The organism is Corynebacterium singulare, from assembly GCF_000833575.1.
GTDB lineage: Bacteria > Actinomycetota > Actinomycetes > Mycobacteriales > Mycobacteriaceae > Corynebacterium > Corynebacterium singulare.
Genome location: NZ_CP010827.1, coordinates 1,145,193 through 1,260,535, shown reverse-complemented (window position 1 = coordinate 1,260,535; position 115,343 = coordinate 1,145,193). Strand labels below are relative to the sequence as shown.

The window sequence follows — 115,343 nt, the reverse complement described above, 5'->3', positions numbered from 1 at the left end:
AGGGAACGACTGAGCCGTGGGCACGGACCTGCACCTCGCAGTCGAAGTCACCTTCCATCGCCGGGTGCAGGTACTTCAGACGGTCGGCCTCGATGCTGGTCACAGCCAAATCAGCGCGCGATCCCACGGTGACGGTGCCGGTGGCTGCGTCGATGTCGGTGACGTAGCGCGGAGAGCCGTCGGCAGTAGGCGTCTTAATGTCCAAGCCCTTGCGCTGGCCGATGGTGTAGTTCCACGCGCCATCGTGCTCCTTGAGCTCATTGCCTTGCGTATCCACGATCATTCCCGGGCGCAGCCCAATGGAGCGACCCAGGAAGGCCTGGGTATTGCCGTCCGGAATGAAACAAATGTCATAAGAATCAGGCTTGGACGCAGTAGAAAATCCGTGGCGCTTCGCTTCCTCGCGGATCTGCGGCTTCGGAGTATCGCCAATGGGGAAGAAGCAGTGGTCCAGCTCCTCCTTGGTGATAACACCCAGCACATAAGACTGGTCCTTGTTCTCATCCAGGGAGCGGCGCATGTAACCGTCGGCGTCGATAGTGGCGTAGTGGCCCGTTGCCACCGCATCGAAGCCCAGCGCCATGCCCTTGCGCAGGAGTGCTGCGAACTTGATCTTCTCATTGCAGCGCAGGCAGGGATTCGGGGTCTCACCGCGGGCGTAGGAGTCCACGAAGTCCCCGATGACGGCTTCCTTGAACTCCTCAGAGAAGTCCCACACGTAGAAAGGAATGCCAAGCTTATCGCAGATACGGCGGGCGTCGGCAGAATCCTCCAGGGAGCAGCAGCCACGCGCCTTCTCCCGGGTCTGCTGGGCGTCCTTGTGCAGGGCTAAGTGCACGCCAATGACGTCGTGGCCTGCTTCTACCGCTCGGGCGGCCGCCACGGAGGAATCGACGCCTCCGGACATGGCTACCAATACTCGCATGCTCTCCCCTTCTCGTTGCTGTGTCGTCCACCAAGGCTAGTCTCCTACCCCAACACCCCACCAAACCGAGCTATTCCCTAAGCTTGGGAACACTATGGGTAGGAAACGCAACACCGAAGAATCCATCGCCGGCACCTATGAAATCTCCACCGGAGAACTTGTGGTCAAACCAGATCCATTCCGCGACGGCGCCTACATCCTCAACATCAACGGCGTGCCCTCCTCCCACCTCGTTCCCGATGAGCCGCGGGCCTTGGAGTTTGAATACATGCGCTGGATCGCTGCTGCGGTAGAGCACCTTGCGCCCGGCAAACGCCTTCTGCACTTGGGCGGCGGAGGCTGTTCTCTTCCCCGCTACTTCGCGGATCTTTGGCCAGATTCCCACAACACCGTCGTCGAACTCGACGCAAAGCTGGCGGAGCTCATCCGTGAGCTGGCCGATATCCCCTCGGCACCCCGCGTGAAAATCCGGGCCGGCGAGGCACGAGCAGTAACTGAGGGCTTCCCAACCCACCGCTTCGACGTCATCATTCGCGACGTCTTCGCAGGCGCCGTCACGCCAGAATCCCTCACCACAAAAGAGTTCTTCCAACACGCCCACGCCACCCTAAGTTCCGGGGGTCTTTACGTGGCTAACTGCGGCGACTACCCCGACCTGCAGGGCGCAAAGGCGGAGCTCGCCGGAATGGCAGAAGTCTTTGAGCACGTCGCAGTTATCGCCGATCCTCCCATGCTTAAGGGCCGGCGCTACGGCAACATCATCCTCATTGGTTCAGATACCGAGCTTCCCACAGACGGCTCCCCCGCAGCCGCCACGATATCCAAACCCCTATTGCGCGGGGCCGTGCCCGCCCACTACCGCGACGAGGCGTGGACGCGCCACTTCTTCAGCGGCGCGAGTCCGCGTCGCGATACGCCTGCTCTTTAAAGCAGGTTGTTAAGCAGGTCCGCCACCTGCTTGGAGTCGAACGCCGGCACCTCGACGCCCGCGCCGTGACCGGCGGTGCGCGCCACGTCGGCGGCGGTATCTACGTCCTGCTGGTCAATGTTATTCGAGTCGAAGTCCTGCACGTGCTCCGCGTTATCGAGGAACAGGGCCAAGTCGCCGGTGGTGGCGTCGTGGTTGGCCAGCTTGTCCAGATCGCCGGTGCTAATAGCGCCGGTCTTCAGCAGCTTCTCCGCCTGCTCGATGAGTTCGGTCGGGTCGATGGAGATGCCCGCGTCCTGCGCAGCCTGAGCCACGGCCGGGATCGCCATCGCGCCGGCGGCCACGGCAAGAATGCCCGCGATGAGCACGCCGGCGTCATCGCCTAGGTCGATGCCCGGCACCACCAAGTCGTCGACGATGCCACCGAAGTCGATGTAGTTACCACCGGAGAAGGACTGCAGCTGGGCCTCGGTGCCGTTGAACAAGTTCATGTCGACGTCGGTTTCAATGCCGGCCACTCGGCCAGAACCCGAGCGCTGCCAGAATGCCAGTTTGTCCCAGCCACCGACCGGGTCCGGTGCGGTGTCCTGGTAGGCAGCCAGCCACAGCGGGTACTCGGAGAAGCGCGTGGTATTCCCCATCTGCCCCATCCAGAAGTACTTGTAGGTATACAGCATCGGGGTGCGGCCTGTCAGGGACTTGACCTCAGTCATGAAGGTGTCAATCCACTGCTCAAGCTGCGCGGCGCTCAGGCCCTCATCGACCTCAATGTCGAGCACCGGCGGCAGAGTCTGGGTTGGCACCAGCGCGATTTGGGACGCGAAGCTGGCTGCCTGCTGCTTGGCATCCCCTGCTGGGCGCGCGTAGTGGTAGGCGCCGACCTTTAACCCAGCGGCCGATGCAGCATTGGCATCGCGCACAAAGTGATTGTTGACGAATCCGACGCCCTCGGTAGCTTTGACGAAGGCATAGGACTGTCCATCAGACTTCACGGCATCCCAGTCGATTCCACGCAGGGACATGTGATTGTTTCCTGAAACGTCCACACCGGATGGCGCATAGGACGGAATAGCGACGGCAGTGGATACGGACAATGCCACGGCCGCTACTGCGGTAACGGCGGCGGTAACAAGGCGACGTGCATGGCTCATGCGCGCCACACTACCGAATCAATCACATACATCACTGAAGCAACACGCGAAACATTCAACTCTTATGCCACACATTTAACACGACTCCCGTCCACCGCCCCCAGCAACAGCAACCGCTGTTAGACTTCCCTTCACATCGCCACCACCCCAGCAGGCGATAACGACGCCAAAGAAGGACAGCGCCATGGACCACCCTCCATCGACCCACACCTTCCCAACGACCCACAGCAGCCCGCCGACCCCGACGCACCTCAAGAGTCCCAGGAAACGGAACTTCCCCCGCGCCGCGACTTCAAAAGATTCCTTAACGAGAACCTCGCACTGAGGGGCTCCGCAATTCTTCTGGGTGGGTGGGCGCTGGGGTTACTCTCCTTGATCTTTGCAGACAGCGTTGCATCGGGCGGCGATGATGCCGCGTCCTACTTCTTCGGCTTCCTCGGCATATTCATCCTTATCGGGATGAGTTTTGCAGCGCCTTTTCTCGCACCACTCTTTGCCTTCATCGCCATCGCGTCGCTCAACACTGACGCGCCTAAAAGCAAACGAAAAGCCATCATCGCAATCGTGCTTTCGGTAGCGTCGTTGATTCCCGTTGTCGCGTACTTCGGGCTGGACCTTTTGTCTTAGGTCCCAACGCTCGGCGCCAACTCCATAGCTCTGCCTACCACGCTGTGCTTGGCGACGCCCCACCCAAGCTTGCGGACTCAGTTCATCCAGGAATTCAGGGCAGGATGCGCCACAGCCACGAATACCGTGGCTCAGCTTATTGCATCGCTATTCAGAACCCAGCCCATCCACAATCCGTACCGTCTCCATCGCCACGCGCACCACTTTCCCAATGAGGTCCACGATGTAGCGCGGGTTGCCCACCTCGTCAGCCCAATCATTCGGGTCGTTGACGATGCCAGAGGCCTTATCTTTCTTGACCTGGTAACGGTCAATCAGCCAAGCGACAGCTGAGCGCGAACCCAGCATGTACTCATCCGCCTCGGCCGGAATGCCAGCAATGGTCACGCGCTTGTTGTAGATCAGCTTGGTCACGTCATTGACGTTCTTTCCCGTCTCCGGGTCCTTGCGCTTGGCCCACTTCATCTTGAGCACGCGCCATGTCTCACGGTCGGACTCATCACCCTTGACCTGAATATCCAGCGGCCATGGCTCCACGTCCTCGTAGCCCACGTGCAGGTCCATCAACTCCTGGCCCGCAGCAGCAAACTTGTCGAACTCCGCACGCGAGGATGGTGTCTCAATATGCGGCAGCATCTTTTTTAAGTCAGCCGCGTACTTCGTGCGGTAGCCGGGGTCATGCAGCTTGCCGTAGACAAAGTGGAAGATGTCATCACCCGTGATGTCAGCACCCAGTGCATCACGGTAGAGAGCCTTAATCTCATCCGTAATATTGTCCACGCGCACGTAGCCGTCAACGACCTCACCCACCTTGCCATAGATGCTGGCCTCGCCCTGCTTAGCGACGCTGCCCTCACCAAACAGCCCACCATCGTCGGCTGAGACGGCTGCCCAGGTGAAGCGGGGGAAGTATTGTGACGTAGCTATTACATGTAGATCTGGAAGCAGATCAGTAGCAAGCGCAGCCGGCATCACTGATTCACCGGCACCTACCGAGACGAATCCAATATTTCCGTGTTCCGGGGTTGGGAACATCGATGGGAGTTGTCCCAAACGATCGTTGTAATTTTGTGCGTAATACACACTAAGTTTGGTGTACGGGCGGTAAAGCGCTTGGCGAATCGAAGACTTAGAATATTTGAGCCTTACCCCTTGCTTCTTTAGCGAATCAAACTTCGAAGACCACTTAATCCGTTCTCTATCAAAGGAGTTCTTGTCTTTGGCCTCGTTGTAAGCTTCGATCGATACATTCACATTTTCAGCCAGACGGCCCCTAGAAAATTGATAGGCCCATGCATCTCGATTTGTCTTCAATCCCATAGAAAACTGACTGAAGATTCTTGTATCTTTTCGACTTCTGTCGCCGATCGCAGGCCATGTTGCGAACTCTTTTGAGCGCTGATTCAACCAGTCGCCATCATCATTGGGTGTAATGCTTTGCCATTCGATTGACTCGACGGTCGAAGACTCTACGATATCGAGTTTCTCTCCAGCCGTCAGGTAGTCCCCAATGTCACGGTAGTGCAGCTCGAAGGCTGACTTTGTTGGATCTTTAACACCGACCGTTATAGCTACAGTACTGCGAGAGCCAGAGCCGAAGACTTTGCCGCCTTCCTTTCGTGATTGCTCCCCTGCGGTACGTTGGTTCCCGCGAAGGTTAAACACATAGAGGTCGGTAAAATCCTCCGCCATCGACAGGCGCACACCGTCGCCAGTGTTACCGTCAATCCATCCGCCATTGGACACGAAGGCTACTACGCCTTGGTCGCCGATGCGGTCGGTGGCCCATCGGAAAGCGCGCAGGTACGAGTCGTACAAGGAGTTCTTCAACTGAGCCGTAGACTTCTCCGCATAAGTTTCCGCAATGCGCTTATCCAGGCTCGGATATTTCTGGTTGGCGTTCAGGTCATTGGCGGACTTTTGGCCGGCGGAATATGGCGGGTTACCAATCACCACGTTGATGGGTGCATTCTTCTGGCGCTCGATGGTCTCGTTGTTCTCGCGGAAGATGTTGAGATCTGGGATGTCGCCTTCCTCGTGGATTTGGAAGGTATCGGCTAGCGCGATGTTCGTGAAGGGCACGTACTCGGGTGCGGGTTCGCCATTGCGGAGAGCTGCTTCTTCACGCAGGGCGTTGTAGGTGGTCTCGATGTTCACCGCTGAGACGTAGTACGCAAGCAGCATGATCTCAGTGGCGAAGAGTTCGTTGGCGTACTTGCGGGCGAGGTCTTCCGGCTTGATGAGGCCGGACTGTAGGAGGCGAACCGTGAAGGTGGAGGTGCCGGCGAAAGGATCGAGGATGCACACGCCCTCGTCGGTAAGCCCCTTACCGAAGTGCTTCTTGGACACATCATCGGCGGCGCGCAGGATGAAATCGACGATTTCGACTGGGGTGTAGACGATGCCAAGGGCTTCTGATTGCTTCTTGAAGGCCTTGCGGAAGAAGCGCTCGTACAGTTCCTTGATGACCTGCTGCTTACCGGAGGCAGAGTTCACCTCAGTGGCGCGGACACGGACGGACTCGTAGAACTTCTCCAGAGACTCGGTCTCAGTATCGAGGTTCGCCTTGGACAGAGCCTTGACCATCTTCTCCATGACCTGGGCCACGGGGTTGTGGGTGATGAAGTCATGGTTCTCAAAGAGCGCGTTGAAGACCGGTGCCGTAATGAGGTGCTGCGAGAGCATCGAGATGGCGTCGTCTTCGCTGATGCCATCGTTGAGGTTGTTGCGCAGGCCTTCGACAAAGGTGTCGAATTCTGTGCGGAGGGTTCCATCGGCGCCGTCGAGAAGCGCCTTGATGCGGGTGATTTGGTTCTCCGCAATGGTGGCGACGTCGTCAGCCCAGTCCTCCCAGTAGGTGCGGGTGCCGACTTTGTCCACCAGCTTTGTGTAGATGGCTTCTTGCCACTGCTCCAGAGAGAACAAGGCAATCTGCTGGGTTACCGTCGAATTATCAGCCTGCGGTTCTGGGGTTTTGGTTTCATCCGCTTCCCTGAGCTTCTCAGCGTCGCTTTTCTCGTCGTCCCCTGGGACGTGAACGACGTCGATGGGCAAGTCTTCCTGTCCGGCCGTGCCGTTGAGGGCGATGGAGTTAATCTTCGCGTTGAAGCGGTCATCGTGGGCGCGCAGCGCGTTGAGGATCTGCCAGACCACCTTGAAGCGCTGGTTGTCGTTGAGTGCTTCTGCTGGGGAGACGTTGCTGGCTACGGCGACGGGAAGGATGATGTAGCCGTAGTCCTTGCCCTCAGACTTGCGCATGACGCGGCCGACGGACTGGACCACGTCCACCATGGAGTTGCGGGGGTTGAAGAAGATGACGGAATCCAGGGCTGGGACGTCTACGCCTTCGGACAGGCAGCGCGCGTTGGTGAGCATGCGGGACTCGTGCTCCCCTGCTGGGGATTCCAGCCAGGACAGCCTTGTGCCGCGCTCCATGGCGTTCATGCCGCCGTCGACGTGCTGGGCGGCGACGTTGAGGTCGATATTGGTCAGGGAGACGTCGTTAAGCACTGCCTTTTCTTTCAGCAGTTCCTGGTGGGTACCGATGAGTGAAGGATAGGTCTCCGCAATGAGTTGGGAGGTCTTGATGTCCTTGGCAAAGGCCACCGCGCGCTGCATGGGCTGGGCGTCCTCGTCGAAACCGCCCTTCTTGCCTTGCAATTCGCCGGAGCGCTTGGCCAAACCATTCCAGGCGCCAATCATGGCAGAAGCTAGGGAAAGGTTGACCTGGTTGTTCTCACTCTGTGCCATGGCTTGGGCAGCTACGGATTCATCCACGGTCATGACAAGCACCTTGTAGTCCGTGAGTAGGCCCTTATCCACGGCCTCACCGAAGCCGAGGCGGTAGAACTCCGGGCCGTAGATGGCTTCATCATCCATAGAAGCCAGCTCCGCGGAGTGTTCCTCGGCTTTGCCCTTGACGGCTTCGTCGTAGAGGCGCGGGGTGGCCGTCATGTAAAGACGCTTGGAAGCCTTGATGTAGTCGGCATCGTGGACGCGGACAAAGTTGCTGGCGTCCTCACTGGCCAAGGTGATGCCGGTGGTGCGGTGGGCTTCATCGCAAATGACGAGATCGAAATCATCGAGGCCCACCTGCTGGGCCTCATGTACCGCCTGGATGGACTGGTAGGTGGAGAAAACAATGTTGAGGCCCTTGGCACGCTTGCCGGATTCAAAGCGTGTGGTGATGTCCTTGCCCTCGGTAGAAACGGGAACCTCAAGGTCATAGACAGCGATGTCCTCGGCCTTCTTGGAGACCTTGCTATCGGAGCACACCGCGAAGGCGCGCATGTCGAGGCGGCCCTGGGCGGTCCATTCCTTCAGGGTTTGCGAGAGCAAGGAAATAGACGGCACGAGGAAAAGGATGCGGGCCTTGCCGCCGTTGTCCTCAGCGACGCGCTCCGCTAGGCGCAGGGCGGTAAAGGTTTTGCCGGTGCCGCACGCCATGATGAGCTTGCCGCGGTCATGGGTCTTAAACCCTTCGATGGCTTTGTCGATCGCTGCCTGCTGGTGCGGGCGGGGCTCAAAAGTCTCACGTTGGGAGAGATTGATCTGGATGGTCTTATCCCGCACCTCTGAGCCAGGGAACGCCACGTCCCAGTTGATGGGTGACTCTGCAATGGCGGAGATGCCAATGCGGCTGGTCGGAATAATCTGGTTGGCTAGGGCATCCTCCGCGTGGGAGGACCAGTGGTCCGTGGTGGAGATAATCAGGCGACTGCCAAAATGCTCGCGTCCTTCTTCCGTTTCAAAAGAGTGCCCGGAGGCCTCGAAGAAGGAGTCCAGGTGGGACTTCTGAATACGCGCCTTGGAGTCATAGAACTTGCACTGGATGGCAGTCCACGTGCCATCATCCACGCGGCGAGCTACCAGGTCAATGCCGGTATCTGCCTTACCACCGTTGTAGCGCCAATCCGTCCAGCGGCAGACCTCATCGAATTGGTTCTTCAAGGTCGGGTCGGTCTTGAAATAGTTGACCATCAGCTTCTCAAAGGCAATGCCATATTTAGCCTTTGGTTGGTTTTCACGTAGCTGTTCTAGGACCTCAGAGAACTTCGACATGACAACATTGTGCCTGATGGGTTAGTGCCCCTGTGGCACAACGCCGTAGATTACGGCACGCGTCTGAACAGCGACACGTTTTTGGTCGTTTTCTCCTACACCGACCGCGCGCGGCGAATGATCTCCGGAAGTTCCTTGATGACCACATCGATGTCGCCGTCGGTGGTCATTCGTCCCAGGCTGAAGCGCAGGCTGCCGCGGCCGTGTTCCTCGTCGATGCCCATGGCTTCGAGGACGTGAGACATACGGTTGACACCCGCGTGGCAGGCGGAGCCAGCGGAGGCTTCGATACCGGCGGCGTCGAGAAGCATGATGAGGCTATCGCCGTCCGTTCCGGGGAAGGACACGTGCAGGTGGGAGGCCAGGGTGGGCTCGGCAGAGTTGATGATGACGTTGTCGATGCTGGATTCGATGCCAGCCTGAAGCTTGTCGCGGAGTGCAGTCAGGCGGGTGTCCTCCTGCTCCATGTCCGCGACGGATTCGCGTAGGGCTGCAGCGAGTGCGCTTGCACTAGCCACGTCCACGGTGCCGGGACGGATCCCGCGTTCTTGGCCACCGCCGAAAGCAAGTGGCAGTGGCGCTGGGGTGCGGCGAGCCAACAGCAGGCCGATGCCGCGGGGCCCACCGAACTTGTGGGCGCTGGCCGCGAGTGTGGTGGCACCCAGCTCGTGGAAGTTGATGGGCAGCTTGCCGGCGACCTGCACGGCGTCGATGTGTACTGGGGTGTTCTGCGCAGCGGCGCGCTGGGTAATGTCCGCGACCGGCTGGATGGCGCCGGTCTCGTTGTTGGCCCACATGCAGGTGGCCACCGCGGCCGGGGTATCCAGGGCGCTTAAATCACTGACGTGACCGGTGGAATCGACTGGGAGCAGGTCAACGGTCGCGCCATGCTCAGTCTGGAGCTTCTCCACGGTTTCGAGCACGGCGGGGTGCTCGATGGGGGTCGAAACGATGCGCTGCGCGGCTTTGGGCGAAGCCGACTGCGCAGCGCGGAAAAGGCCTTGGATGGCAATGTTGTCCGCCTCCGTGCCGGAGGAGGTGAAGATGACCTCGATGGGTTCGCAGCCGAGCAGCTCGGCAACGGTCTCGCGGGCGTCGTCAAGCACAGAGCGCGCCTTGCGCCCAGAGGCATAGGACGCGCCCGGGTTGAGGGAGCTAGCTGCCGTAGTCCACGCGTCGATGGCGCTTTGGCGCATGGGCTGGGTGGCTGCGTAATCGAGGTAGCGTGGCATTAGTTGCCGGCCTCCTTGCGCTTGGTCAGCTCCGCAGCCAGGGCCGGGGCGATCTCGTGAAGGTCACCCACCACACCGAGGTCAGCGATCTGGAAGAAGGGCTCGTCTTGGTCTTGGTTGACCACGACGATGGTCTCCGAGGTCTGCATGCCGGAGGTGTGCTGGATGGCGCCAGAAATGCCCAGGCCGATGTAGAGCTTCGGGGATACGGTCACACCGGTCTGACCAATCTGGTGGGCGGGGTCGTAGAAACCTTCGTCCACGGCGTCGCGAGTGGCACCGACGGCGCCACCGAGGGAATCGGCAAGCGGCTCAACCACGTCAGCGAACTTATCGCCCACGCCGCGGCCGCCGGCAACGACGACCTTGGCGGAGGTTAGCTCCGGACGAGCGGTCTTCTCCGCCGGGGTGAAGGAGGTGACAGTGACATCCTTCGCGGTGGCGGCAGGCAGCTCGAAGGGCGCGGGCGCTGCGGTGACCGGCTGCGGGTCCGCCGTGACGGTGCCGGGACGCAGGGTGTAGATGACAGAACCCGTGGCCTTCGAGGAGGTCTCGTAGGAACCACCGAAGATGGTGTGGTGCGCGGTGCCGTCAGCGTTGATGCCGTCGACGTTGACGAGGGCGCCAGAGCCCAAGCGAGCCGCAAGGCGGCCAGCAATCTCGTTGTTGGTCGGGGTGGCGGCCAGCACGATGGGCGCCGGGTTATTGGCGGCCAGCGCGTGGAGGGCGTCAACCTCTGGGGTGACGATGCGCTGCTCATAGTCCGCAGCGGTGGCCTGAACAACCTGGGCGGCGCCGAGGTTGCCCAGCTCGGCGTCAAAGGAGGAGGCGGTGGCCGCATCCTTGGCCACGACGACGGCGGAGACGGTGCCGAGAGCGCGGGCGGCAGTAATGAGCTCGCCTGTGACGGGGCTGAGCTGGTCTTCTTCGTGCTCAACTAGGACATAAACGTGAGACATGTGTTTTCTCCTTTAACCCTCGATGAGATTCTTGGCGGCCAAGAAGTCAGCAACCTTGGCGGCAGCCACGGCCGGATCCGGATCGGTGATGACCTCACCAGCGGTACGGGCTGGGCGCTGTGCGGAGGCGGTGACCGTGGTGGTGGACGGCACGCCATCGATGCCTAGGTCCGCCACGGCGAACGTGGTGACCTCTGCCTTCTTGGCGGCCATGAGGCCCTTGAAGTTGGGGAAACGCGGCTTGTCGGCCTTGTCGGTAAAGGACAGGATAGCCGGCAGGTTAGCGCTGAGTTCCCAGTGGCCGTGGGCATCCTCACGGGTGGCGGTGGCAGTAGCACCAGCCAGGGAGGCGGCCTTGAGCTCGGTGAGCGCGGGCAGCTGGCGGTATTCAGCCAGCAGACCGGCGATGAGGCCGGTGGAAGCATCCGAGGAGTTATTGCCCAGCGTGATGACCTGGACCTCACCGAACTTCTCCGCCACCTTGGTGATGGCGGCGTTGAGAACCCAGGCGGTAGCCAAGGCATCGGCGCCGGCGAGGGAATCGTCGACAACGTGCACGGCGTGATCCGCGCCCATGGCCAGGGCCTTGCGCAGGGCTTCGTCGGCAGCCGCCGGGCCCATGGTGAGGGCGACAACCTCGTATCCGGCGTCGGCATTGTCGTCTCGCAGACGCAGCGCCTGCTCGACGGAGTACTCGTTGACCTCGTCGATGACGTTATCCACCGAGGTGCGGTCCAAGGTGTGATCCGCCTCGAGGGTCTTCGTTGACCACGTATCCGGTACGTGTTTAACCAGAGCCACAATGACTGGCATGTGGGCACTTCCCCTTCCGTAAATTTTGAAACTATTAGGGTGCGTAATTACCTTCGGACGATACTACTCGCGGTCCGCACAGCACCGCGACTCCCTTGGCCCCAATGCGGGTGACCACAAGCGTCTTAGCCGTGGAGCCTTTGAGTTTGAGCTTCTTGCGCAGCTGGTCCGGGTCCACGTCTTGCCCGCGTACCAGGATCTCCAGTGAGCCAACGTCGTGAGCCGACATGGCCGCCTTGAGCTTTTTCATGGGCACCAGCTCAATGAATTCAAATCCTGAAGTCCCCTCCGGCAGGTGGTCGCCGGTGAGGTACGCGATGCGCGGATCCAGCTGGTGCAGGCCTTCGCGCGCGGCGTAATGGCGCACCAGCCCGGCGCGCACGATGGCGCCGTCAGGATCGATGAGAAAGCGTCCGATGGGGCCGGCATCGGGAAGCTCGTGTTCTTGAATGTCGTCCTCGATGACGTCTGGGGCAACCGCCGAGGACGTGGAGAGAATCACCGCACGTTTGCCTGTCCCCAGGCCGGGTGTGTATAGGCAGGTCTCTTTTACGCCGCCGTCAAGGCTCACAACACAGGCGAGGCCTTCCCACTCGGAGTGGTCGATACCTGGGGCACATTTGATAGCCATCTCGCCGTGCGTGTCTAGGAGAGCCTGCGGAGGCGGCAGGAGTTGGTCTAGGCGGGTGATGCGGGTGCCGCCTTGGCGCCGTGCGGGGTCGGCGATGCACACCTGCGCCGAGGTTGTCGTCGTGAGCGCATCGGCGCGGAAGACTGGGTGCGCGATGTTGTGCTGCGCCATGGCGACGCGCGAGGCGTCAAGGTCACTTCCCACGTAGGTGCCGGGCGCATAAGCCTGACCTTCGGTACCGATGGAACAGGTGAGGTCGTGGACAAGGTCGACGCCGCGTTCACGCAGGAACTGCGCACGGTAGGCGGCGACGGCTGGGGGCGTGGCCTGCTGTGCGGAGTCGTGGTCCATGAGCCACTCCCCCGGCAGTTTCCCTGAGCGGCGGGAGTGGAGTAGCTCGGCCACCGCGCGCCCGTACTCGCCGAACTGGGCCTGGAGCTTGGCGACGTCCCTCAGCTGCGCCTTCTTTGTCCCCTCCAGGTCCGCGGCGGCTGCGTCAATAGCGCTCGTGTTTTCGCGCAGGAAGGCGACCTCGTCGAGGGTATAGCTCATGGTGTGGTGTTTCTAGATGCGGTCGATGGGGGACGTGGTGAAGTATTCGCGGTAGCGCTCGTCGTCTTCGGGATCACCGATGATGGGGCGAAGGTCGGAAAAGGAGGCGTCATCAAGAACTTCCTTGACCGTGGCATAGGAGGTCAGGCGCTTGAGCTGTGCCCAGGTGGGGATGGCTAGGCGCACGAGCCCGGCGCGCCAACCGTCAAGGACGAGCTGGGGATCGAACCAGCCGGCATCGTCGGCTTCCCCGGTTTCGCCGTCGGGTTCTTGGCCTTCGGGGAGCACCCCGATGAAGAAAAAGGTGTCAAACCAGTGGTTCTTGAATTCCCCCGCCCAGCGAGACCACGGAAGGAGCATGTCGGCGTCGACGCGCATGCCGTTGTGGGCCAAGAACTCGGTGAAGGAGATTTCGTGGGTTTCGAGAAGCTCGCGCTCTCGGTGGTAGCGCGAGGCATCGGAGACGATGCCGTCCTCGCGGATCGCCAGCAGAGTGCCGGCTTCCTCGAAGAGCTCGCGGGCGGCGGCGAAGACGAGGGCGTGGGCCTTGTACTTGGTCACTCCCATGCGTCGGGCCATCGAGATGACGGACTGCCCGGCCCAGAGCTCGCCAGAATCCCAGGATCGGGGCGGGAAATCACGAGGGTCGACTCCCCCGCCGGGAAAAACGACGTGTCCGGGGTAAGTGCGCATGGTGTGCACGCGTTCTTGAATCCACACGCGGAGGCCATCGGGGCTATCACGCAGCAGGAGCACCGTTGCCGCCAAGCGGGCACCATTGAAGCCGGTGGTGTCGCCATGGTCGATGGCGTCCAGGGCGTCGTGGTAGGGCTGGCTCATGCAACTTTCCATGTCATTGATACCGCTAACGCGCTATCAAGGGCTGTTCCGACTAACGAATGCGGCGGGCGAAGTATCGATCCCCAATGCGGTCCACCTGAATGGGCTGGTGGAACGCTGTGGACAGGTTCTTCGACGTGAGGACCGTGTTAATGAGTCCTTTGGCCACGACTTTACCCTCATCAAGGATCATCGCATGGGTAAATCCGTAAGGGATTTCCTCCACGTGGTGGGTAATCATGACGATGGCAGGGGCATCCGGGTCCATGGCTAAATCACCCAGGTACCCCACGAGATCCTCGCGGCCGCCGAGGTCCATGCCGGCGGAGGGCTCGTCGAGGATGAGCAACTCTGGGTTGGCCATGAGCGCGCGGGCAAGGATGACGCGCTTCTTCTCACCCTCGGACAGCGTGCCCCACGTGCGCTTGGCTAGGTGGTAGGCGCCGACCTGGTGCAGGATGTCATCGGCGCGGGAGAAGTCCATATCCTGGTAGTCCTCGCGCCATCGGCCCAGCACGGCATATCCGGCAGAGATCACAAGGTCATCGACGCGCTCGCCGTCCGGGATGCGGTGTTGCACGGCGGCGGAAGAAATACCGATGGCCGCGCGAAGATCGCGCATATCAGTCTTGCCCAGGCGCTCGCCCATGAGGTAGGCCACGCCGGCAGAGGGGAATTCCTCGGCCGAGGCCATGCGCACGAGCGAGGTCTTGCCTGCGCCGTTGGGCCCGATAATGACCCAGCGTTCGTCGAGCTCGACTTGCCAGTCCACGGGGCCGACCAGGGTATTTCCGCCTCGGCGCAGCTCGACGCCGCGAAAGTCAATCAGCCAATCCTCATCGGTGGGCTGGTTCTCAAGGTTCATGTCGCCAGTTTGCTCAGGTGTGTTCACAGGAACCATTGTGGCCGATATTTTCCTTCCCCGGTGAAACTGACACAGCTGCATTATTCTATGGGCATGACTCAACGCCTTGGTATCGACGATGTCCGCCCTTCTCTCTCCGGCGCAGTAGCCTCGAAAGCCGTGGTAGGTGAGGTTGTTCCTGTCACCGCACTGGTGTGGCGCGAGGGCCACGACGCCGTCGCCGCAACCCTGTCGGTGTGGAACAACGACTCCCCCGCTACATCTGCCTCCACCATGACGGTGGACCCGAATGACCAAGACCGCGTCCACGGAGTTTTCACCCCAGCTACCCCCGGCCGCTGGTTCTTCCGCATCGATGCCTGGTCGGATCCCATGGCCACGTGGCGCAACGCCGTCACCAAGAAGATGGAGGCAGGCCAATCTGCCCAAGAGCTCAGCAACGATCTCCTCCACGGCGCGGAACTCTTTGAGGAGGCCGCAATTCAGTGCCCGAGCGAGAAGGCAGACCTGCTCTTCGCCGCGTCGAAGGAGTTGCGGGATGAGAAGGGGGACGTCGACAAGCGCGTGCGCACCGCACTGTCCCCCGAGGTGGCCGAGATTCTGCACCACCATCCTCTACGCCACCTGCTGGTGGAAGGTGAGATTCACGAGGTACTGGTCGAACGCCGAGATGCCCTCTTCAATTCCTGGTATGAGCTGTTCCCGCGTTCCACCGGTGGCTGGGACGCAGACGGCAATCCCGTACACGGCACGTTCGACACCACAGCGCAGGCCCTTGAGCGCGTCGCCGGGATGGGTTTCGACACCGTGTACTTCCCACCTATCCACCCCATCGGTGAGGTGCACCGCAAAGGCAAGAACAACTCCGTGGTAGCAGAGCCGGGCGATGTCGGCTCCCCGTGGGCCATCCAGGACCACTCCACCACTCACCCAGAGCTGGGCACGATGGAGGACTTCAAGAAGCTGGTGACCAAGGCCGAGGAACTGGGCCTCGAGGTGGCGCTGGACCTAGCGCTGCAGGCTTCCCCCGACCACCCGTGGGCGGAGAGCAACCCGGAGTTTTTCACCGTGCTCGCTGACGGCACCATTGCCTACGCCGAGAACCCACCAAAGAAGTACCAGGACATCTACCCCCTCAACTTCGATAATGACCCGGACGGTATTTACGCGGAAATCTACCGCATCGTCATGATTTGGGTAGAGGCCGGTGTTACCACCTTCCGCGTGGATAACCCGCACACCAAGCCGGCGAACTTCTGGAATTGGCTGATTTCCAAGGTGCACGTGACCCACCCGGAGGTCATCTTCCTGTCCGAGGCCTTTACCCGCGCCCCGCGCCTGTTCGGCCTGGCCAAGGCTGGCTTTACCCAGTCCTACACCTACTTCACGTGGCAGACGTCCAAGTATGACCTGACCACGTTCGCCGAAATGCATGTGGAGCAGGCCGATGTCTGCCGCCCCAACCTCTTTGTCAACACTCCGGACATCCTCCACGAGTCACTGCAGACCGGCGGGCGCGCCATGTTTGCCATCCGCGCGACCCTGGCCGCCACGCTCTCCCCGCTGTGGGGCGTCTACTCCGGCTTCGAGCTCTACGAGCACCAGGCAGTGGCCCCGGGCAGCGAGGAGTACCTCAACTCGGAGAAGTATGAGCTGCGCCCGCGTGACTTCCAGGCCGCGCTGAAGTCCGGCGACTCCTTGGAATCCTACATCCGCCTTCTCAACGTCATTCGCCGCGAAAACCCGGCCCTCCAGCAGCTGCGTACCCTGCGCTTCCACAACACCGACAATGACGCCATCATCGCCTACTCCAAGGCAGATGCGGCGACTGGCAACGTCGTGCTCGTGGTGGTCAACCTTGATCCGCGCAACGCCCAGGAAGCAACGGTCTACCTAGACCTTAAGGCCGTGGGCCGCCAACCGGGCGACCACTTCACCGTCCAAGACGCCATCAGTGGCTCGGCATATGAGTGGTCTGACCGTAACTTTGTGCGCCTAGAGCCGCTTCGCGACGTCGCCCACATCTTCATCTTGCCCCCTGCCGACCATGACCTGCAGGAGCAGCTGGCGTGGCGCCGTGTCGAGGACTACCGCGCCTAGTTTCCTTTTGGCCCGCGCGGACGGTCAGAGTTAGGTAATTTGGTCATTATGAACATCCCGGCCTCTGATCTTGAACGCCTGAACAATTGCCGCCACCATGCGCCGCATGATTTCTATGGATGGCACCAAGGAACCGTCCGCACTCGCCGCCCCGGCGCCGAAGCCGTCGAGCTCGTCACCGAGGCGGAGATCGTCACCATGGCTCCTGTGGGTGACGATATCTGGGAGGCTCCGCTGGCGGAGGAATCTGATTACCGCCTGCGGATCACCTACCCAGACCAGCCTTCAATCGAAGTCGCCGATGGCTACCACTTCCTGCCTACCTTGGGCACCCTGGACCAGCACCTCATCGGTGAGGGTCGCCATGAGCGCCTCTGGGACGTACTCGGCGCAAACCTCAAGACCTACACCACCGACCTGGGTGAGGTCACCGGCACCGCCTTCGCCGTGTGGGCCCCAAATGCAGAAGGTGTTGCCGTGGTTGGTGACTTCTGCGGTTGGAACCCAACCCAGTACCCCATGCGCTGCCTGGGTTCCACCGGTATCTGGGAACTTTTCATCCCCGGCGTCGGTGAGGGCGAGCGCTACAAGTTCGCCGTCCACGGAAAGAACGCCCCGCGCGTCGACAAGGCTGATCCCTTGGCCAAGCGCACCATCGCTCCGCCGGAGACTGCCTCCGTCGTCACGAAGTCCGAGTTTGCATGGTCCGATGACGAGTGGATGACCCAGCGCAACGACGACCTCGATGTGCCGATAAGCATCTATGAGCTGCACGTGGGCTCCTGGAAGGTGGGCGCCAACTACAACAGCCTGCGCGAAGAACTCATCCCCTACCTGCTCGAACATGGGTTTACCCACGTGGAGATGCTGCCCGTGGCTGAACACCCCTTCGGCGGCTCGTGGGGCTACCAGGTCTCCGGCTACTACGCGCCTTCTGCTCGCTGGGGTACCCCGGATGAGCTGCGCGCGCTCATTAATGACCTCCACAAGGCCGGCATCGGTGTGTTCATCGACTGGGTCCCTGCCCACTTCCCCAAGGATGAGTGGGCCCTCGGCCGCTTCGACGGCCAGGCCCTCTACGAGCACCCGGACCCGCGCCGCGGCGAGCAGGCAGACTGGGGCACCTACGTCTTCGACTTCGGCCGCAACGAAGTCCGCAACTTCCTCGTCGCTAATGCTCTGTACTGGGCTGAGGAATTCCACGTCGACGGCCTGCGCGTTGATGCCGTAGCCTCCATGCTCTACTTGGACTATTCCCGCGATGAATGGCTGCCCAACCAGTACGGCGGCCGCGAAAACCTTGAGGCAGTCCAATTCCTCCAGGAGACCAACGCCACGCTGAACCGCACCCACCCGGGTGTTCTCACCATTGCGGAGGAATCCACCTCCTGGCCGGGTGTGACTGCCCCGACGCACGAGGGCGGCTTGGGCTTCAACCTGAAGTGGAACATGGGCTGGATGAATGACACGCTCGAATACTTCAAGCACGAGCCCATCCACCGCAGCTACCACCACGGCGAGCTGACCTTCTCCATGATTTACGCCTACTCGGAGCGCTACGTTCTGCCGTTTAGCCACGATGAGGTTGTCCATGGCAAGGGCTCGCTGTGGGAGCGCATGCCTGGCGACGACTGGAATAAGGCCGCCGGCCTCCGCGCCCTCTACGGCTACATGTTCTCCCACCCCGGCAAGCAGCTGATGTTCATGGGCCAAGAGTTCGGCCAGACCACCGAGTGGTCTGAGGGAAACTCCGTGGACTGGGCCAACCTTGAAGGCTGGGGCAATGAATGGCACCACGGCATCAAGCGCCTCGTGCGTGACCTCAACGTGGTGTACAAGCAGCACCCGGCTCTGTGGTCGCAGGATTACACCCAGGACGGCTTCCAGTGGGTTAAGGCTGACGACGCCAACAACAACATGCTGGGCTATGTCCGCTACGGCAAGGACGGCTCGGCTCTGCTCGCGGTGTGCAACTTCTCTGGCAGCTCCGTCCCGAACTACGACTTGTGGGTACCGCGTGACGGCGAGTGGGAACTCGTCCTCAACACGGACGATGCTGTCTATCAAGGAGCAGGCAACGACCTGCCCCACCGCGTCCACTCGGAAGGCAACAACCTTCACCTGCACCTGCCGGCTAATTCGGTGCAGTGGTACGCATTCCGCGGCTAAAACGCAGATAAAGTTACCTACGATATTCCTAAAGAGCCGGGCACCTTTTTACCGAAGTAGATGGTATCTCGCTTAAAGTTCCCGAATGAGGCTACAACCAGAGCTTTGGTGGGTACAGGTTCGCTATCGGGCGTTACGATTGTCCCGAGTATTCCCATCATGCTGATTTGTGTAGGTTTACCAATCCTATTGATGATCATACGTAAACCCCGTTAAGGGGAGGAGTCAAATATGCACAGCTTTCTGTGGGATGATTTTTGCGAAAACCAAGGAGTGATTGAATGCGAAGAAATAGTAGATTTGTGTTCCTCTGGTGTGCTGAAGCAGCTCATGGCACATAACCTCACAAGAAACGTCTCGTACGATTGCATCTATTATCCCGACGGTACTGCTGATGAAGACGGACCGTTCACTGACTACACGACCTATCACGTTGATGCTTATCCTGCTCAATCGGAACTAATTACCTTCATAAACGGCGTGGAGATCAGTCACGACGGCCCATATGCTTGTAATAATCAGTTAATCCACCTAGGTGCTCCACCTTCTGGCGCTGGAAACCCAAGCGTATTTCTCTACTACAATCGGTATCCGGAATTTTGGGGTAACACGTTTAAAAATCCACCGTGGTTACACTATCCGCGGTCTATTACGCGGGCATCCAAAGCAGGGTTTGAGCATTACATCCGCGTGGTGAGCTACTCCGACGATGAGATGAAAAGACACCAGATGTGGAAAGAAGTCGTAATCGACACGGAAATCTCGATGGCCGTTCTCTTTGCCCGTCATATCGGATCGGACGTTGATGACGTGTGGACAATGGTTCATCTGGAGGAGCGAAATGACTGGCGCCAGCCAGAGCTCAAAACATTTGACTATCACTGGAGTTTCGGAGACCAGCAGCCGCTGACTTAGCGTTCGATTGGGCGCATCACCGCTTCTTGGACCCATAATCACACTTTTGGGCAGGCCCCTTCGCGGACTGGTCCAACTTGGAGGGCTGGGGCAATGAATGGCACCACGGCATCAAGCGCCTCGTGCGTGACCTCAACGTGGTGTACAAGCAGCACCCAGCACTGTGGTCACAGGACTTTACCCAGGACGGCTTCCAGTGGGTCAAGGCCGATGACGCGAATAACAACATGCTGGGCTATGTCCGCTACGGCAAGGACGGCTCTGCGCTTCTCGCGGTGTGCAACTTCTCCGGCAGCTCCGTCCCGAACTACGACCTGTGGGTACCGCGCGACGGCGAGTGGGAACTCGTCCTCAACACGGACGACGCCGTCTACCAAGGCGCCGGCAACGACCTGCCGCACCACGTGCGCTCGGAAAACAACCACCTTCACCTGCACCTGCCGGCCAACTCGGTGCAGTGGTACGCCTTCCGCGGCTAGGCCTGAAGCTAGACTGTCGAAACACAACTGCCCGAACTGACAAAAGTATCCTCTGGGATTCGATCCCAGCGCCTATCTTTGTCAGTTCGGGCAGTTGTCTTTTTAATCTTGCGCGTGAGCGCTAATGAAGTCACGAACGCGCGAATCAATATCATCGCGCAACGCGTCCATGCGTTCCTCGCCCTCCATGCCGCGCAGCGAGGGATCCTCGATCTCCCAGCGCTCGGCCTCACCGTCGTAGTGTGCATCACCAACGACGACGACATGGTCGACGGAGGCTGCCAAGGATGAATCGATGAGCGTCGGGGTTCCCGACATATCGGCACCCACCTTGGCTAACGAGGCCTGTGCTTCGGCGTTCACGCCTTGCTCACGATGCTGCTCAGTGGTCTTTACGCCAGCGGAATAGATATTCCAGTCAGGAGCATGCTTCTTGGCTAGAGCGGCCGCCATCTGGGACTTGCCGCGGTTTGTGTTGCAGAGAAAAAGTACGGAGGTCATGCCTCCGTACTTTAGTCAATTTTGCAGTGCGCCTACACGCTAGTTTTTCTTCACCGCGTAGTACACCGGCAAGGACTTCCAGTTGAACGTCACGTCCTGAACGTTCTCCGACCAGCCGCCGACGACGTTCGGGTAGAACAGCGGAATGGAGGGAAGGTCACGCAGCAACAGCTCCTGTGCCTGGTTGTAGAGCTTGGACGCCTCCTCGGGGCTGTTGGCGCCGTTGGCCTTAACGATGAGTTCGTCGAACTCCGGGTTGGAGTACTTCGAGTCATTGGAGGCCACGCCCGTGGTGAAATTCGGGCCAAGGAAGTTGCCCATGGACGGGTAATCCGCAAACCACGCCGTGCGGTAGGCACCGTCCATGCGCTCGGAACGGTAGGCCTCACGGAAGGACTTAAAGTCCGGATACGGGTTGCCCACCGCCTGGATGCCCAACGTGTTGCTGATGTTGTTGGCTACCGCGTCGGCCCAGTCCTTGTTATCGCCGTCGGTGTTGTAATTGATGGGGAACGTACCCTCGAAGGCCCCGTACTTCTTATCTGCCTCAGCCCACAGTTTCTTCGCCTCCTCCGGGTTGTAGTCCAGGTTCTCCGAGCCCGGCAGGTTATCGCTGTAGCCCGGCAACACTGGGGAGGTGAACTCACGGGCCGGGGTACGGGTGCCGTGGAAGATGGTCTTGGCAATTTCCTCGCGGTTAATGGCCATCGACACCGCACGGCGGCGCAGGGTGCCTTCTTCCCCAGTGAAATGTGGGGTGTCCACGTGAATGGACATTTCCAGGTAGGTGGCGGCCGGCTTGGTTTCTTGACGCTCGCCGAGGTCCTGCTCGTAGCTACCGAAGGCCGAGGACGGGATGGCCTCCAGCACATCAAGGTTGTTGGAGAGCAGGTCCATGTAAGACGCACCACTGTCGGCGTAGAAAACGAACTCAATGCCGTCATTCTTCGGGGTGCGCTCGCCCTTGTACTCTGGGTTCGGCTCGATGATGAGGTTCTGGTTGTGATTCCATTCCTTGAGGATGTACGGGCCATTAGACACTGGATGTTCTCCGAAGGCCTGCGGGTCCTCCAAGGCTGAGGGAGGCAGTGGGAAGTAGGCGTTGTAGCCCAGGCGGCTGGGGAAGTCGCTCTCCGGCTGGGTGAGCTCGATGGTGAAAGTGCGGTCATCGATAACCTTGAGGCCCTCCATCTCCTCCACGCCCTCGCCGTAGCCCTTGATGGAAGAGAAGAAGCTCTCGTTGAGCTGCTCATTGGCCACCGCGTAGTTCCAGGTATCGACGAAGGTCGCGGCCGTTACGGGAGTCCCATCGGAAAAGGTGATGTCCGGTTTCAGGGTGACCTTGTAGGTCTTATCCCCATCCTTGTCGATGGACGCTGCCATCTCGTTGTGGACCTCGCCCTCGGCGTCGTAATACACGAGGCCGGAATAGAGCATGTCGACGACACGGCCGCCGCCGTTCTCGTTGGTCATGGCCGGGATGAGGCCCTGCTGGGGTTCGGTGCCCGGAACGCGGATAATGGCCGCGTCATCGGAGCCCGACGCAGAGTTGCTGCCTCCGCAAGCTACGAGGGACATGGCGAGAGCCGCCGTGCCGCAGACAGCGGCCGCCGAGCGGAGGGTACGAGATGTGTGCATGAGATTCCTTCTACTAGAGCACCACAAGACAAGAATGTGGGTTAGAACACTTTTTAGAATCTAGCATGCGCCACGTCACATTCAAGCAAAACGAGAAAAGACCCCGCGCACCACTAGGTGCGACAAGGTCTCTTCTCAGAGGCGAACCCCGGGAGTGAAATAACACACTGCGGGCCGGAGCCCTAGTAAGCGTCAGCGCCCTTCTGGTAGTTATCAAGGTCCACCTGCTGGGTCGGCTGCAGGCGCTCAGTCGCAGGATTCACCACATCCGGACGCGCGAGGTCTACTTCAGAGTCATCTACGTGCTCCGTGTACGGAAGCTCGCCGTTGAGAACCTTGTGCACGCGTTCCATATCAACGGTGTGGGTCCAACGCCCCACCAGGATGGTGGCCAGTGCATTGCCTGCGAAATTGGTCAAAGCACGGGCTTCAGACATAAAGCGGTCAATACCGACGATGATTCCGACGCCGTCGAGAAGCTCGGGCCTATGTGATTGCAAACCAGCAGCCAACGTGGCCAAGCCGGCGCCGGACACTCCTGCAGCGCCCTTCGACGCGATAATCATGAAAACGAGCAAGCCAATCTGTTCACCCAGGTTCATAGGCTTGTTCATGGCATCGGAAATAAAGATAGACGCCATGGTCAAGTAGATTGCTGTGCCGTCGAGGTTAAAGGAGTATCCGGTCGGCACAACAATGCCCACCGTAGGCTTTTCGACGCCCACATGCTCCATCTTGCGCATCAAGTTCGGCAGCGCAGACTCCGAAGACGAGGTAGCAACGATGAGAAGGAACTCGCGGCCCAAATACTTGCACAGCTTGAAAATGCTAATTCCGCCAAAGACACGCGCAATCAGTCCCAGAATCACAAAGACGAAGAGGAAGCAGGTGATGTAGAAGGCCAGCATCAGTACGGCAAGGGACTTCACGGCTGCAAAGCCCGTTGCGCCAACCATTGCTCACCACAGCGTTACTAAATCCGTGGTCCTAACATTTTTCTCACTCTCTGCTATGAACATGAATCTATGGTAAAGATAGCAACAGCGCCTTGATTACAGCGGATGCCGAAACCCTCTCACGGGGAACTAACACCATTCCGCCGTGAGGCCAACGTGAAAACTTTACATCCGAAAGCCAATCCCCCTATCCAAGCAAGATAGCAAACCGCTAGAAGCGCCCAAAGCACCACCACTGCTCGCTTTTATCCCATGCACATCGCACCACATTCACTTGGAAAGGAGCTCCAGTGACTCTGTTCGAAAAACCTATCGTTCTTGCGCCTATGGCAGGAGGGCCGTCAACTCCTGAGCTATGCGCAGCAGTAACCAATGCGGGCGGGTTAGGCTTTCTCGCCGGCGGCTACCTCACTCCATCGAAGCTTGAAGAACAAGTAAGCACTGTTGAGTCTTTAACTACTCAGCCGTTTGGGATTAACCTGTTTTACCCTTCCCATCCAAATTCTGACCAGTACGCCGAATACTCTAAGTATCATCAGGCACTGACTAAAAAGTGCGTAAGCTACTCCGATTTTCCTTCACGCCCTAAGTGGTCAGATGATCATTACGATCGAAAGCTCGATATTGCGCTGAAGTCCAACGCTAAGTTCATTTCCTTAACTTTCGGATACCCTGACGCAAATACGCTAAAAACGATTCGTCGAGCAGGCAAGAAAGTAGTTCTCAATGCCACAACTCCACGAGAAATTGATCACATCATCCAGCTCGACTGCGATATTCTGTCTCTTCAAGGAAAGGCTGCTGGCGGTCACCGGGCAACAGTCCTAGACAATAACATAGAGGGATCTTCCTACGATGCAAAAACTCTCCTGCACCATGCAGTAGCGAAGACGGAAAAACCTGTATTTGCCGGCGGGGGCGTAGGTACAGCAGAAGATACACTAGACCTACTCAGATCCGGCGCAACCGCAGTAATTGTAGGGACTCGTTTCCTCACTGCGCAGGAAGCAGGGACAAAAGACACACACCGGCATGCACTTCTGAAGCTAACTCACCGAAACACTGTTATTACCCATGCCTTCTCCGGGAAACCGGCTCGAGCAATTTCCAATACATTCACCAAAACATTCACACCACAGGCGCCCTACATCTACCCCGAAATCCACTACTTAACTGCGGGAATGAGAGCTGAGGCCAATAACGCAAAGGATCCCGAATATCTTAACCTGTGGGCAGGCGAAGGATTCGCTTATTGCCGAGAAGCAACTGCCAAACAAATCATTGACGAACTCTTACCATAGGGCCTGACCCCCAGAAAGTGGACACGTCGGGGGTCAGGCCCGAGCAATAAGTAACTTCATAAGTAACCGGATTCAGATAGATGAGAGCAACGTATTCAAGCATTCAAGGCACCCTTGGACTTGCAGTGGCAATGGGGATCGGCAGGTTCTTCTATACGCCACTGCTTCCCCTCATGATGGCAGCTTTACACTGGTCAAGTTCCATCTCGTCCTGGATTGCAGTATCAAATTATCTCGGCTACCTGCTCGGGTCTTTGACTCTTTCTAAAAACTGGCTATCTAAAACGAGAACTCTTTATCGCAGTTCCTTAATATTTTCAACCCTACTGCTTGCTGCAATGGCGTTGACAGATAGTCCAGGAATGCATGTTTTACTACGGTTTCTAGCCGGCATAGCGTCTGCATTCATTTTTGTATGCATCACCCAGTTTGTTACCCAGAATGTACAGTCCCCCTCTCTAGTTGGCTTTGTTTATGGTGGTGTTGGCTTAGGCATTACCGTTTCTGGACTAACGGTGTGGTCACTAGGTCAAACCTTGGCATGGACACACTTGTGGGGTATCGCTACCCTAATCAGTGCGTTATTTAGCATCATCGCCTGGACTTGGCCCATTGGCTCTGAAGAGAAGACTAAGGATCGCAAGGTACTGGCCAGTTCTACGGAACGATCCACCCCAGAACTTCATCAAGCTTTTCGATTACTGAATGCGGGATACTTTTTTCAAGGTTTCGGATACATTATTATTGGCACATATCTCGTTGTGCTGGCCGGCCCTGTTTTCGGCTCAACAGCAGCTGCCATCACATGGGCCGTAGCTGGCGTCGCAGCAATCCCCTCTCCCTATTTCTGGTCAGCACTTGCAGAGCGTTTTGGCCGACGTCGTGCATTACTTGGCTGCTATACACTCCAAGTAGCTGGAGCAATTGCCGCCACTTTTGGCAATTCGACTGTTTTACTGATGGTTGCTGCCATTCTTTTTGGTGCTACTTTCATGGGAATTACGATGCTTACTATTTCAACGGGAGTCGCTTATAGAATAAACGGAGGAGCTGCACGTCTAACGACTTGGTATAGCCTAGGACAAGTCGTCGGCCCGGCGGCCATTGGAGTGCTGTTATCAAACTCAATCCGCATATCATTTATCATTGCAACCATTGCTATCATCATCGGTATGGTAACAATTAAGGTTTCAAGGTTATAATTCATATTCAACCTCCCAGGCGCAGCGCAGATATCATCACGGGTGTTGTTGCAAAGTTGGGGCAGTAGGAAGGGCGACGTGAAATAGTCGCAGCCATGGGTATCTTCTCCGGTCGTCATTTTCCCCGTGACATCATTCTGCGAGCAGTGCGGTGGTACTGCCGCTACGGGGTGAGCTACCGCGATCTGGAGGAAATGATGACCGAACGCGGCGTGCCGGTCGATCACACCACGATCTACCGCTGGGTCCAGAAATACGCCCCTGAGCTGGACAAGCAAACACGGTGGTACCGACAGGTACCTGACTGGCAGGCCAGTTCCTGGCGGGTGGATGAGACCTATATCCGGGTCGGCGGCAGGTGGTGCTACCTCTATCGGGCGATCACCGCCGGTGGCCAGACCCTGGACTTTTACCTCTCTCCGAAGCGAAACGTGGCCGCAGCGAAGCGTTTCCTAGCCAAGGCCCTCAAATCCAATGCGTCAGCCGGGTATCCCAGAGTGGTCAACACGGATAAAGCACCCTCCCTAGCCCGGGCAATCGCCGAGTTGAAGTTAGAGGGAATCTGCCCGCCAACAGTGGAACACCGGCAGGTGAAATACCTCAACAACATCCTGGAAGGCGACCATGGTCGGCTGAAGCGGATCCTCGGGCCGAAAGGCGCGTTTAAGAACCGGACATCTGCATATCGGACGTTGAAAGGGATGGAGGCGATGCACTCATTGCGGAAAGGGCAAGGCGCAATGTTTGCCTACGGGCAACCGAACCCGGATGCGGTGATCGTCAGCCGGGTCTTCGAGACGGCCTAACAACGCCCATACGCAGCGGCCGTCAGGGAATGAGAAACTGAGTCTTCGCTGCTCTCCGCCCAACTTTCCAACAACACATTTCGGGGGCTATAGTGACGAAGTAAGCCAAGGCGATGCCGCCTGCCTTACCCACGGAGGCTGTTGCTCGCACGGATCCAATGCCGAGGACGATGGTGCAGAAAATCACCGGAGCGATGATCATCTTCACTAGCGAGACAAACATGGTGCCGACGACCTTCATGCTTTTCGCCTGATCTGGTGCGATGATGCCAAACACGATGCCTGCCACGACGGCAATAATGACGGCGATATACAGCCAGTGAGTACGGTCCTTTTTCGGGGTCTTGTTTTCCGCAATTTTCGGCCCCTGTGGGGCGTTCGGGGGAAGAAGAGACATGAGTCCTCCCTTCAATGAGGTGAGAGGGAACCTCACAGTGGCCTAGGACAACTTTTTCATCTCGCGTAAAAGGGCTCACTGATCGACGTTGACAATCAAGATATTAGAACCAAGCTGTGGGACATGAACAATCCCGCACCTTGGGGGTAAGCAGAAAAATAGCCCCGGGGTTACCGGGGCGCAGGCCAGGGCCACTTTCATCCGCGTTCTTTTGCACACTTCACCAGGTGGTCATTACCCCCAGCGGCGGATGAATAGCTCTTAATACAGGGCGCTAGCGAGCTGTGTGCGCGCGGCAAGCACACGCGGGTCGCCGGAATCATACAGAGCGAAGAGCTCCAGAAGGCGATCTTTGAGGCGTGCTTTGTCATCACCGGCGGTGATCTTCATGGCGTCGATAAGCTGAGTGAAGGCACGATCTGGGGTGCCGGCGACGATGAGGGCATCGGCAGCCGCAAGTTGCTTGTCGACGTCCTGCGGGGCGGCCTCTGCCGCGGCGATCGGATCACCCTCACTGGAGGATGCCTTGAGGCGCTTGAGCACAACGGTCGTGGCGCGTGCCTGCTTAATCTCTGCGTTATCGGGCTCGGCGGCAAGGACCTCGTCGTAGGCGGCGATGGCAGCATCGAAATCGCCTGCGTTGAGGGCATCCTCCGCAACGAGAAGGCGCGGGTCTGCTTCTTCTTCCTGCGGCTGCTCTGGTTGAGCCTCAGAAAGGCCGCGCAGCTGGGGGCCAAGCTTCTCCACAATCGCTGCTATCCACTGCTCAAGATTCTCGCGCGGCTGGCTACCCTCAAAATTCGTAACAGGCTGGCCAGCGGCGATAGCCACGGTGGTCGGCAGGTTCTGCACGCCGAAAACCTGGGCCACCTGCGGTACAACATCGGCGTTGATGTAGCCCACGATAAACTTCAACCCACCGGCGGCAGCCATCTCCTCAAAGTCCTTCTTCAGCTGCTCCGAGGCAGGCGAACGCGGCGAACCGATAAGCGCGATGACCGGAACCTCAGCGGAGCGACGCACAAGGTCTTGCTCAAAGTTCTCTTCGGTGACATCGAAGAAAGGCTGAATGCCTGCAGGAGCTCCTTCGCTGCCCTGTTGCTGTGCCTTGGCCTTGGCTTCTGCCTGCTGCTTGATGGCGCCCAAGTCGAGGGCGCCGCCTACGTATGGTCCGGTCACTGATTCTCCTCTAGGTAACGGTTTACGGATTCTACTTTCTGGGTAATCTGCCCAGTCACGCCCTCGCGAATGTCAGCCTTGATAACCAGGCTGGTGCGCGGTGAGACGGCACGGACGGCATCGGTGGCCTCCTTAATCACGGCGAAGACTTCATCCCACTCACCCTCAATGAGGGTGAACATGGCGTTGGTCTCATTGGGCAAGCCAGAGGCGCGGACGACGCGTACGGCTTCCGCCACGGCGTCAGACATCTCGGCGCTCTCATCGCCCACGACGGACGGCGCTACAGAAAAGGCAACAATCATGCCCGCTAGTCTACCGCCGGTCCCAGCAGTGGCGGTGCCAGTGTCGGCGGTCATCGCCCTGCCCGCCGGTATCGCGAGGCCACGCCACAATGTGCGCTACCCCGGGGGGAATATTCTGATTACAGCCTGGACATACGTAGAACTTAGTTGCGGCGGAGCTGCCGATATGCCGCATGACATAGGGTTCGCCATGGGCCCAGCTCGGGCCTGGGACGGTCTGCGAACCGAGGAAGGAGCTGCCATCGCGGGGTAGGAGGCGTGGTTCCTCGCGGATTCGACGATTGCGGCGTGGCACTAGAACAGCCGCAGTTCGTTGGACTCGATGCCGCGTAGCTCTTGATAGTCAAGCACGACGCAGCGGATACCACGGTCCTCCGCCAATGTACGGGCTTGCGGCTTGATTTCCTGGGCAGCAAAAACTCCGTGGACCGGCGCTAGAAGATCATCACGGTTGAGCAACTCAAGGTAGCGCGTGAGCTGCTCGACGCCGTCAATGCCTCCCCTACGCTTAACCTCCACGGCGACGAACTCATTCTTAGCGTTCTTCGCCATGATGTCCACCGGGCCAATCGCCGTGGGGTATTCGCGGCGTACAAGGGAGTACTTCTCCCCCAAGGTTTCGATGTGTTCAGCGAGCAGCTCCTGCAGATGCGCCTCGACGCCGTCCTTCACCAGGCCGGGATCCTCACCGAGCTCCATCTCGATGTCCTGGTGGACCTCGGCGATTGTGATACGCAGCTGCTCACCTTTGGGGTTCTCAACGAGCCACAGTTTTTCTCCGGTGTCCTCACCGTCGATATCGGTGATGTCAGACTCGTCGAGCGTGCAAGGAGGCGTCATCCAGTTGAGGGGCTTGTAGGCACGGTCGTCCGCGTGAACGGAGACTGAGCCGTCAGCCTTAATAAGGATGAGGCGGTCCGCCAAGGGCAGGTGGGCGTCGAGGCGGCCGACGTAATCTACAGAGCAACGGGCGATGACAACACGCATGCACTCTACCCTAACGGGTACGGCCTACTTCTTCGGAAAGCGGGTGGCACGCTGGCGCATCTGGTGGTAATCCAGCTTCTCTTTGCGCTTCGAGGGAGCTGCCTCCACCCACGCATTGAGTGCCATGATTCCCTGTGCATCGGCGGCAATCTCATAGTCCTTGCCGTGCACACTCATACGCATAATCTGCTCACCAGCGGGCATAAAAGAAGCCTCGTCATCATCGAGCGGGCGAGTGCCATTGAGGGTGATGTCGAGGCGATTAAAGCGCATGTTAGCGCTGGGGAGAACGGAACGGAGTTTGAAGTACTCCATGTGCTCTCCGTTATAGCGCACCAGGCCATGGCGCCACGAGTGCGAGTCTTTAGCCGGCAGCAGACGCAACAACACCGAAGTTCCCCGAGAGCGGAGGGTGAAAAAGCGCACCGCTGCAAGAACGATGACAGCCAGAACAATCAGGGCGAGCAGAAAAAGCAGCCATTGCAGCACCTGAGTATTCATGGCAAACGGTCCTTTACGGAAATGCGAATTGTTTCATCGATTGTACCGCTTAGCAACAGCTCAATGCCAGTTGCTTCGCAGAAGACTAAGCCCCCTGATGCTCCTTCGATAAGGAGCACCAGGGGGCTGTCTTTAGGTCAGAGTGGGAAGGGCGGTCATTGCTGCCCGTTCTCTCCCCTCTCCGCTAATCCGTTAGCTGTTGAAGCGGCGAACGGCGCGCAGTGCGGCGTCACCACGAGACCTCGTCAGCTCGCGCTCAGACTTCAGGTCTTCCTGAGCCTGGGCCTCATCGACCTCACTGGCCCAGACGGCCCAGTCTGCGAGGACGGTGATCTTGTTCTCGGATACGGAGAGGAAGCCACCCTGGACAGCAGCGACGCGGCGCTCGCCGTCCACCGGGTGGATGGTCACGACACCATTATCGATCAACTGACCGACCATGGGCTCGTGGCCAGGAAGCACGCCGATCTCACCCTCGGTGGTCTCAGCCGTCACCATGGTGGCCTTGCCGGTCCACAGCAGGCGTTCGACGGAAACCAATTCGGCGGTGATGTCAGCCATGTGCCTCTCCCTACTTCTTCTCGCTCAGCTTCTGGTACGCAGCTTCGACGTCGTCCAAGCCACCCAGGCCGTTGAAGGCCTGCTCTGGGTAGTGGTCGAATTCGCCGTTGCAGATGCGCTCGAAGGCGTCGATGGTGTCAGCCAGCGGCACGTAGGAGCCCGGCAGGCCGGTGAACTTCTCTGCGACGAAGAAGTTCTGGCCCAGGAAGCGCTCGATACGACGTGCACGCTGAACGGTGACCTTGTCCTCCTCGGACAGCTCGTCCATACCAAGGATGGCGATGATGTCCTGGAGTTCCTTGTTCTTCTGCAGAATACCGATGACACGCTGTGCCACCTCGTAGTGGCGCTCGCCCACGATGGCCGGCTCCAAAATACGAGAGGTAGAGGTCAGCGGGTTCACTGCCGGGTAAATACCCTTCGACGCAATGGAACGGTCCAGCTCGGTGGTGGCATCGAGGTGGGCGAAGGTGGTGGCCGGAGCCGGGTCGGTGTAGTCATCGGCCGGCACGTAGACGGCCTGCAGGGAGGTAATGGACTTACCCTTGGTGGAGGTAATACGCTCCTGCAGAACACCCATCTCATCAGCCAGAGTCGGCTGGTAACCCACAGCAGAAGGCATACGGCCCAGAAGGGTCGAAACCTCAGAACCTGCCTGGGTGAAGCGGAAGATGTTGTCGATGAACAGCAGCACGTCCTGGTTCTGAACATCGCGGAAGTACTCCGCCATGGTCAGGCCGGACAGAGCCACGCGCATACGAACTCCCGGCGGCTCATCCATCTGGCCGAACACAAGGGCGGTGTCCTGGAGAACGCCCATCTCTTCCATCTCGAGGAAGAGGTCGGTGCCCTCACGGGTGCGCTCGCCGACGCCGGCGAAGACAGAGGTACCGGAGAACTCGCGTGCAATACGAGTAATCATCTCCTGGATAAGAACGGTCTTACCCACACCTGCACCACCGAAGAGGCCAATCTTGCCACCCTTGACGTACGGGGTGAGAAGGTCGATGACCTTAATACCGGTCTCGAGGATCTCGGTCTTGCCCTCCAGCTGGTCGAATGCCGGAGGCTCGCGGTGGATGCCCCACTGCTCGCCATCGCGGCCCAGACCCGGCTGGTCGAGGCAGTCACCGAGGGCGTTGAAGACGTGGCCCTTGACCACATCACCCACGGGGACGGAAATCGGCTTGCCGGTGTCGGTCACGGCTGCACCGCGGACGAGGCCGTCGGTCGGAGCCATGGACACGGCACGGACGAGGTTGTCACCGAGGTGCTGAGCGACCTCAAGGGTGACGGTCTTTGCAACAGCCTCGAGGGTCACCTCGACGGTCAGTGCGTTGTACAGTGCCGGCAGCCCGCCACGCGGAAACTCCACGTCGACGACCGGACCGATGACACGCACCACACGGCCGGCGGTAGCCGACGACTGTGTGTTCTGCTCTTGCAGAGCTGTAGTCATAATCTAGTCACTTTCTGCGCTTTCGGCGAGCGCCCCAGCGCCACCGACGATCTCTGTGATTTCTTGGGTAATCTGCGCCTGACGTGCCTGGTTGGCCACGCGGGAGAGGTCCTTGACCAGCTCGGTCGCGTTGTCAGTTGCAGACTTCATTGCGGTACGGCGTGCGGCGGACTCGGAGGCCGAGGACTCCAAGAACATCGCAAACAGGAGGCGGGACACGTACTGCGGAAGCAGTGCGTCCATGAGGGTGTCCGCATCCGGCTCGAACTCGTAATCAGGGTTGATCTGATTGTTCGGTTCGGCGTCGGAAAGCGCGGACTCACCCATGTTGTAGTCCTCTTCCTCAATAACCGGTACCACCGGCAGCAGCTGCTGCACACGCGCCGTCTGGGTCAGCATGGACTCGAACTCGGTGTACACAACGTGCACCTGGTCGAAACCGCGAACGGTCTCACCTTCGAGGTTGATGCCCTCGCGGGTCTTGGCCTGGCCCTTCGAACCGGCGATGAAGCCGTCGATGATGTGGCGGCGCACGTTGTGCGTCGACTCCCAGGTCGGATCCTGCGAGAATCCGGTCCAGCTGCCTGCGACCTCAGCTTCACGGAACTTGTAGAAGCCAACACCTTTGTTACCCGTGACGTAACGGACGGTCTCGAAACCTTCGCTCTTGAGCAGGGCTTCGAGCTCGGCCGCCTTCTTGAAGATGTTGTTGTTGTAGCCGCCGCACATACCGCGGTCAGACGAGACCACGAGAATAGCGGCAACCTTGCCATCTTCACGTTCACGGAGCATGGGGTGATCCAGGGACGTATGCGCGGCAAGCTTATTCAACACGTTGGACAGCTCGCGCGCATATGGCTGGGACGCCTCGACCCTGGCCTGAGCCTTGGTAATGCGCGAGGTAGCAATGAGCTCCTGTGCCTTGGTGATCTTCTTGGTGGAATTGACGGACCTGATGCGGTCACGCAGTTCACGAAGATTAGCCATGGTTTTCGCTCCTCCCTTCTTTTTCTAGACGGTTAATTCGTAGAGTGTGCGGACTCTATTTGGCCGTCTTGCGGGAGACGTTGAGCTCGGTCTTCTTGACGTCCTCAGCGGCGAGCGGGTCAACCGGCGCCTCGGAGCCGAGGTTGTGGCCCTCGGTGGTGCGGAAGGACGGGGTGAAGTCCTTGGCTGCTGCAACAAGTGCATCCTTGGACTCGTCGGTCAGAGCGGTGCCACCCTGGATCTGCTCGAACACCTGCGGGGTTGCAGAGTTGAGGTGATCGTGCAGCTCCTTCTCGAAGCGGCGTACGTCCTCGACGGGAACGACGTCGAAGATGCCCTGGTCTGCGAGGAAGATGGACACCATCTGGTACTCGACAGGCTGCGGAGAGGACTCGGACTGCTTCAGCAGCTCAACGAGGCGCTCACCGCGCTCCAGCTGAGCCTTGGAGGCAGAGTCAAGGTCGGACGCGAAGGCAGCGAAGGCCTGCAGGTCACGGTAGGCGGCCAGCTCCAGACGGAGGTTACCGGCAACCTTCTTCATACCCTTGGTCTGTGCGGCACCACCAACACGGGAAACCGACACACCGACGTTAATTGCCGGACGGACGCCCTGGTTGAACAGGTCGGACTCCAGGAAGACCTGGCCGTCGGTAATGGAAATAACGTTGGTCGGAATGAAGGCGGAGACGTCGTTCGCCTTGGTCTCAATGATTGGCAGTGCGGTCATCGAACCTGCACCCATGTCATCGGAGAGCTTTGCAGCACGCTCCAGCAGACGGGAGTGGAGGTAGAAGACGTCACCCGGGTATGCCTCTCGGCCCGGCGGGCGGCGCAGCAGAAGGGAAATCGCACGGTAGGCTTCTGCCTGCTTGGTCAGATCATCGTAAATGATCAGAACGTGGTTGCCCTGGTACATCCAGTGCTGACCCAGGGCGGCACCGGAGAACGGTGCCAGCCACTTGAAGCCAGCGGCGTCGGATGCCGGGGCTGCCACGATGGTGGTGTAATCTAGGGCGCCATGCTCCTCAAGGGTGCGGCGCACACCAGCAATGGTGGAGCCCTTCTGGCCGATGGCGACGTAGATGCAGCGAACCTGCTTGTTCTTGTCGCCAGACTCCCAGTTAGCCTTCTGGTTCAGGATGGTGTCGATACAAACGGCGGTCTTACCCGTCTTACGGTCACCAATGATCAACTGACGCTGACCACGACCAATCGGGGTCATGGCGTCAATTGCCTTGATGCCGGTCTGCATCGGCTCTTCCACCGGCTGACGCTGCAGCACGGACGGTGCCTGCAGCTCGAGGACGCGGTCCTCTTCAGCGGTGATCGGGCCCAGGCCGTCAATCGGCTGGCCCAAGGGGTTAATTACGCGGCCGAGGAAGTCCTCGCCCACAGGGATGGAGAGGACTTCGCCGGTCCTCTTGACCTCGTCGCCTTCTTTAAGCGACTCGAAGTTGCCCAAGACCACGACACCGATGGAGTTGGTGTCAAGGTTCTGTGCGACGCCAATAACGCCGCCCGGGAACTCGAGCAGCTCATTCGCCATGACGGACGGCAGGCCCGAAACCTGCGCAATACCGTCAGCTGCCGAAATGACCACGCCGACCTCCTCACGGGAGGCCTCCGCGGAGTAGCTCGAGGTGTAGTTCGCAATCGCGCTACGGATCTCGTCGGAGGAGATCGTCAGCTCCGCCATGTTCTTCCTGCTCTCGGTAGTATCTTCCAGCAATTACTTAATCGTTTCTGTCGTTTCGGCTTATGCCATCGCGGCGCGAAGGCGAGCAATCTTGCCTGCCGTCGAGCCATCAATAACTTCGTCGCCGACGCGGATGGTCATGCCACCGAGGAGGCTGGTGTCAACCTCAGAGTGGATGGACATCGCACGACCATAAATTTTGCCCAGCTTTTCAGCGAGTGCTGCCCGCTGGCTATCGTTCAGCTCACCCGCAGTGGTGACGCGCGCGATAGAGCGGCCCTGCAGCTCAGCTGCAGTGTCCGCCAGACCGGCGAGATCATCAATCGGGTTCTGCTCCGGGCGGCCAATGGCCTGCAGCGCGAGCGCTTCAGTGACCATGGTGACCTTGCCGTAGAGCACGCTTGCCAGCAGTCCAACCTTGCGGTCGGACGTCGCAGTACGGTCTGAAAGCAGCTGGGTCAGTTCGCCTTCGCGGTCAAGCACGCGTGACAGGGAGAAGAGCTCGTCTTCAACCTGGCCCAGTTTGCCCTCAGACTCAGCGCCACGCAGGAGTGCGCGACGGCCAAGCTTGATGAGGCCACGGGCAATATCACGCGGCGTGGACCACTGTGCAGCGGCGGCTTCCTCGAGCACCTGCTGTGCTACCGGGGAAATCTTGCCGCCGAAAAGCTTCTGGACCAGGGTCTTACGGTCCTCGGAAGTTGCTGCATCATCGGTCAGGGCAACACGCAGTTCGCGGTCGCCATCGAGGACGCGGACAACCTCGAAGAGGTCCTGGCCTGCCTGGGTAGCAGTAGCTACCGAGTTGTCGCCGGACAGAAATCCGTCCAGCTTGGACTCGACGGTAGCGAGTGCTTCGCGGCTAGCTGCCTTCATCGTTGCCTACTTTCCGGCCGGTGCCACAGTGTCGAGCTCGGACAGGAAGCTATCAATGGTGGAGGACTGCTTCGTGGCGTCGGAAAGTTCGCCACCGAGAAGCTTCTCTGCCAGGTTGATGGAGTTCTGTCCGATGTCGGAACGCAGCTCAGACACGACCTGTGCGCGAGAAGCTTCAAGCTGCTTCTCACCGGCGGTCAGGATGCGACGAGACTCTTCCTCTGCAGCTTCCTTGGCCTCGGCCTCAATCAGCTTGCCGCGCTCGCGCGCCTGCTCGCGGATTTCTGCAGCCTCGGCTCGGGCATCAGCGAGCTGAGCATTGTACTTTTCCAAAGCGGCCTTAGCTTCGGCCTGCTGAGCCTCCGCACGCTTCAGGCCACCCTCGATCCGGTCTTCACGCTCCTGCAGCATCTTGCTGTATGCCGGAAGGACAAACTTCCAGAAAAGCAGCAGGATGATGGCGAACGGAATGAGGGACCAGACCAAGTCGTACATCTTGGGCAAAAGGATGGAGTTACCGCTTTCTAGCGGCAGGTGCTCACTTCCTTCTGCTGCAAGGTAGTAAATGACGTTGTTCATGGGGCTCCGTTCTTAAAGTTCGATTTACTTGTGTAAAGCGCTCTTTAGAACAGGAAGCCTGCAACGAGGCCGATGAGGGCCAGGGCCTCAACGAAGGCGATACCCAGGAACATGGTGGTACGCAGCTGACCAGCCATCTCTGGCTGGCGAGCCATGCCCTCGACGGTCTTGCCGACGAGGATACCGATGCCCAAGCCCGGGCCGATGGTGGCGATGCCGTAGCCGATGGCGCCGAGGCCCTTGAGGGTGGACTCAGCAGCGTCCTGAGCAAGAATGATTTCGTTCATGATGAAAGTCGTTCCCTTTCAAAGTTTCTCCCGCAGTGTGTTCCGCGGGCGCAGTGATGTTGGTTTCTGGGGATATTTAGTTAACCGCGAGGTTCGCGTTGTTGTTAGTGCGAGTCTGCATGCAACGACAGTTCGATGTATACCGCCGTCAGCAGAGCAAAGATGTATGCCTGCAGGAAGATGACGATAATCTCGTAAATCGTGAACAGAACCGCTGCGACCAGCGTGAGGCCACTCACTGCAGTCCAGGCGTTGAACTGGAAGAAGAAGAAGTTCGTTGCCGAGTACAACAGGACCAAAATGAGGTGGCCAGCCAGGAAGTTCGCCATAAGACGAAGTGCCAGCGTGACTGGACGCATGACGAACGTAGAGAATGCCTCAATCGGCACAACAAGAACGTGCAGCAGCGGCGGCAGGTTAGGAATAACCACCGACGACTTGATGAACTTGCCGAAACCGAAACGCTTCGCACCGGCGTAAATCATGGCGATGTACGCCACGACTGCCAACACGATCGGCATACCAATACGGGCGTTCGGAGAGATGTTCAGGGCCGGAACAATAGTTGCTACGTTCCAGAACAAAACGCCGAAGAAGATAGAGGCCAGAATCGGAAGGAAACGGCGTCCTTCCTTCTTGCCCAAAATGTCTTCTGCGATGTGAATTCGCACGAAGTCAATCGCGTGCTCGCCCACGTTCTGCAATCCTTTAGGAACCAACTTGGGGTTCCGGAAGGCGACAACAAAAAGGAGCACCAAAATGGCCGCCATGAACAGGCGAACCAGCATGATGCGATCCAAAGCGAACCAACCGTTGGCAAAGTCAGCGAACAAAAGGTCGACGACTTCACCGTCATCGGTTACGTGCCCCGGGAAAAATTCTGGATCCAGTTCGGGTGCGTGAAATTCACCCTTCATGGCCAATGTTGTAACGCTCAGCGTTCTCTCCCGTGTTCGGGCCACACAGCTTGTCGAAGGCTATGTGGTGCGATGGACGTCTTCAGCTCTTTGCCTTGCTCACGGACTCCGTCGCACATCAGCGTAAGCAAGACAAGGATAAACCGCACTGTATCGGGCCGGCATGACGCCAACCCGCGGTAACCCGAAGTGAATGGTATCAGTTTGATGACAAGTTTTCGCACGTGGGGGCACCGTGCCGTAGCCGATGGGCTACCCCTCCCCCGTGGATAGACCTAAAACGCCCACATTCTGCCGAAACCCCTGCGAGTGGACTTGGTCACACGCCATGATTTGCCCACCTTGACGGGGGTAACTACGGGCACCGACATTGTCACCACACGACACGAAAAAGCCACCCTACTGGGGCAACCAGTAAGGGTGGCAGTGCATATAGTCAGCGGACGCCTCACATGCTAGGAGACGTATGTCACGTTGGATGTCACCACGCCCCAGACCTCTGTGCCGAGCGTAACCGCCAGCGCACAGATGACGGTGACGAAGAGCGCCATAGTGTCATAGAACTCCAGGTCCTTGATGAGCAAAAGGACCATGATAAGAATGACGACCTTGAGCAGCCAGCCGCCCAAGACAACGGCCATAGTCGTCGATGGCGTTGTGCGTGCGGTCAGGAGCACTGAAGCCGCCGTAAACAGAACGAAGCCTCCGCCAATGGCTGCGCCAACGAGCACACCCAGCAGACCAGGCGTTCCGCGGACACCGCCCCAGATGGCGAGGGAGGCGATAGTCACCACGACCAGGCCCATCGCGCCAAGGCGCAAAGCACGCTTGAGTGGGCGGCGGTGATCGTCATAAGGCGACGGCTCTTCAGGAGTCGTTGATTCAGTCACAGCCCCATACCCTACCTCAGGAGGGATCAGATTCTAGCACCACACTGGTGGGTCGCGGCGCGCGGCCAATCTTGCCCTGGCGCAGCGGGATAAGCGTGACGCCGAAGGCTACGACGAGTGCGAGGACGGCAAGAACCACTGCGACAGGCGCCGGCACGATGGAGAAAGACACGGCACCAAAGGCTACTGCAGAGACCCATAAGTACAACACGAGCACCGTTCGGCGATGCGTGTGACCCAAGGACAGGAGACGGTGGTGGATGTGGGCCTTGTCGGCCGCAAACGGCGATCGCCCCTGTGAGACGCGGCGAATAACCGCCCAGACAAGGTCCAAGACTGGAACGAAGACCGCGGCAATGACCACGATAACCGGGGACATGAGCGCAACCATGTCTACCGTGCCATAAAGCGACATGTTGATTTTGCCTGAAGCCGAGGTCGAGGCCGCCGCAAGCAACAATCCAATCAGCATCGCTCCACTATCACCCATAAAGATGCGCGAAGGTTCGAAATTATGAGGCAGGAAACCCGCACACATGCCCACAAGAGCAGCCGCAATAATCGCCGGCGGATACGCTGAGACAGCCCCGCCCTGGTCATGGAGCACCGTGAGGGAGAAAATAAGGATGGCGCCGCCAGCGATCATGCCCAGACCCGCAGCTAATCCATCGAGACCATCGACGAAATTGATGGCGTTAATAAGCAGAACCGTAAAGAAAGTTGTCAAGAGGGTGGCCTGGACTTGGTCTAGAATCACCGTCGTTCCATCGCCGAAAGGCAAAAAGAGCAGCGTCCACGTCAGACCTAAGCCGCTCATGAGGGCTGCCGAAACAAGCTGCCCGATGAGCTTCACAAGGGCACTGAGCTCTATGAGGTCATCCACCACTCCCACGAGGACGATGGCTGCCGCCGACCACAGCGCCGCATTCATCTCCGGGGTGACGGGCATGAAGCCGCGGGTCAAGGCTGGAAGCTGGCCGGCGAGATACACCGCCGCAGCGAAACCGGTAAACATGGCCACACCGCCCAACTGCGGGGTGGGCTGTGAGTGACTATCGCGCAGGCGAATCTCTGCCACCCGGCCGGTACGCACAAGAAAAGTGCGCACTAATCCGGTGGTGAGATACGTAAATGCTGCTGCAACGAAAATGACCAAGGCCAATTCGCGCAGCGGCACGCCAGTTCCAGCCACGGTGAAGGGCTCCTTAGTTAGTAGCACTCGGGCGCGTGCGCAGGGAATCCGCGCTCACGCCGATGACCTCAGCTATTTCTTCGGCACTCAAAGCGCCCTCACGCAACAGGTAAGGGTGTTCGCCGGATAGATCAATAATCGTCGAGGGTTTTCCTACCTCTGCTTCCCCACCATCCAAATACACGGTGACTGCCTTACCCAATTGCTGTTTGGCAGCAATGGCAGTTGTCGGAGGCTGGTGGCCGGAAATGTTTGCGGAGGACACGGCCATTGGTCCGACCTCGCGCAGCAATTCAATCGCGATGGGGTGAAGAGGCATGCGGAGCATCACCGTGCCCCGGGTATCTCCCAGATTCCATGGCAAGGACGGCGCCTGCGGGACGACGATGGACAGCCCGCCGGGCCAGAAGGCCTCAATGAGATTCTGTGCGGTGTCATCCAGGCGGGCCACCAATCCCTTGACGGTGTCCCACGAGCCCACGAGGACCGGCACCGGCATGTCGGGGCCACGGTGTTTAGTGGCAAGAAGGCTCGCCACGGCGTCGTTGTCAAAGGCATCGCAGCCCAGACCATAGAGGGTATCGGTAGGCATAACGACGAGGCGGCCGGATTTGGCGGCCTTGACCGCCAGGTCCATGCCTTCCTCGCGCTCAGCAGCATCCGCGCAGTTGAAAATCTGCCCCTGCATCGGTCTCTCCTTCATGCCGCGGTCGCGCGGCGTCGGCTAGTTGGCCAATCCTTGACCAATTTACTGTACTCCCCGCACCGCCGTCACAAATCGCGCGGTCCCGGTGAGGTCATGTAAGACGTCCACCTGGTCGAAGCCACCGTAGCTGAGCAGAGCATCCTGCACTTTTTCGGAGGTCTCATCGTCGTGCTCGATACCCACTCGTCCGCCCGGGCGAAGCAGCCGTGCAATCGTGGGGATCATAGCGGTGATTGTCTCCATCCCATCGGCTCCACCAAAGACGGCCTCGTGTGGGTCGTGGTAGACCTCTGGGTCTAGGAACGGATTTTCCGGCACGTAGGGTGGGTTCGTGAGCACCAGGTCCACGGTGCCGTCGAGTTCGGCGAGCACGTGAGAGTCCGTCACATCGCCCTTGACCAGGTGTACGTGACCGCTGGCGTCCCCTGCGGTGTTGCGGGCATTGCGCTGGGTATAGGCCAGGGCGGCGTCGGAAAGCTCCACGGCCCACACCTGCGCCTGCGGCACAAAGTGTGCAATGTAGAGAGCCAGCGCCCCCGACCCGGTGCAGAGATCCACGACGCACGGAGACTCCTGGCCCAGGATAGATTCCTTCAAGGCTCTAACTCCCCACTCGGCGAGCACCTCCGTCTCCGGTCGCGGGATGAACACGCCGGGGCCGACGTCGAGCTCGAGGGGGCCAAACCAGGCCGTGCCCAGGATGTGTTGGAGGGGCTCGCGTGCTTCTCGACGCCCCACCAACGCCCCGTATGCCACGTCAAAGCCCGGCATTGGCTCGTGGCTTAGCGGGATGTCCATGTGGCCGCAGTGGATGAGATGGGCCGCAAGCACGCGGGCATCCCACTCGGGTGAGGGGACCCCGGCGGCGCGAAGGCGCCCCGCGGCATCGCGAAGCGCCTCCTGATAGGTGTGAAACTTCACCGTTTTTAGCCATCCGCCTCAAGGCGCTCGGCGCGCTCTTGGGCCTGCAGGGCCTCGATGAGCTCCTGCATATCACCGTTGAGCACCGAGTCAAGGTTGTTGGCCTTGTAGCCAATGCGGTGGTCAGTAATACGGTTCTCCGGCCAGTTGTAGGTGCGGATGCGCTCCGAGCGGTCCATCGTGCGTACCTGGGAGGCGCGCTGCTCACCGGCCTCCGCCTCGCGGGCCTCGCGCTCCATCTGGTCCAGGCGAGCTTGCAGCACCTGCAGGGCACGCGCCTTGTTCTGGATCTGGGAACGCTCCTTCTGACAGGTCACCACCAGGCCGGTCGGCAGGTGAGTAATACGCACCGCGGAGTCGGTGGTGTTCACACCCTGGCCGCCCTTACCAGAGGAACGGTAGACGTCAACGCGGATGTCCTTGTCATCGATGTTGACGGCTTCGACCTCTTCTGGTTCCGGGTAAACCAACACACCGGCAGCCGAGGTCTGGATGCGCCCCTGGGATTCGGTCACCGGAACGCGCTGCACGCGGTGCACTCCGCCCTCGAACTTGAACACGCTCCACGCGCCGTCGCGGGATGGGGTCTTGGACTTGAAGGAGATGGACATGTCCTTGACACCGCCGAGATCGGACTCGTTGAGGCCCAAAACCTCCCACTGGAAGCCAGCCTTGTCCGCGAAACGCTCGTACATGCGGGCAAGGTCTCCGGCAAAGAGAGCTGCCTCTTCGCCACCAGCGCCGGCCTTGATCTCCATGATGATGTCTTCGGAGTCCTGCTCATCGCGCGGAGCGAGCAGGTCAGCGAGCTTCTCCTCCAGCTCGACGACGAGTGGCTCGAGGCGGTCAACCTCGGGCTGGAACTCGTGGTCTTCGTAGGCCATCTCTTTGGCGTCGGCCAGATCCTGGCGAGCCTGGACCAGCTCATCATTCACAGCGACGATCGGGCGCAGCTCGGCATAACGCTTGGACAGCTTGCGGAACTGAGACTGATCACCGGCTACCTCCGGATCAGCCATCTGCATCTCGATGCCCTGGTACTCGGAGACAATATCGTCAACGAGGGAAACCTGATTCGACATTACTTGTAGTCCTCCTCATCGGTATCTGCCGCCATGGGCGCAGAGGAGGCCACCTGCATGAGGAATTCGCCGTTGGAGCGGGTCTTCTTGAGCTGCTTGATGAGCAGGTCGATAGCGGCAAAGGAATCCAGGCCGGAAAGGATACGGCGCAGCTTGGTCATGATGCGCGCCTCTTCCGGAACCAACAGGAGCTCGTCCTTGCGGGTGCCGGACGGGTTAACGTCCACAGCTGGGAAGATGCGGCGCTCAGAGATGGCACGGTCGAGCTTGAGTTCGGCGTTGCCGGTGCCCTTGAACTCCTCGAAGATGACGGTGTCACCAGTGGAGCCGGTCTCCACCATCGCGGTGGCGATGATGGTCAGCGAACCACCATTCTCAATGTTGCGGGCAGCACCGAGGAAACGCTTCGGCGGGTAGAGGGCATTGGAGTCCACACCACCGGAGAGGATGCGGCCGGATGCCGGGGAGGAATTGTTGTAGGCACGGCCAAGGCGGGTAATGGAGTCCAGCAGGACGACAACGTCCTTGCCCTGCTCCACTAGGCGCTTAGCGCGCTCGATGGCCAGCTCCGCCACGGAGGTGTGCTCTGACGGCGGGCGGTCGAAGGTGGAGGCGATAACCTCGCCCTTGACGCTGCGCTGCATGTCGGTGACTTCCTCAGGGCGCTCGTCGACGAGGACAACCATGAGGTAGCACTCCGGGTTGTTGGCCGCAATTGCGTTGGCAATGTTCTGCAGGATCGTCGTCTTACCGGCCTTCGGCGGGGAGACGATGAGCGCGCGCTGGCCCTTACCAATCGGCATGATGAGGTCGATAACGCGGGTGGTGAGGATCTTTGGATCCGTCTCCAGGCGCAGGCGCTGGTTCGGATACAGCGGGGTGAGCTTGGAGAACTCCGGACGCTCCTTAGCGGTTGACGGCTCGAGGCCGTTAACCGTGTCGACCTGGACCAGCTGGTTGTACTTGCGGCGGTTGCGGCCGTTGCCGTGCGTGTGCGTCGGGCCAGACACCTTGACCTGGCCGGTCACGGCGTCGCCGGAGCGCAAGCCCAGGCGACGGACAAGGTTGTTGTTGACGAAGACATCGGAGCTTGCGGCACGGTAGCCCGTGGTGCGCAGGAAGGCCACGTTGTTGTCCACGACCTCGAGGATGCCGCCAACTGCCTGGACCTCATCGCCTTCACGAATCTGCAGGTCATTGCCACCATTGCCGCCATCGCGGTCACGGCCGCGGCGGTTGCGGCGGTTGCGGCGGTTGCGACGTCCGCCGCCACCGTTGTTGTCGTCGTGGCGGTTGTGGTTATCACGGCGGTTGTTGCCACCACCGTTGTTCTGGCCGTTGTTGCGGCCGTGGTTGTCATCCGATGTGCCCTGGCCGCCGTCATTGTTGTTGCCGCCCTGGTTACCAGAGTTGTCATGACCAGACTCGGTGTCCCCAGAGTTGTCGCCGCCGGAGTTGTTGTTCTGGCCACCGTTGTTCTGGCCACCGTTGTTCTCTTCGCGGGCCTCGCGCTCTTGGCGGCGGGCACGGTTGCGGCGAGCGCGGCGGGCCTGCGAACGCGACTCATAGCGCTGCTCGTCAGTGCCCCCGTCGTGCTTGGAATCGTTCTTGTCGCCCTTGTTCTCAGAACCCTGCTCAGAGTTTTTCTCTGAGCCGTGATCCTTGTCTGAGCCGTGACCCTTGGCGGCCTGCTGGTCATCGGCGGAGCCTGCCGGGCGTGAGGCCTTGCGGGCCGCACGGCGCTGCTTAGTGTCCTTCTCCTCTGCCTTCGGGGCATCGGCCGAGGCGCCGTCGGCAGCCTTCGCGGCCTTGGCAGCGCGCGGGGGAACGTGGCCGGTGGTTAGGGCGGTAATGAGGTCCCCCTTGCGCAGTCCGGAGACGCCGCGGAGCCCGCGCTCCGCGGCAAGCTTGCGCAGTTCCGGCAGCTTCAGGGATGCGAGATCCTGTGCTGCGGTCTTGTCCGTATCGCTCACGGATATCCTTTCGTCGCTTCACCAACGGGCGCCATCATGACTGGGCCGCACCGTGTGCGGGACAGCCCACGTGGGGCGTTGGAAGCCAATGTGTAATTAATCTGGTCCACCGCCGCCAGCGAGTTCACGCGACCGCGATCCCCGTGGGCGGTGGGTATGTGTGGCTCTCCCTGTAAAGAAGCCCCCGCGGCGCGGAAAAGATTACACAGCCGTGGGTCACTGATGGGAGATGTTATAAGAGGCGACTGCGAGCGTATCTCTACTCCCCTTCACCGCCGCGCGCCGACACCGCGTGCGTACCGTGGAGGATGCTCGGAAGGTGCGGGGAAGGCCTCCCCGCCAGTCGCAAGCAACTATACCGCATCCATCGACCGCGATCACACTGACACGGCTAAAGTAGTGGCCATGCTCTCCACAATGCAGGATATCCCCCTGTCCCTGACCCGCATCCTGGAGTACGGTTCCTCCGTTCACAGCCAGACCCAAGTCATCACCTGGCACAGTGCCGATCCGGGCAATGAGAGGGAGGAAACCACCTTCGCGGATATCGGCGCGCGCGCCGCAGCCTTCGCTCATGCGTTGCATGACACATTGGGAGTCACCGGGGATGAACGCGTGGGAACCCTCATGTGGAACTGCGCAGAACACCTCGAGGTTCTCTTCGGCACTGCGTGCAAGGGCGCGGTATTTACCCCGCTCAACAAGCAGCTGATGAATGACCAAATCCGGCACATCGTCAATCACGCAGAAGTCCAGGTCATTGTCGCCGATGGCCGCTTGGGGCAGCAGCTGGCGAACGTCCTCAAGGGCGTGGAGTGCGTGCGTGCAGTGGTGTTCACGGACGTCGATAAGCTCACGGCCCCTATGCCGGAGGGTGTGGAGGTCTACAGCTACGAGGAGCTGCTCGATGGCCGCTCGACGGTCTATGACTGGCCCGTGCTGGATGAGCACACGGCCGCCGCTCTGTGTTATTCCACGGGCACCACCGGCGCGCCGAAGGGCGTGCTTTATTCGCACCGCGCGCTGTATCTCGAGGGTATGCAGCTGCGCTCTTCCGATTCGCTGTGCGTCACGCACGGTGAGACTTTCCTGTGTTGCATTCCCATTTACCACGTGCTGAGCTGGGGTGTTCCTTTTGCGGCGTGGATGACGGGTACGCCGCTGGTGCTTCCCGACGCCGACGTGTCCCCCGCCACCCTGGCCAAAGTCATTGCCGCCACATCCCCACGCGTGGCACATGGCGTTCCCACCATTTGGATTCAGCTCTTCGTCCACTACCTCAAGCACCCACCGGAGCGCATGACGCTCACGGAAATTTTCGCGGGCGGCTCCCCCGTCCCACCGCAGCTCATCAAAATGTGGGAGGAGCGCTACGGCGTGGATGTCGTGCACGTCTGGGGAATGGCGGAAACCACCACTGTCGGTACCGTTGCGCGCCCGCCCTCAGGCGCCTCGGGTGAAGCGCGCTGGGCCTACCGCGTCTCCCAAGGACGCTTCCCCGCCTCACTGCAGTACCGCGTGGTCAACGATGGCCACGTTGTCAACACCACCGACCTCAACGCCGGCGAGATTCAGGTACGCGGAAACCTCGTGACCGGCTCCTACTACCACTCGCCCGCCTCGGAAGACGGAGGGGCCGCTCACGAGTTCCGCGGCAAAGATGTCGAGGATGCTGAATCTAAATTTACCGCCGATGGCTGGCTGCGCACGGGCGACGTCGGCTTCGTCAACGAGGAGGGCTTCCTCACCGTGGAAGACCGCGCTCGCGATGTCATCCGCTCCGGTGGCGAGTGGATTTACTCGGTGCAGCTAGAAAACCTCATCATGAGTAACCCGGACGTGCTTGAGTGCGCCGTCATTGGCTACCCCGATAAGCAGTGGGTCGAGCGTCCCCTCGCCGTGACCGTGCTGGCAGCAGATATTTCCCCCACCATTGAGACTGCCGAGCGCCTGCGCGACGGCATGCGCTCGGAGCTGCCCTCGTGGATGCTGCCGGAGTACTGGACTTTTGTGAAATCCATCGATAAGACGTCCGTGGGCAAGTTCGATAAGAAGGACCTGCGTGCTCACCTAGCTGAAGGTGAGTACAACATCATCCGTCTGAAGGGCCCGGGCGAATCCCAGCGCCTCGACGCCAGAGATTAACCCCCACTCTATTAATTCGGATTTATTCGGGTTAAACTATCGAGCAATGTCCGATTCCATCTCCCTACCACTGCCCCGCGTCCCGGGTTCTGCCGATCATCCCGCCGATCTCCCGCAACCCGGCGCACATGGTGAGCGCGCACTCCTGGACCGGTACGGCCGGCAAGCTCGAGATCTGCGCGTCTCTCTCACGGATCGCTGCAATCTGCGGTGCACGTATTGCATGCCGGCGGACGGCGTGGAGTGGATGCCCACCGCGCAGACGTTGCGTGATGAGGAAACGATCCGCCTTATCCGCTTGGGCGTGGAAAAGCTCGGTATTCGCCAGGTGCGCTTCACCGGTGGTGAGCCGCTCCTACGCCACTCCCTAGAAGAGATCATCGCCGCCACCAAGGATGTACGCACCGACGAAGGTGTGGCGCCCTCCACAGCGCTGACCACCAACGGCTTGGGCTTGGACAAGCGGCTTCCTGGACTACAGCGCGCCGGGCTGGACCGAGTGAATATCTCCCTCGATACCCTCGACCGCGAGCTGTATGCCCGCTTGACCCGGCGCGACCGCCTTCCTGATGTGGTTCGGTCTATCGATGCAGCCCTGTCGGCTGGGATGGATCCGGTGAAGATCAACGCGGTCATCATGCCTGGGGTCAATGAGTCTGCCATCCTTCCCCTGGCGCGCTTCTGCCTCGAGCGTGGTGCGCAGCTGCGTTTTATTGAGCAGATGCCGCTGGGCCCGCGGGAGGAGTGGGACCGCTCCCGCATGGTGACGGCTGATGATATCCTCGCTCGCCTGCGTGAGGGATTAGAGCTGCGCCCTACCGAGGAGCCCCGCGGCTCCGCACCCGCTGCCCTGTGGGAGGTTAAGGCACGCGATGGCTCCCTGCCACCGGGGCGCATTGGCGTTATTGCCTCGGTCACTCGTCCCTTCTGCGGCACCTGCGACCGCACGCGCTTGACCACTGATGGCGCGGTGCGCAACTGCTTGTTCGGCAATTCAGAGACCTCTCTGCGCGATTTGATGCGCGAAGGCGCCAGCGATGATGAGCTCGCCGCCGCATGGGCCGGTGAGATGTGGCGCAAGCTGCCCGGCCACGGTGTGAATGACGAGGGGTTCCTCCAGCCCGATCGCCCGATGTCCGCCATCGGCGGCTAGATTGGGTGCAATGACAACGACTGGGCAGACAACGAGCATCGAAGACTATTTCGCACGCCTTCAGGCTCTTATCCGCCCCGTACCGGCCGACACTGCAGCGGTGCAGGCAGGCCTCGTCCTTGCCGAGGCTGTCACGGCCCAGAGTGCGGTGCCACCCCAGGATAATTCCGCCATGGATGGCTTCCTGACCCTACCTCTCGATGCGCCCTGCTCGCTGCAGGTCATCGGCGATGTCCCCGCCGGCACTCCCCCGCTCAGCCCCACGCCCGGTACGGCCGTGCGCATCATGACGGGCGCTGCGGTGCCCGATGGTTTCAAGGGCCTTGTCATCCCCGTGGAGGATACCGACGTGTCCGCTGGCCCGGCCCCCCTGCCGGAGGCCGTCACCATCCACCGCCTACCGCCCCGAAACCACATCCGCCGCCGCGGCTCCCATATTGCTATCGGCCAGGAGATTGCCGGCCCCGCCACGCTTATCGACGCTCCCCTGTTAGCCACCCTCCTCTCCGCCGGGATCAGCACGGCGCAGGTGCACCGCATCCCGCGCGTTGCCGTTATCGCCACGGGTGAGGAACTGCTCAGCGGCCTCCTGCCCGATTCCAATGGACCGATGCTTGACGCGCTTATCGCTGCCACGGGGCCTGTTAGCATCACCCGGCTGTGCTGCGGCGATGATCCCAGCGAGCTGCGCCGAGTTCTCGACTCTGTGGTGCAGGCAGAAGGCGGCTGCGACCTCATCGTCACCACCGGCGGTGTTTCCGCCGGTGCCTTCGACGTGGTGCACGCTGTGCTGAGCCAGCAGGCAGACTGCGCCTGGTTTGGTCACGTTGAACAACGCCCCGGCGCGCCGCAGGGTCACGCGTTGTGGGCGGGTGTGCCCGTCGTGTGCTTGCCGGGTAACCCTGTGGCGGCCTTTGTGTCCGCGCATCTCTATCTCACCCCGTTGCTGCGCTCCTTGCGGGGCCTGCCGCGCCCGGCAGGCCCGCTGGACCGGCCGGCACTTCGCGCCGTGGCGGGCGCCGACTTCCCAGGCGCGAAGTATCCGTTCATCCAGCCCTGCCTGATCGAATTCGACGGCACGGTGACTGCCGCCCCGCCGCCGGGCCCGCGGATGCGCAGCCATCACGTCGGCGCGCTGCCCGGCACGCGAGGCTTCGCGCTCATTACTGAGCCCCGTGCCGCCGGTGACGAGCTCACCGTTTATCCGTACTGACTCTCTACTGCTCAAAGGAACCCTGACACTATGAAATTCACTCACCTCAATGACTCCGGCTCTGCCTACATGGTGGACGTCACCGAGAAGAACCCCACGGTGCGCAGCGCCACGGCCCAGGGCGAGGTGGCCTGCTCCCCGGAGATTCTCACCGCTCTGCGCGATGGCACCGTCCCCAAGGGCGATGTCCTCGCCGTGGCCCGCGTGGCGGGCATCGCTGCCGCCAAGAAGGTGCCGGATCTTTTGCCGCTGGCCCACACCATTGGCGTGCATGGCTGCGCCGTGGACATCGAGTTGCGCGAGGACCACGTCTTTATCGAGGCCACGGTCCGCACGGCGGATCGAACAGGCGTTGAAATGGAGGCGCTCACCGCCGTCAACGTCGCAGCTCTGGCCCTCATTGACATGGTCAAGGGCGTCGATCGCTCCGCCTATATCCGTCGTTGCGGCATTACCGCGAAATCCGGCGGGCGCTCCGGAGAGTGGTCCCGCGAGCTGCCCGGCGCGGAGAGCTAGCCAATGCTCGGCGTCATCATCCTGGCGGGCGGGCGCGGCACGCGCATGGGGGGTGCCGATAAGGCTAGCGTCACTCTGGGTGGCGAGCGGCTCATTGATCGTCTTCTTCGCCAGCTGCCCTACGGCGTCCCCGCCTCAGTAGTCTCGCCCTACCACCTGGGTATGCCGCAGGTGTGTGAAAGCCCCCTTTTCGGCGGACCGGTGGCGGGCATAGCCGCAGGCCATGCTGCACTGAATGGAGGTGGCTTGACTACCACAGCGATCCTGGCTGTTGACGCCCCCGATTCCCCACAGATGCTTCCTGTGCTTGAACGCACTCTCGTCTGCTCCGGGGCCGATGTAGCCGTAGCAACCCTTGAGGGGCGCATCCAGCCGCTTTGCGCGCTGTGGCGCACCGCAGCGCTAGCGCATGCGCTTAGCGAATTAGGAGATCCACGCAACCAGCCTGCCATGCGGCTGCTGCGTCAAGCCCGCACAGTAGTGCACGTCCAGGGCGATGATTCTGTGCGGGACATCGATACCGTCGATGAGCTGCATGCGCGCAGGAAGGCCCGGCAGACTACTCGACGATAATCTGGCCGTGCTGGCCCTTCTCCGCATTCGTCATGATGTGGTTGACAAAGGAGTAGGTGCCCGGCTCGTTGAAGGTCATCTCCACAAAACCACCCTGGGCCGGTAAGAGATCCACCGCCTGAGATCCAGACTCTTCTGCCCCCTTGATGAGGTAGCTGCCTTCCTTGTAGACGGTGTCGAAGATTTCGCCCACGACGTGAAAGCTCAGCGGCAGGTCAGGACCTAGGTTCACCAGCCAGATGCGCACCGTATCGCCCACCTTCGCGTGCAGCGGGGCGAGGCCATCGTCGTACTGATTCGGGTAGTAGTTGAAGGCGGTGAGCTCGTAATCACCATCGCTCACGCGCTGCGGATCCGCGCCGTCCTGCTCCTTTCCGGGGGCTGCAAGGAAGACTTCAGTGCCGGTGAGAAGGTATTCCGCATCGACATCACCCAGCGCATCCTCGCCCTTTGGGTCGATGATGACGGCACCGGCCATGCCGTTGGCAATGTGCAGGCTCATTGGCATGGTGGAGCAGTGATACATCCACGCACCGGCGCGGTGGGCCACGAACTCATAGGTGAGGGACTCGCCAGGCTGTATGGTCTTCATCGTCTCAGTGGGGGTGACCTCACCGGCGTGGAAGTCCACGGAATGCCCCATTGAGCCCTCATTGACGATGGTGATGCGGAAGGTATCCCCCACGTGTCCGCGCAGCGTTGGGCCTGGTGCTTGGCCGTTAAACAGCCAGCGCGTCTGGCGCACGCCGGGGGCAACCTCAACCTCCTCCTCCGTCATGCTCCACGTTTCCTCGTGGACTGTACCTTTCGCAGGTTGTAGAGCCGGGTCGAAGGCCTCAAAGTCATCGCGTGGGGCCATGCGCTCAGCCAAGGAGGGAACGTTCGCGGAAGCAGCAACGCCATGGTCGTGGCCGGCGGTGGACTGTTCACCGGTGGCCGGCGCATCGGTGACGTTGACCATGAAGGTCATGCCCTGGATCTTGTGCCCGGCGATGGTGCAGTAACCCTCGACGGACTCAGTAACAACCCCAACATCCAGCACGGCGCTATCGCCCGGATCGACCCGGCTGGTCTCCGCCCCACCGATTTTCAGGTCATGGACTTGGTCACCGGTGTTTGTGAAGTTCACAAAAAGGTGGGTACCGGCTGGAACGTCCACGGAGTTGGGGACGAAGGCCATGCCATCGACGGAGACGTCGATCGTGGTGGCGTCGGCAGGCGCCGCTGAAGAACCGCCGCGGCTGCCCACCGTAGAGTTGACCACCGCCAGCGCGGACACGCCCACGATCGCGAGGATGATGATGAGCCACGCGGCCCATTTCTTGGTGGTGGGGGCCTGAGCAGGCACGCTAGACATGAACTTCTCCTTTGGTAGAAACCACGGCCCAGACGAGGACCGCGACGGCGGCGATAAGGCCTAGCCCCATCATGATAAGCCCGGCAGCGTGGACAGCCGGAATCCCCAGCAGGCAGAAAAGGCCGCCCACGTTGATCAACCCTAGGCGCAGGTAGCCACCCATCTCGGTGCGCCGAGCGCGCGCCAGGATGGGCAGCATATGGTGAAGCACTCCGGTGACCAGCTGCAACAACCCTGCGCCGACAAAGCTCGGCATGAGTAACAGCGTGACCGCGCGCGGATAGGCGCCCACGCCGCTGGCAACAGCGTCGCCGGTGCACAGGGCCAGCATCCACACCAGACCCGCCATGGTGGACATGCTCGCCGTGGTCGTCGTGCCAGCCAGTGCACCAGCCAGCACCGGATGAATGATGAGAATGTCCGCCACGACCACAAACAGCTGCGCCACGCCGGCGGCCCGCGTCAGCCCGACGGCCTCTAGCCCCATAGCGAGGGTAAGCCCGGCACAGTGCACGATGAGCGCTCGGGTGCAGCGAGAACGTGCGGTGTATGAAATGGGCGTACGCGTCAGAGTGGGCAGCAAGGTCACGACGGTGCCCAGGATGGTCAACAACGCGAAGCCCCACACCATGCCGCGCGAGTGCGCGGCAACGAGCAACGAATAGTTGCCCACGCCATGGGCCGCGAGAAGGACGAGGACGATCGCGCTCACCATGAAGCCCGCCGCGGCCAGATAGAAGGGCACGGTGAGCGCGAAGGACCCGGAGAGCGAGCCGCGTAGCTTTTGCCACAGCGCCCACGCATGCCAGGTGAGGGTGAGGATGAGGAGGGCGGAGGAGGCGTCGGCAAGCGCGCCCCAGTCATAGCCTGCGCGGTCGATGAGGAGGAGCACCAACCCCAGTTGGATGGCGGCCACGCGCGTGGCGACGCCGTGGTAGCTCGTCGCCGGGGTACGGGTGAGTGCCTCGGTAAAGTGCGTGGAAAAGACCATGATAGCGGTGGTGAGCGCGCCAATCGTGAAGGGGTGGATAAGGTCCCACCACACCACAGGGGCACCCAGGGAACCAGCGATGGTGAGTCCGATGCCCGCGAGAATCCAGAAGGCCACCAGCGCGAAGGCTGTGGTGTGCCAGCGCCGGCGGGCGGCGAGGGACACATCAAGCAGGTTCACATCTTTTTTCACGGCTTTAATCGTAGTAAATTGGTGACCTGGGCGGCAACGCATGCCGCTTCCTGCAATGGAAAGGACCATAACCATGAACCTGCCGATTGTTGATTCCTCCAAGGGAGCCGACATCCCCACCCTCAACGCCTCTGAGATTCCCCACGCCGTGCGCCACGGCGCCATCCACGGAGCGCTGGGCACGCTCAACGTGGGCGAATCCATGATCCTCATCGCTCCGCACGACCCCCTCCCCCTACTCAAGGAAGTTGAGCAGCGCGAGGAAAGCTTCGAGCTGAAGTACCTCAAGAAGGAACCGGAGGACGTCCACATTAGGTTCACACGCACCGCGTAAAGTAAGTGGGCATGCGCCGTCTTGCCCTCCCTGCCCTCGCCGCCACGCTCGCCCTTACTGGGTGCACCGCGCAGCCAGCTGACAGGCCTCTTTCGGTGTTTGCGGCATCCTCAACACGCCTCATCAATGACGACTTGGCTGCGCGGACCGACATTGACGTGGCCATCAACAACGGCGGCTCCTCGGCGTTGGTCCAGCAGCTTTACGACGGCGCCCCCGCCGACCTCCTCATCACCGCCTCTGCGGCCACGATGGACCGTGCCGCGTCACACGGCGACGTCGAAACTCCAGAAGTCTTGGCCACCAACACGATGGTCATGGTGGTCCCCAAAGGCAATCCCGCGGGGCTGGCCTCCCTCGAGGACATTGATGCCTCCACACGCCTCGTCCTTTGTGATGCTCAAGTACCGTGCGGAGCGTTGTCTGCGAAGATCCTTGACGCCAAGGGCCTGACAGTGACGCCGTACTCTCTCGAATCACAAGTAGCCAACGTCCTCGGCAAGATAGCCTCCGGGGAAGCCGACGCCGGATTGGTCTACTCCACTGATGCCACCTCCAGCGATGATGTGGAGACCATTCATATCGACGGCGCCGAAAAGTTCCCCAACCAGATCCTCGGCGCCGTGGTTGCCGCCTCACCCCGTCGAGATGAAGCCCATGCGGTCTTGGATCTTCTGGATTATGGTTTTGACGCCGAGTGGCGAAAGTATGGTTTTACCCCCGTTAAATAGATGGACTCTGCACTGAATCTCCGCGAACAACGTCCTCGCGTGCCGTGGGCGGTCGTCGCCGTCGGCATACTTGCTGCCGTCTATATCTTTGCCCCCATCGTGGCCTTGGGGCTGCGCGTGCCTTGGGAACAGCTCCCGGAGACTCTCCGTGCACCAGCCACACAGGACCTCCTGCGCATCACGCTGAGCTCCGCCGCGCTCGCCACGATCCTCTCCACTATTCTCGGAACCTGCTTGGCGCTGTGGCTACAGCAACTGCAGCGCGCCGCACACGCGGTGCGGCTGGTGGTCTATCTGCCGCTGGCGCTACCGCCGGTGGTGGGCGGTTTGGCCCTCACCGCACTCGTGGGGCGACGCGGCCTTCTCGGTCCCCTGCTCGAGCTTGCTCAGATTCGTGTGGCCTTCGCCTTTGCGGGTGTGGTGGTAGCGCATATCTTCGTCACTGTGCCCTTCGTGGTCGTGGCCGTGGACTCTGCGCTCCGACAGCTCGATCACGAGGTTGTCGCGAGTGCCCGGGGTGTGGGCATGCGCCCCGGCGAGATCCTGCGTCATATCACCGCACCCGCCATTGCCCCAGCAGTCCTCACGGGCGCCGCGTTGGCCTGCGCGCGATCCTTCGGTGAATTCGGCACCACCATCACCTTTGCCGGCTCAATGCCTGGGCTCACCCGCACGATGTCCAGCGGCATCTACCTCGAGCGCGAAGTGAGCGCCGATACCGCCTATGCGCTCTCTGCCATCCTCATCGCGCTGGCAGTTCTCCTCCTCGCTGCAGCAGGCCTGCCATCCCTGCTACACCGACACCGCGCAGCAGCCGCCCGCACACTATCCCCCATGAACACCGACGCCCTCCGCGCGCTCACCGCACCGTCGGTGACCCCTCCAAAAGTCAGCCTCTCCGCGGGCCCACATGATGTGACCTTCCGGGGAGGAGCTATCACCGCCGTGGTTGGCCCCAACGGTGCCGGCAAGACCACGCTCATGCGCTTTCTCTCCGGCCGCCTGCTCGGCGCCACGGTCTCCGCACAGCGCGTGGTCATGCTCACCCAGAACCCGGGCCTTCCACCCACCGCGACGGTACGGCAAGCACTAACCATGGTGACTAAGGACGAAGCGCGCACGGAAGAGCTCCTTGACCACGCTGGACTGGAGAATCTGCATCACGTGCGCGAACTATCCGGCGGTCAGGCAGCCCAAGTTGCACTACTGCGCGCACTCGCTGCGCGCCCAGAGGTTCTCGTACTCGACGAACCCTTCGCGGCCATGGACGTCGAATCAGCCGCGCGCTGGCGCCACCTCCTCTCCGTGGCAGCACCCGATCGCACGACCGTGCTCGTCACGCACAACCTCCATGACATCAGCGCCCTGGCCACCGACATCCTCGTTATGGAAGGCGGATCCATCACTGCGAAGGGCACCGCACGGGATCTGCTCGCCCAGCCTCCCAATGAATTCGTTGCCCAGCTTGCGGGACTCAACCTCCTTAAGGGAACGGTGACAGATGGCACCTTCACTTCTGGCGAGATTGTTCTCCCCGCCCCACACGTGGATGAAGGGGCCGCCTGGGCAGCCTTCCCACCCACCGCGCTCACCGCGGATAGAGGCGGCGACCTCTCCTTGCGGGCAGTGGCCGCAGTAGGCGGCGGCGACATACTCGCTGATGCAGGGCCACACCGTCTGCGTGTCAGCGCAGTTGCGGGGGACCCAGCGCCGGGAGCAACGGTGCGCTGTCATCTCGATCATGGCGCGGTTTCTGTATACACCCGTATTTAATGATCGGCCTTCCCCCCACGTCGTGGGGAATACCCCACCGAAAAGTCGGTGAAAATTGTAGAAAATCCAGGGACGAGTTGTAGGATCTTTCTCATAACCTTCTGAAGGAGCCATCTGCTGATGTCTACGCGCACTCCCCGTTCCTCCACGGAGCTTTTCCCTGAGTCTCTTCGTCTCTCGCCCAAGCAGCGCGAGGTGCTTAAAGCCCTGCAGGAGTATCCACAAGGGGCGAAAGCAGCTGACGTTGCAGACGCCATGGGCATGCACGTCAACACCGCGCGTGGGCACCTCGACGAGCTGGTCAATGCCGGCGCCGTGCGCGTCATCACCGCCCCGGCACGGGGCCGCGGGCGCCCCTCACTCATCTTCCAGGTGCGCGTGCCGGATAACCGCTCCGTAGCCGAGGAATACGTGACCCTCATCAGCGTGCTCGCGGAGATGCTGGCTGATAAAGACCAGCTCGATGACTTCGCCTCTGAGCAGGCACGCGAGATTGGTCGCCGCTGGGCACAGTCCACCACCGACAAGGGAGTAAACAGCGCCGATGCTCTTGCCCCGCTCTATCGCACCATGCGCGATATGGGGTTTGACCCGGTGACGTCTATCGACAAGTTTAATCAGACGGGCGAGACAGACCTTGAACTTCACGCCTGTCCGTTCGTCACTGCCGGTATCCGCCCCTCCCCCTTCGTCTGCGCCATCCACGACGGCTACCTTGAGCAGTCCGGCGTGGACGCCGGCGGGCGACTCAACCTCAAGCTCATCCCGCACTCCGGCAATGGGGTCTGCCGGGTCAACGTCAAGGCCGCGAGTTAACACACGACAACGCGGTGCCGCCCTCCGGCACCGCGCTGAGAGGTTTTAACCGCGCTCGACACTCACTGGTCCGGCGACCTCCAATTCAAGGACTCGAAGGCCCTGCGCACGGGCCTCATCGAGGATGGACTCCTCAATAGGATCGGTGTGCAACACCATGACGGTAGGACCGGCACCGGAGAGATACGCGGCGAAGCCCCGGTTGCGCAAGCGGTTGACCCACTCAGCGGTCACCGGAAGCACATCTGCGCGATAAGGCTGGTGCAGGCGATCGCGCGTGCCTTCCCAGAGCAGCTCCGGATAAGCGGTGAGCGCCGCAACGTTGACCGCGGTGCGGGACACGTTGAAGGCAGCATCTGCGTGCGTGACGTGGGACGGCAGGACGCGGCGCACGGCCTGGGTTGAGGCATGGAAATCCGGAACAAGAGCCGTTGCCTTGATGTCCCGGTGCACGTCCAGGGTCGCCGCGCGGTACTCCGGCAAGGAGTGGCCGTCAACAGGCACCGTGGTCCATGAGACCACAGCATTGCCCAAGACAGAGGCGGCAGCGTTATCGGGGTGCCCCTCAAAGGCCGAGGAGAGCTGCACGACCTGCTCCTCGGACAACGGCGAACCCGCCAAACCGTTTCCGGCAGCCACGCCCGCTACGGCGGCGGACGCCGAGGAGCCGAGACCGCGCGATTGCGGGATGTTGTTGTTGCAGACCACACGCAGGCCAGATACCTCCGCATCCGCGGCCTTGAGGGCCGAACGGATCGCCTTAACCACGAGGTGTGAACCGTCACGCGGTAAATCTTCGGCGCCTTCACCGAAGATGTCCACCTCGAGGCCGGAACGGATGACTTCGACCTCAACGGTGTCATAGAGAGACAGCGCAATGCCCAAAGTGTCGTAGCCCGGGCCCAGGTTAGCCGAGGAGGCCGGCACCTGAACGATGACTTTGGTGCCCAGTTCGATATCGATACTCATGTCAGTTTCCTAAACGCCCAGGCGGATAACGGAGTGAACGGCCTTGACTTCCTCAAGCTCGCCGAGTGCCGCGACGATGTCCTCGAGGACAGCCTCCTTGGCCGCGTGGGTGACCACGATAAGGCGTGCAGAGGACTCGCCATCTTCCTGGCGCACGGTGCGCAGGGACACACCGTGGCGAGCGAAGACTCCGGCGATGGCGGACAGCACACCAGTGCGGTCCTCAACCTCCATGTCCACGTGGTAGCGGGTCTCCACCTCACCAAACTCCGCAATCGGCAGGTTAGCGTAGGTATTCTCCCCTGGAGCACGGCCGCCGTGGACGATGTTGCGGGCGGCGCCGACGACGTCACCCAGGACGGCAGAGGCGGTCGGGTTACCACCGGCGCCGTTTCCGTAGAACATAAGGGAACCAGCAGCCTCTGCCTCAACGAAGATGGCGTTGTAGGACTGGCTGACCGACGCCAGCGGGTGGTCCTTCGGCACGAGAGTCGGATGCACGCGGGCATTAACGGACTCTTTACCGGTCTCCTCGTCCACGAGGCGCTCACAAATAGCCAGGAGTTTAATGGAGTAGCCGGCCTGGTTGGCAGCCTTGATGTCATCTGCGGTGACCTTGGAGATTCCCTCGCAGTAGACATCATCAAAGGTCAGGCGCGTGTAGAAGCCAAGAGAGGCCAAGATGGCGGCCTTGGATGCGGCGTCGTGGCCCTCCACGTCCGCGGTGGGGTCAGCCTCTGCATAGCCCAGGCGGGTAGCCTCAGCCAGCGCATCTTCATACGAGGCACCGGTGGACTCCATCGCATCCAGGATGAAGTTAGTGGTGCCGTTGACGATGCCGGAAATGCGCTGGACCTGATCACCCGCCAGGGAGCGTCGCAACATGCCGACGACCGGGATGGCGGCGGCCACCGCAGCCTCGAAGTAGAGATCCACACCGGCACGGTCGGCGGCCTCCGCCAGCTCATCCGCATGCGCTGCCACGAGCGCCTTGTTGGCGGTGACCACGGACTTGCCGGCATTAAGTGCGGCGAGCACGAGCTCGCGCGGGAAGTCGATGCCGCCGATGACCTCGACAACAAGGTCGATGTCATCGCGGAGGACAAGGGCCTTGGCGTCGTCGGTAAGCAGCTCCTGAGGCACTCCCGGACGCAGCTTATCCTTGTTGTGCACGGCCACGCCGCGGATCTCCACGGGGCCGCCAATGCGGTGAGCAAAAGCGTTGGCGTTTTCCTGCACGAGGCGGAAAACCTCGGCGCCTACGGTGCCGAATCCGAGCAGGGCGATTCCTACGGGCTCGCCCTCGGGCTTGGCGGTACGGTTCGTCGTCGTCATGGTGTCCCTTTTGAAGTTGCGTGTGGTTCTTGCGTGACAGCCCATCACTATACAGAACGAGCTGTCTATTTCTATGCATGTGCTGGAGAGTGCCCCTGCGACCGGCACCATCTCACTGAATGAAATGATGCCGCAGCGCTAGTCGACGTCCAGCGCCAGCAGGTCCTCCACCGTCTCTCGCCGCAACATGAGCTTGTGCTTCCCGTCGCGCACGGAGACCACTGCCGGACGGAGAGCTCCGTTGTAGCGCGAGGCCATCATGTACTGATAGGCGCCGGTGGTGGCGAAGGCGAGGATGTCCCCCGTGGTGATGTCCGAGGGGAAGCGGCGCTCGTCGACGAGAATATCGCCGGACTCACAGTGAAAGCCCACGATGCGCGAGTCCACGGGTTCGCCCTGCGTGCGGCGGTTGACCACGCGCACGTCATAGTCCGAGCCGTAGAGAGCCGGGCGAATGTTGTCCGACATGCCGCCGTCCACAGAAAGGTAGCGGCGCATGGGCAGATCCGCCTTACCGGTTTCCACGTCCTTGACCGTGCCCACGCGGTACAGCGTGACTGCGGACGCGCCGACGAGGGAACGCCCAGGCTCGACGAGCACGAAGGGAGGCTTGATGTCGAGTTCGGTGGCGGTACGCTCCACGGCATCCAGCAGATCCTTTGCCAGCGAGGCTACATCGAGTGCTTCCTCATACTCCATGTACGGGATACCGAAACCGCCGCCGAGGTCGAGTTCCTCAAGTGCCACGCCAAGCTCAGAGTGAATGCGCTTGTACAGGCTGAGCACGCGCTCAGCGGCGAGCTTGAAACCATCGGCGTTGAAGACTGAGGAGCCGACATGGCAATGCAGGCCAACGAGCTTGAGGTTTGCGGATTCCAGCACCTTGTGGGCCGCCGTGAAAGCAGCACCCGTAGACAGCGAAATGCCGAACTTCTGGTCCTCGTGCGCGGTGGCGATGAACTCGTGGGTATGGGCATCCACGCCAGGCTTGACGCGGATCATCACCGGCTGCACGCGGCCTGCGGCCGCGGCGATGCCGTTGAGGCGGGACAACTCCTCCTCGTTGTCGAGGACAACGTGGCCGATGCCCTTGTCGACGCACAGCTGGAGGTACTCGTCCTCCTTGTTGTTGCCGTGCGCGGTCATGCGCTCCGGCGGGAAATCAGCAGCCAGCGCCAGTTTGGCTTCATTCAGGGAGGCCACGTCGAGGCACAAACCTTCCTCATCAACCCAGCGCACAATGCGCTTGGTGATGAACGCCTTGGAGGCGTAATGCACATGATCCGGGCCGCCAAAAGCCTTGGCCATATCGCGGCAGCGCGAGCGGAAATCCTGCTCATCGAATACGTAGAGCGGAGTGCCGTATTCCGCGGCAAGTTCGGTGAGCTTGACGCCCGCGATGGAGACCACGCCGTCAGACCCGCGCGAGGCATTGCGCGGCCAGACATGAGAGGGAAGAGAATTAAAGTCCGGCATGCTTACATCTTCTCCGGTGCACTCACACCTACCATAGTCAAGGCGTTGGCCATGACTTGGCGGGTAGCGCTGGCCAAGGCCAAGCGGGCACGGTGGATCGGCTCGGTGTCCTCTCCAGCCTTCGGCAGAACCTGACACTGGTCATAGAAGCGGTGGAAAACGGCAGCCAAATCCTCGGCATAACGCGCGATGCGGTGCGGCTCGCGCAGGGTTGCTGCAGTGGCCACGACCTCAGGGAACTCGCCCAGGGTGCGGATCAGGTCGCCTTCCTTGTCGTGGGTAAGCAGGTCGAGGGAGGCGCTGCCCAGCGCGGACGTATCGAGTCCGAGCTCTGCAGCCTTGCGCAGGATGGAACAGATACGCGCGTGGCCGTACTGGACGTAATACACCGGGTTATCCGCCGACTGGGAAGCCCACAGGCCCAGGTCAATGTCGAGGCTGGAATCTACCGAGGAACGCACGAGCGAGTAGCGAGCGCCGTCCACACCGATGGACTCCACCAAGTCATCCAAGGTAATCACAGTACCCGCGCGCTTGGACATCTTGACTGCCTTACCATCGCGGACAAGATTGACCATCTGACCAATGAGGACCTCGACGGCCTTCGGGTCATACCCCAGCGCCTGGGCCGACGCGCGCAGGCGGGCAATGTAGCCGTGGTGGTCTGCCCCCAACATGTAGATAGCCAGGTCATGGCCACGGTCAAACTTGTCCGCCACGTAGGCAATATCGCCGGCGATGTAGGCAGCGTCACCATCAGATTTGATAACGACACGGTCCTTGTCATCGCCGTACTCGCTGGACTTAAGCCACCACGCACCCTCGGACTCATAGAGGTTGCCGTTGTCCTTGAGCGTCTGAATGGCCTTATCCACCGCGCCGGACTCGAAGAGGGAATTCTCGTGGAAGTACACGTCAAAGTCCACGCCGAACTCGTGGAGGGAGTCCTTGATCTGGGCGAACATCATCTCCACGCCGTCGGCGCGGAAGTTTTCCTGCACCTCGGCGTCGCTGCCCTGAAGGGCGTTAGGATTCTTCTCCACCACCGCTTGAGCGATGTCCTTGATGTAATCGCCGCCGTAACCGTCCTCCGGAGTCGGCTCGCCCTTGGCCGCCGCCACGAGGGAACGGGCAAAGCGATCGATCTGACCGCCGTGGTCGTTGAAGTAGTACTCACGAGTAACTTTGGCGCCGGAGGCCTCCAGGACGCGGCCGAGGGAATCACCCACGGCCGCCCAGCGGGTGCCGCCCAGGTGGATGGGGCCGGTCGGGTTCGCAGAAACGAACTCCAAATTAATCTTCATGCCTTTAAAAGCGGCGTTGCGGCCGAAGGCTTCGCCTGCGTCCAGTACCTGAGAGACAATCGCGCCCTGGGCGGCAGCGGCCAGGCGGATATTGAGGAAGCCTGGGCCGGCAATGGAGGCCTCATCGATGGCGTCGTTGCCGGAGAGGGCGTCGGCAAGCCACTGCGCCAGCTCGCGCGGCTGAGCGCCGGCTTTCTTGGCCACCTGGAGGGCCAGATTGGTGGCGTAATCACCGTGCTCCGGATTGCGCGGGCGCTCTACGGTTACGGTCTCCGGCAGGACGGAGGCGTCCAACTCGTGCTCGGTGAGCACGGCAGCGGCGGTCTCTTTGATCAGGGCGGAAAGATCTTCAGGATTCATAGGCCCAGAGTCTATCGTCATCCCCGCAGGGAGGCACTATCAGGTCGCATGCACCGGACCAACCGCAGCCACTGTTAGGAGGCTCACTCACCCCCATCGGGTGCACAATGCAGCACATCGGGGCGACAGGTTCTACGCTAAACACGCTAACTGTATCGTTCCATCGTCTCGCACCGTCTCCTTGTGACCGCTCAATAACTCTTGTGGGCGCGCCACGGGTGTGCGAGAAAGACCGTGAATTGAGCTTTATGTCTACCTTCAACATCACTACGGATGCCATTGCCGGCAGCGTGGGAGCGACCGCAGCGGTCTCTACCCTGCCGCTCATTGCATTCTTCATCATGCTCTTGGGCCTCAAGGCTCGCGCCCACACCTCCGGTGCGGTAGCCCTCCTCGTGGCCTTGCTCATCGCTATCTTCGGCTTGGGAATGCCTACGGATATGGCGCTCTCCTCTGCACTACGCGGCGGACTCTTCGGACTCTTCCCCATCGTCTGGGTCATCATTACCGCCATCTGGTTCTACGAGGTGACTGTATCCTCTGGCCGCTTTGAGGACCTGCGCAAGACCTTTGACCTCTTGGGTGATGGCGATATCCGTATCCAGGCCATCCTCATTGCTTTCTGCTTCGGCGGCCTGCTGGAGGCCCTCGCCGGCTTCGGTGCACCGGTGGCTATTACCGCCACCATGATTCTGGCGCTGGGCGTGAAGCCCCTCAAGGCTGCGACCACCGTACTGATTGCCAATACCGCTCCGGTTGCTTTCGGCGCCGTCGGCATCCCCGTGACCACCGCCGGTTCCGTCGGCGGCCGTACCGCCGAGCAGACCGCGGACATCGCAAGCCTCATCTCCCTGCAGGTGCTGCTCATCGCTGCGGTTGTTCCGTTCTTCATCCTCTTCATCCTCGACGGCATGCGTGGCGTCAAGGAAGCCGGCCCCGCCGCCGCAGTCATCGGTGTCTCCTTCGCCATCGCGCAGTGGGCCACCGCGACCTTCTTTGCCTACCAGCTCACCAACGTCGTAGCCTGCATCGTGTCCCTAGGCGCCGGCTTCCTCTTCCTGCGCGTGTGGAAGCCCAAGGGCGTCGACAGCCTGCGTGAGCGCATGGAGCTGCCTGCGCAGGAGGAGGTCACCGATCTCAACGGCCGCCGCATCTGGATGGCCCTGCTGCCCTACGCCGTCGTGACCGCCGTCTTCGCCGTAGCCACCGCATGGCCAGCCATCTTCGGCTTCATCCAGCTCAACATCCCATGGCCGCTTCTCGACGGCACGATTATCGACGCCGACGGCAACGCCATGGACACCGCCTTCAAGTTCAATGTGCTGGGCAACCCGGGCACCTTGCTGCTCATCTCCGGCATCATCGTGGCCATCATCTACATGGCCTTCAACGAGAACGGCCGCTACACGCTGGAGGCCTCCGCACCAGTGGCCAAATTCGGCGAGGTGATCAACCGCATGAAGTTCTCCGCGCTCACCATTATTTTGGTTCTGGCCCTGGCATACACCATGAACTACTCCGGCCAAACCATCTCCATTGGCCAGTTCGTGGCCTCTGTAGGCGGCATCTTCGCGCTCTTCTCCCCGGTTCTGGGCTGGATTGGTACTGCGGTGACTGGTTCCGACACCTCCGCCAACGCCCTCTTTGCCAACCTGCAGGTCACCGCCGCCGACCGCATCGGCGTCAACCCGGATCTTATGCTGGCCGCGAACACCGCCGGTGGTGTTGTGGGCAAGATGATTTCACCGCAGTCCCTGGCCATCGCTGCCACCGCAGTGAACATGGAGGGCGAGGAATCCCGCATCTTCAAGGCCGTCGTGGGCTACTCCGTGGCCTTCCTGGCCGTAGTCTGTGTCATCGTCTTCCTCATGACCAACGTTCTCGGCTTCTTGGTCCCGTAAACATCACGACACAATAGAATGCCCCCGGATTCGGGCGCACATTTTTCATCAGCCGCTGCGCACTTCACTGGGCGCGGCGGCTGATGCGTCATCATCAGTGCACGTGAGAAATTCACAACATTAATGTTGCGATAAAACGGCAGGTAGCGCGAGTTTTTCAGCTCGAAAAAAATGTTTTTCCACGGTAGAATTCTCGCTATACCTGTAGGCACATGTCCTACGCCTCTCTTCTCTCTGCCAGCAGGGGTGCGGGGAGGCATGGGGCAGATAAGGAGCGCAACACTAATGCGAATAGCATTGTTTTCCACGTGTATCGGAGACTCTTTGTTCCCCGATGCTCACAAGGCAACGGCCCTCGTCTTGTCCCGCCTGGGCTACGACGTCGTCTTCCCCGAAGAGCAGACCTGCTGCGGTCAGATGCACATCAACACTGGCTACCAGAAGGAAACTCTGGGAATGATTCGCTCCTACGCGGATGCCTTTGCAGACCCATCCATTGATTACGTGGTTTCTGCTTCCGGTTCGTGCGTGGGCGCCGTCCGTGAGCAGCACACCCGCATCGCCGACCGTTTCGGCACTTCCGCCGACGTCGACGGCGCCAAGAAGGCCTCGGAGAAGACCCTGGACCTCCCGGAGTTCCTTGTTGACGTGGCCGGTGTGACCAACGTGGGCGCGTTCTTCCCGCACCGTGTCACCTACCACCCCTCCTGCCACGGACTACGCTTCCTCAAGCTGGCTGACCGCCCCTATCAGTTGCTCAAGGAAGTCGAAGGCATCGACCTTGTTGAACTTCCTAACAAGGAAGAGTGCTGTGGCTTCGGCGGTACTTTTGCCATCAAGAACGCAGAGGTCTCCGCAGCCATGGTCGGTGACAAGACCCGCCACGTCCGCGAAACCGCAGCCGAGTTCGTCACCGGTGGTGACTCCTCCTGCCTGATGAACATCGGCGGTGCTCTGTCCCGCCAGCGTGCAGGTGTTCGCGCCATTCACATGGCAGAGATTCTCGCTTCCACCAAGGAACACCCGTGGACCCCGGACTCCGCGGCCTACTCTAAGGAGAAGATGCTCTAATGACTTCCTTCCTCGATACCACCCCGCCGCGTGCGCCCGAAGGGTACGGCAACCTGCGCGGTTCCAAGGCCTTCGTGCCACTGGCACACGTAGGCCTGAACAACGCCACCCAGCGTCGCAACCTGCACCACGCCACCACCTCCATCCGCACCAAGCGTCAAGGCGCCGTCGATGAGGCTGCAGACTGGGAGCAGCTGCGTGACGCTGGCTCCGCCCTCAAGGAGGACGTCGGCGCGCGCATGGGCGAGCTTCTTCTCCAATTTGAAGAGCAGGTAACCAAGCGCGGCGGCATCGTCCACTGGGCACGTGACGCCAAGGAAGCCAACGAGATTATTGAAGGCCTCATCCGCGAGACCGGTGAGACCGACGTAGTCAAGATTAAGTCCATGGCTACCCAGGAAATCGCCCTTAACGAGCACCTCGAAGAGGTCGGCATCAATGCCCGTGAGACCGACTTGGCAGAGCTCATTGTTCAGCTGGGTGAGGACAAGCCCTCCCACATTCTGGTTCCGGCTATCCACCGCAACCGTGCCGAGATTCGTGACATCTTTGTCAACAAGATGCCGAACACCGATGACACGCTGACCGCCGAGCCAGCTGAACTTGCCGAAGCCTCTCGCCAGTTCCTGCGCGAGCAGTTCATGAAGGCCAAGGTTGCTATCTCCGGCGCGAACTTCGGTGTGGCCGAAACCGGCACCATCAACATCGTGGAGTCCGAGGGCAACGGCCGTATGTGCCTGACCCTGCCCGAGACCCTCATCACCGTCATGGGCATTGAGAAGCTCGTTCCGACCTTCCAGGACCTTGAGGTCTTCCTGCAGCTGCTGCCGCGCTCCTCCACTGCTGAGCGCATGAACCCGTACACCTCCATGTGGTCCGGTGTTACCGAGGGCGACGGCCCCCAGAACTTCCACATTGTTCTGCTCGACAACGGCCGCACCGCTGCCCTGTCGTCCCCGGTGGGTAGCCAGGCGCTGAAGTGCATCCGCTGCTCTGCCTGCCTGAATGTGTGCCCGGTCTACGAGCGCGCCGGTGGCCACGCCTACGGCTCCGTCTACCCGGGTCCGATTGGCATCTCCCTCACCCCGCAGCTCACCGGTATGAAGGACCACAACGATCCTTCGGCAAGCCTGCCGTACGCCTGCTCCCTCTGTGGACGTTGCGATGAGGTCTGCCCGGTGCGCATCCCGCTTTCGGATGTCATCTTGGAAAACCGCCACCAGAAGGTCACCAACGCTACCCCGCCCGTTGAGGAGAAGATCTTCAAGGTCCCCCAAGTAATGTGGAGCAACCCGAAGGTGTGGAACCAAGTCACCCGTATGGTGGCTCTGGGCCGCGTACTCGGTGGTTTCAACGGTGTCATCGATAGCCTGCCGCTGTTCATGTCCGGTTGGTCCGAGTTCCGCGATACTGCCGTTCCGCCGAAGAAGTCCTTCCGTCAGTGGTTTGAGTCTGACGAAGCCAAAGAACTCCTCGCCCAAGCCAAGAAGGAGGGCATCAAGTGACCATCAAGAACAGCGCCGCCAAAGAAGAGATTCTGAAGCGCATATCCACTGCCCAGAAGCAGGCCAGGCTCCCGGACCACGTCGAAGTTCCGCGCGAGTACCAGCGTGAGGGCACGCTCAACGATGATGAGCTGCGCGACATGCTGGTGGACCGTCTCGAGGACTACAAGGCCGACGTTCGCGTCACCGACGAGGCCGGCCTCAACTCCACCATCGTGGATATCCTCAAGGACCGGGGATGCTCCACCGTCACCTACGCACCTGGTATCGATACCAGCATGCTCGACGGTTTTGAGGGCACCGCAACCGCGGATGACAATTCCAAGGACCCACGCGATCTCAACGACGTTGACGCGGTTCTCACCGAATCCCACGTCACCTCGGCACAGACCGGCACCATCGTCCTCGAGTCCAACGACGTCTGCGGCCGCCGTGCCCTGACCCTCGTGCCGGACCGCCACATCTGCATCGTGCGCGATGACCAGATTGTCTACGGCATCCCGGAAGTTGTCTCCCGCATGAACCCGGAGCGCCCGGCGACGTGGATCTCCGGCCCGTCCGCGACCTCCGATATCGAGCTCACCCGTGTGGAGGGTGTCCACGGTCCGCGCGATCTCATTGTGGTGATTGTTAAGTAGTGAGGCCGACGGGGGTAGCCACCCCCACCTCTAACCTCACAGAGCTGACGTACATCACTCGTGGCGCATAGGATTAGGCGAGTACCTACCCACTGAAAGTTTAGGAGCCTTGTTCTATGCGCTTTTCTCGCGTTTTGAGCTCGGTTCTAGGCCCTGTAGCCCTTGCTGCTGGCCTAGTTGCCGCACCCGCTGTTGCCCACGCTGACCAACCCACTATCACCTGGGGCGAGTGCCCAGAGGGGGTTGACCAAGAGCGTGCCGAGTGTGGTCATGTAACCGTGCCGACCTACTACGACGCTCCGGATAAGGGCACGATTGAGGTTGGCTTCATCCGTCTCAAGGCTACGGGCGAGCGCAAGGGAAGCCTCTTCACCAACCCGGGCGGCCCGAACGGTGACGCTTATGCCTGGGTCAACAACGCCGCATGGCCGAAAGAGATTGAGCAGGAGTTCGACATCATCGGCGTGCAGCCCCGCGGCCTGCGGGAATCCGCGCCTCTTAACTGCAGCATGAGCGAGGCCGCGGCTAATCCGCTCGACGGCCTGACCAAGGCGGGCGCTATCACTCGCGATGATTGCGAGAAGAATACCCCGGGCTACACCGACTCCATCACCACCGAAAACACCGCCCGTGACTGGGAGGTTGTTCGCCAAGCGCTGGGCGACGACACAATCAACATCGTCGGCCTGTCCTATGGCACGTTCCTGGGCTCAACTTATGCCACGCTCTTCCCGCAGCACACGGACAAGGTAGTCCTCGATTCCGGCATGAACCCGCAAATGGCATGGAACCAGATTTTCGCCTCCCAACAGGCAGGCTACGAGAATGCCCTGCATGACTTCTTTAGCTTCGTGGCGAAGAACGATGACATTTACCACGCGGGCAAGACTCCGCTGAAGGCTTACGAGCGCTGGTCCCAGATTGTCGCTGCCGAGGCTGGCGTGCGCCCCACCGTATTGCCGCCGGACGCCGAGATTGGTGATCTCCCGCCGGGACTGGAATTCGCCGGCCAGCCTGGAGCCAACATCATGACCGCCACGGGCGAGCTGCGCGTGCAGGCCGAGCACCTCGCGGGCAAGGCATCCAACCCGCAGGGCATCCAAGCCACCTCCCCCACCCTCCAGGTCACGCGCGATCAGGTTGTCCCGCGCCCAGAGGCCTGGGACGCGATGGCCAAGCACATCGGGGGCATCGAGCCGCTCGACTTCAATGCAGTCGAACCGGAGGCTAGCGAAGCGGACCAGGAAGCTGCGCTGCAGACCTTAGTGAACACGCAGAGCATGCAGAACATCATCATGTGCAATGAGAACACTGCGCCGACGGATCCGACCGCCATCCCAGCCTTCCTGTGGTCCAACTACGTCACCGTTGACCCCTTCACGCTGTTTAACTCCATGTACGCCTCCGGCGTCGGCTGCGGTGGCCGCGCACCAATCACTAAGCCGGTACAGGTCAGCGGCGCGCAGCTGGCTACCAAGCCGCTGCAGATTCAGTCCACCGGCGACCCGCAGACCCCGTACGCCTACTACCGCGGACTGTCTGACCCGATGCAGTCCCGCGTGGTCACTGTCCATGGTCCCGGCCACGGCCACTTCGCTTTGGGCAACAAGGCCGTTGACAACATTGTGGTTAATTACCTACGCACCGGCGAAGTCACCACCGCCGATGCCCCGGGTTTCCTCGACCAGCCCCAGGCCGAGCAGCCCCAGAATTAATAGGTCAGACAGCTAACGTGTGAGTTGCTGTATAACCTTGCACGCAGGGGGAAGAGGACAGAAAAGTACTGTTCAAGGCGCATAACCTAGAACCATAGCCAGACCGGCGAGAAGTTCTGTTATGCGCCTTCCTCACGTTTTCATCCGCTTCGCTCACCGGCGGTCACTTCAAGCGGCCAGAGTAACTGACGGCTCACTATGTCATTGTGCTCGGCTTCCTAGCCTCCTGGGACGGCGCTGCCACCCCCCTCCACCTCCAATCTTATGAGCGTCAATTTCTGGCCTTGACTTCCATGCGCTAGAATCGCATCGTTGGCATTTCGCCAGCGATGCCCTTGTAGCTCAGCGGATTAGAGCATCGGTTTCCGGTACCGAAGGTCGCAGGTTCGATCCCTGTCAGGGGCACAATTTTTTATGTCGTGAGCTGCGTTTATACCTCTATCTGAGGGTTATTCGGCACCACCATTAGGCTCCGCCTCAGCGCTCAACGCGAGGCGGGATTGGATGTCAGCGACTACCTTGCCAGGGTCTTGTGCCGAGGCGATGAAAGAGGAAGCACCGTGGTCGATTCGCACGGTGGGGCCTGAAACGATATACGCCGGCGCACCATCAACAACACGTGGACCTGCGCCTTCTTTCAGCCCCGTCTCGGGGCCTATGCTTACACCGGTGATGTCATCGAGCGGAATTCTTTTCTGAAAGACTCCCAGGACGGAAGCGGTCACGCCGTCGTCGCTCACGACGACCTTGACTCGCATGGCAATACAGGCCACCGTTGCCGCAATGACCAGCACACCAAACAAAAGTGCTGCCCATGTGGAATCAACCATCGTTGGCAGCAGCGCGGCCACCACAGCTAAGCCAACAATGATTCCTAGCCACAGGAGAGGTCCGTTAAGATGTCGCACGTAGACACTTTCTCTCATAGAGCACAAGGCTACCGAACAGGGGCTGGCGTATCCAATGAAAAGTCGTGGTGCTGCATAGCGCGCCAAAGGTTGGGCCACCACGGGGGGCTGCTCTCGTCCTCGATCATTCCCAGCAGCTGCGCGTGTCATACACCGTGGGTGTGCCTGCCTCCACGCCCTTCGCGCTCACCGGCAGACCGCCTACCGCTCAACGAGCCTCCCCCGTGAGCGCGAAGGTCGGTTGCTCGCGAAGGTCGGTTGCTAATGGAAGCTAGGAACGAGGCTTGAGCAAACCAGCCTCGTGGAGCAGCTTCCCCACATGTTCGCTCGGTAAAGGAATTGCATGGCTTTTGTGGATCGGTACCACGCCGCCCCGCATACCAGAGGTGCGCCTCAACGTGAATGGCTTCGCGGAAATGAGTCATTAAGAAGACTGGAGCAATCGGGAAATCGGCATCCTTGAAGAACCTCACGAGGACACCTTCAGTATCACTTTTATCGCTACGCACGCCCGTGGCCGCAGGCTAGACGTTGGGGCAAAACACAACAGAGCCCCAGCACCATGGTGCTGGGGCTCGAGAATAAAGGTTTATGGACGCAAGAGAGGCGTCCCACCTGTTCGCTCTACTGCGTGATGAACGGGTTCACGATTTCCTGGGTGATGTCTAGGGTGCCGTGCTCAATGTAAAACATACCGAGCCAGAGAGCAGTGATAACAACCACGACGATGAGCATCAGGGGAATCCACTGCAGGAAGACAGAAACCCAGCCGTCAGCCTTGTCGCGTGCGGCAGCCTCGCGCTGCTCCTGAGCCAAATCGCGCTGGTCGATCATGTTTAGTCCTTTCACTTAGCTCCTCACCGAGGATGCTCACGCCGGAGTCATCTCCCCTACGCCAGAGAAATGCTCGCCCTTTAACACAACGTATGTTAGCAGGTTATGCAGAGTCGGCCGTAGTCAAACGCAGAAATCTCTGACGCTATCCGACGTAAGTTTGACACCACTTGTGGCTAGACCCCAGGGTCCTCGTCGTTTTCAAGGGCTTCGATGAACTCCTCGCGATCCTGGAACATGCGGTTGATATCATCCTCGGCACCGATAATCCACATCTGAGATAGCTCATCAAAGGTCACAGCGCCGTCAGGATGCTTCTCCAAGGCCTGCTCAAGTGCAGCGGCCTGTTCATCGCTGAGCTTCTCGACGTCATCCACAGGGCCCACCTGCGCGCTCAGGTCCTTCAGCGCCTCAATTCGGTACTGAGTGTATTGACGCTCCGGGTGCTCGAAAAGTTCTTGTCCCATCATGATGTCGGAATCACCTCCTGGTGAGTGTGCTGTCGGCATCCCCACTGTACCCGCGATGGTGCACGCGCTAGGAGCTGCGCCCGCCTAAACGCTCATCGGGAACAAAGCCGGAGTAGCCCGGAAGGTTATTTGCTGCGAGTACGCCTTCACAGAATCGAAGGAGGGCAGGTGCATCGGCAGGATCGAGGTGGTCGAAGACCAAGCGGCGCACTGATTCAACGTGCTCAGGCACAGAAGCTTTGAGGCGCTCGAACCCAGCGTCGGTGATGACGACTTCGACTCCCCGTGCATCGCCCTCGCATTTTTCTTTGGTCACCAGTCCGCGCTTTGCCATGCGTGTGATCTGGTGGGAAGCACGGGAGCGGTCCCACTCAAGTTCAGAGCACAGTTCGCGAAGGCGCAGACGGCGCTCCGGGGCCTCTGAGAGGGACACAAGCACGGAGTACTCGGACATCGAGATGTCCCCGCAGGCGAGCAAGGTCTCTTCCATGCCGCGATCAATTTTGCGGATACTGCTCAGCACTTGACGCCACAGGTGTTGCTCATCGTCAGTCAGCCATCGAATTTCCGCAGTCATGGCACCAACCCTACACCCCGATTTCAAATTTTTTTCAGAGTTTCCATACTTAATTCCGTACGGCCTGCAACCCAGGAGTAGCGCTGAGGCATGCATGTCAGCACGATGACCTGCGAATTCTTACCGGCTTTAGTGAAAAGCGCTGCCATCAACTGTAGGCGCGTTGAGTCGGTCGAGCCGAGAGCATCATCGATGATAACCGGCACAGAATCCCCGGACACCAGCTGGGCGATGGCGAACCTAGTCAAAATTCCCAGCTGCTCCTTGGCACCACCAGATAGACCGTCGAAGGCCACGGTGTCCCCATTGCGGCTGCGCGCTTCCACTTTGAGCTCCTCAGACAAGTGGAAGTCCACGTCGCCGCCAAAGACGGTACGGGCCAAACCGCTGAGCGCAGTAACAAAAGGTGCAGCATAGCGCTGCCGAGCGGCATCGCGGTGACGCAGCATGAGCATGCGCAGGTATCGAGCCGCCTCCGCGCGGCGTTCGGTGGCCGCATGGCGCTCACGGGCCACCTCCAGTTCCGCGGCGGCCTTTTCCACGGCTTCTGCTGCACCGGAGTGCATCTCGATACGTCCGCTGAGCTCGCGCATGTCGCCGTTGGCATCGGCGACGGATTTCTTCAGGGAGTCCACGTGCGTGCGTGCGCCTTGAGCCAAGGTCTCCGCAGTCTCAACATCGACGCCTGACATGTCCTTGAGCGCAGCTTGCTCTGCTGCCTGGGCTGAACGGGCAGCCTCAATGGCGGCAGTGACGTCCGCGTCACTCAGCTGGGCGCGGGCAGCGTCGAGGCCCTCCGCCTTGAGGACGCGCTGAGCCTCAGCATCCTCGGCTCGGACTGTGGCAACGTCGAGTGCCGCGGCGGCTTTGTTCTCGCGGTAGGGTGCCACAGCTCGGTCCAGCTCATCGAGGCGTCCACGCAGCTCTTCTTCTTCCTTGTCCACCACAGCAAGCTCGCGCGGGGGCTCACCGTCGTCCTCTGCGTTCTCCTCATGATCAGCCGAACTCGATTCGAAGCGAGCTTTCAACTCACCGAGGTCGTCACCGCCGAGGGCCGCTGCTAATTCGCGGGATGCACCTTCCACAGCCGCAGCAAGCTCCTCATGCTTCGCCTGTGCTTCGCGGGCCTCCGCAACGTTGGTGCACCCGGCGTCCTCGAGCAGTCGCACGAGTTCCGCGCGAGCTTTCTCAACACTCTCCTCGCCAGATTCACCGGCCGCGGCCGCATACCGTGCGGTGACATCGCCAATGCGCAGCTCCGTGCCATCGTGCAGCTCAACCGGAGTTTCCTCCCCTGACGTCAAAGAGAAGGCCTCTCCCTCCACGACAACCTCGCCCGTTCCAGTTACGTAGAGTTTCGCCGCAGCGGCCGCCCGCAAGCGGTCCTGGATGCCCACCTCACGCTCGGCCTCCTCCAACTCTCGCAGGTTCGGAATCGCAGGTGCTGCTGCCAGCTCACGACGGCGCAAAGCCAGTGCGTCTTCAAGAGACGCCACTGCCTCCAAACGTGTTCCGAGGGCCGCGTGCTCCGCGCGGAGCTGGGCACGGCGGGCACGCTGACGTTCCTCGCGCACAGCGTCATATTTCTGCTGGATATCAGCGCGTTCCTCCTCCAGCTTGCTGCGAGCAGCGGCCTCTGCCTCCGCGCGTTCCTTGGCCTCTGCCACGACCTCCGCGGCACGCTCAGCAGCTGCGGTGGCGTCCGCATGTTCTTTCACCAGAGTGGTGCGACGAGCAGCATCTTCCTGGGCCCGTGCCACAGCCGCTGCCGCGCGGGCCACGGCAGCTTCCTGGGCAGTCACCTTTTCCTGGGCCACACGGGCGGCAGCGAGTTCAGCATCGAGCCGCACACAATCCTCTTCCGCCGCAGGAAGAGCAGTCTCCGCCTCAGTTTTCCTCAGCTCCGCAGCTTCATAACGCTCCACAACACCATCGAGCTCACGCATGGAGGCCTCAGCAGCAGCATAGGCTGATTCAGCCTCCTCAAGCGTCTTGATAGCTGCCTTGTATTCTCCGGCCGGCTTGTCTGTCTTAGCGGTGTAGTACTGGATGTATTCGGACTCAATGCGCGTGAGCAGCTCGGAGTCCTCGGCCACAGCATTCGACCCGGTCTCCTCTTCCAAGGCCGCAGTCAGCGAAGGAATACCAACCGCAGCAATCCCCTCGTGCTGATCATCTTGGCGCACGAAAAGTGCGTCGAGCAGCGCGCGGTCAAGGTGTTCAGACAGAATCCGATCCAACTCATCATCTGCCTCCGCTCCCGTCCACTGCCCCGGACGCGGAGAAAACACCTGGAGCTCCGAGGCCCGCTTCTTCAGCCACCGCTTGTGAATGCGAAAACGGTACGGCCCCACAGTGGCCTCCAGCGTCACTTCTGGGGCCACGTCACGGCCAACAGGTTTCAACGCTTTAATCTTCTTCGAACCCGCGGTGTGTTTTTCCGTCAGCACGAAAGAAATGGCCTCCACCAGCGTGGACTTACCAGCTTCATTAGGTCCACCAATCACCACGACGCCGGTCTCAGGTAGGTCCGTGACCTCAAGATGCTCCACGCCGCGGACGTTGCTCAACTCAACAGAATGCAGGTGCATCATGGTTTAGGCTCCCTTCGCGCTGAGACGAAACAGCAGGTTGGCGGCATCACGGGCAGTGGGATTCTCCAGGTCCTCGAGTAGTTCGGAGAGGGCATCGGCGGCGTATCCGCTCAGGCTCAGCTCACTAAGCTCATCTTCGGACGGCGCCAAGTGCAGATCCATCGTGCGTTCACGGGGTTTGAGGGAGGCAAAGACCTCCTCTAGGTTCGCGAGCCCCTGCTCCAGGCGTGCTTGGGCGCTGAGGCCCAGCGTGCCGCGCAGGCTATACTTCACTGCCGTGCGCGTCTTGCCCGGCATCTCCTCCAGCTCCGCAAGAAAACGCTCGACATCGTCCATCGAGTTGACGTCAGCGTCAAGCGCGCGGAAGGCCCACCGGCCGACGCTGCGCTTCTCGACGTCCACCGCCTCCCCCTCAACCCGCACCACCAAGGCATTGCCGGAGTCACGCTCGCGGTCATCGAAAGCCGTTGTCTCCGGGCTGCCGGAGAACCACACTTTCCCGGTACGCCCCAACGAAGCCGTGGAATGTGTGTCCCCGAGTGCTAGATAATCGATGACGCCGCGATCGAGGCAGTCCTCCACGAAGGTCAGATCGATGGTGTCAGCATCAGATTCCTCGGCCTCACCTGCGCGGGATTCAACTTGGCCGTGCCCCACGGCAATGCGTGCCACCGCACCGGAGGCGCGGTCGAGCGGCTCGAGTGGTTCCAGTGCTCGGCGCACGAGGTCATAGTTTGCTCGCTTCGAAAGGTAGGGAGCGCCAACAATCTCCACGCCCGAGCGAACCTCGATGGGCTCAGAGTCCGCAATGACGTGGACGTTATCCGCAAAGGAATTAAAGAAAATGGAATCCGCCACGAGCGGATCGTGGTTACCGGGTAGCAGGTACACCGGCACCGGTAGGTTCTTCAACACTTCCTTGGAACGCAACAACGTGGACGTGGTGAGAGAGTTGTGCTCAAACACGTCTCCGGCCACGACAATGAACTCCGCCCCGGTCTCGGTGGCCAACTCCCCTAGTCGAACGACTGCTTCTTCACGGTCATCATCAAAGCGCGATTGCGCCGAGGGGCTGAGAAACCAGCGGGTCATACCCAGCTGAAAATCGGAGGTGTGGATGAACGTTACTGCTGTCATGTAGCCTTTTCTCCCTCGAGGTCGCGGCGGCGGGAATCCTTAGTGCGTCAGATAGTAGTAAAGGTCGTCGACATCGGAGACCGCGCGAAGCACATCTATGTTCGTATGGCTCACCGAGCGCATGGCCTTGCGCAGCAGGTCAGGGTCGGAATCATCCACCGCCGGTGCGGACTTAGGTTCGGGAAGCAAAGGCAGCTCTCGCCCCGCCCAAAACAACGCATTACGCTCCTCTGGATCTAAGTCTGCTCCGCTGTAGGAATCCTCCGAAGCTGACTTGGCCTGTTCCATCACGGACTGCTCGAGGCGGGCGAAGTCCAGACCGCGCAGTGCAAAAATGACAGACGGATCTGCGTCCATACGGGCGGCTAGGCGGTCAGCCACCGCCACGACATGCTTACAGACGTACGCCGAGTCCGGACAGGTGCAGGAGAAGCGCAGGTCGTCGGCGAATTCGGCGAAGAGGATGTCGAGGGCGTCGTCGGCAAGCATGCCCTCCCTGGCCTTCGCCACGGAGTTGGGGGTGCGCGCAAACATCTCCGACAGCCGCGCGATGTCCTCATTGTTGCGGTAGGGCACCTGAATGAGCACCGCAAAAGGCTCGTTCTGCGAGCCGGCAACCTTGCCGTGCACCGCACCATTGCGCACGTCAAGGCCCACAACGTGACCTTCGGCTGCGTACTGGCGGCCGCGGCTGATGCGCCCGGAATCCGTCTGCTCATTGACAAAGTTGATCACGCGCGTGGCCGCCGGTTGCATAGTGCGCACGCGGTCGACGCGGTGAACCTCCTCCGGCGTGCTCACGCGTTTGCGGGTGCCGAAGTTGGCGTAGATGACGTTGTCGTCTTTGGGACGTGCTGGCGCCATTTAATTCTCCTCTCCCTTGTAGCTCATAAGCTCCGCCAGTTGTTCTGGGGTGAGCTCGGTGAGCCATCCTTCGCCCTCGCCCACGACGGCGCCCGCGAGCTGCATCTTGCCATCAAGGATGTCCTGGATGGATTCCTCGAGCGTGCCAGCGGTAATCATCTTGTAGACCTGCACGTTGCGTTCCTGTCCGATGCGGAAGGCGCGGTCGGTGGCCTGATTCTCCACAGCCGGGTTCCACCAGCGGTCCATGTGCACGACAATCGACGCCGCCGTCAAGTTCAGGCCCGTACCGCCCGCCTTAAGGGAGAGCAGCATGGCCGGGGCGCCATCCGCGGCCTGGAACTCCTCCACCATCGTGTCGCGGCGATTCTTGCTCACTCCGCCGTGGAGGAAAGGAATCTCGCAGCCCAACTGGTCGGAGAGATAGGGCTGGAGGATGTCACCGAAGGCCTTGTACTGGGTAAAAATGAGCACGCGCTCGCGAGACTCGATGGCCTGGTCGACGATGCGCATAAGCTCTTCTACCTTGCCGGAGCGGTGCCTGCCTTTGATGGTGACGGGACTGCCATCACCAAGGAAGTGTGCCGGGTGGTTGCAGATCTGCTTAATGCGGGTTAGTGAGGCGAGCACAAGGCCGCGGCGCGACATGCCCTCCTTGTTTTTCAGCGCTTCGTCCACGTCATTGACCAAGGCCTTGTACAGCGCCGCCTGTTCATCGGTCATTCGCACGGTGATGATTTGCTCGGACTTCTCCGGCAGGTCATCGATGATATTCGGGTCTGTCTTGAGGCGGCGGAGAATGAAAGGCGCGGTGAGCAGGCGCAAACGCTCTGCCATGACATCGCTGCCTTCGCGTTCGATGGACTTGGCAAAGTGGTTGCGAAAGAACGATGCCGAGCCCAGAATTCCTGGGTTGCAATAATCCAGAATGGAGCGCATTTCCGACAGCCGGTTCTCAATGGGCGTACCGGTCAACGCCACGCGGTGACGCGACGGGATGGCGCGCACAGCTTTGGACGAACGGGTCGCGGCGTTCTTAATGGCTTGAGCTTCATCGAGGACCACGCGATCCCAGTCCACCTTGCTCAAGGTCAGGAAGTCTCGGGCCACGGTGCCATAGGACGTGATGACAACGTCGGAGGCTTGGGCGGCCGCGACAAGCTCCTCGCCCTTGAGCCGTCCCGTGCCGTGCTGAACCAGGACGGTGAAGTCCGGCACGAAGCGTGCGGCTTCGCGGGCCCAGTTGCCCACGACGGAGGTGGGTGCAACGACCAGGGTGGGGTTCCATGCAGAGTTGGTATCCCCCGCGGCGTCCTTGTCCTGCGCGGCGTCGTCAGACGCCGCCTTTTCGACGGCAAGCAGCGACAGTAGTTGAAGGGTTTTGCCCAAACCCATGTCGTCGGCAAGCACTGCCCCAATATTGTTCTGCGACATCCAATAGAGCCAGTCAACGCCGCGACGCTGATAATCACGCAGCTCCGCGTGAACCGTATCAGGGATGTCGACGCGGTCGGGCGCGGTGGTCTCCATCCCGCCGAGCAACGAAGCGTGCCACTCAGATCCGGTGAAGGCGATCGGGTCCTCCGCCATGGACTTGAGCGCCATCTCGCGCAGATCCGCGAGGGAGACCACGGCTTCTTCTTCGCCTTCGTTGAACTCCTTGCGGCGGCGCTCCACCTCCGCCACGAGCTCCTCCCAGCCGGGCTGACCCAACTGACGCGCCATCTCTGCAGTGGCGGCGAGCTTCTCCAATTCCTTGAGCGCGCGCCTGCGGGCGGTATCGGCAAGCTCACGCATGTACTGCTGGATCTTGTTGAGGGACTGCGTATCCGCCATGACCCATTCACCACGCAGCTTAATGAGGCCCGACTTAGACCGGACCAGCTCCTCCATCTCAGAATCAGTGAGCTGTGTATCACCGACGGAGAGCTTCCAGTCATAGTTGACCAGCTTCTCCATGCCGATGTGCGCCTTAGTGGAGCCTTCGGCTGGGTCATGAGCCTCGACAGTTTCCAGCTTGGCCTTGGTCTCCATATGTGACCAGGACTTCGGCAGCATGACAGTGAAGCCCGCCTTGCGCAGGGCGGCGGCATCGTGCGTGACGAACTCCACGAGCTGCTCCGTTGAAAGATAGACGTCCCAGTCACCGCCGTAGGGCGAGGCCTGTCCGGAGTTGTATTTCAGGCGCGGGGCAACGTCGAAGGCATGGCGACGGGCATCACGCAGCTTCTCGACGCTCCCCCGATCCAACTGCTCCTGTTTCACCGGACGCGGAGAATCCGTACCGGAGCGCACGAGCACCCGGATGGGCCAGATAGTCTCTTCCGGATCCTCATCCTCCTGCGGCTCTTCGACGAGGAAGACCAACTGAAGATCCACCGACGTGATGGAATCCTTCCACTCGTTAAGCCCGCGCAAAAGCTGAGCACGGCCCTTCTTCACTGGGGAGGTCTTCAACAGTGCCAGGGCAAAATCATGCCACGGCGCGGCGCGAGGTGCCTCGATCTGCGGCTTCAGCTGGGTATAGGCGATCCAGTGCGTAAGCTCATCGGCCAAGTCATCCGACAGCGCGCGGTTGTTTATTGTGAGAATGCCCGGCGCGGCGGCAAGCATTTCGGCCAGCCAGCTGCGCTCCCCCAAACCGGAGGCCAGCTGCCACATGGGGTACCACTCGCCTGCCTGGTACGAAAGACGGATGGTCACCCGCCCTGCACGAACGAAACGGTAGAGCCCGCGGTAAGCGCGGATGAGCCACAGGAGATCCGGAGCAATGGTCAGGCGCTGCTCCGCCGTGACTGCCTGGCTGTCAGTATCGAGGTACTCCAGCTTGGCTAAGGTTTCGACTGCCTCATCTGGGGCGAACATGGCCATGGGGACCATGAGGGAAACGTCCTTGCCCTTTGGTGTGCGCAGTGACACCCGCGCTCGGTTGCGGAAGGTTTTCTTCTCCAAGATTGTGTCGACGACGTCCGGGAAGGTGCCTTCAGGCACAGCGGAGGGCATGACAATCTTGTGTCCTTCGACCTGTTCGATCCACAGACTCAGGCCAGAGACGGGCAGCCAGAGGCCATGCAGCAGGTAAGAAGCCATAACGGCCAGTCTAGCAGCACACCATTTGGGGGCACTGACTGAAGAAAGTTCCCAAATCCTGCCGAAATACCCAATCGTTATAGTCTCGTTACATTATGGCGTTACGCCAGTAAAACCGTACATTAAGCTGTGACCAGGGTTACCAAATACTGGTCAAGGTGCCAATTTCCAGTTGGGCAGGGCCCTGAGCCTCGTTAGCGTGAATGAGTCCTACTCTTAATCTCAAACTCAAGGAGAGATCAGTGCAAGACTCAACTTGGTATGTCGTTGCGATGATCATCTACCTGCTTGCCATGGCCGCCATTGGCTTCTGGAGCTACAAGCAGACGGATGAATACGACGACTACGTTCTCGCCGGCCGTGGCCTCCACCCCTTCGTGGCAGCCCTGTCCGCCGGTGCTTCCGATATGTCCGGCTGGCTGCTCATGGGCCTGCCGGGTGCTTTGTTCCTGACCGGTATGTCCGAGCTCTGGATGGCCATCGGCCTTCTCGTCGGTGCGTGGGCGAACTGGAAGTGGGTTGCGCCGCGTCTGCGCTCCTACTCCGAAATCGCCGGCAACTCCATTACCGTGCCGTCCTTCTTCGAAAACCGCCTGCACGATAAGTCCCGCATGCTGCGCATTATCGCCGCGGCTATCATCATTTTCTTCTTTACCTTCTACGTCTCCTCCGGCATGGTGGCCGGCGGCCGTTACTTTGAGTCGACCTTCGGCGGCGACTACCTCGTCGGCATGCTCATCGTGGCAGCCGTGACGGTGTTCTACACCTTCGTCGGTGGCTTCCTGGCTGTGTCCTACACCGATACCGTCCAGGGTCTGCTCATGTTCGCCTCCTTGATTATCGTGCCGATCATGGTGCTCTTCTCTCTCAACGATGCGAGCGAGATCTTCAGCTTTGCGGCCAACAACCCGTACGCCACCGATGGCGCCATTGAGAACCCGAACTACTTCTCCATGTTCTCCGGCGTCTCCGCCGCCGTCATCATCGGTAACCTCGCCTGGGGCCTCGGCTACTTCGGCCAGCCGCACATCATCGTGCGCTTCATGGCGCTGCGCAAGCCTTCCGATGCCCGCGCAGGCCGCTTCTACGGTGTCAGCTGGATGGGTATCTCCCTCATCGGCGCCATCTTCGTTGCGCTGTCCGGCACCGTCTTCTTCACCGAGACCAACCACTCTATTACCGACCAAGAGAACTACGAGACCATCTTCCTGGACATGGCCCAGGTCATGTTCCACCCACTGTTCGCTGGTCTGGTCCTGACCGCTGTTCTGGCAGCCATCATGTCCACCATGTCTTCGCAGATGCTGGTTGTCTCCACCTCCCTCATTGAGGACCTCTTCCTCATCTTTGCCAAGAAGAAGCCAAGCCAGAACGTCTTGATCAACCTGTCCCGTACTGCAGTTGTGGCCATCGCCATCATCGGTGCCCTGCTGGCCATCAACCCGTCGGACTCCATTCTGGGTCTGGTTGGCTTCGCCTGGGCTGGCTTCGGCTCCGCCTTCGGCCCGATCGTCCTTCTGTCGCTGTACTGGAAGCGATTCAACTCCACCGGCGCCATCGCCGGTATGCTCACCGGCGCCATCGTGGCCATCGGCTGGGGCATGAGCCCGCTGGGCGATGCCCTCTACGAGCTGGTTCCGGGCTTCCTCTCCGCACTCCTCGTGGCTGTCGGTGTTTCCCTGGCCACCAAGGCTCCGGACGAGAAGGTCACCCAGGAATTCGAGGAGGCTTCTCGCCTGGCCAAGCTAGTCGAGAACAACAAGGACCTCGACTTCGAGGAGGCCGCGGAGCAGGTTCAGAAGTAGCCTACTTCCCTCTCCCCTTTCGTTTTCCTTCCGACTCTTTCAACGCGGCCCCCGCCGACAGCAGTTAACCGTTCTGCTGGGGCGGGGGTTTCGCCGTTTCAGGCATGGCCCTAACATGCTGGCCAAAAGGTTCTTTTACTTTGGTCCCTGTGCACTGACAAGAGACCTTTTAGACGCTATTTCTACGGTTAAATGGTTCCTTTGGTGAGCAAAGAGACCAAAGTATAGGCACCAAACTAGAGGGACCGTTTGACGCTGCAATGGAGCACTACGGGAACCCCTAGAGCCACCGCGCAGTCTAAAAGTGTATGAACCTGCGCACCGCCTACATTTGTGTACTGTCCGTTGCCACCGTGGCTTACGGCGGCTACCACCTCTTTCCCGGCCCCAGCTTAGGAGTGGCGACCGTACCGGCGAGGGTCTCCGCACCCGGCTACGTGCGCGCGGACTTTGGGGGCTGGCTGCCGGGCACTCGCGAGACTGTCATGGAGTCGCAGACTATTGACGGCATTCTGTATGACCCCTATGCCCGTGCCCCCGCCGGCAACCGCGTGGAGGTCGATCACGTCTTCCCGCTCTCCGCGGCGTGGGATCTCGGGGCCTCCATGTGGACGAAAGACAAGAAGCTGGCCTTTGCCAACGATCCCCTCAACCTCGTGGCCACGGCCAGCGCGCTCAACCAAACCAAGTCAGATTCGCTGCCCGCGGACTGGCTTCCACCAGCAGACCGCTGCGATTATTCCCGGCGACTGGCCGCGGTGGCGCGAAAGTACGAGTTGCCCCTCCCCGCCCGCGATTATGAGACCATGCGCCACCAGTGTCAATTCGATTTCATCAGCTGGCGCCGTTAGACTTTCGCTGGAAAACCCCGTGATCAGAAAGGTACACACTTCTCCTCATGTCTAGCTTGCTAATTTTCCTCCACGTCTTCGCGGCCATTCTGCTGGTCGGTACCGTGTGCATCTCCACCTCCGCCTTCCCAGGCCAGGTTGAGAAGGCCGCTGCCGGTGATGCTTCCGCTGCTGGTGCTGCGAGCATCCTCAACAAGATCACGTCCACCTATGGCTACATCTCCGCCATCGTCCCGGTTCTGGGTCTGGCTGTCTTCCTGACCGACCTCTCTGCCTACAAGTCCGAGGTTCAGTTCCACATTGCGCTTCTGCTCGCCGTCATCGCGTGGGTCATCCTGCTCGTTGTCATTATTCCGAAGCAGAATAAGGCCATGGCCGCTATCGCTACCCCGGGCACCGCGGATGCTGCCAAGCTAAAGAAGCAGCTGGCTATGTTCTCCGGCATCTTCAACCTGCTGTGGGTTGTGTGTGCCATCCTCATGTACATCTAAATACCAACGTTGCGCACACGCGCAGATAGAGCATAAAAAGCCTCCCGCACTTATGGGACTTGGCCCAGAGCTTCAGCTCCGAGCCGCAATCCTTGTCAGTGCAGGAGGCTTCTTTCGTGCCAGGCGTTAGTCGCGCCAGCCGCCTCGGCGTCCGCCGCGGTCACGGCCACGGCCACCGCGGTCACGGTCACGGTAGCCACCGCGTCCACCGCGATCACGGCCACCACGTCCGCCGCGACCACCACGGTCACGGTCGTCATCGTAGTTGCGGCGCGGCGGGCGGCCAGTATCCTTCTGAATCTTGATGAGCTGGCCAGAAATGCGGGTGTCCTTGAGACGATCCAGCACAGCCGGGTCCAGGTTCTTCGGCAAATCCACCAACGTGTGGCCCACCGCGATGGTGATGCGGCCGAAGTCCTTGGAGGTCAAGCCACCTTCGTTGGCCAGTGCGCCCACGATGGCGCCCGGGCGAACGCCTTGGCGCTTGCCGACGTCCAGACGGTAGGTCTCAAAGTCCCCGTCCGGGCGGCGTGGGCCACGGTCGCGATCGCGGTCACGACCCCGTCCACCGCGGTCGCGGTCACGGCCGCGGCCGTCACGCTCAAAGCGCTCGCGATCGCGGCGGTCTTTCTTGGTCACTGGGCGTTCCTTGAGCAGGAAGTCAGTACCGCCTTGGAGCTGCACGGCAATCGACGCAGCGATGTCATCCATGGCCACGTTTTCAGCAGCGGAGTACTCGCGGACCATGTCGCGGAAGAACTCAAACTGCTTGTCCTCCTGCGCGGCAGCGATGGAGGCGAAGAACTTCTCCTTGCGCTTAGCGTTGACCTCGTCGGCCGTCGGCAGGTCCATCTCCTCGAGGCGGGCGTTGGTGACGCGCTCGATGGAGCGCAGCATGCGGCGCTCACGCGGAGTGACGAACAAGATGGCCTCGCCACTGCGACCAGCACGGCCGGTACGGCCAATGCGGTGGACGTACGACTCAGTGTCATTCGGAATGTCGTAGTTCACCACGTGGGTGATGCGGTCTACGTCAAGGCCACGGGCAGCGACGTCGGTGGCGACAAGGATGTCCAAGCGGCCATCCTTGAGCTGGTCAACCGTGCGCTCACGCTGCTGCTGGGCAATATCACCGTTGATGGCAGCCGCGTTGTAGCCAGCCTCCTTGAGGTTGTCTGCCACCTCTTCGGTCTCGTGCTTGGTGCGGCAGAAGACGATGATGGCGTCGTAATCGATGACCTCGAGGATGCGGGTAAAAGCATCCATCTTGTGACGGTGCGGGGTCAGCAGGAAGCGCTGGGTGATGTTGTCATTCGTGCGACGCTCCGACTTGACGGTAATTTCCGCAGGGTCGTTGAGGTACTGCTTGGACAGGCGGCGAATGGAGTTCGGCATGGTGGCCGAAAACAGCGCAACCTGCTTGTCATCCGGAGTGTCCTCAAGAATGCGCTCGACATCTTCTTGGAAGCCCATGTTGAGCATCTCATCGGCCTCATCGAGGACGAGGAAGCGCAGCTGGGAGATATCCAGGGAGCCCTTCTCCAGGTGGTCGATGACGCGGCCCGGGGTACCCACGATGACCTGGGCGCCACGGCGCAGACCCGAAAGCTGGATGCCGTAGGCCTGACCACCGTAGATAGGCAGAACCTCGATCCGGCCGAGGTGGTCGGCGAAGGACTGGAAGGAGTCCGCGACCTGGAGGGCCAGCTCGCGCGTCGGCGCGAGGACGAGTGCTTGCGGGTGGCGGGCATCGACGTCGATCTGGGAGAGAACCGGCAGCGCGAAAGCTGCGGTCTTGCCCGTACCAGTCTGGGCAAGGCCGACAACGTCGCGGCCCTCCATGAGGATCGGGATGGTTTCTGCCTGGATCGGGGATGGCTGGGTGAAGCCCACCTTGGAGACAGCAGCCTGAACGTCATCAGGCAGACCGAGGTGTGCAAAACCCTGGGAGTTGTCAGTGGCTGAAGTTTCTTCAGCGCCGGTGTCCTCAGGGTTATTCGCAGCCCCGGTGTCCTGGTTATTCACCTGCGAAGCGTCCTGCGCCTCGCCACCTTGCGAGTTTTCCTGAGATTCCGACTTATTGAATTCTTCCGGCTCGTTCACGCCGCCGGTGGCGTTATCGGTAATGCTCATTGCCCAGACCAGAGTACGGCACCTACGTACATTTAGCTATTTTGCTGCGTGGGCCGCCGCTGAGCGCGCACTTCTCCCGCGCATCACGGATAACGTTCGTAGGCTGCCGGAGCTCTTCCTCTCCAGCAGCTCAAGCTAAGGGGCTCGAGTCCTCGTTCCCCCTTCGGCCTAGACCTCGCGGCCGGCCACGAAGGTCTTCCAGGTCATCGGCATTCCCGGGCGGTAGGCCAGGTGGATGGCGCTCGGAGCGTCGAGGACGTGAAGGTCCGCAGCTGCCCCCACAACCAGCGTGCCCTTTGCGGGGCGGCCCTGCACATCCTTGCCTTCACCAACATCGTGGCGGCGTAAGGCAGTAGCACCACCGAGGGTGCCGGCAGCAATCGCCTCGTCGAGGGTGAGGTGCTGTTGCAGTACAGCCGTGGTCACGCAGAAATTCATGGAGGAGGTGTACGACGTACCGGGGTTGAGGTTGGAGGCGATGGCGACGGTGGCGCCGGCGTCGAGAAGCGTGCGCCCCGGGGCCAAGGGTTCGCGGGTGGAGAGGTCGCAGGCGGGCAGCAAGGTGGCCACCGTGTCGGAGGCAGCGAGGGCCTCGACGTCTGAGTCGCTGAGGTAGTTCACGTGGTCAACGGACGCAGCGCCCATCTCCACAGCGAGGGCCACACCCGGGCCTTCACCGAGCTGGTTGCCGTGCACGCGAAGACCCAGTCCGCGGGCCTTACCGGCGTCGAGCACGCGGCGCGACTGGTCCTCATCAAACGCCCCGCGCTCACAGAAGACATCAATCCACTGGACGTACTCGGTCACGCCATCAAGCATCGAGCCAACGACCTCGTCGAGGTAGGCCTCAGCCTCCGCCCCCGGCGGGACAAGGTGAGCGCCGAGGAAGGTGACATCATCAACGTGACGGGCAGCCACGCGAGCGGCCTCCACCTCAGATTCAGTGTTGAGCCCGTAGCCGGTCTTGGTCTCTAGCGTGGTGGTGCCGCCGCGGTGTGCCGCCGCAATGCGCTGGAGCAGGAGCTTTTCCAGGCGCTCCTCCCCTGCTGAGCGCGTCGCATCCATGGTCACGGCAATGCCGCCGGCCTGGTAGGATTCCCCCGCCATGCGGGCTTCGAACTCGGCAGAGCGGTCACCATCGAAGATCATGTGGGTATGGGAATCCACCCAGCCTGGCAAAACCGCACGACCTCCAAGGTCGATCTTCTTATCGGCGGCCGGTGCGTCAGCCGCCGGGCCGATCCAGGCGATGGTGCCGTCGGTGTTGGCGATGAGTGCGGCGTCGGCAAGCGTGCCAGCCTCCGACACCGTACGCAGTTCAGAGATTCCAGTAAACAGGGTGGACATGATCTTCTATTCCTCTCTTGTCTAGTCGCGGGCCTTGAATTCCATCGGAATACGCACGCCGCGCTCGTCCGCTACTTCCTTGGCGCGAGTGTAACCGGAATCCACGTGGCGGATAACGCCCATGCCCGGGTCATTGGTGAGCACCGCGCGCAGCTTCGCGGCCGCGAGCTCGGTACCGTCGGCAACGGTGACCTGACCGGCGTGGATGGAGCGGCCCATGCCCACGCCACCACCGTGGTGGATGGATACCCAGGTGGCACCGGAGGACACAGCGGTCATGGCGTTAAGCAGCGGCCAGTCAGCCACGGCATCGGTGCCATCGAGCATCGCCTCAGTCTCGCGGTACGGGGAGGCCACGGAGCCGGAGTCGAGGTGGTCACGACCGATGACGATCGGCGCCTTGATCTTGCCTTCCTTGACCAAGTCGTTGAAGAGCAGGCCGGCCTTGTGGCGCTCGTTGTAGCCCAGCCAGCAAATACGTGCCGGCAGGCCCTCGAATTCAACGTACTCCTCGGCGGCATCGAGCCAGTTGTGCAGGTGCTCGTTGTCCGGGAAGAGCTCCTTGAGTGCTTGGTCGGTGACCTTGATGTCTTCCGGATCACCGGACAGTGCGGCCCAACGGAAGGGACCAAGGCCCTCGCAGAACAGTGGGCGGATGTAGGCCGGAACGAAGCCCGGGAACTCGAAGGCGCGCTGGTAGCCGGCCTTGCGGGCCTCATCACGGATGGAGTTGCCGTAGTCGAAGACCTCAGCGCCTTCATCCTGGAACTCCACCATGGCCTGGACCTGGGCGGCCATGGCCTCACGAGCCTTCTTGGTGAAGGTGGTCGGGTCGGCCTTAGCCTCGTTGTGCCAGTCCTCCACCGTGATTTCTGTAGGCAGGTAGCTCAGCGGGTCGTGCGCAGAGGTCTGGTCGGTGACGATGTCCACGGTGAATTCACCCGCGCGCTGGCGGCGCAGGATCTCCGGGAAGACCTCTGCTGCATTCCCCACAAGACCAACCGAAAGTGGTTTCTTATTCTCCTTGGCATCCAGGACCAGCTTGAGAGCCTCATCCAGGTCGGTGACAACCTCATCGAGGTAGCGCTTGTGCTGGCGGCGCTTCAGGCGGGTCTCATCGACATCCACGATGAGGCACGCACCGCCGTTGAGAGTGACGGACAGAGGCTGCGCACCGCCCATGCCACCGCACCCACCGGTCAGGGTGAAGGTGCCAGCTAGTGTCCCATTGAAGCGCTTCTTAGCCACGGCCGCGAAGGTCTCGAAGGTGCCCTGCAGGATGCCCTGGGTAGCGATGTAGATCCAGGAACCGGCCGTCATCTGGCCGTACATCATGAGGCCTTCGTCCTCGAGTTCGCGGAAGTGCTCCCAGTTGGCCCAGTCACCGACCAGGTTGGAGTTAGCAATGAGCACGCGGGGTGCCCATTCGTTGGTCTTCCAGATACCCACAGGCTTGCCGGACTGCACCAGGAGGGTCTCATCGGACTCAAGGTCCTTAAGGGACTCCACGATGGCATCGAAGGCTTCCCAGCTTCGGGCGGCTCGGCCGGTGCCGCCATAGACAACGAGGTCCTCTGGGCGCTCGGCAACCTCAGGGTCAAGGTTGTTCATGAGCATGCGCAGTGGGGCTTCGGTCTGCCAAGACTTGGCGGTCAGTTCGGTTCCGCGCGGGGCGCGTACTTCGCGGGGTTGAGACATGGCTTCCTTTCACTCGTGCTTATCGACGCCCTCCCAAACCCCAGGCCGGTTTCCCGGGGCTGTCCCCGAAGTTTGGTTGGCGTCACAGAGAACAAACTACTGTGACTCACGTCTATCTTCTAGACCACATTTTATCCACCTGTCTCACATGCCAGACTGTCGAGCGACCGGCATCATCGTGAACCTACCGAGCTCGAGCCATATGTCCAGACCTAGAAGTCCAACCACCCAGGTCGTCGCCAAGCACTGGCCACGCGCTTCTCGACGCCCACCTGCGCCGTTCGGCTTTGAGGTCTGGACACGTGGAATCGAAAAACGCACAGAAAAGGCCCCCATGGACCGTGCGAAACTCAGCAGGGTCCATGGGGGCCGGGGTGGCGCTTAGCGCAGCGTACCGACGACCTCCTCTACCGCATCCACGAGCGCACCTTCCTTGACCAGGCGCACGGTCTCCTCAATCTCCGGGCTCAAGTAGCGGTCTGTGCCCGGGCCCTGCACGGTCGTGCGGAGGGCGGCGATAACCGCGCCGGTACCCTTCGCCGGCTCGCCCTCACGCATATCAATAGCGCGGGCCGCAGTAAGAATCTCAATGGCGAGCACTCGCTGCAGGCCATCCACAGCCTTGCGCAGCTTGCGGGCGCCAGACCAGCCCATGGAGACATGGTCCTCCTGCATAGCGGAGGACGGAATGGAATCCGCGGAGGACGGGTTTGCCAGGCGCTTGAGCTCGGAGACGATGCCTGCCTGCGCGTACTGCGCAATCATGTGGCCGGAGTCGACACCCGGATCATCGGCCAGGAATGCATGTAGGCCGCGGTTGCGGGCGGTATCAAGGAAGCGGTCGGTACGACGCTCCGACATGGAGGCCAAGTCAGCCACCACAATAGCCAGGAAGTCCAACGCATAAGCCACCGGAGCGCCGTGGAAGTTACCGTTGGATACCACGCGACCATCCTTAGTCACGACGGGGTTGTCCACAGCTGCGGCAAGCTCGCGTTCTGCTACCACAGCGGTGTGCGCCACGGTATCGCGGAAACCGCCGGCCACCTGCGGGGCACAGCGCACCGAGTAGGCGTCCTGAACCTGGTTCTTCTTGAATTCCTCAAGGGCAGCCTCCAGAATGGCAGACCCTTCTGCCACAGCCAGAATATTGGCAGCGGCATCCGCCTGACCTGGGTGCGGACGCAGCTGCTGAAGATCATCGGCAAAAACTACGAGGGTACCCAGCAGGCCCTCCACCGTCATCGCAGTAGCAATATCAGCCGTCTTAGCCAGCTCGCGCAAATCAGTAATGGCCAGGCAGAGCTGGCCCAACATGCCATCGGTACCGTTAATGAGCGCCAAGCCTTCCTTCTCACGCAGCTGCAGTGGCTCGATGCCCGCCGCCTTTAGCGCCTCACCCGCCGGGATGATGTCGCCGCCATCGACGCGCACCTCTCCCTCACCCAGCAGCGCCAGTGCCGCATGAGCCAGCGGCGCCAAGTCACCAGAGCAGCCTAGCGATCCATACTCACGGATGACCGGGTGAATGTTGGCGTTGAGCACCGCGGCGTAGGTCTCCGCCACCACCGGGCGCACGCCGGTGCGGCCGGTGCACAGGGTGGAGAGGCGAAGCAGCATGAGTGCGCGGATGACTTCGGTCTCCACCTCCGGGCCAGTACCTGCGGCATGGGAGCGCACAAGGGAGAGCTGCAGCTGGGCGCGCATTTCTTCCGGAATGTGGCGACGAGCGAGCGCACCGAAACCAGTGGAAATTCCGTAGACCGGCGTCGGGTCCTGGGCCAGCTCCTCCACTCGGGAACGTGTGGTGGCAATTTCATCCAGAGCATCGTGAGAGATCTCTACCTTCGCGCCATAACGCGCAACGGCCACAACTTCCTCAATGCTCAAGGCACCAATGCCCACGGTGACGGATGAGGGATAAGAAATAGACATGATAAGGCTCCTTCACGTGTCGACGCGTGGCCTCAGACCGCCCGCGTCAACGCCAGGCAGAGAAAAAGGCACGCGAAAAAATACATACTTGCTTTCACAAGTAGGGAAATAAAGTGATACGCGCAACAGCCCTACGCGTTGCGCTCATAGTACAACAGCCACCCCGGCGCGCACACCCGGCACTCCCCTGACCCCTAACGCCGTCCGTACATTCTCTCCGCCACCTGCTCTGCCGCCGCCTGCAGTTCCTGTGCTATGGATGGTGCGTCGGCAGTGCCCACTGGATACGTCACCGCAAGCGCCGCGGCTGGCCTGCCCACATGGTCAACGATTGCCACCCCTACCGAGGCTTGTCCGCGCGCCACCACCTCAACCTCTTCGGCCCACCCGCGCTCACGAACGTCACGCAGGATGGACTTGAACTCCCCAAAGCTGAGAGCTCCGGCCGAATACGCCGCACGCCATTCGGCTTCCGGAAGCAGAGCCAGCATCGCTCGCCCTGAGGCGGTGCGCTGCGCTTGGAGGCGCACCCCTCTGTCCGTCACCAAAGACAAAGCCTTCGGCGCCCGGACCTCATTAAGGTAAAGGATCTCTGACCCCGCCAGGCGCGACAGGTGCCCAGAGCCGCCTACCTTGCCAGCAATGCGTTCGAGGTGGTTGTGCGTAGCCCGTACGAGGGGTTGCTGCGTGGCATAGGCCGCGGCCATGGAGTAGGCCGCGAGGCCCAGCCCGTAGGTTTGGTTCTCCGGAAGGTGCACCACGAATCCCGCGTCCACCATCTCCTTGAGCAGGTGGTAGGTGGATGAGCGTGGCAGGTCCAGCTCGCTGCGGATACGTGCCGCTGAAATGGGCACATCGATGGTGGATAGCAGCCGGAGGATTTCCAGCGCATTGCGCGCGGCCGGAACGCGGGAGTTGCTCATAGCGCGACAGTCTAGCTAGGTCACGAGGAAAGCAATCGGAGTGGCAATGATAATGGTGAGGACCACGCGCTCGAACCAGATAACAACCAAGTGCCATAGCTTGATAGGAATCTTGGTGGCCAGAATGCACGGCACCAGTGCAGAAAAGAAGATGATGGCAGACACCGCTACCACGCCGATGACGAATTTCAGCGTCAGGCTGGAGGAATCCGCCACCATGGTGGCTGGTAGGAACATTTCCGCAATCCCCATCGCTGCAGCTTTACCCGCTAGCTCGGGTTCTGGAAGCTGCACAATCCATGCGAAGGGATAGAACACATAGCCCAACCAATCAAAGAGCGGCGTGAATTTAGCCAGCAGCAGGCCAATGAGGCCGACCGACATGATGGACGGAACAATGGCCGCGGCCATGCGCGCGCCGTCGCGCAGGTTCTCCCAGATAGCTGCCCTCAACGACGGTGCACGGTCGAGCTGCAACAAAGCTTCCCTCCATGCTGCTGAGAAGTAATTGCCCTTGACCGGCTTCTCTGGGTCCGGTGTCACGCCGGAAACATACTCGTTGGGGATGGTGCTGAGCGGCGGAATCCACACGGTGATAGCGGTAACAACGAACGTCACCACCAGGGACACAGCAAAATAGATTCCCCACATGTCCATCAAGTCCAGCTGCTTGGCCACTATGACCATAAAAGCGGCAGACACCGTGGAGAAACCCGTCGCGATGATGGAAGCCTCGCGGGCGGTATACCCGCCGCGCTGGTACACCCGGTCAGTAATGAGAATACCCAGCGAGTAGGAACCCACAAAGGAAGCCACGGCATCGATGGCGGAGCGCCCTGGCGTGCGCCAGAGCGGCCGCATGATGGGTTGCATGAACACGCCTACGAACTCCAGCAGGCCATAACCAATAAGCAGGCCCAAGAAGGCACCACCGATGGGGACGATAAGCCCTACGGGCGTGGCGATGGAGTTCCACAGGAAGGGAACGATGTCCTCATGTGCCAGCACTCCTGGCAAAGTCCCTATCACCATGAGGAAAGAAACGACCATGCCCACGACATTGAGCACGGTAAACACAGCTTGCATGGCGCCGTCCCGCCAGTTTTTGTTCACAATGCTGCGCACGGTGCCATAGACGGCCAGCGGCAAAATGATCCACGGCACCGCAGCTTCTGCGTGTGTACGGATGATGGTGACCATATGGTCAAGCGGTATGGACTTCTTCCCGTCGTAACTAATGGGGAAAAAGAAGACGAAAGCTCCGATGGCACTGTAGACAAACAGCCGCCACAGCCCCTTTTTCGTGGGCGTGGCATCTTCGGTTTCATAGAAGGCGTCAACAAGGGCGTCTTCGTTGTTCATGTTTTACCTCACGGAATGGGCGACAAAGTACACGTCTCTAGCACGGCAGGCAGCCCACCAACACACGGTGAAGGAAGACACGCCAACCATGCCCACGCAACAGCCACACGCGGGTCACAAGAATACTAACCACATTTTTCTTAAATGTCATCCAGCTCACCCCCGGGTACCTAGTGAAAGACACGTCACTGAACAGAATGTCATGGAATTGACCCCGCGCGGCAACTAGAGGAAAGTAGCTCTCAGACGCATTGTCCACTCGCACTAGTAACAAAGGAGGAGGACGGCCATCGTGCCCGAGACCACCACCCAGCGCAGAGGCCTCAAGCACCGCCACCTGCACTTCATCGCACTTGGCTCGGCCATCGGCACCGGCCTCTTCTACGGCTCCGCCAGCGCCATCCAAGCTGCCGGCCCCTCAGTGTTGCTGGTCTACCTCCTTGGCGGCGCCGTGGTGTACTTCCTCCTGCGTGCACTCGGTGAGATGTCCGTGCATCACCCGGTCACGGGGTCGTTCGCCGAGTACGCGCGCGCCTTCCTCGGCCCCTGGGCCGGTTACATCACCGGTTGGATGTTCGCCTTTGAGATGGTCATCGTGGCGCTCGCGGATCTCACCGCCATCGGCGTCTACATGCAATTCTGGTTTCCCGGCTCACCGCAATGGATCTGGGTTGCCGCCACGCTTCTCCTCGTTGGCGGTGCGAACCTCGCAACAGTCAAGGCCTTCGGCGAGCTTGAATTCGCCTTTACCATCGTCAAGGTCGGAGCGGTCGTCGCCATGATTCTTGGCGGCGTAGCGGTCTTGGTCTTCGGCCTCTCCACCGCGGAGACCACTGGCCCCGCCAACCTTGTGAACGATGGCGGTTTCTTCCCCAACGGCCCCTCCGGAATGATTGCTTCCTTTATCCTTGTGCTCTTTGCCTTCGGTGGTACGGAGATTGTGGGCGTCGCCAGTGCGGAGGCTGAGGAACCGGAAAAGTCCGTGCCAAAGGCCGTCAACACCATCCCCGTGCGCATCCTCCTCTTCTATGTGCTCGCCATCCTGGTCATCCTCATGATTAACCCGTGGCGCACCATTACCGGTGAGGAAAGTCCTTTTGTCCAAATCTTCTCCACCTTGGGCGTCACGTGGGCCGCTGCCGCACTCAACGTCGTGGTCATCACCGCGGCGGTCTCTGCCATCAACGCCGATCTCTTCGGCGCTGGCAATGTCCTCACCGGTTTGGCTCGCCAGAACCTTGCCCCCGCGATCATGGCCAAGAAAGCACGCGGCGTACCAGTCATGACCATGGTCATCCTGCTTATCGTCATGGTCATCGGTACCGCCCTTAACGCCCTTATCCCGGAGAATGTCTTTGAAGTCATCGCCTCGCTTGCCACATTTGCCACCATCTACGTCTGGCTTATGATTCTTCTGGCCCACGTGGCCTCCCGCAAGAAGATGTCCCCGGAGGAACGCGCAAGCCTCACCTACACGGTTCCCTTCTGGCCATGGGGCCAATACTTCGCCATCGCCTTCATCACGTTTACTTTTGGCATCATGGCATGGCAGGCACAGTACCGCCCGGCCCTTGCTGTGGGCGTTGGCTTCATCATCCTCATGACCGCCATTTTCTACGTCACGGGCCGCCGGACTCATGCCACCAGCAGTGACTCCATTCCCACCTCGAAAGGATAGCTATGAACAGCGTTGATGCCCCCGCTTACTCCCCTGCCCCTGAGTGGTCTGGGCGTTCCGACGGCCCAGGTCCTGAACATGCACGGTGGCACAGCGTGATCCGCCCCCTCGATGCGGCGAACCCGCAGGCGCAGCCCGGCGTCGCCCTGCTGGGTTTCGCCTCCGATGAAGGCGTGGCGCGTAACCATGGCCGCCCCGGCGCGGCGGAAGGCCCGGCCGCTTTGCGCGCCGCCTTGGGTTCCCTGGCGGTGCACCATGAGCATGTGCTTTACGACGTCGGCACGATCACCACCCAAGGCACCGATCTCGAGTCCTCCCATGAGCGCCTGTCGGACGCTGTGGAGGCCCTTTCCCGTGCCGGTCACCTGCCCATCATTCTTGGCGGCGGTCATGAAACGGCCTTCGGCTCGCACCGCGGCGCTTTCCGGGCTCAGGGCCCACTGAACATCATCAACCTCGATGCTCACTTCGATCTGCGCACCGCCGATGTGCCCACGTCTGGCACTCCTTTCAAACAGATTTCTGAGCTGGTCGGCCCCGAACATTTCGCTTACTCCGTTCTCGGCATCTCCCGCCCCAATAACACGAAGGTTCTTTTCGACGAGGCTGCCAACCTCGGTGTTACCATCACCCTGGATGAGGAACTGCTCGCCATGACTCGGGATGAGCTGCGTTCCCACGCCACACAGCTCTGCGCCGACTCGTCCCCCATCCACCTCTCCATCGACTTGGATGTCCTCCCCGCCGCCCAGGCCCCTGGCGTCTCTGCGCCCGCCGGCCTCGGTGTGGATCTTCGCATCATCCGCGACCTTGCCATCTCCATCGCCTCCACCGGACGCCTTGCGCTTGTCGACGTTGTCGAGCTCAACCCCTCTTTCGACCTCGACTCCCGCACCGCCAAGCTTGCAGCCCGGCTTATCGACGACATCGTGAACGCGCACTTTTCCGTCCCCGCTGTCTAGTCAAAGTTTGGGTTCTCTGGATAAGAGTCGGGACAGCCGGCATACTGGTCCCATGAGTTCACCGATTCGCGTTGTCGGCGCCGTCTTTGTTGATGGCGATCGTGTCTTGGCCTGTCGAAAAGCTCCCGGAAAGTCTTTGGCAGGATTGTGGGAATTCCCCGGTGGCAAGATTGAACCGGGCGAGTCTCCTGAAGAGGCCCTGGCTCGCGAACTCAGCGAGGAGCTCTCCCTCACGGCGGTCGTCGGTGACAAAGTAACCACGACTGTCCACACATATGACTTCGCCACCATCGAACTAACCACGTTCCTGTGTACTATCCAGTCTGGTGAGCTGGTTCTTACTGACCATGACGCCACCCGCTGGGTCACCGCAGCTGAGGCTCAAACACTCGACTGGGCACCGGCAGACATCCCAGCAGTCGAACTCATCTCGTCGCGCCTATGACCTCCCACTCTCTCCTTCCTTTCGGCATATATGAAACTCCTGTTACCGCCCGTATTCACGAGCGCATAGAGGAGACAAAACGGGCTATTCCCACGGCTGCTTCGGGCATTATGGAGGATAGCTCCGCCGAGGTGAGTCCAAGGTTTGCTGCTGCAGTTGCGCAGCATTTCGCCAAGATCCTTGAACAGCGACTCACCGAGATCAGGAATCCGGAACAACGTGTAGCGCTCATCAATAGCCTCGCGCAGCACCTTGGTTCAGACGAGAGGATGTCTGCTGAGCAGTTGCTCTACGCCATCTACAAGTCGGAGCTTGCTGACCCTCCCTCTCTTCCTGAAGTCTCCCTCAACACCAGCGCGTTATTCACCAATAGTGTGGATGACACCAATATGTCGGTAGAGATTGCCCGCGAAATCCGGACTGCAGACTCCGTCGATCTACTGTGTGCCTTCATCAAGAGCTCAGGGATCTCCGTAATCAGTGACGAGCTTGAGTATGTGCGAGATCATCAAATTCCGCTTCGTGTGATCACCTCGACGTACTGCGGTGCGACCGAAGCCGCCGCGGTTCGCCGCCTTGTCGAAGACTACAACGCCGAGGTTCGCATTTGTTACGAACACAAATCGACGCGTCTCCACGCTAAGGCCTGGCTTTTCCGTCGTAGATCAGGCTTCGATACCGCCTTCATTGGTAGCTCTAACCTGTCGCGCTCAGCGCTCGTCGACGGCTGGGAATGGAACGTTCGCGGTTCTCGATCCTCCACCCCGGAAATTATTGAAAAGTTCATCAAGACCTTCGAGAGCTACTGGCATGATAACCATTTCAAGGTTTTTGACCCCGCACGGGATTACGATCGACTGCTAGAAGCACTGCACGGAGCACAGTTCCTCGGCTCCGCATCGGGACATAAACTCGAACTGTCTGGTCTTCGCGTCGAGCCATACGCCTACCAGCAGGAGATGCTAGAGGCGTTGCGTTCCGAGCGTGAACTCCACGACCGCCATAAGAACCTTCTCATTGCGGCCACCGGTACTGGAAAGACAGTGGTAGCCGCGCTGGATTATCGTCGACTTTGTGAATCCTACGGCCGTAGGCCTCGGCTGCTGTTCATTGCTCATCGCCGCGAGATTCTTGAACAAGCCCACCGCACATATCGCGAAGTTCTCCAGGCCTCTGACTTCGGCGAGCTTCTTGTCGGAGGTTCGGAGCCTCATCACTGGGACCACGTTTTTGCGAGCATCCAGTCGCTTCATGGAGAGCGCCTGACCCGCATCTCGCCCGAGCACTTTGAGGTCGTCGTGATCGACGAGTTTCACCACGCTGAGGCAGCAACCTATCGGAAGATTTTGGACTACCTCCAGCCCCGCGAGCTTCTAGGACTAACAGCAACCCCAGAGCGCGGCGACGGTCACAACGTCCAAAAGTTCTTCGATTACCGTGTTGCCCATGAGCTTCGCCTATGGGACGCACTGCGGCTCCAATTGCTGGCGCCGTTGCACTACTACGGCGTCGACGACAATACCGACCTTACGAGCTTGACATGGGTTCAAGGCAAGAAAGATTACAAGGCATCAGAGCTCAGCGAGTTGTACATCAAGGCCGGCGAAAAGCGAACCAGGTTTATCATCAATGAACTCAACCGTCGCATCTTCGACCTAGCTTCCATGAAGGCACTCGGCTTCTGTGTGTCTATCGCTCACGCTGAGTACATGGCAGAGCAGTTCAATGCATTCGGGATTCCTTCGCTAGCGGTAAGCAGCAGACTGACCACTCAGGAACGTCAAAAAGCTCTGTCGCAGCTTCGCGACGGCCACATCAAAATCATTTTCGCCGTCGACATTTTCAACGAAGGCGTCGATATCCCTTCCGTGAACACTCTTTTGCTCCTTCGCCCTACTCAAAGCCCGGTACTCTTCGTCCAGCAACTTGGCCGCGGCCTACGTCTCAACGAGGGGAAGGATGCGTGTATTGTCTTTGACTTCCTCGGCCTCCAACATGAGGAATTCGACTTTGAGGAGCGCTACAAGGTACTCACCGCCGCTCGCGGCAAGAGCTTAATCAGAGAAATAGAGCAAGGCTTTCCTACCGCGCCGCCAGGTTCCCACATCACCTTGGACCGCGTGACGACCGAACGCGTACTGGCTAACGTTAAGCGTCTGGCACGCAACTCCATTAAGAAAATTAGGGCTCAGATTAGCGAACACGGCACTACTGACCTCTCAGCCTTCCTCCACACCTCCGATATTCCCGTGGAGGACATCTACCGCCGCAAAGGAATTTCGTGGACGACGTTGCTCAGGGACGAGAATCTCCTCCCATCGCCGATAGAAGATGAGGTAGAGAGTTTCCTTCTTAGCCGCATTCGCGTGCTCCTCCACATTAATGACCCTGATCGTGTCGAAGCCTATAGCCGTCTCATGGCAGCGAACGGCCCTTCAGAAAAAGACATGGATGACCGGGAGAAGCGATATGCCACCATGCTCACTCTAGCTCTCTGGGCCAACTCCAATAGAGCAGTTCCCGCCACTTTGGATGATGCGTTCTCACTTATCCGGTCCTACCCAGCCTTCGTTAACGAAGTTAACCAAGTCATGCGATACTCGCTCGACGAATCCCGCGTTATCCCGAAGAGGTCTTCGAGTAGCGTGCTCGAAACACATGCAGACTACAGCCTCGCCGAACTCATTGGGGCACTGGATGACGGACCTCTCAAAAAATTGGCGAACCTACCGCGCGAAGGAGTCAAACGCTTCGACAGGTCGAATACTGATCTGTTCCTGATCACCTTCCAGAAAGATGAAAACGTCAGTGCTTCAACTAACTATCGCGACTATCCGTTGTCCCCTGATCTATTGCATTGGGAGTCACAATCCACAACGTCGCTCAAGTCCGCGATGGCCGAGCGTTACATCACACACCGCGAGCGCGGCGGCAATATCATCATTGCTACACGCTTTACCAAGAAGAACAAGGTTGAAACAGCATCGGCGTACACTTTCCTCGGCAACGTCGATTACGTTGACCACAGGGGTGAAAAGCCCATCCAGTTTGAGTGGCGCCTTCGCCGTGACATGCCGAAGAGACTCTATACCGCCGGTCGCACGGTAGCCTAAATACGATTACAACTCCTTTGGTCTAGATCCCCACCCGCACAATGCAAGTTATTTTGCACAGTTGCGTCGAATTGTTATAAGAATTTTCAGGATCCAAACGTCAGGTGACTTGAGTTAAATTCGGACACCTCCAGTCACCCCCAAATACGATGGGCCGATAGATAACCGCAGTTGATGACACGTAAACCATTTTTCCGATTGGCCACACGTACAACGCCTAGCTACCCCCGAATGGAAAGATCTCACTCTGTGAAATTGACTAACAACACAGCCTAACCTAGCATTCTCTCATCAGCTTAAAATGAGCTAAGTATAAATGGCTAGCCAGAAACAGACGGAGGAAGGACATGGACGCCGCCAGCGAGAATAACCAAAAGCGATGGAGCCGCCCGAACACCGGTTCCGAGTCTTCTAACTATGGCTTCACGCGTTTCCGCGAGCGTAACTTCAAGTCTTCGTCAGGCAATAACCCGCGCTGGGCCGCCTGCAGCCAGCGAGCTCGCACTATCCACTAAAGAGCACCCCGGCCACTAGAGCCACGCCCCCACTCCTGCCCCATCGCTTTTACCGCCAATTCAGCCGAGGACACAATAGCCTCACCACATTGGCGGCTTTGCTTACATTCAGCAACCCGCATTAAAGCACGAGAACCCCCACATCGAGTGGGGGTTTACACACAGTGAAGTGAAGCGAAAGCAAGCGTTACAGCTCGAAACCATTCAGAATGTTCTGAAGTTTCTGCTGATACGGGGCAACGTCATGTTCGTAGCGTTGCAGAATGGACAGCACAATCGCGTTCAGCATAAGCATCGGGACAGAGAGAGTAGTGAAGGCTCCTTCATCGCCACGCGGGGCCGCGAGAGTCACCACGGGAACTGGGTGGACGATACGCAGATCATCTGTAATGAGGATGACCTTGCATTTCACCATCTCAGCGTAGTTCAGTAGCTGGCGGAGCGAGCGCGTCGAGCGACGGAAAGCAAACACCAAGAGCAAATCGGGCTCACCCATAAGCAGGAGCTGTTCAGCAATATCCCGGTCGGTCTCCCCAGACAGGTCGTGTACCGAACGTCCGAGTCGACGCAGGCGACGCTCAGCTTGGTCGCACAACGGGATAGAGTTACCGCGGCCATAGATGTAAATATCGCGAGCGTTCATGACCAAGTCCGCAGCCTTGTTGACGGAGTGCTGGTCTACGCTTCCCGACGCCACGGACAGGGAGTCCAACTCCTTCGAGACGAGCTGCCCCAAAATGGTCTGGCCGGCCTCGTTACGGAAAGTCTGACTACTGCTTGAATGCTCAGCGGCAAGATACTGATCATGCAGCATGCGCAGCTCTTGACGCAGTTCCAAGTAGCCTTTATATCCGAGCTTCTTCGCTGTACGAGTTACGGCCGAACCGTGCACACCGGCTTTTGCAGCGACATCTTCGCCACGCCACAAAGCTGCCTCTTGGGGGCGACTCAGGATAACGTCGACAACTGCCTCATCCGCCCTGCTAAGTTCCGACCGGTGACGCTCCACCCTTTGTTGAAAATTCACACCCCGAGTTTAACAAAAAATTTTTAGATCGTGACATTTTTCTTCAAAATGTTGCGGGTGCAGTGGCATATTGCTGAAAAATAACGCAAACATTAACATTCCTGCTGGCTAGTATAGCCTTGGTTTATAGTCGCGGCGCAATCGCTGCAAAATAATCTTCCTGTCTTGCAAAGTGTCGCGGCCAAAGCTCCACGCAACGACACCACCTGCCGCCACTACAGCACAGAGCGCAAAGGCCACCTCAAAACCGTAGTGGTCCGCAAGGAATCCAATGACGATGGGGCCGAGGATTTGCCCAAAGTCACCGGCCATCTGGAAGGTAGACAAGACTTGCCCACCAGAACGCTTCGATCCCACCACATCAGCGATGGCCGCCTGCTGGGACGGCACAATGAGCCCAGAAGAAGCACCGGCGAAGGCGGACAGGAGAAGGAGCATCCAGACGGTGTGCGCCAAGCCCAGAGTTCCCACAAACACCGCCGACCCCACCAAACCAGCAATAATTAAAGGACGCCGGCCAACCTGGTCCGACCACGATCCAGAAAACTGCAGAACAACGGCATTGCCAGCGGCAAAGACCGCGAGTGCTATGCCGGAAGCTTCCGCACCGTTATGGAATATGGCAGCAGCAAAGAGAGGCAGCACCGCAACTCGCACTCCCATATTGATCCAGCCCTGCGCAAAGTTGGAGGTAAGCACCGCACGATAGGCCGTATCGCCCCATGCCTCCTGCAGTCGCATCGGCGGCAAACGACGCCGCGGATCTTCAGCTTCGTCGACCACGGGCATAAGCACCCAGACCACGAGCGCAGCGAGTGCTACCCCAACCCCATAGATGAAGAAGGGCCAACGAAAACCAAGGAAGGACAAGCTGGCGCCAACGAGTGGACCAATAACATTACCCAGGAGGAAGGATGTCGCGTACGTCGCCGAGCAGCGCCCCCGAATAGCGGGAGGAGATAATTTCACGATAAGGGACATCGCTGCCACGGTGAACATGGTGGATCCGATTCCGGCAATAGCGCGCAGCACCACAATGTGCCAATAGTCCTGGGCAATGCTTACTAGTCCGGTGGTGATGGCGACAGTTAACAAGCCAGTGAGGTACACGCCCCGCGTTCCTGCTCGATCAATGAGGCGCCCCGCCGCAGGGGCGAAAATCAGGCGGCTCGCAGAGAATATGGACACGACGAGCCCAGCGGCAGCCATCGAGACATCGAAACTGACGATGAATTGGGGAAGCAATGGGGCAATCAGCCCGTAGCCTAAGGCAATAATGAAACCCGCCGAGACCATCACCCAGATTTCTCGCGGAATCTTTAGTTCTTGCATCACACCGTCACTCATAGCTTCACTAACTGTAGCCTACCCCTCCAAATAATCGAACTTATTTTCGACTGTAGTCGAATTCGTGTCCATCCCCTCTTCTAGTGTGAAGGCCATGAAGAACTACAACGCCTTTCGCACCACTTCCCCACGCTCCATTCAATCTCCTATCGATACCGGTGAGCTCACTGCGGACATCCTTTTCCATCACCCCGAGATCCTCGAATCCATCGAGAGCATCATCCACCATCCACGCTCACTTGCCCGACCCACGCCGCAGTGGCGGCCGCCGTCACAGTCTCTGCCACCTGTGCTGCTCCGGACTAGAGAAGGTGAATCTACCCCACCGCTGACGCTCACCGTCTCCCGTCATCGCGTTGGCGAGCGCGCCCAGGCTCGCGTTTTGGGCTTCGGTGAAAAGCGGGTGCCGGCTTATCTCATTACCGTGCGTATTACGTCTCCGTCAGGACAACCAGTATCGCCAGCCTTAGCTGAAGCGTGGGTCCGCACGCTCGTCCCAGAAGACTTGGTGTCAGCCGTGCACGAGATTTCTAGCAGCAGCGCCGCAACCTTTGTGTGGCTTGTTGATAGTTCCTACGCCCCGGTGCTGTCACCACTGTCACTTTTCGAAGGCTTTAGCCAGGCGGCCTAAGCCGCTACGCCTACGATGGCTGTCTCCTCCACACCGGGGTTCGGCTACAAGTAGCGCTGCAGGCGGTCTAGAAGACCGTGGGGCGGCTCTTCATCTAGTGAGAGCGTAAATCGGTCCTCAGTCAGGACCCGGCCAACGGCTGCATGGGTTTCGGGGCGATCGAAGAAGTACCGGATGGGCTTCGGCGCAAAGCGAATGGCCAAGCACACGAGCACCACAGTAAAGGCCTTATCGATGGGGTCAGAACTCATCGCCTGAATCAGCGCAGCAATGTTTTCATCATGGACAATCAACAGGATGAAGTTCGTGAGCTCTCGGGGTCCGCGCTGAAGATTCTCATCAAACGCAAGCAGTGTCGACGGCAAGGACACCAACCCCGCCACGATTCCAAGCCCATAGCCTGAGAGCAGCGTGGCTATCATTCGCTTAAACACGCCGCGGCGAGCCATCCACCCCACCAAATAGGCCACGATCACGGCGTTTGGAACATATGCCAAGCCCAGCGGATTGCTGACGGCCCCAAGACTCGCTGAGAGCACCGATGTCCCCATGCCAAGAATTGGACCATAGAGAATGGCGATAAACATCGTTCCGGCGGTGTCCAAATACAGCGGAATGTTGAGGTTGAAGATCAACAAGGATCCCAATATGTTGACGGCGATAGCAAACAGCGGATTGATGATGGCATGGCTTCTCAGCATCCCCCATTGAGAGGCAAAAAAGAGTAACCCACTAAGAAGGCTCAAACCCCAGACCGATGCTGGCAGGACGGATTCAAACGTCCTATCGGCATGTTCAAAGTTTGGGTCAAGCGTGAGGCACCACGCGAATGCAGCACACGCTAGGGCGAAACCAACGCAGATTCGCTGGCCGCGAAAAGCCATATCAACCGGCATGGTCCCTGGACGCCCCTCATCGAGTTCAAAAATGTACCCGATTATCCTAGCGCGCCCTTCCGCACGAAGCGACTAGCCTTCGCTGTCGTCAGCCTCACCATTGGAATTATCAGCGTCCACATCGGTGTCGTCGTCCTCATCATCTTCGTCATCGTCGAAGAGCACGTCATCATCCTCATCGTCAGCGCCGAAGATGTCATAAACGTCCGGCTCATCAAAGTCCGGGTCATCCACGCTAACGAGCTGAGCCTCCCAATCCAAGGCCTGATCCGAGACCAAACTCAGGACGTCGAAAAGACGATCAAAATCGGTGTAGGTACCAAGCTCAAGAGCCTCAGCAGGCACTTCGATGATGGGGGCAAGGGTGGTGTCGTCGAACTCCCCGGCGTCGAAAAGCGCGACGCGCTCCTCCTCCCCCAGGTCCTCTACAGAGTCGTTCTCCCACAACTCGTTGATGGCCTCATCCTCAAGCTCGTCGAGTTCCTCTTCGTCGAAGTCAAACGAGAGGAATCGCACGACTGCACTCGGAACACCGTCAATAGTCTCAACGAGAACGCGCAATTCGGAATCGTTAGCAACGTCAGCCACGACGAGGTTCGGGTTGAACTCATCCTGGACAAACTCCAACTCGGCAATGCGCTCATCGGTACCCTCAAGCAGGTCTCGCAGCACGGTGACCACTTGGTCGGTGGCAATGTGGCGAGACACCGCCTCCACCGCATCCTCCACGGAAAAGGCAACGGAGACGAGAACTGCTTCAAAATCCTCATCATCCTCATCTACATCCGCGGCAGCAATGTAGACGTTGGCCGCGGGGAGAATCGGGTCAATTTCCACAAACTGGATTTCCAAATCGGAGGTGATGGGCACAAACATCACATCATCGTTGACGCGGGACTCAATACCCTCCCCGTCCAGCGCAGAAGCGATATCTTCAAAAAAGCTCATGTGATTAACATCCATCCATGTGGCGGTCTCACCCCGGCTGCTGCCAAGGCCACCCACATCCTACCCGCGATCGTGGCCATCGGGCATGAAACCCAGACGCTTTAAGATTTCTGGACGTCCGGTTCCCCACTCCAACATGTCATAGGACTCCCACGCCTGGCGGCGCGATTCCATCGGTGCCGATTCCACATGAGGTTCCACGTCAAAGATCATCGTCTCGCGCTGTGGGGAACGGTATCGCGGCCAATCCTCTAGCGGAGCACCGTTCCGGATGAATGAACCCCATTGGGCCTGCATATTCTCAGTGACCTCTTCCATATCGGAGGATTTACCCATGGTGGTCAGAAAGGACACCCGCGACGCCCCAGGGTCACCAAAGATATTGGATAGCTCCATCGAATGCATCGCTCCCAAGCCCAACCAACGCAGAGCTGCCGGCGCGAAATCGAAACGGTACATCCAGGTGGGATAACGGCGCGCATGCTCACCCGCAACACGGACGGTAGGGCCCCAGAACAGGGCGTCGGTAAGCAAGTCTCCAAAGTCCCGACGAGACACCGCCCCACCATAGGCTGCGACCACATCAGGGGCGCTCTCCGGATCAAAGGAAGCCAGAAGGCGCAACGCGGCGCGCTCCCGAGAGCTTTGACGCTGGTAGAGAAACTTACCGAAGCTGGCTTCACCGGAATTCGTACCGATGAGCAACGGCACTGGGTGTTGGGCACCATCCTCAAACGCTTCAATAGGATGCTGCGGAATGAGTTCACCATCCACGGTGGGGGCGTAACAGGAATTCAAATACAGCAGCTCACCCGCGCGCCACATCATCGACTGCCCAGAGCGCACCAGATCCGCGAAGTCCTCCCGCCGCAGATCCTCAGCCGTTGTGTCCCGAGGCAGCGCCATCTTGTCCACCAGCTCGCGCGCCCAGAACATGGATTGAGCGCGCGAATGAATCATGCCAATCGGCGGTGACTGCGCAATAGCTCGGTGAAATAAGCCCTCTGCACGAGGAACAGCCATAAGCGTGAGAACTGCTGCGCCACCGGCAGATTCACCCATGAGGGTGACGTTGTCCGGGTCACCACCAAAGGCCGCAATGTTATCGCGGACCCACTCCAGGGCAAGAACCTGATCCGCCACGGCAGGGTTGGCACAGGCCTCCCCGCCAAGACTGCGGACATCTAGATAGCCCAAGGCCCCCAAACGGAAATTGACGGACACGTAGACCACGTCCATCTGCGCCGCGAACTCAAAGCCGCGAAGCATGAGCATGTGAGAGGACCCAACGATGAAGCTGCCACCGTGTAAATAGACAACAACGGGAAGCTTCTCCGTATTTGGCACGAATTCAGAGCTGTGCTGAGTGTGTGGGCGGACGATATCGAGCGTCAGGCAATCTTCCGAGCCCTCAATACGATCCGTCCACGAATAAACCGGCTGGGGTGCCACGTGTCCAAACTCACGGCAATCCCTAATTCCCTCCCACTCCGGTGCCGGCCTTGGTTCCTGGAAACGCTGATCTCCCGAGGTATCCGCTCCGAAGGGAATCCCACGCCATGAGCGCACCGGGGAAGAGATTGGCCGGTCAGGGCGCAACTCCTCCTCAATGCAGCCGCGAACCCATCCCGAGGTCGTTAAAACAGTGATGTCATCCGCCAGCGCCGTCTTGGCAGCCTCATGGGCTGCGTGGGCGCGGGCATGCAGGTTCTCAGCAAGCAGGCGGGCCGCAGCCGCGCTGACCTCACGCGGAGGGAAAGGCTCGTACTCGCTCATAGCACCTAGACTAATGCCACAGCCTGGCTCCGCGCTGGGGACATGTTTTTCGATACGGTGGTGTACATACTGTTTATAAATTAGACGAAATCAGGTGAAAAACATGTTTGGACTTGGAGAAAAGACACAGGACGAACCCGCCGCTGTGGAGAAGCTCACTGTGGATGAAAACAACCGCATTAGCCAGAGCTTCATGGCCGCACTCAACAAGGTGATCTCGGCACAGTCCTCTATCATCATCGGCTACGTCGAACGCTTGAAGAAGAGCAACAAGAATGCCAGCCCTCAAGAGCTGCAGGAGCTCATTGACAAGCACTTCCTCAACATTGTCTCTGGAACCGGCGCGGCTGCGGGCGCCTCAGCGGCCATCCCCGGCATCGGTTTGGTGTCTGGTGCTGCAGCCATTGGTGCGGAATCACTCCTGTTCCTCGAGGCCGCTGCCTGGTACATCTTGGCCTCGGCACACCTGCGTGGCGATGACATTCGTGATGAGGAACGCCGCCGCGCTCTCGTCCTTGTTGTCCTCACCGGATCCCAAGGCAGCGCTCTGGTCGATACTCTGCTGGGAGACGTCACAACGCTCTCCGGCATGAAGTCGGCCGCTACCCTTTCCCGCTTCTCCGGCCCCACCCTGAGCGGTATCAACGGACGACTGACCAAGCTCTTCCTCAAGCAGGCCCGAAAGAAGCTCAAGTGGGCATGGCTCTCCAAGCTCCTGCCGATGGGTGTCGGTGCGGTACTGGGAACGACTGCCAACCGTAAACTTGCCCGCCAAGTTATGAAGCATTCGGACACCCAGCTCTCCCCCCTGCAGGGGGAATAAACACGGGAAACGCGCCCCAGGGTAGTGAGCAAACTTACAGGGGCCGTATCATATGAGGAGACACCTTTCGGGGTGCCTTTCGCACCCATGGAACGGCCTACTAGAGTCGACTAAAGACAAACTTAGAAGCACAGAAAGAGGCGAACACCTGCCGTGAGCAACTCGAGCATCTACGGCCCGAACGCGTGGCTGATTGACGAACAGTTCCAGCAGTACTCAAAGGACCCCAACTCCGTAGATAAGGAGTGGCGCGACTACTTTGAGGCAAACGGAGCTCCCAAGCAAGCCGCACAGCCCAAGGCCTCCTCCGCAAAGGCCTCCAGCTCCAAGGCTTCTGCCCCGGCCAAGGACAAGGCGGGCGCTGCTGAGTCCAAGGACTCCGCACGCGCTGAAAAGTCCCCCGCCGCCCCGGGTGCCAAGGCTCCGAGCGATTCCAAGACTTCTACCACGAAGGCGAAGGCAGACAAGAAAAAGGCCGAGTCCCCGCTCGACCGCATCCAGGACGCACCGGAGCCGGGTTCCCGCCCGCTCAAGGGCATGTTCAAGGCCATTGCTAAGAACATGGACGAGTCTCTGGAGATTCCTACCGCTACCACTGTGCGTGACATCCCGGTCAAGCTCATGTGGGAAAACCGTGCGATGATCAACGATCACCTCAAGCGCACCCGCGGCGGCAAGATCTCCTTTACCCATATCCTGGGCTACGCCCTCGTTAAGGCCGTTCAGATCCACCCGGACATGAACGTGCGCTACGAAATCAAGGATGGCAAGCCCACTGTGGTGCAGCCGGAGCACGTCAACCTGGGCTTGGCCATCGACCTTCCGCAGAAGGACGGCTCCCGTGCCCTCGTGGTTGCTGCTATTAAGGAGGCTGAGAACAAGACCTTCGCCGAGTTCATCGATGCCTACCAGGACATTGTGAACCGCTCCCGCAAGAACAAGCTGACGATGGATGATTTCTCCGGCGTCACCATTAACCTCACCAACCCGGGCGGCATTGGTACCCGCCACTCCATCGCCCGCCTGACCAAGGGCTCTGGCTCCATCATTGGCGTGGGCTCCATGGATTACCCGGCTGAGTTTGCCGGCACCTCCCCGGACCGTCTGGCGGACATGGGCGTTGGCCGTCTGGTAACCCTGACCTCCACCTACGACCACCGCGTTATTCAGGGCGCGGAGTCCGGTGAGTTCCTGCGCACCGTCGGTGAGCTTATTCTGGACAATGCCTTCTGGGACGAGCTCTTCGAGTCCCTCGACGTGCCCTACCAGCCCTTCCGCTGGGCTGCCGACGTCCCGAACACCGGCGTCGATAAGAACACGCGCGTCATGCAGTACATCGAGGCGTACCGCTCCCGCGGACACCTGCTGGCTGACGTCAACCCGTTGGGCTGGAAGCAGCCTGGCCTGCCGTGGCCGGACCACCGCGACCTGGACCTAGCTACCCACGGCTTGACCATCTGGGACTTGGACCGCACCTTCAACGTCGGTGGCTTTGGTGGCAAGGAAACCATGACGCTGCGCGAGGTCGTTACCCGCCTACGCTCCGCGTACACCCTGAAGGTTGGCTCCGAGTACGCCCACATCATGGACCGCGACGAGCGCGGTTGGCTGCAGGAGCAGATCGAGGCCGGCATGCCGAAGCCGACCAACTCTGAGCAAAAGTACATCCTGCAGAAGGTCAACGCCGCTGAGGCTTTCGAGAACTTCCTGCAGACCAAGTACGTGGGTCAGAAGCGCTTCTCCCTCGAGGGCGCTGAGTCCCTCATTGCTCTGCTGGATTCCATCGTTGACACTGCCGCCGGCCAGGACCTCGACGAGGTCGTCATCGGCATGCCGCACCGCGGCCGCCTCAACGTTCTCTTCAACATCGTGGGCAAGCCACTCGCCGATATCTTCGGTGAGTTCGACGGCAACTACAAGGGCGGCCAGCTCGGTGGCTCCGGTGACGTGAAGTACCACCTGGGCGCTGAGGGCGAGCACCTGCAGATGTTCGGCGACGGCGAAATCAAGGTCACCCTGGCTGCAAACCCGTCCCACCTTGAGGCCGTTGACCCGGTCATGGAAGGTATTGCCCGCGCTAAGCAGGACATCCTGGACAAGGGCCCCGAGGGTCACACCGTTGTCCCGATCATGCTGCACGGCGATGCATCCTTCGCCGGACTGGGCGTGGTCCAGGAGACCATCAACCTGTCCCAGCTGCGCGGCTACACCACCGGCGGTACCGTTCACGTTGTGGTTAACAACCAGGTTGGTTTCACCACCACCCCGGATTCCGGCCGTTCCACGCACTACGCCACCGACTTGGCTAAGGGCTTCGACTGCCCGGTCTTCCACGTCAACGGCGATAATCCGGAGGCCGTTGTCTGGGTAGGTAAGCTTGCCACCGAATACCGCCGCCGCTTTGGCAAGGATGTCTTCATCGACCTCGTGTGCTACCGCTTGCGTGGCCACAACGAGGCTGATGATCCGTCCATGACACAGCCGCAGCTCTACGACATCATCGACAACCACAAGTCCGTCCGTGAGCGCTACACCGAAGAGCTCATCGGCCGCGGTGACCTGTCTGACGAAGAGGCAGAGGCAGCAGCACGTGACTTCCACGACCAGATGGAGTCCGTCTTCGCTGAGCACAAGGAAGCTGAGAAGGCTGGCCCAAAGGAGCAGACCGGTATCACCTCCTCCCAGGAGCTGACCCGTGGTCTGGACACCTCCATCACTGCCGAGGAGCTAGCCGAAATCGGCGATGCTTACGGCACCCCGCCGGAGGGCTTTGAGTACCACAAGCGTGTGGGCAAGGTTGCCAAGGACCGTCAGAAGACCTCCCGCGAGGGTGGCATCGACTGGGGCTGGGGCGAACTCATTGCCTTCGGCTCCCTGGCGAACTCTGGCAAGGTCGTCCGTCTGGCCGGCGAAGATTCCCGCCGCGGTACCTTCACCCAGCGCCACGCAGTGGCCTTTGACCCGAACTCCGGCGAGGAATACAACCCGGTTGCTCACCTGGCTGGGTCCAAGGGCAACGGCGGCAAGTTCATGGTGTACAACTCCGCTCTGACTGAGTTTGCCGGCATGGGCTTCGAATACGGCTACACCGTGGGTAACCCGGATGCCGTTGTGGCCTGGGAGGCACAGTTCGGTGACTTCGCCAACGGTGCGCAGACCATCATCGATGAGTACATTTCCTCCGGTGAGGCCAAGTGGGGCCAGCTTTCCAGCCTGATCCTGCTGCTGCCGCACGGCTACGAAGGCCAGGGCCCAGACCACTCCTCCGCCCGCATCGAGCGTTACCTGCAGCTGTGTGCTGAGGGCTCCATGACTGTGGCCCAGCCGTCCACCCCGGCTAACCACTTCCACCTGCTGCGCCGCCAGGCTCTCGGTGAGATGAAGCGTCCGCTGGTTGTCTTCACCCCGAAGTCCATGCTGCGTAACAAGGCAGCGACCTCTTCGGTCTCCGACTTCACTGAGGTCACGAAGTTCCAGTCCGTTATCAATGACCCGAACTTCTTCGACATCAATGGCAAGAAGGTTGGGGATCCAGAGAAGGTCAAAACCATCATGCTGGTCTCCGGCAAGCTCTACTGGGAGCTGGCCAAGAAGAAGGAAGCCGATGGCCGCGATGACATCGCTATCGTTCGCGTAGAGATGCTCCACCCGATCCCGTTCAACCGTCTGGGTGAGGCCTTCAAGTCTTACCCGAACGCTGAGCAGATTCGCTTCGTTCAGGACGAGCCGGCCAACCAGGGTCCGTGGCCGTTCTACAACGAGCACCTGCGTGAGCTCATTCCGGATATGCCGGAGATGGTCCGCGTTTCCCGCCGCTCGCAGTCCTCGACTGCCACCGGTAACGCAAAGGTTCACCAGATTGAGCAGAAGAACCTGTTGGAGGAAGCCTTCGACGTCTAAAGACGCCTAGGTCCTCTACACGCACTGGCCCCGGTCGCCGCACTCACATCCGAGTCGTGGCGGCCGGGGTCTTTGCCATGCGCCGGCGCTGCACCGTGCGTGGCCCCGGCTCCTCCCCTGCACATACTGGCCATGGCCATCGCAGCGCCACGACCCCGCGCGGTTAACAATTCTGGCCAACAAGTATCGTGATACGGCGCGGCGCCCTTGCTATACCATTCGCGCGCTTGTCGACGCCTCCCCCAACGTCCAAGTGTCACACACCCTCACCCTGGCCTCGCAAGGACATGAGTTCCGGAGTGCCCTGAATACAAAGAAGAGCCCGAGCAGATGCTCGGGCTCTTTTTCACGGCCGTGTCACGCCGTTGCCTAAGGGCCAGGCCGGCCCCCAGGGATCCTCGTCAGTTCTAGGATTCCTTGCGGCCTGACTTGGCTCACGGTTAGGTGATGAAGGTCACCCTTGACATTGTGGCCTGGGGGTTTGGTGTTGTGGTGGTTGTTTTTTCGGCACTAAGCGGGTATCGGCGGGGGTAGCCGGTAGTCTGATTTTGTGAGTCCATACATTCGCACTGTCAAGACCGCTTCCGGGGCGACGGCGGTGCAGGTGGTGTGGTCTGAGCATCGGGGGTCGAAAAAGCTTCAACAGGTCGGATCAGGGCACTCACCTGATCAAGTTGAGCAGCTTAAAGCCCAGGCCCGGCGTCTTATTGATGCAGATCAACTCACCCTTGATCTTGGAGTAGAGCCTTCAGCAAGCAGGGGAACTGCTGATGACCCGGTGCCGGTGACAGCACAGCGAGCTGGTTACTTGTTGGACTGTATTGATGCGTGTTTCAACGAGTTAGGTCTTGCTGCAGCAAGCGGTGATGATCCGGTGTTTCGCGATCTGGTGCGTGCCCGGTTGATTAATCCTGGCTCGAAGTTTGATTCGATCGAAACCCTTGCTGAAGTTGGGGTGACAAGCGCAAGCTACGCCACGATTAAACGCCGACTGCCTGGCTTTGCTACAGATGCCTTCGGCGAAGGATTAACCCAAGTGCTGGCGCATCATGCAGGTATCGGGCCAGGTACTTTTATTTTGTACGACGTGACCACCTTGTACTTTGAAACCGATACTCCTGATGAGCTTCGCAAACCCGGGTTTTCCAAAGAGCGCCGTGTAGAGCCACAAATCCTTGTTGGGCTGCTTACTGATGCCACCGGGTTTCCACTGCATGTGGGCGCGTTTGCTGGCAACTCGGCTGAAACCCACACGATGCTGCCGATGATCACACGGTTCCAAGAGGCCTACCAGCTCGACGAGGTCACCGTCGTTGCTGATGCGGGGATGTTCTCCGCGGCGAACAAACAAGCACTCATTGATGCAGGTCTGCACTACATTGTGTCGGTGAAAACCCCCACCGTGCCTGAGGTGATTGAAACCTGGCGGCGGGAAAACCCCGGTGAAGACTACGCCCACGGCCAGATCTGGACACAAGCCTCGGCAAGCGATGGGCGCAAACACACAACCCCGAATACGGTGACGCATTACCAGTACTCCCACGATCGGGCTAGGCGCAGCCTGCGCGGAATCAAAGAGCAAGTCGCAAAAGCTAAACGGGCTGTTGACGGCGATATCGCTATCAAGCGTAACCGCTATATCGATCTTTCCGCCCCGAACAAGAAGGTCAACTACGCTCTTGCTGCCAAACACCGAGCCCTAGCCGGGATCAAAGGCTATGAAACCGACCTGACCGCTCTTGACGCCCAGGAGGTTATCGGGCATTACCGCAGGTTATTCAACATTGAGAAATCGTTTCGGATGTCGAAATCAGACCTGAAAGCACGCCCAATCTACGCCAGGAAACAAGACTCGATCACAGCACATCTCCATATTGTGATGGCAGCCCTAGCCGTGGCCCACCTGATGGAGACCCGCAGTGGTCAATCCATCAAGCGCCTCGTGAGAACACTCAAGAAATACCGCAGCTTTCAACTCGTCATTGGTGGCGAAACCGTCCACGCCGCCGTACCACTACCCCCGGAAATCCAAACCCTCGTCAACACCATCACCACCCCAACCCTTCGGCACTAATTTGAGCCAAGTCAGGTTTCACGGCCGTGTCACGCCGTTGCCTAAGGGCCAGGCCGGCCCCCAGGGATCCTCGTCAGTTCTAGGATTCCTTGCGGCGACCAGGGCGCAGCAGCAGCGCGGCACCAGCGATAAGTGCTAGGCCTGCGGCAAGAAGGCCAAGGACGTTCGCACCAGTGTTGGCTAGAAGACCAGAGTTGGTGCTCTTGTTGGAATCCGTCGTGTTCGGGCTTGTGCCAGTGTAGCGGCTGGTGTTGTCGCTCTGGCTCGGCTGAACATCGTTGGACTCAACATCCTTGGACTCAACATCGTTGGACTCAATCGAGTTCGGCTGTTCTGCCTCACTCGGAGCCTTGGGATCCTGCGGCTTCAGCTGCTCCACCGCGTCCTTCGGGGTCTCCGGCTTCAGCGGCTTAGCCGGCTGCGCCGGCGCTGCCGGGTTGTGCGGTTGGTTCATGATGTGTCCAAGAACCGCAGGTACCAGGACCAGCGGGATGAGTACCGGCCACAGTCCGTCAACCTCTGGGGTACCTGGCTCGTCCGGGTCGTTTGGCTCGGCTGGCTTGGTCGGGTCCTCTGACGGTTTAGTATCCGTGGTCGGCTTGTTCGGCGTCTCGGTCACAGTAACCGTCACAGTTGGGTTCTCACCAGACGGCGTCGGGTCCTCCTTCGTCGGCTTAGGCTCGTCGCTCGGCGTCGGCTTGGACGGATCCTCAGTGACCGTAACGGTAACCGTCGGGTCCTCGGTTGGGTCCTTCGGGTCCGTAGTTGGGTCCTTCGGCCCCTCTGACGGCTTAGTATCCGTGGTCGGCTGGTTCGGCGTCTCGGTCACAGTAACCGTCACAGTTGGGTTCTCACCAGACGGCGTCGGGTCCTCGGTTGGGTCCTTCGGGTCCGTAGTTGGGTCCTTCGGCCCCTCTGACGGCTTAGTATCCGTGGTCGGCTTGTTCGGCGTCTCGGTCACAGTAACCGTCACAGTTGGGTTCTCACCAGACGGCGTCGGGTCCTCGGTTGGGTCCTTCGGGTCCGTAGTTGGGTCCTTCGGCCCCTCTGACGGCTTAGTATCCGTGGTCGGCTGGTTCGGCGTCTCGGTCACAGTAACCGTCACAGTTGGGTTCTCACCAGACGGCGTCGGGTCCTCCTTCGTCGGCTTAGGCTCGTCGCTCGGCGTCGGCTTGGACGGATCCTCAGTGACCGTAACGGTAACCGTCGGGTTCTCGGTCGGGTCCTCGGTCGGGTTCTCGGTCGGGTTCTCGGTCGGGTCCTCGGTCGGGTCCTCGGTCGGGTCCTCGGTTGGATCCTCAGTCGGGGTAGTACCCGGCGCTGGATTCGGCTCCTCACTGCCACCGGTCGGATCCGCTGGCACCTCCGGATCGTTTGGCTCTGGCTTCGGATTGTTGTCCGTGTTACCAGGTTCCTCGCTCGGATCCTCAGTCGGTTCAACTGGCTCTACCGGTTCGCAACCACAGTTATCACTGACCACACCGATGACGGTCTTGATGTTAAAGACCTCGCCATCCTTGGTGGTGACCTTCACCGGAATCTCCTTGATGGTGCCGCTCGGGGTGTCAGCCGGCGGGGTTACCGTCAGCTCACCGGTGGACTCATCAATGGTTACAATCCAGCCAGACGGAACTTCACCCAACTCGTAGGTGTTGCCCTCGGTGTGACCGTAGTTGATACCAACCGTCTTGGTGTCACCAGCCTTGATGACGTCCGGGTTGTAGGTCGGCGCCGTGATGACCTCTGGGTCGCTCGGCTCCGGCGGCACAATCGGTGCGTCCTCCTTGACGATGAACACCGCGTTGGTCACGTACGGCTTGCCATCCTTCGGGGTCACCGTTACTGGGACCTCAATGTAGTCGCCAGACTTTGCTGTCGACGGTGCGGTCGCCGTCACCTTGCCGTTCTCATCAACAGAGACGCTCCAACCATCAACATCCGACGGCACCTCATAGGTGTTGCCGTCCGTGTGGTTCTTGACATCCTGGGATTCAGACTGGCCAGGCTTGACCAGTTGGACACCGTAGAAAGAACGCTCGATCTGCGGCGCGGGGGCCGGTGCCGGCTCCTTTTCAGTCACGGTCGTCGTGGTGTTGTTCGTCTCGGTAACCTTCTCCGTCTCGGTAACCTTCTGGGTCTCCGTGACGGTCTTGGCACCTATGCGGAGCTTACGCGGGGTCGGCTCCTTGGTGACGTTCTCAGTCGTCTCCGGGTCGCCTACGGCTACACCATCCTTCAGCTTCCAAACCTTGGTTACTTCCTTCTCACCGAAGGAACCTGCCTGGTCCTCAATGACCTTGCCGGCCTCGAGGTTCGGATCAACCTCAATGATCGTCTCAAACGGCAGCTGCTCGGTGTGCTTATCGCTCAGCTCAGTCTGGGAAGGTGCGGTACCAACCTCGATGATCTGCTTGGTCGGCTCGCTGATGGTCTCAGTCGAATCGTCCGTGGTGATGTCACCGTTATCAGAAGTCACCGTGACGGTGTGCTTGACCTCGCCCGGCTTGCCCTCCTGAACAATCTTGGTCTCGCCGGCCTTGAGATCAGGGTTCTCGCGAACCTCAACCTCGAACGGGGTGCTCTCAGTCCACTCAACGGTCTTAGAGGTGGTCTCACCCTTGGTGCCGACCTTGATGATCTTCTTGACCGGCTCCTCAACGCGTTCAGTTGTGGTCTGCGTTCCCGTAACCTTCGAGTTCTCGATGGTCTGAGTCGTGGTGACCTTATCCTTGCCCGGCTTGCCCTCCTGGACGGTCTCCTGGGTGCCAGCAGGCAGGGAATCGTCGAACTGAATCTCGGTCTCGAACGGAACCTCAACCTCGGACTCGGTGGTGTTCGTGCCCTCGGTCTTGGTTCCCACGCGGATGACCGCGTTGGTCGGCTCCTTGGTGCGCTCGGTGGTCACAGTCGGCTCACCAGAAGGCTTGCCGTCGACAATCTTCTGAGTGGAGGTCTCAACCTCGGCACCGAGTTCACCTTGCTTATCGACGACCTGCTCGCCCGCCTTCAACGTGTCATCAAAGATGATCTCGGTCTCGAACGGCACCGGCTTCTCGGTCTTCGTCACTACCGACGTATCCTCGGCCTGCGGACCGTACTCGACGATGCGCTCAACGGGTTCCGTGCGTTCCTTGGCTTCGGTCACTTCTGCCTTGCCATTGGTTCCCGTGAAGGTAGCGGTGTACGAAGCCTCACCATTCTTGCCTTCCTGGACCACCTTGGTCTCACCAGGAGCAAGATCCGGATTCGGGCGCACGGTCGTTCCATACGGAATCGGCTCAGTCCACTCCACCGTATCGGTGGCAGTAGCCTGCTTCGTGCCGACCTTGATGACCTGGTCCACCGGCTGCTCGGTAACCTTCTCCTCCACAGTGGGCTCGCCATCCGGGTTGGAGTTGGTGACATTCTGGGTCACGGTGATGGTCTTCTTACCCGGCTTGCCCTCGGTAACCACCTCGGACTCACCTGCAGGAATCGTCGGGTCGTACTCAATCTTCACGCCGAACGGAACCTCGGTTTCTACGGAGTTGGAAGTCTCCCCCTCCGTCTTGGTACCAACGCGGATGATCTGCTTGACCGGCTCCTTGGTGCGCTCAGTGGTGACGGTCGGATCGCCGTCCGGTTTGCCGTCCTTGATCTTCTGAGTCGAAGTGACAACCTCGGTACCAGTCTCACCCTGCTGATCAAGCTTCTGCTCGCCCTCCTTGAGGGTGTTGTCGAAGACGATCTCAGTTTCGAACGGAACAGGTTTCTCAACCTTGGTCACCACGGAGGTGTCCTCAGCGGCTGGGCCGTACTCGATGATCTCGTCGACCGGATCCTTGGTCTGCTTCTCTTCAGGGGGTCACAGTTGCCTGGTCACCCTTGGCAGAGAAGTCAGCACTGTAGGTCTTCTCACCGGGCACGCCCTTCTGGACGACCTTGATCTCGCCCGGCTTCAGTTCCGGGTTCGGTCGGGTAATAACCTCGAACGGA

At 60.2% G+C, this 115,343-nt stretch carries 91 protein-coding genes, 1 tRNA gene and 3 pseudogenes (2 of these 95 cut by a window edge); 36 read left to right on the top strand and 59 right to left on the bottom strand.

The window, feature by feature from the left end; translation table 11 throughout:
* A protein-coding gene (gene mnmA / locus CSING_RS05810; protein ID WP_042530525.1) for a tRNA 2-thiouridine(34) synthase MnmA crosses the window boundary here: on the bottom strand, positions 1–925 show its 5' portion. 161 nt of this gene lie to the left of the window's left edge; only the first 925 of its 1,086 coding nucleotides appear in the window; the start codon lies at positions 923–925; the stop codon falls past the left edge of the window.
* Positions 926–1,019: 94 nt separating this feature from the next.
* Here mnmA and CSING_RS05805 point away from each other — a divergent pair, with 94 nt between their 5' ends.
* On the top strand, positions 1,020–1,853 hold the full coding sequence (locus tag CSING_RS05805) for a spermidine synthase (protein WP_042530523.1): 834 nt from the start codon (positions 1,020–1,022) through the stop codon (positions 1,851–1,853).
* On the opposite strand, the gene CSING_RS05800 is transcribed toward CSING_RS05805, so the two are convergent.
* Positions 1,850–3,004 carry a glycoside hydrolase family 25 protein gene (locus tag CSING_RS05800; protein ID WP_042533207.1) on the bottom strand — a complete coding sequence of 385 codons (1,155 nt, stop codon included), beginning with the start codon at positions 3,002–3,004 and terminating at the stop codon, positions 1,850–1,852. The genes CSING_RS05805 and CSING_RS05800 overlap by 4 nt on opposite strands.
* Positions 3,005–3,376: 372 nt before the next feature.
* Here CSING_RS05800 and CSING_RS14060 point away from each other — a divergent pair, with 372 nt between their 5' ends.
* On the top strand, positions 3,377–3,631 hold the full coding sequence (locus CSING_RS14060; protein WP_236684052.1) for a hypothetical protein: 255 nt from the start codon (positions 3,377–3,379) through the stop codon (positions 3,629–3,631).
* A 147-nt stretch (positions 3,632–3,778) separates the two neighbouring features.
* Here CSING_RS14060 and CSING_RS05790 read toward each other — a convergent pair whose 3' ends face one another.
* The 7 genes from CSING_RS05790 to CSING_RS05760 form a co-directional block, all read right to left on the bottom strand.
* Positions 3,779–8,692, bottom strand: coding sequence for a DEAD/DEAH box helicase (locus CSING_RS05790; RefSeq protein WP_042530519.1), 4,914 nt, complete (start codon positions 8,690–8,692; stop codon positions 3,779–3,781).
* A gap of 95 nt (positions 8,693–8,787) precedes the next feature.
* On the bottom strand, positions 8,788–9,924 hold the full coding sequence (locus CSING_RS05785; RefSeq protein WP_042530517.1) for a cysteine desulfurase family protein: 1,137 nt from the start codon (positions 9,922–9,924) through the stop codon (positions 8,788–8,790).
* A complete protein-coding gene (locus tag CSING_RS05780) occupies positions 9,924–10,883 on the bottom strand; it encodes an electron transfer flavoprotein subunit alpha/FixB family protein (RefSeq protein ID WP_042530515.1) in 960 nt (319 codons plus the stop codon). Before CSING_RS05780 ends, CSING_RS05785 begins: the two co-directional genes overlap by 1 nt.
* A 12-nt stretch (positions 10,884–10,895) precedes the next feature.
* Positions 10,896–11,696, bottom strand: coding sequence for an electron transfer flavoprotein subunit beta/FixA family protein (locus CSING_RS05775; RefSeq protein ID WP_042530513.1), 801 nt, complete (start codon positions 11,694–11,696; stop codon positions 10,896–10,898).
* A gap of 34 nt (positions 11,697–11,730) precedes the next feature.
* Positions 11,731–12,879 (bottom strand): THUMP-like domain-containing protein, encoded by a 1,149-nt coding sequence (locus CSING_RS05770; RefSeq protein WP_042530511.1) that lies wholly within the window; start codon positions 12,877–12,879, stop codon positions 11,731–11,733.
* A 12-nt stretch (positions 12,880–12,891) separates the two neighbouring features.
* Positions 12,892–13,719 carry an NUDIX hydrolase gene (locus CSING_RS05765; RefSeq protein ID WP_042530509.1) on the bottom strand — a complete coding sequence of 276 codons (828 nt, stop codon included), beginning with the start codon at positions 13,717–13,719 and terminating at the stop codon, positions 12,892–12,894.
* 52 nt (positions 13,720–13,771) lie between these two features.
* Entirely contained in the window at positions 13,772–14,584 is an 813-nt protein-coding gene (locus CSING_RS05760) for an ABC transporter ATP-binding protein (protein WP_236684051.1), read from the bottom strand.
* Between the two features lie 93 nt (positions 14,585–14,677).
* Between CSING_RS05760 and CSING_RS05755 the strand changes: the two genes are divergently transcribed.
* The 4 genes and pseudogenes from CSING_RS05755 to CSING_RS05740 form a co-directional block, all read left to right on the top strand.
* Positions 14,678–16,684 (top strand): maltotransferase domain-containing protein, encoded by a 2,007-nt coding sequence (locus tag CSING_RS05755; protein WP_042533205.1) that lies wholly within the window; start codon positions 14,678–14,680, stop codon positions 16,682–16,684.
* 48 nt (positions 16,685–16,732) lie between these two features.
* Positions 16,733–18,853: a 1,4-alpha-glucan branching protein GlgB gene (gene glgB / locus CSING_RS05750; protein ID WP_042530505.1), complete on the top strand. Its 2,121-nt coding sequence runs from the start codon at positions 16,733–16,735 to the stop codon at positions 18,851–18,853.
* A gap of 231 nt (positions 18,854–19,084) precedes the next feature.
* Complete coding sequence (locus CSING_RS05745; RefSeq protein ID WP_042530503.1) at positions 19,085–19,768, top strand: hypothetical protein; 684 nt, start codon at positions 19,085–19,087, stop codon at positions 19,766–19,768.
* A 65-nt stretch (positions 19,769–19,833) separates the two neighbouring features.
* Positions 19,834–20,247: pseudogene (locus tag CSING_RS05740) on the top strand (alpha amylase C-terminal domain-containing protein); the annotation flags it as partial.
* A 102-nt stretch (positions 20,248–20,349) separates the two neighbouring features.
* Here the strand turns inward: CSING_RS05740 and CSING_RS05735 are convergent.
* The 3 genes and pseudogenes from CSING_RS05735 to CSING_RS05725 all read right to left on the bottom strand — a co-directional run.
* Positions 20,350–20,748: an arsenate reductase/protein-tyrosine-phosphatase family protein gene (locus CSING_RS05735; RefSeq protein ID WP_042530500.1), complete on the bottom strand. Its 399-nt coding sequence runs from the start codon at positions 20,746–20,748 to the stop codon at positions 20,350–20,352.
* Positions 20,749–20,787: 39 nt separating this feature from the next.
* Positions 20,788–22,386, bottom strand: coding sequence for a peptide ABC transporter substrate-binding protein (locus CSING_RS05730; protein ID WP_042530498.1), 1,599 nt, complete (start codon positions 22,384–22,386; stop codon positions 20,788–20,790).
* Between the two features lie 182 nt (positions 22,387–22,568).
* Positions 22,569–23,342: pseudogene (locus tag CSING_RS05725) on the bottom strand (cation:dicarboxylate symporter family transporter); the annotation flags it as partial.
* 290 nt (positions 23,343–23,632) lie between these two features.
* Between CSING_RS05725 and CSING_RS05720 the strand changes: the two are divergent.
* From CSING_RS05720 to CSING_RS05715, 3 genes are all read left to right on the top strand, one after another.
* Positions 23,633–24,643, top strand: coding sequence for an NAD(P)H-dependent flavin oxidoreductase (locus CSING_RS05720; protein WP_042530495.1), 1,011 nt, complete (start codon positions 23,633–23,635; stop codon positions 24,641–24,643).
* An 80-nt stretch (positions 24,644–24,723) separates the two neighbouring features.
* Complete coding sequence (locus tag CSING_RS13300; RefSeq protein WP_084226174.1) at positions 24,724–25,845, top strand: YbfB/YjiJ family MFS transporter; 1,122 nt, start codon at positions 24,724–24,726, stop codon at positions 25,843–25,845.
* A gap of 95 nt (positions 25,846–25,940) precedes the next feature.
* On the top strand, positions 25,941–26,651 hold the full coding sequence (locus tag CSING_RS05715; protein WP_042530493.1) for an IS6 family transposase: 711 nt from the start codon (positions 25,941–25,943) through the stop codon (positions 26,649–26,651).
* 85 nt (positions 26,652–26,736) lie between these two features.
* On the opposite strand, the pseudogene CSING_RS05710 reads toward CSING_RS05715, so the two are convergent.
* The 20 genes and pseudogenes from CSING_RS05710 to rho form a co-directional block, all read right to left on the bottom strand.
* Positions 26,737–27,048 (bottom strand): annotated as a pseudogene (locus tag CSING_RS05710) (cation:dicarboxylate symporter family transporter); the annotation flags it as partial.
* Positions 27,049–27,309: 261 nt separating this feature from the next.
* A complete protein-coding gene (locus CSING_RS05705) occupies positions 27,310–28,227 on the bottom strand; it encodes a tetratricopeptide repeat protein (protein ID WP_042530490.1) in 918 nt (305 codons plus the stop codon).
* On the bottom strand, positions 28,224–28,532 hold the full coding sequence (locus tag CSING_RS05700) for an MTH1187 family thiamine-binding protein (RefSeq protein WP_042533203.1): 309 nt from the start codon (positions 28,530–28,532) through the stop codon (positions 28,224–28,226). Before CSING_RS05700 ends, CSING_RS05705 begins: the two co-directional genes overlap by 4 nt.
* A 10-nt stretch (positions 28,533–28,542) precedes the next feature.
* On the bottom strand, positions 28,543–28,827 hold the full coding sequence (locus CSING_RS14055) for a hypothetical protein (protein ID WP_084226173.1): 285 nt from the start codon (positions 28,825–28,827) through the stop codon (positions 28,543–28,545).
* Complete coding sequence (gene nucS / locus CSING_RS05695) at positions 28,827–29,519, bottom strand: endonuclease NucS (protein ID WP_042530488.1); 693 nt, start codon at positions 29,517–29,519, stop codon at positions 28,827–28,829. The genes CSING_RS14055 and nucS overlap by 1 nt, the downstream gene beginning before the upstream one ends.
* A gap of 24 nt (positions 29,520–29,543) precedes the next feature.
* Complete coding sequence (locus tag CSING_RS05690; protein ID WP_042530486.1) at positions 29,544–30,020, bottom strand: DUF2550 domain-containing protein; 477 nt, start codon at positions 30,018–30,020, stop codon at positions 29,544–29,546.
* A gap of 192 nt (positions 30,021–30,212) precedes the next feature.
* On the bottom strand, positions 30,213–30,581 hold the full coding sequence (locus CSING_RS05685) for a F0F1 ATP synthase subunit epsilon (RefSeq protein WP_042530484.1): 369 nt from the start codon (positions 30,579–30,581) through the stop codon (positions 30,213–30,215).
* Between the two features lie 10 nt (positions 30,582–30,591).
* Entirely contained in the window at positions 30,592–32,040 is a 1,449-nt protein-coding gene (gene atpD, locus CSING_RS05680) for a F0F1 ATP synthase subunit beta (protein ID WP_042530482.1), read from the bottom strand.
* Between the two features lie 3 nt (positions 32,041–32,043).
* On the bottom strand, positions 32,044–33,027 hold the full coding sequence (locus tag CSING_RS05675) for a F0F1 ATP synthase subunit gamma (RefSeq protein WP_042530480.1): 984 nt from the start codon (positions 33,025–33,027) through the stop codon (positions 32,044–32,046).
* A gap of 55 nt (positions 33,028–33,082) precedes the next feature.
* Complete coding sequence (gene atpA, locus CSING_RS05670) at positions 33,083–34,723, bottom strand: F0F1 ATP synthase subunit alpha (protein WP_042530478.1); 1,641 nt, start codon at positions 34,721–34,723, stop codon at positions 33,083–33,085.
* Positions 34,724–34,783: 60 nt separating this feature from the next.
* Positions 34,784–35,599 (bottom strand): F0F1 ATP synthase subunit delta, encoded by an 816-nt coding sequence (locus tag CSING_RS05665; RefSeq protein ID WP_042530476.1) that lies wholly within the window; start codon positions 35,597–35,599, stop codon positions 34,784–34,786.
* A gap of 6 nt (positions 35,600–35,605) precedes the next feature.
* Positions 35,606–36,178 (bottom strand): F0F1 ATP synthase subunit B, encoded by a 573-nt coding sequence (locus CSING_RS05660; RefSeq protein ID WP_042530474.1) that lies wholly within the window; start codon positions 36,176–36,178, stop codon positions 35,606–35,608.
* 44 nt (positions 36,179–36,222) lie between these two features.
* Positions 36,223–36,465 (bottom strand): ATP synthase F0 subunit C, encoded by a 243-nt coding sequence (locus tag CSING_RS05655; protein ID WP_042530472.1) that lies wholly within the window; start codon positions 36,463–36,465, stop codon positions 36,223–36,225.
* A 104-nt stretch (positions 36,466–36,569) separates the two neighbouring features.
* Positions 36,570–37,382 (bottom strand): F0F1 ATP synthase subunit A, encoded by an 813-nt coding sequence (gene atpB / locus CSING_RS05650; RefSeq protein WP_042530470.1) that lies wholly within the window; start codon positions 37,380–37,382, stop codon positions 36,570–36,572.
* A gap of 455 nt (positions 37,383–37,837) precedes the next feature.
* The gene (locus CSING_RS05645) at positions 37,838–38,272 is read right to left on the bottom strand and encodes a hypothetical protein (protein ID WP_042530468.1); all 435 of its coding nucleotides are present in this window, start codon (positions 38,270–38,272) and stop codon (positions 37,838–37,840) included.
* 16 nt (positions 38,273–38,288) lie between these two features.
* A complete protein-coding gene (locus CSING_RS05640) occupies positions 38,289–39,464 on the bottom strand; it encodes an MraY family glycosyltransferase (protein WP_042530466.1) in 1,176 nt (391 codons plus the stop codon).
* 13 nt (positions 39,465–39,477) lie between these two features.
* Complete coding sequence (locus tag CSING_RS05635; protein WP_042530464.1) at positions 39,478–40,152, bottom strand: L-threonylcarbamoyladenylate synthase; 675 nt, start codon at positions 40,150–40,152, stop codon at positions 39,478–39,480.
* Between the two features lie 60 nt (positions 40,153–40,212).
* Positions 40,213–41,091 (bottom strand): peptide chain release factor N(5)-glutamine methyltransferase, encoded by an 879-nt coding sequence (gene prmC / locus CSING_RS05630; protein ID WP_042530462.1) that lies wholly within the window; start codon positions 41,089–41,091, stop codon positions 40,213–40,215.
* Positions 41,092–41,096: 5 nt separating this feature from the next.
* Positions 41,097–42,173, bottom strand: coding sequence for a peptide chain release factor 1 (gene prfA / locus CSING_RS05625; protein WP_042530460.1), 1,077 nt, complete (start codon positions 42,171–42,173; stop codon positions 41,097–41,099).
* The gene (gene rho / locus CSING_RS05620) at positions 42,173–44,146 is read right to left on the bottom strand and encodes a transcription termination factor Rho (RefSeq protein ID WP_042530458.1); all 1,974 of its coding nucleotides are present in this window, start codon (positions 44,144–44,146) and stop codon (positions 42,173–42,175) included. Before rho ends, prfA begins: the two co-directional genes overlap by 1 nt.
* A gap of 405 nt (positions 44,147–44,551) precedes the next feature.
* On the opposite strand from rho, the gene CSING_RS05615 reads away from it, so the two are divergent.
* Genes CSING_RS05615 through mobA form a run of 5 tightly spaced genes read left to right on the top strand, consistent with a single transcriptional unit; the run spans position 44,552 to position 49,746 of the window.
* A complete protein-coding gene (locus CSING_RS05615) occupies positions 44,552–46,291 on the top strand; it encodes a long-chain fatty-acid--CoA ligase (RefSeq protein ID WP_042530456.1) in 1,740 nt (579 codons plus the stop codon).
* 46 nt (positions 46,292–46,337) lie between these two features.
* Entirely contained in the window at positions 46,338–47,444 is a 1,107-nt protein-coding gene (gene moaA / locus CSING_RS05610; protein ID WP_042530454.1) for a GTP 3',8-cyclase MoaA, read from the top strand.
* A 10-nt stretch (positions 47,445–47,454) separates the two neighbouring features.
* Positions 47,455–48,657, top strand: a complete 1,203-nt coding sequence (locus CSING_RS05605) for a molybdopterin molybdotransferase MoeA (protein WP_042530452.1) — start codon at positions 47,455–47,457, stop codon at positions 48,655–48,657.
* A 30-nt stretch (positions 48,658–48,687) separates the two neighbouring features.
* Positions 48,688–49,173, top strand: coding sequence for a cyclic pyranopterin monophosphate synthase MoaC (gene moaC / locus CSING_RS05600; RefSeq protein ID WP_042530450.1), 486 nt, complete (start codon positions 48,688–48,690; stop codon positions 49,171–49,173).
* A gap of 3 nt (positions 49,174–49,176) precedes the next feature.
* Entirely contained in the window at positions 49,177–49,746 is a 570-nt protein-coding gene (gene mobA / locus CSING_RS05595; RefSeq protein WP_042530448.1) for a molybdenum cofactor guanylyltransferase, read from the top strand.
* On the opposite strand, the gene CSING_RS05590 is transcribed toward mobA, so the two are convergent.
* Both CSING_RS05590 and CSING_RS05585 read right to left on the bottom strand, forming a co-directional pair.
* Positions 49,733–51,103: a multicopper oxidase domain-containing protein gene (locus CSING_RS05590; RefSeq protein WP_042530446.1), complete on the bottom strand. Its 1,371-nt coding sequence runs from the start codon at positions 51,101–51,103 to the stop codon at positions 49,733–49,735. The two genes, mobA and CSING_RS05590, sit on opposite strands and share 14 nt — an antisense overlap.
* On the bottom strand, positions 51,096–52,286 hold the full coding sequence (locus CSING_RS05585; protein ID WP_407637947.1) for a beta-carotene 15,15'-monooxygenase: 1,191 nt from the start codon (positions 52,284–52,286) through the stop codon (positions 51,096–51,098). Before CSING_RS05585 ends, CSING_RS05590 begins: the two co-directional genes overlap by 8 nt.
* 73 nt (positions 52,287–52,359) lie before the next feature.
* Here CSING_RS05585 and CSING_RS05580 point away from each other — a divergent pair, with 73 nt between their 5' ends.
* From CSING_RS05580 to CSING_RS05565, 4 genes are all read left to right on the top strand, one after another.
* Positions 52,360–52,620 (top strand): DUF2249 domain-containing protein, encoded by a 261-nt coding sequence (locus CSING_RS05580; RefSeq protein WP_042530444.1) that lies wholly within the window; start codon positions 52,360–52,362, stop codon positions 52,618–52,620.
* An 11-nt stretch (positions 52,621–52,631) separates the two neighbouring features.
* The gene (gene modA / locus CSING_RS05575; protein WP_042530442.1) at positions 52,632–53,351 is read left to right on the top strand and encodes a molybdate ABC transporter substrate-binding protein; all 720 of its coding nucleotides are present in this window, start codon (positions 52,632–52,634) and stop codon (positions 53,349–53,351) included.
* Positions 53,352–55,124: an ATP-binding cassette domain-containing protein gene (locus CSING_RS05570; RefSeq protein WP_042530440.1), complete on the top strand. Its 1,773-nt coding sequence runs from the start codon at positions 53,352–53,354 to the stop codon at positions 55,122–55,124.
* Between the two features lie 120 nt (positions 55,125–55,244).
* Positions 55,245–55,940, top strand: coding sequence for a helix-turn-helix transcriptional regulator (locus tag CSING_RS05565; RefSeq protein WP_042530438.1), 696 nt, complete (start codon positions 55,245–55,247; stop codon positions 55,938–55,940).
* Between the two features lie 45 nt (positions 55,941–55,985).
* Here the strand turns inward: CSING_RS05565 and thrB are convergent, their stop codons facing one another.
* The 4 genes from thrB to argS form a co-directional block, all read right to left on the bottom strand.
* Positions 55,986–56,909 (bottom strand): homoserine kinase, encoded by a 924-nt coding sequence (gene thrB / locus CSING_RS05560; protein WP_042530437.1) that lies wholly within the window; start codon positions 56,907–56,909, stop codon positions 55,986–55,988.
* 9 nt (positions 56,910–56,918) lie between these two features.
* Positions 56,919–58,244, bottom strand: coding sequence for a homoserine dehydrogenase (locus CSING_RS05555; RefSeq protein ID WP_042530435.1), 1,326 nt, complete (start codon positions 58,242–58,244; stop codon positions 56,919–56,921).
* A gap of 138 nt (positions 58,245–58,382) precedes the next feature.
* Positions 58,383–59,720, bottom strand: coding sequence for a diaminopimelate decarboxylase (gene lysA / locus CSING_RS05550; protein ID WP_042530433.1), 1,338 nt, complete (start codon positions 59,718–59,720; stop codon positions 58,383–58,385).
* A gap of 2 nt (positions 59,721–59,722) precedes the next feature.
* On the bottom strand, positions 59,723–61,384 hold the full coding sequence (gene argS, locus CSING_RS05545) for an arginine--tRNA ligase (RefSeq protein WP_042530431.1): 1,662 nt from the start codon (positions 61,382–61,384) through the stop codon (positions 59,723–59,725).
* Positions 61,385–61,632: 248 nt separating this feature from the next.
* On the opposite strand from argS, the gene CSING_RS05540 reads away from it, so the two are divergent.
* The 6 genes from CSING_RS05540 (at position 61,633) to CSING_RS05515 (ending at position 68,619) form a co-directional block, all read left to right on the top strand.
* Positions 61,633–63,285, top strand: coding sequence for an L-lactate permease (locus tag CSING_RS05540; protein WP_042530429.1), 1,653 nt, complete (start codon positions 61,633–61,635; stop codon positions 63,283–63,285).
* Between the two features lie 285 nt (positions 63,286–63,570).
* Positions 63,571–64,356, top strand: a complete 786-nt coding sequence (locus tag CSING_RS05535) for a (Fe-S)-binding protein (protein ID WP_042530427.1) — start codon at positions 63,571–63,573, stop codon at positions 64,354–64,356.
* Complete coding sequence (locus CSING_RS05530) at positions 64,356–65,861, top strand: lactate utilization protein B (RefSeq protein ID WP_042530425.1); 1,506 nt, start codon at positions 64,356–64,358, stop codon at positions 65,859–65,861. The genes CSING_RS05535 and CSING_RS05530 overlap by 1 nt, the downstream gene beginning before the upstream one ends.
* On the top strand, positions 65,858–66,499 hold the full coding sequence (locus CSING_RS05525; RefSeq protein WP_186302154.1) for a LutC/YkgG family protein: 642 nt from the start codon (positions 65,858–65,860) through the stop codon (positions 66,497–66,499). Before CSING_RS05530 ends, CSING_RS05525 begins: the two co-directional genes overlap by 4 nt.
* A gap of 116 nt (positions 66,500–66,615) precedes the next feature.
* Positions 66,616–68,214 (top strand): alpha/beta fold hydrolase, encoded by a 1,599-nt coding sequence (locus CSING_RS05520; protein WP_042530423.1) that lies wholly within the window; start codon positions 66,616–66,618, stop codon positions 68,212–68,214.
* 331 nt (positions 68,215–68,545) lie between these two features.
* Positions 68,546–68,619: transfer RNA gene (locus CSING_RS05515), tRNA-Arg, on the top strand.
* A 44-nt stretch (positions 68,620–68,663) separates the two neighbouring features.
* Here CSING_RS05515 and CSING_RS05510 read toward each other — a convergent pair.
* The 8 genes from CSING_RS05510 to CSING_RS05475 all read right to left on the bottom strand — a co-directional run bounded on the left by CSING_RS05510 (position 68,664) and on the right by CSING_RS05475 (position 78,688).
* Entirely contained in the window at positions 68,664–69,122 is a 459-nt protein-coding gene (locus CSING_RS05510) for a hypothetical protein (RefSeq protein ID WP_236684050.1), read from the bottom strand.
* Positions 69,123–69,746: 624 nt separating this feature from the next.
* Complete coding sequence (locus CSING_RS05505) at positions 69,747–69,956, bottom strand: hypothetical protein (protein ID WP_042530420.1); 210 nt, start codon at positions 69,954–69,956, stop codon at positions 69,747–69,749.
* A 176-nt stretch (positions 69,957–70,132) separates the two neighbouring features.
* Positions 70,133–70,426: a hypothetical protein gene (locus tag CSING_RS05500; protein WP_042530418.1), complete on the bottom strand. Its 294-nt coding sequence runs from the start codon at positions 70,424–70,426 to the stop codon at positions 70,133–70,135.
* 67 nt (positions 70,427–70,493) lie between these two features.
* Positions 70,494–71,003 carry a MarR family winged helix-turn-helix transcriptional regulator gene (locus tag CSING_RS05495; RefSeq protein ID WP_042530416.1) on the bottom strand — a complete coding sequence of 170 codons (510 nt, stop codon included), beginning with the start codon at positions 71,001–71,003 and terminating at the stop codon, positions 70,494–70,496.
* Positions 71,004–71,026: 23 nt separating this feature from the next.
* Positions 71,027–73,597 carry an AAA family ATPase gene (locus CSING_RS05490; RefSeq protein ID WP_042530414.1) on the bottom strand — a complete coding sequence of 857 codons (2,571 nt, stop codon included), beginning with the start codon at positions 73,595–73,597 and terminating at the stop codon, positions 71,027–71,029.
* A gap of 3 nt (positions 73,598–73,600) precedes the next feature.
* A complete protein-coding gene (locus CSING_RS05485) occupies positions 73,601–74,734 on the bottom strand; it encodes a metallophosphoesterase family protein (protein WP_042530411.1) in 1,134 nt (377 codons plus the stop codon).
* Positions 74,735–74,773: 39 nt separating this feature from the next.
* Positions 74,774–75,598, bottom strand: coding sequence for an SWIM zinc finger family protein (locus CSING_RS05480; RefSeq protein ID WP_042530409.1), 825 nt, complete (start codon positions 75,596–75,598; stop codon positions 74,774–74,776).
* The gene (locus CSING_RS05475; protein ID WP_042530407.1) at positions 75,599–78,688 is read right to left on the bottom strand and encodes a DEAD/DEAH box helicase; all 3,090 of its coding nucleotides are present in this window, start codon (positions 78,686–78,688) and stop codon (positions 75,599–75,601) included. It lies immediately after the preceding gene.
* A 242-nt stretch (positions 78,689–78,930) separates the two neighbouring features.
* Here CSING_RS05475 and putP point away from each other — a divergent pair, with 242 nt between their 5' ends.
* From putP to CSING_RS05460, 3 genes are all read left to right on the top strand, one after another.
* Positions 78,931–80,493, top strand: a complete 1,563-nt coding sequence (putP, locus tag CSING_RS05470; protein ID WP_042530405.1) for a sodium/proline symporter PutP — start codon at positions 78,931–78,933, stop codon at positions 80,491–80,493.
* A 308-nt stretch (positions 80,494–80,801) separates the two neighbouring features.
* Complete coding sequence (locus CSING_RS05465; protein ID WP_042530403.1) at positions 80,802–81,344, top strand: HNH endonuclease family protein; 543 nt, start codon at positions 80,802–80,804, stop codon at positions 81,342–81,344.
* 47 nt (positions 81,345–81,391) lie between these two features.
* The gene (locus CSING_RS05460) at positions 81,392–81,835 is read left to right on the top strand and encodes a hypothetical protein (protein ID WP_042530401.1); all 444 of its coding nucleotides are present in this window, start codon (positions 81,392–81,394) and stop codon (positions 81,833–81,835) included.
* A 126-nt stretch (positions 81,836–81,961) separates the two neighbouring features.
* Here CSING_RS05460 and CSING_RS05455 read toward each other — a convergent pair whose 3' ends face one another.
* The 6 genes from CSING_RS05455 to CSING_RS05430 form a co-directional block, all read right to left on the bottom strand.
* Positions 81,962–83,968 (bottom strand): DEAD/DEAH box helicase, encoded by a 2,007-nt coding sequence (locus tag CSING_RS05455; RefSeq protein ID WP_042530399.1) that lies wholly within the window; start codon positions 83,966–83,968, stop codon positions 81,962–81,964.
* A gap of 168 nt (positions 83,969–84,136) precedes the next feature.
* Positions 84,137–85,315 carry an imidazolonepropionase gene (gene hutI / locus CSING_RS05450; RefSeq protein ID WP_042530398.1) on the bottom strand — a complete coding sequence of 393 codons (1,179 nt, stop codon included), beginning with the start codon at positions 85,313–85,315 and terminating at the stop codon, positions 84,137–84,139.
* Positions 85,316–85,336: 21 nt separating this feature from the next.
* On the bottom strand, positions 85,337–87,013 hold the full coding sequence (locus CSING_RS05445; RefSeq protein WP_042530396.1) for a urocanate hydratase: 1,677 nt from the start codon (positions 87,011–87,013) through the stop codon (positions 85,337–85,339).
* Between the two features lie 381 nt (positions 87,014–87,394).
* Positions 87,395–88,948, bottom strand: coding sequence for a histidine ammonia-lyase (hutH, locus tag CSING_RS05440; RefSeq protein ID WP_042530394.1), 1,554 nt, complete (start codon positions 88,946–88,948; stop codon positions 87,395–87,397).
* 194 nt (positions 88,949–89,142) lie between these two features.
* A complete protein-coding gene (locus CSING_RS05435) occupies positions 89,143–89,871 on the bottom strand; it encodes an IclR family transcriptional regulator (protein ID WP_042530392.1) in 729 nt (242 codons plus the stop codon).
* A 15-nt stretch (positions 89,872–89,886) separates the two neighbouring features.
* Positions 89,887–91,233, bottom strand: a complete 1,347-nt coding sequence (locus CSING_RS05430; RefSeq protein ID WP_042530390.1) for a YjiH family protein — start codon at positions 91,231–91,233, stop codon at positions 89,887–89,889.
* 292 nt (positions 91,234–91,525) lie between these two features.
* Here CSING_RS05430 and CSING_RS05425 point away from each other — a divergent pair, with 292 nt between their 5' ends.
* From CSING_RS05425 to CSING_RS13725, 5 genes are all read left to right on the top strand, one after another.
* Complete coding sequence (locus tag CSING_RS05425; RefSeq protein ID WP_042530388.1) at positions 91,526–92,911, top strand: amino acid permease; 1,386 nt, start codon at positions 91,526–91,528, stop codon at positions 92,909–92,911.
* 2 nt (positions 92,912–92,913) lie between these two features.
* Positions 92,914–93,873 (top strand): formimidoylglutamase, encoded by a 960-nt coding sequence (gene hutG, locus CSING_RS05420; RefSeq protein WP_042530386.1) that lies wholly within the window; start codon positions 92,914–92,916, stop codon positions 93,871–93,873.
* A gap of 52 nt (positions 93,874–93,925) precedes the next feature.
* Positions 93,926–94,318 carry a (deoxy)nucleoside triphosphate pyrophosphohydrolase gene (locus CSING_RS05415; RefSeq protein ID WP_042530384.1) on the top strand — a complete coding sequence of 131 codons (393 nt, stop codon included), beginning with the start codon at positions 93,926–93,928 and terminating at the stop codon, positions 94,316–94,318.
* Positions 94,315–97,431 (top strand): DUF3427 domain-containing protein, encoded by a 3,117-nt coding sequence (locus tag CSING_RS05410; protein WP_042530382.1) that lies wholly within the window; start codon positions 94,315–94,317, stop codon positions 97,429–97,431. Before CSING_RS05415 ends, CSING_RS05410 begins: the two co-directional genes overlap by 4 nt.
* A 347-nt stretch (positions 97,432–97,778) precedes the next feature.
* Positions 97,779–97,946, top strand: coding sequence for a hypothetical protein (locus CSING_RS13725; protein ID WP_158407798.1), 168 nt, complete (start codon positions 97,779–97,781; stop codon positions 97,944–97,946).
* Between the two features lie 187 nt (positions 97,947–98,133).
* Here CSING_RS13725 and CSING_RS05405 read toward each other — a convergent pair whose 3' ends face one another.
* Positions 98,134–98,973 (bottom strand): MurR/RpiR family transcriptional regulator, encoded by an 840-nt coding sequence (locus tag CSING_RS05405; RefSeq protein ID WP_042530380.1) that lies wholly within the window; start codon positions 98,971–98,973, stop codon positions 98,134–98,136.
* Between the two features lie 108 nt (positions 98,974–99,081).
* On the bottom strand, positions 99,082–100,320 hold the full coding sequence (locus CSING_RS05400) for an MFS transporter (RefSeq protein WP_042530378.1): 1,239 nt from the start codon (positions 100,318–100,320) through the stop codon (positions 99,082–99,084).
* Positions 100,321–100,414: 94 nt separating this feature from the next.
* Between CSING_RS05400 and CSING_RS14050 the strand changes: the two genes are divergently transcribed.
* A complete protein-coding gene (locus CSING_RS14050) occupies positions 100,415–100,951 on the top strand; it encodes a hypothetical protein (protein ID WP_236684049.1) in 537 nt (178 codons plus the stop codon).
* Between the two features lie 44 nt (positions 100,952–100,995).
* Here CSING_RS14050 and CSING_RS05390 read toward each other — a convergent pair whose 3' ends face one another.
* The 3 genes from CSING_RS05390 to CSING_RS05380 form a co-directional block, all read right to left on the bottom strand.
* Positions 100,996–101,652 carry a hypothetical protein gene (locus tag CSING_RS05390; RefSeq protein ID WP_236684048.1) on the bottom strand — a complete coding sequence of 219 codons (657 nt, stop codon included), beginning with the start codon at positions 101,650–101,652 and terminating at the stop codon, positions 100,996–100,998.
* Between the two features lie 267 nt (positions 101,653–101,919).
* Positions 101,920–102,795: a hypothetical protein gene (locus CSING_RS05385; protein ID WP_042530374.1), complete on the bottom strand. Its 876-nt coding sequence runs from the start codon at positions 102,793–102,795 to the stop codon at positions 101,920–101,922.
* A 60-nt stretch (positions 102,796–102,855) separates the two neighbouring features.
* Entirely contained in the window at positions 102,856–104,571 is a 1,716-nt protein-coding gene (locus tag CSING_RS05380) for a carboxylesterase/lipase family protein (RefSeq protein WP_042530372.1), read from the bottom strand.
* Between the two features lie 103 nt (positions 104,572–104,674).
* On the opposite strand from CSING_RS05380, the gene CSING_RS05375 reads away from it, so the two are divergent.
* The 3 genes from CSING_RS05375 to CSING_RS13290 all read left to right on the top strand — a co-directional run bounded on the left by CSING_RS05375 (position 104,675) and on the right by CSING_RS13290 (position 111,368).
* Entirely contained in the window at positions 104,675–105,394 is a 720-nt protein-coding gene (locus CSING_RS05375) for a hypothetical protein (protein ID WP_042530370.1), read from the top strand.
* 153 nt (positions 105,395–105,547) lie between these two features.
* Positions 105,548–109,294, top strand: coding sequence for a multifunctional oxoglutarate decarboxylase/oxoglutarate dehydrogenase thiamine pyrophosphate-binding subunit/dihydrolipoyllysine-residue succinyltransferase subunit (locus tag CSING_RS05370; protein ID WP_042530368.1), 3,747 nt, complete (start codon positions 105,548–105,550; stop codon positions 109,292–109,294).
* 550 nt (positions 109,295–109,844) lie between these two features.
* A complete protein-coding gene (locus CSING_RS13290; RefSeq protein WP_084226172.1) occupies positions 109,845–111,368 on the top strand; it encodes an IS1634 family transposase in 1,524 nt (507 codons plus the stop codon).
* A 79-nt stretch (positions 111,369–111,447) separates the two neighbouring features.
* Here CSING_RS13290 and CSING_RS14045 read toward each other — a convergent pair whose 3' ends face one another.
* Both CSING_RS14045 and CSING_RS13895 read right to left on the bottom strand, forming a co-directional pair.
* The gene (locus CSING_RS14045; RefSeq protein ID WP_236684047.1) at positions 111,448–115,137 is read right to left on the bottom strand and encodes a G5 domain-containing protein; all 3,690 of its coding nucleotides are present in this window, start codon (positions 115,135–115,137) and stop codon (positions 111,448–111,450) included.
* Positions 115,138–115,204: 67 nt separating this feature from the next.
* Positions 115,205–115,343, bottom strand: the 3' end of a protein-coding gene (locus CSING_RS13895) for a G5 domain-containing protein (RefSeq protein WP_236684046.1). 3,677 nt of this gene lie beyond the right edge of the window; the window shows 139 of its 3,816 coding nt (coding positions 3,678–3,816); its start codon lies beyond the right edge, outside the window; its stop codon occupies positions 115,205–115,207.

Bases quoted from the DNA above. Each gene is read 5' to 3' on its own strand.
- CSING_RS05755 (WP_042533205.1), top strand. From the start codon at position 14,678: ATGACTCAACGCCTTGGTATCGACGATGTCCGCCCTTCTCTCTCCGGC.
- CSING_RS05485 (WP_042530411.1), bottom strand. From the start codon at position 74,734: ATGACAGCAGTAACGTTCATCCACACCTCCGATTTTCAGCTGGGTATG.
- CSING_RS05435 (WP_042530392.1), bottom strand. From the start codon at position 89,871: ATGAGCAACTCCCGCGTTCCGGCCGCGCGCAATGCGCTGGAAATCCTC.
- CSING_RS05520 (WP_042530423.1), top strand. From the start codon at position 66,616: ATGCGCTTTTCTCGCGTTTTGAGCTCGGTTCTAGGCCCTGTAGCCCTT.
- CSING_RS05385 (WP_042530374.1), bottom strand. From the start codon at position 102,795: ATGAGCTTTTTTGAAGATATCGCTTCTGCGCTGGACGGGGAGGGTATT.
- atpB (WP_042530470.1), bottom strand. From the start codon at position 37,382: ATGAAGGGTGAATTTCACGCACCCGAACTGGATCCAGAATTTTTCCCG.
- nucS (WP_042530488.1), bottom strand. From the start codon at position 29,519: ATGCGTGTTGTCATCGCCCGTTGCTCTGTAGATTACGTCGGCCGCCTC.
- CSING_RS05415 (WP_042530384.1), top strand. From the start codon at position 93,926: ATGAGTTCACCGATTCGCGTTGTCGGCGCCGTCTTTGTTGATGGCGAT.
- CSING_RS05775 (WP_042530513.1), bottom strand. From the start codon at position 11,696: ATGCCAGTCATTGTGGCTCTGGTTAAACACGTACCGGATACGTGGTCA.
- CSING_RS05790 (WP_042530519.1), bottom strand. From the start codon at position 8,692: ATGTCGAAGTTCTCTGAGGTCCTAGAACAGCTACGTGAAAACCAACCA.
- CSING_RS05570 (WP_042530440.1), top strand. From the start codon at position 53,352: ATGGACTCTGCACTGAATCTCCGCGAACAACGTCCTCGCGTGCCGTGG.
- CSING_RS05430 (WP_042530390.1), bottom strand. From the start codon at position 91,233: ATGAACAACGAAGACGCCCTTGTTGACGCCTTCTATGAAACCGAAGAT.
- atpD (WP_042530482.1), bottom strand. From the start codon at position 32,040: ATGACTACAGCTCTGCAAGAGCAGAACACACAGTCGTCGGCTACCGCC.
- CSING_RS05805 (WP_042530523.1), top strand. From the start codon at position 1,020: ATGGGTAGGAAACGCAACACCGAAGAATCCATCGCCGGCACCTATGAA.
- CSING_RS05760 (WP_236684051.1), bottom strand. From the start codon at position 14,584: ATGAACCTTGAGAACCAGCCCACCGATGAGGATTGGCTGATTGACTTT.
- CSING_RS05665 (WP_042530476.1), bottom strand. From the start codon at position 35,599: ATGAAGGCAGCTAGCCGCGAAGCACTCGCTACCGTCGAGTCCAAGCTG.
- CSING_RS05505 (WP_042530420.1), bottom strand. From the start codon at position 69,956: ATGATCGACCAGCGCGATTTGGCTCAGGAGCAGCGCGAGGCTGCCGCA.
- glgB (WP_042530505.1), top strand. From the start codon at position 16,733: ATGAACATCCCGGCCTCTGATCTTGAACGCCTGAACAATTGCCGCCAC.
- CSING_RS05800 (WP_042533207.1), bottom strand. From the start codon at position 3,004: ATGAGCCATGCACGTCGCCTTGTTACCGCCGCCGTTACCGCAGTAGCG.
- CSING_RS05555 (WP_042530435.1), bottom strand. From the start codon at position 58,244: ATGACGACGACGAACCGTACCGCCAAGCCCGAGGGCGAGCCCGTAGGA.
- CSING_RS05490 (WP_042530414.1), bottom strand. From the start codon at position 73,597: ATGATGCACCTGCATTCTGTTGAGTTGAGCAACGTCCGCGGCGTGGAG.
- argS (WP_042530431.1), bottom strand. From the start codon at position 61,384: ATGAATCCTGAAGATCTTTCCGCCCTGATCAAAGAGACCGCCGCTGCC.
- CSING_RS05535 (WP_042530427.1), top strand. From the start codon at position 63,571: ATGCGAATAGCATTGTTTTCCACGTGTATCGGAGACTCTTTGTTCCCC.
- CSING_RS05530 (WP_042530425.1), top strand. From the start codon at position 64,356: ATGACTTCCTTCCTCGATACCACCCCGCCGCGTGCGCCCGAAGGGTAC.
- CSING_RS05465 (WP_042530403.1), top strand. From the start codon at position 80,802: ATGAACCTGCGCACCGCCTACATTTGTGTACTGTCCGTTGCCACCGTG.
- CSING_RS05785 (WP_042530517.1), bottom strand. From the start codon at position 9,924: ATGCCACGCTACCTCGATTACGCAGCCACCCAGCCCATGCGCCAAAGC.
- hutI (WP_042530398.1), bottom strand. From the start codon at position 85,315: ATGTCCACCCTGTTTACTGGAATCTCTGAACTGCGTACGGTGTCGGAG.
- CSING_RS05400 (WP_042530378.1), bottom strand. From the start codon at position 100,320: ATGAGTGACGGTGTGATGCAAGAACTAAAGATTCCGCGAGAAATCTGG.
- CSING_RS05765 (WP_042530509.1), bottom strand. From the start codon at position 13,719: ATGAGCCAGCCCTACCACGACGCCCTGGACGCCATCGACCATGGCGAC.
- moaA (WP_042530454.1), top strand. From the start codon at position 46,338: ATGTCCGATTCCATCTCCCTACCACTGCCCCGCGTCCCGGGTTCTGCC.
- CSING_RS05375 (WP_042530370.1), top strand. From the start codon at position 104,675: ATGTTTGGACTTGGAGAAAAGACACAGGACGAACCCGCCGCTGTGGAG.
- CSING_RS14050 (WP_236684049.1), top strand. From the start codon at position 100,415: ATGAAGAACTACAACGCCTTTCGCACCACTTCCCCACGCTCCATTCAA.
- CSING_RS05565 (WP_042530438.1), top strand. From the start codon at position 55,245: ATGTCTACGCGCACTCCCCGTTCCTCCACGGAGCTTTTCCCTGAGTCT.
- CSING_RS05460 (WP_042530401.1), top strand. From the start codon at position 81,392: ATGTCTAGCTTGCTAATTTTCCTCCACGTCTTCGCGGCCATTCTGCTG.
- modA (WP_042530442.1), top strand. From the start codon at position 52,632: ATGCGCCGTCTTGCCCTCCCTGCCCTCGCCGCCACGCTCGCCCTTACT.
- CSING_RS05580 (WP_042530444.1), top strand. From the start codon at position 52,360: ATGAACCTGCCGATTGTTGATTCCTCCAAGGGAGCCGACATCCCCACC.
- CSING_RS05615 (WP_042530456.1), top strand. From the start codon at position 44,552: ATGCTCTCCACAATGCAGGATATCCCCCTGTCCCTGACCCGCATCCTG.
- CSING_RS05410 (WP_042530382.1), top strand. From the start codon at position 94,315: ATGACCTCCCACTCTCTCCTTCCTTTCGGCATATATGAAACTCCTGTT.
- hutH (WP_042530394.1), bottom strand. From the start codon at position 88,948: ATGTCTATTTCTTATCCCTCATCCGTCACCGTGGGCATTGGTGCCTTG.
- CSING_RS05780 (WP_042530515.1), bottom strand. From the start codon at position 10,883: ATGTCTCACGTTTATGTCCTAGTTGAGCACGAAGAAGACCAGCTCAGC.
- CSING_RS05730 (WP_042530498.1), bottom strand. From the start codon at position 22,386: ATGCACACATCTCGTACCCTCCGCTCGGCGGCCGCTGTCTGCGGCACG.
- CSING_RS05500 (WP_042530418.1), bottom strand. From the start codon at position 70,426: ATGATGGGACAAGAACTTTTCGAGCACCCGGAGCGTCAATACACTCAG.
- CSING_RS13725 (WP_158407798.1), top strand. From the start codon at position 97,779: ATGGACGCCGCCAGCGAGAATAACCAAAAGCGATGGAGCCGCCCGAAC.
- CSING_RS05445 (WP_042530396.1), bottom strand. From the start codon at position 87,013: ATGTCTCAACCCCGCGAAGTACGCGCCCCGCGCGGAACCGAACTGACC.
- CSING_RS05390 (WP_236684048.1), bottom strand. From the start codon at position 101,652: ATGCTGAGAAGCCATGCCATCATCAATCCGCTGTTTGCTATCGCCGTC.
- CSING_RS05455 (WP_042530399.1), bottom strand. From the start codon at position 83,968: ATGAGCATTACCGATAACGCCACCGGCGGCGTGAACGAGCCGGAAGAA.
- CSING_RS05690 (WP_042530486.1), bottom strand. From the start codon at position 30,020: ATGAATACTCAGGTGCTGCAATGGCTGCTTTTTCTGCTCGCCCTGATT.
- CSING_RS05475 (WP_042530407.1), bottom strand. From the start codon at position 78,688: ATGGCTTCTTACCTGCTGCATGGCCTCTGGCTGCCCGTCTCTGGCCTG.
- CSING_RS05590 (WP_042530446.1), bottom strand. From the start codon at position 51,103: ATGTCTAGCGTGCCTGCTCAGGCCCCCACCACCAAGAAATGGGCCGCG.
- CSING_RS05480 (WP_042530409.1), bottom strand. From the start codon at position 75,598: ATGGCGCCAGCACGTCCCAAAGACGACAACGTCATCTACGCCAACTTC.
- lysA (WP_042530433.1), bottom strand. From the start codon at position 59,720: ATGCCGGACTTTAATTCTCTTCCCTCTCATGTCTGGCCGCGCAATGCC.
- CSING_RS05685 (WP_042530484.1), bottom strand. From the start codon at position 30,581: ATGGCTGACATCACCGCCGAATTGGTTTCCGTCGAACGCCTGCTGTGG.
- CSING_RS05700 (WP_042533203.1), bottom strand. From the start codon at position 28,532: ATGATTGTTGCCTTTTCTGTAGCGCCGTCCGTCGTGGGCGATGAGAGC.
- CSING_RS05380 (WP_042530372.1), bottom strand. From the start codon at position 104,571: ATGAGCGAGTACGAGCCTTTCCCTCCGCGTGAGGTCAGCGCGGCTGCG.
- CSING_RS05770 (WP_042530511.1), bottom strand. From the start codon at position 12,879: ATGAGCTATACCCTCGACGAGGTCGCCTTCCTGCGCGAAAACACGAGC.
- prfA (WP_042530460.1), bottom strand. From the start codon at position 42,173: ATGTCGAATCAGGTTTCCCTCGTTGACGATATTGTCTCCGAGTACCAG.
- CSING_RS05635 (WP_042530464.1), bottom strand. From the start codon at position 40,152: ATGCAGGGGCAGATTTTCAACTGCGCGGATGCTGCTGAGCGCGAGGAA.
- CSING_RS05495 (WP_042530416.1), bottom strand. From the start codon at position 71,003: ATGACTGCGGAAATTCGATGGCTGACTGACGATGAGCAACACCTGTGG.
- CSING_RS13300 (WP_084226174.1), top strand. From the start codon at position 24,724: ATGAGAGCAACGTATTCAAGCATTCAAGGCACCCTTGGACTTGCAGTG.
- CSING_RS05675 (WP_042530480.1), bottom strand. From the start codon at position 33,027: ATGGCTAATCTTCGTGAACTGCGTGACCGCATCAGGTCCGTCAATTCC.
- CSING_RS05540 (WP_042530429.1), top strand. From the start codon at position 61,633: ATGTCTACCTTCAACATCACTACGGATGCCATTGCCGGCAGCGTGGGA.
- moaC (WP_042530450.1), top strand. From the start codon at position 48,688: ATGAAATTCACTCACCTCAATGACTCCGGCTCTGCCTACATGGTGGAC.
- CSING_RS05605 (WP_042530452.1), top strand. From the start codon at position 47,455: ATGACAACGACTGGGCAGACAACGAGCATCGAAGACTATTTCGCACGC.
- thrB (WP_042530437.1), bottom strand. From the start codon at position 56,909: ATGAGTATCGATATCGAACTGGGCACCAAAGTCATCGTTCAGGTGCCG.
- CSING_RS05655 (WP_042530472.1), bottom strand. From the start codon at position 36,465: ATGAACGAAATCATTCTTGCTCAGGACGCTGCTGAGTCCACCCTCAAG.
- CSING_RS05745 (WP_042530503.1), top strand. From the start codon at position 19,085: ATGCACAGCTTTCTGTGGGATGATTTTTGCGAAAACCAAGGAGTGATT.
- CSING_RS05660 (WP_042530474.1), bottom strand. From the start codon at position 36,178: ATGAACAACGTCATTTACTACCTTGCAGCAGAAGGAAGTGAGCACCTG.
- mobA (WP_042530448.1), top strand. From the start codon at position 49,177: ATGCTCGGCGTCATCATCCTGGCGGGCGGGCGCGGCACGCGCATGGGG.
- hutG (WP_042530386.1), top strand. From the start codon at position 92,914: ATGAACAGCGTTGATGCCCCCGCTTACTCCCCTGCCCCTGAGTGGTCT.
- atpA (WP_042530478.1), bottom strand. From the start codon at position 34,723: ATGGCGGAGCTGACGATCTCCTCCGACGAGATCCGTAGCGCGATTGCG.
- CSING_RS05715 (WP_042530493.1), top strand. From the start codon at position 25,941: ATGGGTATCTTCTCCGGTCGTCATTTTCCCCGTGACATCATTCTGCGA.
- CSING_RS05735 (WP_042530500.1), bottom strand. From the start codon at position 20,748: ATGACCTCCGTACTTTTTCTCTGCAACACAAACCGCGGCAAGTCCCAG.